This is a genomic window from Pseudoalteromonas sp. SWYJZ12, from assembly GCF_015864395.1.
GTDB lineage: Bacteria > Pseudomonadota > Gammaproteobacteria > Enterobacterales > Alteromonadaceae > Pseudoalteromonas > Pseudoalteromonas arctica.
Map to the genome: position 1 here is coordinate 1 of NZ_JADYXH010000012.1, position 107,677 is coordinate 107,677.

Below are 107,677 nucleotides of genomic sequence, written 5' to 3' on the forward strand. Positions count from 1 at the left end.
CATATTTGCTGTAATTTTAGAGGTAACTTTTGTCCTACAAGCTTATTTTTATTCCAAGGCTCTTTAGGCTGATATATAGTTAACTGGTGCATTAGTTGTACTCCGGTGTTTATGGAGTTTTAAGCTTAGCTCGCTACAAAAGAATTCGGGTATGAGCGAGGAGCGGACACTGAAAAGTTAAATTTATTATTACTTCTTTGAGTAAGAGCCTAATTCTGTTCGATAACATTATTAAACGCCGCTTTGGGGGAAAATAACATGCTTAATATCTCGCTATTTTAATTACTTGTTTACAAAGGAAATTATTGGTGAAATTATCGGGGTATGTAATATACGCCGTTTTGGTGTGTTATAAACCACCAAAACGGTGTTCAATAAGCTGTTAGCCATTAATTCATACGTACGGAGTTTATATGCTTACCCATTCCTTCGAAGACCTGACTCAAACGTTTAGAGTTCTGCTTGAATCGAATCAAAGATTAAAACAATTAATTGATATTGATAGAGCAGAAGCCGTGGGTACTGTGGAAACTGCAATTAACGCAAAATTAAATGCATTCCATAATTTATATGATTTGATGTGTAGTGGTCAATAAAATTTGGCCACTGTTTTAGAATCTTGGTATCTAACCTCAGATTCATTTGGCGCTAAACCGGCATTATAATGATGCGGCCTAACGTTGTTGTAATATCCGTTGATATAATCACTAACGCTATATTTAGCATCTATAAAATTTCCATATCCAACCTTTGGCATCCATTCCGTTTTAAAGCTTCTAAAAAATCGCTCCATTTGTGCATTATCCCAACAGTTTCCACGCCTACTCATACTTTGTTTGATTTTATAGCGCCATAAACGTTGGCGATATTTTAAACTGGTATAGTGACTACCCTGGTCTGAATGAAACATCAGTCTTGTCGGTTTTCCTCTGCTTTCATACGCGAGTTCAAGCGCTTTTAGCGTTAAATTAGTATCTGGCGACAACGACATGGCCCAGCCAACGACTTTACGTGCAAATAAATCAATAACAACGGCTAAATAAGCCCAGCGATTACCTACCCAAAGTAGAGTAAGAGGCAGAACGTAGTCGAACTATTTTTCTGCCTCTCCTCTCCGAACCGTACGTGCACCTTTCAGCGCATACAGCTCTCCGCTTAATTGTGGCTTACAGCCATTACAACATCGCTGTAGCGAGATGTGACAGTATTTCTCATTTCATCTCTAAGATAAGGGTTTGATTCAGGTAATCGCCAACGGAAGGGCAACTTAGGACTGCTCACCAGTCGATATAGTGAAGCGCTACATAAATTACCTCGATTGCTTTTACCAAATAATACCCAAGTCTTGGCCTGATTTGGCGTCGGTCGTTTTATCCACTTCATCATTAATGACTTAACGGAGCAACGATATTTCCGCGCTAGCCATTTTGCTAATTTCCAGAAAACTATACGATCAATTTTACTGTAAACTTTAGCGGTATAATCAGTATGACGATAAAATTGCGCCCAGCCTTTAAGCTTGCGGCTGAGTTGTTCAACTTTGTCTATCTTGCTACAACTGTGATCACTGGATAAAGCTTGGCTCAAGGAATGAGAAAATGCTTTAGCCTTACCATGTGGAATACCAGACACCACACGCATATTCCCTTTAGGACCACGTTTCCTTATGATCCTATGACCAAGGAAGATAAGTCCATCATTCACATGCGTAATATGGGTTTTCTCCATGTTAAGTGTGAGTTTAAGTTTACCTTCAAGAAAATTTCGACACTGATCACGAATGGCTTCTGCTTGTTGTTTGTTACCTTTGACAATCACAAGAAAGTCATCGGCATAACGACAATAAGCAACCCCAGGTTTCCATTGTCTATTTTCCTCTAGTGCAATGGTACGCTTATCTTGGATTGTACGATTCCAGTACCAGCGATCTTTACGTGCTTTCTTGCTCAAGTAGCATTTATCCAAATACTGATCAAATTCGTTGAGCATGATATTTGACAATAATGGAGAAATGACACCACCTTGTGGTACGCCTTCGCTTGTTGCACAGAATAGATTACGTTCAATATGTCCTGCTTTGATGAACCGCCAGAGCAATTCATTAAATCGTCGACAATTGATACGCTTACGCACACATGTCATCAGTAATTGATGGTGGACTGTATCAAAATAACTTGATAAATCCCCTTCAATTACCCAGCGCCCACGTGGTTCACTTGAGCCTGTCATTTGTAACTTAACAGTTCTAATGGCGTGATGGACACTGCGTTCAGGTCTAAAACCATAGGATAGTGAATGAAAATCATTTTCCCATATCGGCTCCATTGCCATGAGCATGGCACGTTGCACTATTCTGTCTCTTAAGGTGGGTATGCCTAAAGGGCGTTGCTTTCCATTCGCTTTAGGAATATAAATTCGTCTGGCAGGCATTGGTTGATAATTACCCGAGAGTAAATCATTTCTGATCCCATCTAAGTAATCAGTCAGCTTATCCTGTAAGTGAATTTTAGTTATTCCATCAACGCCAGGTGTTTTGGCACCTTTTGAAGAAAGCGTTACTTCAGCCGCTTGGCAAAGCCATTGTGGGTGACTGATAAGGCGCAGTAATCGATTAACGCGACGCGCTTTATCGGTTGCTGTCCATGTTGCTAATTTACGTTGCAGTTCGCTGATTATCACAGGTCTTCACCTCATTAAGGTCAGGTAATTTGCTTGCGCAAATCAATTAAACTGCGCCCCTTCGCCATGTAATGGGCTTTCCCCATCTCAGACTACTACGAACGCTCCGCCAGCTTGTTTGTCATCGGGGTCGTGCTCCCTTAGCATTCAAACAAACCTTCCCCGGTTTACCTATCTGAACTCGAACATATTGGGGTGGATGCCGATCGCAGTCTTTAACCTTATCGTGCTGTAAGGTGATAATACTTAAACGCTGAATTGTGATTTAGCGTTTATCCATTGATAAATACCTACGTGTGATTTATCAAGTCGGCAATAATACTCATACATTTAGTATTATTGCAGCATCATATTGCCTGTTAATTCGTGTAGGCAATGGCGACGTTTCAGCCCATAGATGCGGGTTAATCGGTTCATGTACTTCATCCGTCCAATACTTAGTCTAGAAGAGCATCTTGGCGTAACGAATTCGCCTCACTCCCCGTTGTCAGCGAGTTCCATCACCTTATCAGCATACGATAAGTCACTGCCGCTCAGACTCAACTATCTGCACAACCAGATAGTGCCATAAACAATTTGGCTCCTACCGTATTGCTCATGTATTTCAGATAGACTCGTGGTTCATTAAAGCATTCCTTGCTAGTGCTGAACTCCGGGCACACTATACGTCACATCACCGCACCACACGGTATCTGGCTCAACAACATCAAATTGTCTATCAAGCAGGTTTGGAATTTCAAGGTGTTCATTACCGCCGCGTTTATATGAATGTTGAGGTACTTGGCAGCTTTCAAGCTTTAACTTAACCATTAGCTTAGCAGCACGATAACGACTCAATTCAAAATCATTGTTCGTTGCTATTGCCGCGATTGTCCGCGCCCCAGCTGAGCCGCCGCTCATTGCATGTATTGCTCTAACTTCAGCCTCTAGCCTTACTTGTTCTGGTGTCGGCGTTGTATCCCTTATAGCCCAATATTTATAGCTGCTACGATGCACATTGAATACGTTACACAGCACGCTAATTGGGTAACGCTCTCGTTGATTTAGTTTCTCAATTAACGAGAATTGTTCAGGGAGTCGGACATCAAGAGAGCGGTAGCCTTTTTTAATATATCCTTTTCTAATTCGATGCGTTGGATTTGCTTTTTAAGTTCGCGGATTTCAATTTGTTCGGGCGTCATTGGCGAAGCAGATGGTGTCTGGCCACTCCGCTCTTGCTTTAATTGAGTAACCCACTTACTGACGGTTGATTTACCCACCCCCATCGCTTTGGCTGCTTCTTCTTGAGTATAACTTTGGTCAACTACAAGCTGAGCTGTTTCTAATTTTATTGCTGCAGAATACGATGCGCGTTTTAATTTCGTCATTTTTTCACCCAAATTTGTATGCTTACCAGCATAACATTTCTTTCTTAATGGGTGGCCAAAATCACTGTACCACTACAATGGCGCAAGAATTAGGAAAGCCAGTAGATTGGTATTCAGTCCCTGAACTTTGCATAATTCTGGCAATTCGCAATGCTCGCCACCATAACAAAGCAAACAGAATTAGAAGTTTATGGAACTACCATAATCAAGTTTGTGAAAAGCCTACAAACAAAAAGAAGTATCTATACGTAAATTCTGTTGTACCTGAAGAGGAAGAAGGTGGAGGGTACTTTGATATACCTCTATCTTGGTCTGATTTAGACGATTTGTTAACTTTGCCACGAAATGAATCAAGATTGAGAGCTAATGCTAGAGATCTAATTCGTAACTATTTAAATGCAGATAAATTTGAAGAAGAGGCAAAATCTTTAGGTTTCAGTAAATCTCAAATATTTTTCAACTTTGTGCCTTTGTCTCTGAATGCAGGAATTGCATTGCACCCATTTGTGAAAGAGCATGTGACACCTGATTCAGTAGAGTCTGAATTTTTTTTACAGCACTTTGAAAATACAGCCTCAGCACTGACTAAAGAACACGACTATCAAGAGTTCACATTTTCACTACCAGAGTAAATGGCTAACAAGAGTCTAAGGTTACGACAGTCCGCAAATGGCACAAATGCGACTATCAGAGAAAATTGAGTCATTAATAAGCTCAAATCAACGTTTTAATCTCTAAAGTGATAGCTTCTTGTTAAGTTAAGAAAAGGATAGAACTTGGTTTCATGTTGGCAGTCTGTTGATCGTGCGCTTTACGTCCTAAGACACTTTACTCTTAGGCGTTATAGCCATATTTGAGCCTGTTTACGGTATTTTTAATTAATTCACGGCCAGCTATAGTATCTATAAATGTTAAAGGTTTTTTAGAGTCGAATTGGAGTGAAGGGATATTTAACCAAATATTAAAACGTTCTATATTTTCAAAGTAATCAAGACAAAAAGAACAGACTTTTGCAATTTCAAATGCATTTTCACTTAAAGTGGTATTTAAAGGCTTTAATTCTTTTTTATAGCGTATATATGAGCTATTGCTGGTTCTAATAGCTGAAGAAAATGCTCGTATATCCCAGCCTAACTCTATCCTTAAATGCTCAGCATTTTTGATATCTACACCTTGATTTATAAAGTTAACTTTCTCTAGATGGCTTGAACCTTCACAGATCTTTCTATTGGTTAGAATCTCTATAAAGTCTATTTTTTTATGAATTTTTGAGAAGCTATACATTGCAACTCCTTAAATTAAGTTATATTTCCTCGTGCAACTGAAATCGATGTTACCTGTAAAGTTCTATTTGAGGCCTTAAATTCTAGCGTAATTCACTTAACCCTAAAGCAATAGCCTCTTGCTGAAAGCGGCCTGATATATTAATAATTCGCTCATAAGCACCGGTTAAAAAATGTTCCTCTGTCGCTTCAGGCCTATTGCTCATACCTGGCTGCTCAAAAAAGTCAGCAAAGTTATCAAAATCGAACTGGGTTTTGGAAGGTTTTTTACTTTGTTTATTAAAAGTAATATCGCTTGAATTTTCATCTACGGTATTATTTCCAGCAACAGTTTCAATCTTTTCAAATTTAACTACATCAGCTTCAAATGGAACATCTTGATTAACCCTATACGCATACTCTAAAAGCTTAGGTTCGGCGGGCATGTACATAATAGCTTCTTGGTTTTTAGAGTTTGTTATCCTCAATATACGGCCCAATATTTGTCTAAAATGCATTTCTGTTTTTATGTTTGTAAGGTGACAGCAAACCTGTAAACGAGGGATGTTTGTACCTTCGCTAATCATACCAACAGAAACAATCCACTTAGTTTGTGCATACCTAAACTGCTGAATAATACTTGTAGGTTCATTTTCTCGGTAGGTTACAACAACGCTATCCTCGTCAAAGTAAGTTCGCATTAACATAGAGATTTGACGGGCATGCTCAACAGACGATGCAACAATCAACCCCGCTGCATCGGGGTTTTTCAATCTGATTGAAGCCAGCTTTTTTTGAGCGGAAGAAATCATGTATTTTATTACCGCTTCATTTTCAATAATTTCTTGATAAGAAACGCCAGAGTCGCTTAATAACGCTTTAAAGCTGTTAAATGTCTTGGTTTCAGCGTCATCCACAACTGTAATACGGCTATTATCAACAGCTACTATTTGTGGAACCCGACAAACATTATCTCCAATAGCCTCAGAAAGCCCGTAAACGTAGTCGCACGCTATTTTATTGTTAGGCTGTTGATATGATGAAAGAACAATAGGAGCAGCGTCAGAACGCCAAGGAGTGCCTGTTAAGGCTAATGTGTACTGTGCTTTATTTTGAATGTTAAGTATTATCTGCTCACCCCATGCATTTGCATTGTCAATATTAGAACCTGCACAATGATGAACTTCATCAAATATTACAAAAACACGGTATCGTTCAAATAACTGCCAAAAGTGCATATCTAAATACTGTAAGCTTTGATATGTTAAAGTTCTGCCTTTAGAGCCTATAAGTCCATCAAAACGTTCATTCGTTTTTAGTTGTAAGCTTTCCTTAAAATCTTGAGATACAATTGAAGACGGTGAAAAGCAAATAATCAAATCGACTATGTGCTTTTTTAATAACTGGTGAGCTAATTCCGAAGCCATCAAGGTCTTACCTGCGCCAGGAGTCGCTAAAGCTAAAAAGTGGCTATTACCATTCTGGTATTGTGTAAGTGCTAAATTAATGCACTCTGCTTGCCATAGTCTTAGTTTCATATTTTCTCTAATGCATTGTTTTGCTGCAGTAAGCCTTCAATTGCTCTAATTTTGCCAAGTATTCTAGTGTTGTTGTCCCTAGCTTTGTTGTATTGTGGCTGTAGCTCATCTACTAATTCGGGCGATTCTAAGTAAAGTTCTTTATATGCCTCAGACTCCCCCATATTCAATAATAACTCTGCTTTGTAATGATTTAACTTACTAAGCAGAAGTGCGCGTTTATCATCTACTTTTTTTGCAATAGAAATAGGTATAGAGCTAGCTAATTTACTAATAACTTCAATGTTAAAGTTTTCTGTTTTATTGAATCGTGTAAATCCTTTTTTATTCGATACCAACTTTTTCAGCCAGCCTTTTTTAACAAGCTTGAGGAGTTCTGCATATATACTTCGCCTAACTATTGTAGGTACCAAAGAAGTATCGTTTTTTAATGCTAAGTACGCCGAGCGTACATCACTAGTTGTAAAGTTATCAAAATTTGATGCAACAATAATTTGAGCTACGAGAGGGTCAAATTTCAAAGTAAATCCTAATAGACTTCTTATAATAATGGGTATTATAGGGCGTGGTAGTAAAGCGCTCAACATGAAAATCTAATCATTTTTCCTTGAGGAAGATCAGGTGAGTGATTTAGTTAAAAATTTTGGTGAAAAGCTACGAAAAAAACGCAAAGAAGCAGGTTATTCGCAAGAAGGTTTTGCCACTTATGTCGGTATAGAGCGCGGTAACTACGGAAAAATGGAAAGAGGTAATGTTAATATTAAGCTCGAAACCCTATACAAGTTAGTAAATGCGCTAGACTGTGAATTTGAAGAGGTGCTACCGACAAGACAAAAGTATAAAGCCGAACTTTAATAAAATGCTTTATTTTGGTAGAAGCTGTTTTATATTACTTGATAAATCAACTTCACGCATTTCGCGTATTTTATTGCCTTCTTTACGAGCGATCCATAAAGCCTTCCGACCAAGAATAATTGCAAGCATAGGAACATCTGCTACCAGATTTTCTTTCCATGATTGTTTATCCAAAAATGACGGAGAGGGGTGGTCCTCTGGGTGTGTATGCCACTCTCCAATATATTGTTGAAAGCCATTTGATGAATAAAAGCACTCAATAACTTTGCTCTGGTGATGCTTCCCTTTTCTATCAACTCGATACCTACTTCTGATATCTCCAGTATTGGGCACTGATAAGTCGCATATTATTAGATGTGAACCTCTTCTTTCACCAACTAATACACCTGCAGCCTCTAATGAGGTAGGAGTTAATTGGCGATAATCTAGCATGGTATTAAATACATGCTCTAAGATAACGACAGTATTACCAACTTCATCCTCAAAAACTAATTCACATACTGTCTTCATAACAAATAGGACATTCTGGTTGCCTTTTTAATATTCTTCGTTTGCCGGTACGAAACTGCTCATCTAAAATAAACTCACTATAGCTCCAAGGTAAACTACTCTCTAAAGTATTCAAAACTGCCTCTTGAGCAATTGCTGCAGTTATATGGCTCACTGAAGCATCATAAATTGTATATGTATTACCACAACTTACTTTACGTGCAGACTTATCAATAATGTTAGAGGCAAAACGTGTATCACCATTTCGTTGGTGGATAGTCTTGTCTATAGTCATACACTTGTAGCAACTATGACCTATATCTACAAGCACTTTAGAAGCGCGCCCATTTCCGTCATTAAATGCATGTATTACATTCGGTCTTTTTAGCTGTGGTAATAACCTAACTACATGCGAAAGCCTTTTTGAAAAAGGAGGCCGACCAGTTGCATCAATAATAATATCGTATTTAGATAAAACATTTTCATTTAATGGAAACGAACTAGCAAAACCATGAACTGATTTTACAGTGTGTATTGACTGAGTTAAATTGTTGGCTAGTTCCACAGCTTTGTTTTTTCCAAAGCTAGAGGATGTTAATACGTGCCGTGAGAAGTTGTGTGGCATCAAAATATCATCGTCATAAAGATCAAATTGCTTGTTACTACAACCTGCACCATTTCTAATTAACAAACTAGCTAAGTAACCACCAATAGTGCCGCATCCAATAAGGGCTACACGCTGAGAGTTAAGTTGAAGCTCTCTTTTTTTATCTCGACTTTGTAGCGTTGTTGTATCAGCTTTAATAACAGAAAAACGTTTGAAGTGATTACAAAATTTATTGCTGCGTACAACAGCTAAAAGAGAGTTAAAAGAGATCTTATTTTTTTTCTTTTTGTTAGCCCTTCTGTTGAAGTCAAATGCTTGTACATTTAGTTCGATATGAACCGCAATCGGATCTTGCTTATCAATATCAAGTAACAAAATATGTTTCTTTTCTTTCTTACTCGTTAAGCTATATATTAGATGATCGCGAGCACTACAATTAACCTCCTCTAGCCAGTTTATGAGGTGTCCCAAGTTATTTGGGGGCCAATTTATACCAGCTAGTTTATCGGGAGATACCGAAACATAATGAGTTTTTATTCCAAAATTATTTTTATTATCTATCTTTAATTTTCTTTGTGATAACCATTGATTTAACTCATGGTCCTCAAAATATTCATCGGGCTTTTTATTTCCAATGTTTATAGTAATGAACTCATAATCGCCCACACTTTTTTCATCGACGGATGTACACTGAATAGTAATGAAATTAAAAGATTTATCTCTATGACTTAATAAATATAAAAAATTATCAGATGGCCAATATGACACAAACTCATTTTCAAACTCAGAATCACTCTCTGATTGATTTTGAAAAGATTTAATTAATGTTGATTGGATTTGAGAATCTATATTTTTGTATAGGGTATCCAGATCATTAGGGTCCCAGTCAGCCTCTTTTTGTTCGACATAACATAAATACCCTTCGTGAGAGATGTGTGGAATTAGCTTGTCTTTGTATATATCAGGCATACTAATAACGTATGCTGATGGAAGTTTAATATGTGGATCATTAGGTATAATCAGAGCAATGATAAAAAGCTCACCATTTACTATAAACTCCTTAATATAAGCACCATTATTAAGATTAAAGGGCTTTCTAATTAATTCTCGAGAAAGCTTCCTTGAGTTTACAAATTGAAACTCTAGATTTAGTAAAATATGATGAACTAGTTCCATTTATAATTTATCCACTAACCATTGTTGTGCTTATTTTCGCAGGTGAGTTTGCTTGAGCCGGTTCAGATTCAAATGCTAAAGCGGCAGCTTTTACTTTTATTAAGCTTATATTTTTAACGCGCTCTCCAAAAACTTCTGAGAGTATATTCAATGCAGATAGTTTTGTTTCAGCATTTTCAGCTTTAGAAAGCAAGGTAGATAAATCTTCCAGTTTGCAAATGATATTTTTTTCTCTGTCGTTGTGCTCTGATTCAGGCGGAAAAAGAGGTCTTTCGTCTGTATCATCAGGGCTCTCAACTCCCTTTCTGAATTCGTAGGGAAGGTTTTCTGCAACAATTTTAACCACTGAAGCAATATCGCTAGTGTCATGAGCTTTTTTATTAAGCACTTCTACCGTCGCTGCCATTAAACAAATAGAACTAGGTCCGCCTAAGTTCCATTGAGCATCACGCCAAGCCTTCATGAACCTACAAATATCTCGAAGATGGAACCCTATACGTCGACACTCTCCAATAAACCAGTCCTCAACAACCTTAGGATCACTATTCATCCACTTTGGGCTTCCAGGCTTGTCATCTCTTAGTGCTAGATTTACACAATCAGAGTCTAGCCTACGGTATGATTCTTCATCTTTTAAATTAGCTTTAGATTCAATTATTTTACGATTAGAATCCATTGAAAGCATAGACGCGGCCTCTTTCTGAAGAAATTGCTCCCGTGGTATTGCATACATAGGGACATCAATATGGGTACGTTTGTCAGTAATCTTTATACGTCCACATGTTCTTTTAGCTTCAAATTTCCAACCTCGGTTTTCATTTGCTAAAGATTTGAGTGCACTATCAACTAATAAAGTTAAAAGCTGATGTCCAATCTTTGGCTTTGATTCAAATATAGGCATTGGTAGATAAGTACCATCATCAATATCCATTTCTTGACCAGGGTGAAATGGCTTATTCAGAGTTTTATATTGGAAGCTTCCTTGCGTCATGAATCTTGGTTTTAATTGTATAAATTCTTTGAGTGTTTCAAGATCCATTTCGTTGATTAGTTCAGCAACAGTATTTTGCTCTTCGGGTGATAAGTGTCGAATAAAAGTACTTTGCAATTTGAAGCTAACATTATTAATAGTTAGATTGTTTTTAATAATTTCTTTCGCAATTGCGATTGCCTCATTAAATACTAAGGTAATACGTTTTCGGACAATGTGACGTAATTCTTTAAGTTTCGTTTCTTCTTCATCAGACAGTACAAGTTGACCAATCAAACCTGTTTCTCGGTTGGTGTAAAATGAATGTAGGTTCCACATAGCTATTTTTTCCTTCTTATATATGGTTTTTTAAGTTTTGAATGGGAGTGCCTGCTTTAAGAAGAAGTTTCTTAAAGCAGAGTTTTTAGCATATTCTTCAGTAACCAGTTGTTGGCCTCGTGTAGCAAGATTGTCTAGCGCGGACCTTGATGAATTATCTAATGTAATTTCACTAGCTGCTTCATTTGGAATCTTGCAGTCAAGTTGAACTAGGTTTTCAGCACAACCTTTTGCAGTAAGTTCTCGATTGAGCATGTATTGATGAAGTAATTGATTCGATGTCATTGTTGTATGAACTAATTTCTCACCAGTTCCCCATAATCCCCAGTATCCTTTTTTTCTTTTGGAGAATAAGGTGTCTGGGCTTATTGCATATTCTTCCCCCATTGTTCCTACATTTAAAATATTAATATTAGAATGAGTTGCGTCAGGAAAATCTGATTTCATATCTCCAAAAACTTCATGTAAACCAATAAAACTAGGATTATTAGCGACTAAACCTCCATCTGCAAAGTAGGCACCTAAATCTGGCCAAAAATGTGGTGCAAAATAAGTTGGGGCAGCTGACGTAGCCATTGCGGCATCAATTAACTTTAGACGACCATCTCTTGTAAAGTTTGGATTGTGCGGAGTCTTAAAAAATTGAGGGCGACCTGTTGATAAGTTAACGGTAGGGATCATAACTCTTCGAGTTAAATCACTAAACTTAAGGTTTTCACCGATCATTTTAACTATTGTTTCTCGGAGAGGATCACTTTTGTATAAAGGTGCTATTAATCTTTTTATAAATTTAATTTTTGTGTCAAAGATTTTGTACTTTGGAAATATATAGCTGCCACTATCAAAAAATATTTCTTTCAATTCTCGTGCGGATTTCCCTTGGGCAAGTGCCAGAGCAAGAATTCCACCGATAGATGCACCCGTAATTAAATCAAAATAGTTTCCAATTCTGACATCTGTGCTTTGAGATTTATCTTCAATAATTTGTTCTAACTCAGCTAAAACACTAATTGTAAAAAGCCCACGTATACCTCCCCCATTTAGACTCAAAATTTTAATTTTATTTTCGTTTTTATTTACTTCCACGTTTTCCGCCTGTCTATTAGGAAAGCATATCCGATGTACTAGTTCTTAGTTGAAATAGTAATTTTGAACTCGATATGGACATACTTAAAATTTATTTCTATTAAAAGCATTATAGGTAGCCTCTTAGTAGTGAGGTACTATATATAGTGCTTTTTGGTTTTGTAAATACAACATAGTGTGTTTTTTGTAATGATTCAAGAATCTTAGCATTTTTTTTTGGTTAATTTTTTACACGTTTTAGTTTGTAAGTACTTACCCTCATCTTGTGTTCTGCTTTTTAGATTCTGCATAGCATTACAGTATTAATTGTAAGAATTTAACTAATTAAATGAATAATGTTTTAGGACGTTACAGATGAGAGCATTTTAGCTTTTTTTGTTAATTTAGGGTGTGAGGAATCAGGAATTTGGATTGCCGTTAAATAAATTCAGTTGCGAGAGATTACAAACTTTTAATATTGTATTGTTCTAACATTCTAAATTAAGTCTGATATACCATGTATGGTTTATGCGTAAGTTTAAAAGGGATTTTGTTACCTTGCTCTTAGGCCATTAAAGTACGGTGTGAAGAATAATTAATAGCACTCATAAACAAAAATAAAATCTAGACTTTTATATATCATCAGTAACAAGTAGACTTTATTTACTGATAAATCAAGCACATAATTTGAGGCAAATTAGAATGGAAAACTTCGAAAAACTATATTTGCGAGCTGTAGATAGAAAAGGTGGCGAACAAGCATTATTAAGTTTAATAAGTAAGCCTTTAAATGCAGATGAGCTGCGTCACATTTCTAATGATCGAGTTTTATCTGAAATGACTAAGAAGGTTTTTCAATCAGGATTTGTCTGGTCCGTTGTTGAGAAAAAGTGGGAGTCATTTGAAGATGTATTTTGGGGATTCGATATTGAAAAATTAATTATGATGCCTGATGACATGCTTGAACGTAAAGCCAAAGATCCTGCAATTATACGCAATTACAATAAGGTAAGAACGATTCGGGAAAATGCATTCATGCTAAAAGAAATTAGCGATGAATATGGCTCAGTTGGAAAATGGCTTGCTGAGTGGCCTGATAAAAACATCATTGGATTATGGGCATACTTAAAAGCTAATGGTAGCAGGTTGGGAGGCAATACTGGGCCTTATGCTTTACGTAAACTAGGTAAGGATACTTTTATACTTAGCAAAGATGTAGAAGCATACTTTAGAAGCTATGGACTAATAGATGGGGGCCTTACTACTAAACGAAGTTTAAATACTATCCAAGAAACATTCTTGAAATGGCAGTCCGAATCGAAGCTTAGTTTGCAAGAGATAAGTCAAATTGTTGCGTATTCCATAGGTGATAACCATGTTGGGTTATCCTAAATAACTCGGATTAAAAATAGTAACATTGCTTCTGAAAAATAATGTGAAATTAAATAATGCCTTCATTTTTACAACAGTTTTTGTTACTAAGGCTAAAACCGCATTAAACATGATTAGTAACATTTTAAAGAAATTCATAGATGTGATTAGAGACTTAGAGAATTACTTACGTGCTCATAAAATTATAGACGGCGGCTTACAAACTAAAAAATCACTGAGTGCAGCCCAAGCTTTTTTTAATGAAATGCAAAAGCAAAGCGGCTTAAGTATGCAAGAGTTAAGTTTAATTGTTGCTTATGGCGTTGGTGACAACCGTGTTGGTATAAGTCAGCAATAATAGGAATTACCATGAAATTAGTGCCAAGATACACAGACATTACGGAAAACTTTGCGATAGAAGATTTTCCTGCAAGTGTTGCCTCTCCTCAGTTATTGCTGTGGAATGAGAGCTTAGCAAAAGAGTTTAATATTAACGTTGCAGCTGATTTGCGTGCCAGCACTTTTAGCGGTAACGAGAAACAGGCGATTCCTGCGGTAGCACTTGGTTACTCTGGGCACCAATTTGGGCATTTTTCACCACGTTTAGGCGATGGGCGAGCGCATTTGCTGGGCGCTATTAATGATGATAAAAACCAGTTGTGGGATATTCAATTAAAAGGCTCTGGTGCTACTCCTTACTCAAGAGGGGGAGATGGGCGTTGTGCTCTTGGTCCTGCTATTCGTGAATACGTAATGAGCGAGGCAATGCATGCACTAGGCATTAAAACCACACGCTGCTTAGCTGTTGTTGGTAGTGGTGAAACGGTTTATCGCAATCCGCCACAAGCAGGCGCAATAGTGACTCGTTTAGCAACGAGCCATATTCGTGTTGGCTCGTTTCAATATTTAGCAACGCAAGGCGATGTTGAAGGGCTTAAAAAATTAGCCGATTTAGCCATTGATCGACACTACCCAGAAATAACCGATACAGGATCGCAGCGTTATTTAGCATTTTTAGGCGCTGTGATTAAAAACCAAGTTAAGCTAGTTGTGAGCTGGATGCGTGTTGGCTTTATTCACGGAGTAATGAATACCGATAATACGCTAGTAAACGGAGAAACCATTGATTACGGCCCGTGTGCCATGATGAATAGCTTTGACTTTGATACCGTATTTAGCTCTATCGACAAACAAGGTCGGTATGCATTTGGTAATCAACCTAATATAGCTAACTGGAACTGTGCTCGCTTAGCTGAGAGTTTAATACCACTTATTAGCGATGATGACGAGCAAGCGGTTTCATTAATGACGCCATTTATTAATAGTTTTGCTGAGCAGTTTAATACTGAGTTTACGGCTATGTGGGCACAAAAACTGGGTTTAAATGAATCTTGTAATAGTAGCGGCGAGTTAATCGCAGAGTTGTTAACACTATTAAAAGATAACCAGCTCGACTACACCAATACTTTCGATGCGCTTACTGAATCCTTAAAAGAAGAAGTAGTAATACCAGAGTCGCTAATTGAATGGAGAGCTAAGTGGGTAAGCTTAACCGACGATAATAGTTATGAAGTAATGAGAGCGGCAAATCCTCGTGTAATTCCTCGTAATCATGTGATCGAAAAAATAATTGCAGAGTATAATGCTGCAGGGGCTAGTGAGTTACTACAGCGCTTTATGAAAATAGCCAGTAACCCGTATTCTGACAGTGAAAAATTATCAGAATTTCAAGCTACGCCGATAAATGATAATGATTACCAGACTTTTTGTGGTACTTAATTGTTAGAATTTAATGTAACTACATGATTCAAAAGAGTCATTTTTCAACCAAATGTGAGCATATATGTTTGGGAATGAAAACTCTGGTGGTATTATGCGCCGAATTAAAGTGAGGCAATATTTTTGTGCATATACTAAGTGCATTTTATTTAATTGCCCTTACATTCCTTGCTCAATACTAATCTACAAAAACTACTATACTTATTTTTCAATAAAGTTTTAATTTCGCCTATAGTAAGTGGATGTGTGTTGTGACTGGGCATAGAAAAAAGTTATAAACTTTATTTTTCGTTAAGTATTGATTAACAAAGGCTCAGTTAGTCTATATAAAACTGATTGAGCTAGTATTGATTAGCTACAATTTTAAATTGTTCAAATGGGAAGAAAACAATGAAATTAAAATCACTTACAATCGCAATCGCGTTAGCTGCAACTAGCGCATCTTCATTCGCTGCTGATAAAGAGCCTGGTTTCTACATTGGCGCTTTTGGCGACTACTATGACGCATCTTGGAGAAACATCCGTGGGCAAAATGGCCTTGACGTAAACGAGTCAACTGGCTGGGGTGTAGAAGCTGGTTACCGTTTCAGTGATTACTGGAGCGCACGTCTTGAGTATGCAGATATGGACTTTAATGCTTTTGATAAAGTAAATGGCAACCGCGACAATGTTGATGGCGAACGTTACGGTATTGATGCTCTTTACCACATTGATGGCGGTCCTTTCTACGGTCTTTTCGGTATTAAAGAAATGGACATAGTAAATGACAATACATTCCTAAATGCAGGTGTTGGTTACCAACATTTCATTACAGATGGTTTATTTGTTAATGCTGAAACAGCTGTATACCAAGGTCTTGATAAAGGTTATACAGATGTAGGCGCTAAAATTGGTATTAACTACTTATTTGGCCAAAATTCAGCTCCTGTAGAGCCAGTTAAACCTGCTCCTGAAGTTGTTGAAGTAGCTGTAGCTCCTACAGATAGCGACAACGACAACATTGCTGATGCAGATGATAAGTGTGCTAACACACCCATGACTGATGCAGTTGATGGCACTGGTTGTACTTTATATGAAGACAAAGAAGTAACTGTAAGCTTATTAGTGACTTTCCCTAACAATGCTTCAGCAGTATCTACTCAGTACTTAAACGATATTGAAAAAGTATCTGCATTCTTAAAAGAGTACCCAGATACAACAGTACTTTTAGAAGGTCACACTTCTTCTGTAGGTAAAGCAACTTACAACAAATGGTTATCTAAAAAACGTGCTGATGCAGTAGCTAAGCAATTAGTTTCTGATGGCATTGCTAAAGACCGTATTACTACAGTTGGTTTAGGTGAAGAGCGTCTTAAAAATGATGCAAACACTAAAGCTGCAAACGCAGAAAACCGTCGTGTAGAAGCGCATATCAAAACTATCAAAAACGTTAAAGTTTTACGTTAATTAAATAGTTTGTAATAAAAACCCAGCCAAGTGCTGGGTTTTTTTATGCCTGTAATAAATTAATATTGGTTAATGGTAATGATTCTTACTTAACAAGTATTCATGAAAATAGTTTTTACTACAACCACTATTCATAGTATTTATAATCGGTATAATCAGTTGCGTAACTGGATGGATTTTCATCTATCCATAAAAGCTTTATAATTACGCGTTAGAATACTATAAGTATTGGGTAACTTATTTGCGCTTGAAGCGCTACCGGATACTTTCACGTCACCAAGAGGGCAATATTGTGCTACAAGAATATCGTAAACACGTAGAAGAACGTGCCGCGTTAGGTATCGTACCAGCGCCATTAGATGCTCAGCAAACTGCTGATCTTATTGAATTAATCAAAACTCCACCAGCAGGTGAAGAAGAATTCATTTTAGATTTGTTCATTCAGCGTATACCAGCAGGTGTTGATGATGCTGCTTATATTAAAGCGGGCTTCTTAGCAGCTGTAGCTAAAGGTGAAACTAATTCTCCACTTGTTTCTAAAGAAAAAGCGGCAGAATTATTAGGTACAATGTTGGGTGGTTACAATATCGCACCAATGATTGACCTACTTGATGACGAAACACTTGCACCAATCGTAGTTAAAGGCCTTTCAAATACATTACTTATGTTTGATGCGTTTTACGATGTAGAAGAAAAAGCAAAAGCCGGTAATACATTTGCTAAGCAAATTATTGAGTCTTGGGCAAATGCAGAATGGTTTACTAATAAGCCAGCTGTTGCTGAAAAGATCTCAGTTACTGTATTTAAAGTAACTGGCGAAACAAATACTGATGACTTGTCTCCTGCACCAGATGCATGGTCTCGTCCAGATATCCCACTTCATGCTTTAGCAATGCTAAAAATTGAACGCGACGGTATTACACCTGATAAAGCGGGCGAAGTTGGTCCAATTACTCAGCTTGAAGAATTAAAAACTAAAGGTTTACCACTTGCTTACGTAGGTGATGTTGTTGGTACGGGTTCTTCTCGTAAGTCTGCAACTAACTCTGTACTTTGGTTTATGGGCGATGATATCCCGTTTGTACCAAACAAGCGTGTTGGCGGTGTATGTTTAGGTAATAAAATTGCTCCAATCTTCTTCAATACAATGGAAGATTCAGGCGCATTACCAATCGAATTAAATGTTGATGAACTTAACATGGGAGAGCAAATCGACATTTATCCGTACGAAGGTGTTGTTAAGCAGCATGGTACTGATAAAGTGATTTCTACTTTTGAGCTTAAATCTGATGTGATTTTAGATGAAGTTCGTGCTGGTGGTCGTATTCCACTAATTATCGGTCGTGGTTTAACTGATAAAGCGCGTACATCTCTTGGCTTAGGTGCAACTGATACATTTAAAGTACCAACAGCAACAGAAGTTTCTGATAAAGGCTTCACACTAGCGCAAAAAATGGTTGGTAAAGCATGTAACGTTGCAGGTATTCGCCCAGGTCAGTACTGTGAGCCTAAAATGACAACTGTTGGTTCGCAAGATACAACAGGTCCTATGACACGTGATGAACTTAAAGATCTAGCATGTTTAGGTTTCTCTGCAGATTTAACAATGCAGTCTTTCTGTCATACATCAGCTTATCCTAAGCCTATCGATGTAAGCACTCACCATACGCTTCCTGATTTCATCATGAACCGTGGCGGTGTTTCACTTCGTCCAGGTGATGGTATTATTCACTCGTGGTTAAACCGTATGTTATTACCAGATACCGTAGGTACTGGTGGTGATTCACATACACGTTTCCCATTAGGTATTTCATTCCCAGCAGGTTCGGGTGCAGTAGCATTCGCAGCAGCAACCGGTGTTATGCCACTTGATATGCCTGAATCTATTTTGGTTCGTTTTAAAGGCGAAATGCAACCAGGTATCACCTTACGTGACCTTGTTCATGCAATCCCTTACTACGGTATCAAACAAGGTTTATTAACAGTTGAGAAAAAAGGTAAAATTAACGAATTCTCTGGTCGCGTACTAGAAATTGAAGGCGTTGAGCACCTAACTGTTGAGCAAGCGTTTGAATTATCAGATGCATCTGCAGAGCGTTCGGCAGCAGGTTGTACTGTTAAGTTATCTAAAGAGTCTATCTCTGAATACCTTGAATCAAACATTGTTATGCTTAAGTGGATGATTTCTGAAGGTTACGGCGATGTACGTACGATTGAACGTCGTATTACTGCAATGCAAGATTGGTTAGCTAACCCAGAACTAATGGAAGCTGACGCTGATGCAGAGTACAAGCATATCGTTGAAATTGATTTAGCTGAGATTAAAGAACCTGTTCTTTGTGCTCCAAATGACCCAGATGATGCGCGTCTTCTTTCTGATGTTGCTGGCGAGAAAATTGATGAAGTATTCATCGGTTCTTGTATGACTAACATTGGTCACTTCCGTGCTGCTGGTAAGTTGCTTGATGGCTTTAAAGGTCAACTTCCGACTCAGCTTTGGGTTGCTCCACCTACTAAGATGGACAAAGACCAACTTACAGAAGAAGGTTACTATGGTATTTTTGGTCGTGTTGGCGCACGTATCGAAACTCCAGGTTGTTCACTATGTATGGGTAACCAAGCACGTGTTGCAGATAAAGCAACGGTTGTGTCTACCTCTACACGTAACTTCCCTAACCGTTTAGGTAATGGCGCAAACGTATTCTTAGCATCATCTGAGCTTGCTGCAATTGCTGCAATCATTGGTAAATTACCAACAGTTGCTGAGTACCAAGAGTATGCTGCGAAGATCAATGCAACGGCGTCAGATACATACCGTTACTTGAACTTCCACCGTATGCCTGCTTACACTAAAAAAGCAGACAACGTGATTATTCAACAAGCTGTATAATTTTTAGAGTTTGTTTAAAAACCCGCTTAGGCGGGTTTTTTATTGGCTAAAATAAATATTAGATAGTTCATGCTTCTTTTTTTATATTATTGTATTAAATCTAGTCTTAAGTTGCTTTTAAAGTAAGTAATTGCGCAAAAATTCCTATCAAAATGCATTAAAATCCTCATCAATATTCTCATTATTTTAGGCGAGATTTTATGACAGCATTAAACAACCAGAATTTACTGCAACTACGTTTTGTTAACCAAGCAAATATTGATTTGGTTAAGCCTTCTTTTGATAACCTGCCTGCAAATCCTTATGCAGATGGTGCCTTTCGTAAACGTCGTTACTCAGTAGTTAAAATGCAAAATGGTGAAATAAAGTTACAACAAACCAAAGCATTTGTTCAAGACGATTCAATTAATACTTTTCAAGGTAATGTAGAGCGTACTTACGAAAACCTAGAGCAAAGTTTACTTGAGTCAGAAGGCATGAAAAGCATTGTAAATGAGTTTCGCCAACTTACCGGTATTGATGAACAGCGTGATATTGAAATTCATCAGTTCCGTATGCTTGCAATTAACAGTGATACACCTGCAGCGCCAGAAGGCGTGCATCAAGATGGTTTTGACCATGTATGTATATGCGGCGTTTCTCATGAAAACTTAGAAGGCGGCGAGCTACTTGTATACGAAAACAAGCAAGCTGAGCCTTGTTTTAAAATGGAAATAAAAGACGGCATGTTTGCATTAATAAACGACCGTCAAGTGTGGCATAACGCAACACCTATGAACAAAATTGATGCTAGCAAACCAGGTTACCTGGATTGTTTTGTATTAACGTCTTAAGGAATAAGCATGAACATAACGCAATTACGTGAGCAGTTTCCTGCATTAATGCAAAACGTTGATGGTAAATCGCCAATATTTTTAGACGGACCAGGTGGCTCGCAGGTACCAACATCGGTGCTTAATGCGATGACAGCTTATTTAGGTCATTATAATTCAAACTTAGGTGGCGCGTTTTTTTCAAGTGATAAAACGGTTGAGTTGATGGCGAATGCGCGTCAAGCCGCCGCTGATTTACTTAATGCACCTAGCTCACAACAAATTGTGTTTGGCCCAAACATGACCAGCCTAACATTTAGCTTTAGCCGTGCAATTTCACGTGGCTGGCAGGCTGGTGATGAAATAATTGTAACCAATGCTGATCACTTCTCAAATGTATCGTCGTGGCAACAAGCTGCAGAAGATAAAGGCGTAAAGGTAAATACAGCGCTTATTAACGAAGCAGATTGCAGCTTAGATATGGCGCAGTTTGAAAGCTTATTAAACAGCAACACTAAGCTTGTAGCGGTAACGTATGCTTCAAATACCACAGGTTCAATTAATAATATTAAACGTATTGTAGAGCTTGCTCACGCTGTAGGCGCACTTGTTTATGTTGATGCCGTACATTACGCACCGCATGAACTTGTTGACGTGCAAGCGCTTGATTGCGACTTTTTAGCCTGCTCTGCATATAAGTTTTTTGGCCCGCATTTAGGCATGGTTTACGGTAAAAAAGAACATTTAGATGGGTTTACGCCTTATAAAGTAGAACCCGCTAAAGACGTAGCACCAGGTCGTTGGGAAACCGGCACACAAAGCTTTGAAGCTATGGCGGGCTTTATTGCTGCTGTTGATTACATTGCAGCAATTAGCGAACTTGACGATAGCCATTCACGCCGCGAAAAGTTAAGCATAGCTTTTGCTAAAACTAAACAACACGAAATGGCGCTTAGTGAGCACTTTTTAACGCGCTTGGTAAACTACCCACGCATTAAGTTGTTTGGTATTGATGACTTTGATCGCTTAAATGAGCGTACACCTACTTTTGCTTTAATTTTTGAAGGGCTTGAGCCACGCGCCGTTTCAGAATTTTTAGGTAAGCAGCATATTTGTGTGTGGGATGGTAATTTTTACGCGCAAGGTTTGTGCAAGCAATTAGATGTGCTTGATAAAGGCGGTGTAGTGCGCATTGGTTGTATGCACTACAACACCATTGAAGAGCTAGATCAGTTGTTTAATTTATTTGATGAACTGCTCGGTTAAATAATACTGATTTTGGTGCGCTAACTCTTTGGCGCACCATATATTTGTTCTGCACGGTTAAACAATACCCACGATGTTAAAATATACTTATCGTTTGATACTGGCTTATTACCTCTGTGGGTATGTGTAAAGTAGCCAGGAGCTATTACCATAGTGCCTTTTTTAGGTGCTATTTTACGATTTTGATAGTAAAACTCCGTTTCACCGCCTTCATCAACATCGTTTAAATAAAACATAAATAACAACACGCGATGCAAAGCTTCATTGTGCTGTAGCTGCGGGTAAACTTCACTATGCCAGTAAGGGTAGCCACCTTTGTTTACTTCATATTTTTGCGCTTGAATATTACCAAGTCTAAAAATTTGCTGAACTAGCAAAGGTAATTGCGGTTTACCCACTTCTTCAAAATTTTCTTGGGTTAAATCGACTACTTCCCCTGTTTTTGGGTGATAGACCTTTAAGCCAAATGCCCCAATCATCATAAAAATATGCTCTTCAACATACTTAAAAACATGCTGTGCAGTCGTTTGTTGTATATGTTTTAATTGTTGTGCATATTCGGGGTGATTATTTAAGTGTAGGTCGTGACTGTCTTTTTTCTTTAAGTCGACACCGCCCGATGTTACCCCTTGTTTTACATGCGGGCTTTGCGCGAATGTGGAAATAAATTCATCGCAAAACTCATCGCTTAATGCGTTATCAACAACGCGTATAAAGTCCGTCATGGTTTACCTTTATATAATTATTATTGGATTTTTATGTTTATTGAAAAAGTGATGCCGCGCTTTAGCGAAACAGATGCACTCGGACACATTAACAATACCGTACTACCTGTATGGTTTGAAGTCGCACGTGGACCTATTTTTAAGTTTTTTACACCGGACTTAAATCCACATGATTGGAAATTGATTATCGCCAAAGTTGAAGTGTCGTTTGTAGGCGAATTATTTTATGGCCACGAAGTGACCGTAAAAACCTCTGTAGAGCATATAGGCACTAGCTCTTTTACGCTGAGACAGGAAGCATGGCAACACGATAAATGCTGCGCAATAGGTAAGGCCGTTATGGTGAGGTACGACTTTGTTGCTAAATCAAAGCAAGCGCTTAGCATTGACGAAAAAGCAGCGCTTAACGAGCACATTTACCAAAGCAGTTAACCTTACGAGGCTTATGTTTTACATAAGCCCATACTGAGCTGAATTATTGTAAATATATGATGGCAGCTGTAAATATTTGTCGTGATTTTTTAACGCATTTAGATTGAGTTACAAGCGCTAGTTATATACTATTTATATTATATATTGTTGCGCCGTTATAACAGGAAATGTTAATTCGGTAATTTGATTGGAGAATGCGTGTGACATCTATTGCCAATAACCAACCTTTACAAGTTATTCAGCTCAGTGATGGTCAAAATTTAACAGCTGAAATTTTGCCATTTGGCGCAATAATAAAAAGCATTAAATTTAAAAAACAAGAAATGACGCTTAGCGTCGATGATCCTCAATACTATCTTGAAAACCCATTTTATCTTGGCGCTACAGTAGGTCGATACGCTAATCGCATTGCAAGGGGGCGTTTTAACTTATCTGGTACGCAGTATCAACTAGAAGCAAATAACGGCCCTAATAGCCTGCACGGCGGCGTTAAAGGCTTTAATAAAGTACTTTGGCAAGTAACCAAACAAACTGAAAGTGAAGTTGAACTTTATTATTGCTCGCCCGACGGCGAACAAGGTTTCCCCGGTGAGTTGCAGGTTTGGCAAACGATTAGCGCTAAAAACGGCGAGCTTACTCTGCACTTTAAAGCGCTAACCAATAAAGAAACGCTCGTTAACTTTACCAACCATTGCTATTTTAATCTTGATGGCAGCGAATCAATTAATGAACACCTTGTTCAAGTTAATGCCAATTACTATCTTCCTATTGATACAACTAGTATTCCACTTAATGAATCTGCATCAGTCACCGGTACCTGCTTTGACTTTACTAAGCCAGCTCAAGTTGGTGAGGCCTTAAGCGCCGTTCATCCTCAACTAGAAGCTGGAAATGGCTTTGATCACTGCTATATTTTTAATGATGACAGCAGTTTAAAGACGATGGCTACATTAACTTCGCCACACACGAACGTTAGTTTAACCCTTAAAAGTACGCAGCCAGGCATGCAGTTATACACCGCTAACTTTGTAGGTGCGCCTTTTAAAGCACGACAAGCTTTGTGTTTTGAAGCGCAAAATTGGCCAGATGCGCCAAATCGTGAAAATTTTCCAAAAGCTAATTTATTACCGGGAGAGGATTACGAACAGGTTATTATTTACTCTTTTTCTGAGTGAATACAGCATTCTAATGTTAATTTAAAGAAAATTAAAAGCAAAAATACAGTGATTAAATGCTATCCATAATTCAGGAAAAGGTTGCACTTTTTGCTGGTTTAAAGTATTTATAATATAAATAGTATTTGAAACTATATGCACTACCACAACGACACAACGACTACACACAATCAGGAGTTTTTAAAAAATGATAATTAACAATAAGTTATCGTTCAACAAGAAAACCGCGATCAGTATTGCTATCACAGGCATATTGGCAAGCGGAAACGTTGCAGCTCAAGGCGCTGAAGGCAATACGCCTACAGTAGTAAATGAAGATGTTGAAGTTATCGCAGTAACGGGTATCCGCAGCAGCTTACGTTCATCAATGTTAGATAAAAAAGCATCTAATGTTGTTACAGACGGGATTAAAGCAGAAGATCTTGGTAAATTTCCTGATTTAAACGTAGCAGAATCTCTGCAACGTATTACAGGTGTAGCAATTGACCGTAGTGGTGGTGAAGGCCAAGCGGTAACTATTCGTGGTTTTGGTCCACAATTTAATACTGTACTTGTTAATGGTCGTCAAATTGCGACAGACAGTGCAGGTCGTGAATTTAATTTTGATGTATTGGCGGCGGATCAAATCACCGGTGCTGATATTTATAAAAGTAATACAGCAACTCTTCAAGAAGGCGGCATTGGTGGTACGGTTAACGTAACTACAGCACGTCCTTTTGATTTTGGTGGTTTACATATTTTAGGTTCAGTTAAAGGTATGTACGAAAGCCTTTCTGAAGAAGTATCTCCATCAACATCATTCTTAATAAGTAATACGTTTAACGATGACAAGCTAGGTGTGCTTTTTGCCATCACTAATCAACAACGTAAACTTCAAAATAACCAAATTTTAACGGCTGGTTGGCGCGGTGGCCAAACAATCTCTAATCCAACGGATGGTGTATTGTTTGAAAATGCCTACATTCCACGTAACTGGGATCAAGTTGTTGATGAGCAAGACCGCGAACGAACAAACGCAAGTTTAGTACTACAATATGCACCGTCTGACGATGTTACGATTACTGTTGATGGCATGATTTCAAAATTTGAAGTTGATTCAACAGTACGCGATTTAGCATCTTGGTTTGAACCAGACCGCGTAGGTAGTGCAACGATTGATCCAGAAACAGGTACTCTTTTAACTTTCTCTCAAGAAGTTGGCTTAGGCGCGCCAAGTGGCGACCCTGCAAGTGATTTTGTATCACATACACGTAACTCACGTGATGTAACTAATAAAGCATTTGGTATTAACGTTGACTGGCAAGTAAACGAGTCATTAAAAGCAAAATTTGATGTATCTCGCTCAACAGCCGAAAATGACCGAGCAGGTACTGACCGTTTTAACGTTGTAGGTATTATTAATAGCTATACTTTTGACGGTACTGGCAGTATTCCTACTGTACAGCATGATGGTTTTGAAAATGGTTCATTGCCTGATCCAAGCCTAGCGCGTCTTCACTACAATGAAATTGGTCTTCAATTTACAGATGAAGATGAAATTACTGAAGTAAAAGCTGATTTTGAATATGTGCCAGATAAAGGCCCAGTAGAGCGTATTAACTTTGGTGCTTATCGCCAAGAGCGTGAAAAATCAAGCTTCCAAGTATTTGGTAGCCAATGTCAATTTTGTGGTTACGGGACAGAAGCGCCACTTGATGCAATTGATTTTGAAGCTTATACAGCGAGTAACTACTTCCCTGGTTTAATCGATACATTTTATAGCTACGATGGCGATAAAATGCTTGATTACTTAGCCGATCAAGGTTTCCCAGTAGAACCAACACTACAAAATAACCGTTACACAATTAACGAAGACATCACTAGCTTATACATGGACTTTACGCTTGGTTTTGACCTTTCAGATATGCCTGTAACAGTTAACTTTGGCGCGCGTTACTCAGAAACTGATATTGAAGTTGCTGCAATACAAAGCTTTATTAGCGATGTAATACCAACGTCAGATGCGACATTGTTTCAGAATGTTTTTGGGCCTGCAACGAACATCGAGCAAGGCACTAGCTACTCAAACTTATTACCGTCTTTCAATGTTAAGTTAGAGCTGCAAGACAACATGATTTTACGCTTTGCAGCGTACGACAGTATCACTCGCCCAACTATGTCTCAGCTATCTCCTGCGACAAACTTTAACGAGCCACGTCGTCAAAATTTAACGGCAAGTGGTGGTAACCCAGCACTTAAACCATTCCAGTCTGAAAACTGGGATATTTCTTACGAGTGGTACTACAACGATGCTAACTTATTTAGCTTTGCAGTATTTAGTAAAGAAGTAGATGACTTTATTGTTACCCTAACAGGTGCAGAAACATACGATATGACTGACCGCTCAGGTCCTGATTTTGCGTGTACTACATGTACAGACCAAGCAGATGACGAACTTATTGGTAGCTCAGAAGTTTACACAGTGACTCGTCCTCAAAATGGCGAATCAGCTAAAGTAACGGGTTACGAAGTTGGTGTAACTCATATGTTTGAAAATGGCTTTGGTTTTATTGCCAATGCAACAGTAGTAAACAGCGACATTAGCGTGGGCGCAGACACTACACAAACATTTGCACTTGAAGGTTTAGGCGATTCACAAAACTTAATATTTTTCTATGAGCAAGATAACTGGCAAGCACGTGTTGCATTTAACAACCGTGAAGGCTTTTTACGCTTAGTTGATAACGGCTTTAACGGTGAACCAGTGAACGTAGAAACTTACGGTCAGTGGGATATTAGTGCAAGCTACGATATTAACGAAAACTTCACTATTTTTGCGGAAGGCATCAATATTACTGAAGAAGAGCTAGTACAAACAGGTCGTTTTGCTAACCAAATCTATTCAGTAGAAGATAATGGCTCACGTTACGCGTTTGGTATTCGCGGATCGTTTTAATTAATGATGGAGGCGTATTTTTCGCCTCTTAGTTTTCATTACAGCACCAAGGTGCTAATACCAATTAGGTTAATTTAGCAGTAATGTATATTAGTTAACCTAATTGGCTAAAATGAATACACATTAAATCAAAATGCCCTAACGGGCATTTGTTGTATAAAACGTTATCAAAAATACTCAAAGAGTAGTCCATTATGAATAAAGCAATAAAAACAGTAGCGGTAGTTGGCGGTGGTACAGCAGGATGGCTGAGCGCTGCAATTATAGCTTCGTATCACCAAGGTCAAAATGGTGACGGCTTAAAAGTGATGTTGGTTGAATCGTCAGACATTCCAACTATTGGCGTAGGTGAAGGTACCTGGCCCACGATGAAAAACACACTTCAGCAAATAGGCTTGCGTGAAGTCGATGTGTTTAAAGCCTGTAATGCTACCTTCAAACAAGGCGGGAAGTTTGTAAATTGGACTCATGGCAATAATGACTTTTACTACCATCCATTTACTGTACCGCTAGGCTACGGCCGTATAGATTTAGCCCCATATTTAGATAATGTTGAAGACTTTGCACAGCAAACTAATTTTCAACATGATATTTGCGAAGCAAGCTTAGCCCCAAGAGGTATAGCGCAAGGTGAATATCAAGGTAATTGTAATTACGCTTATCACTTAGATGCCGGCGCTTTTGCAGAAATGCTTAAACAGCATTGTAAAAGTAAGCTTGGCGTAGAGCATATTATTGGTACTGTTGATCAGGTAAAGCTTGATGACGGTGGTGCAATAAATGAGCTTACTCTAAAAGATCAAACCCGCACTATAAACGCCGATTTATTTATAGACTGTACTGGTTTTTCATCATTGTTATTAGGCCAAGCGCTCAACGTACCGTTTAAAAAAATGGACCACGTGCTATTTAACGACAGCGCACTGGCGATGCAAGTCCCTTACGATGAAAACGAGCAGCTTCTTGCCAGCCATACCATAGCAACAGCGCAAAATGCTGGATGGATTTGGGATATAGGTTTAACGCACCGCCGAGGTGTAGGGCATGTCTATTCAAGCAAATTTTTATCAGACGATGAAGCAGAGCAAAACCTAAGAGACTATTTAGGCGATGCAGCAAACGGTTTAACTGCCCGTAAAATTAGTTTTGAATCAGGATACCGTGAGAAGTTTTGGCATAAAAACTGTGTTGCCATTGGTATGTCGGCAGGGTTTGTAGAGCCGCTTGAAGCAACCGCTATTATGCTTGTTGAAATTTCAGCACGCTTTGTAGCAGAGCACATGCCAGCAGATACACAAGTAATGCCTATAGTAGCTAAACGCTTTAACGAGCAAATGGATTACCGCTGGCAGCGTATTATCGACTTTTTAAAGCTGCATTACATGCTAACCAAGCGCCCAGAACCTTACTGGCAAGCACATGTACAGCCCGATACTATCCCACAAACCCTGCAAGAAGATTTACTTCTTTGGGGAAGCCGTGGCCCGCTTATTCAAGATTTTCATGGCGCATTAGAGTTATTCCCTGCCGCCAGTTATCAGTATGTTTTGTACGGTATGGGCTTTAAGCCTGACTTTACTAAACAAGCATATTTGTATTCACAAGACGCGCAAGCCAAACAAATAATTGAACGTAACAGCCAGCTTACACAGCAGATGTTGCAAACTTTGCCGCCTCACCGTGCTTTTATAGAGCAGTGGTTAGCAGCTAACCCAGTTTAAGGATGTATAACTATGGCTATTAGTGAACTAGTAAACACCAAACACCAAACATTAAAAATTAACCCCAATGCAGCCGTTGAATACGCAAAAACGCAGCATTTAGTTAATTTAAGAGCAAATGAAATAGCAAAAGCAGCCTGCGACTTACCTATTTTTTTAGCACGTAATACACAAAATGGTAGTTATACAGTATCAGCGTTAACCAGCTTTAGTGCAGGTCAAAGTTTATTGGTTAATAACAACCAATGGCAGGCACTTTACACGCCGGTATGTATGCAAACCCAGCCTCTTTATTTAATGACCCGAGAAGCAAATAGTAGCGATTATTTTATCGCGATTGATGATCAAAGCTCAGCCGTAAACACGCAGCAAGGTGAGGCACTATTTGATGCTAAAGGTAATCCGAGTTTATTTTTAAGTGCACAGCAAAAACTGTTAGAAAGCGACTTAAAAAATGACTATCAAACGTATCAATTTACCCAAGAAGTTGCGCGGTTAGGGCTCATTAAAAACATAGATATTGTATTGCAGTTTGAACAAGGCGAAACCCAAACTATTCAAGGTTTGAGCACCGTTGATGAAGACAAACTGCAAACATTAGATAGTAATACCATTGCAGAACTACAAAAGCAGGGTTACTTGAGTGTGCTTAACAGCATGCTTATTTCACTGTTTCAGTTAAATGCATTGGTAAAGCTGCATAACCAACGTCCCGAACTTATGCCTTTAAAGCAGATTAAGTTAGAACTAAGTCGAGATGCGCACGCGCTGTAGCGTGCATTTTTTATTACACAGACATTGCGCATAACGCGCAGGAGACACACACATGTCAGATAACATTTTACAGCTGGTGGTTTTTGTTTTTGTCACCGCTTTAATTGGTGGCCTTACTTATTGGAAATGCCGAGGCCAAAATCGCAATAACGGACAAAGCCAAACCAAAGAGTATTTTTTAGCAGGCGGTGGTCTTACTTGGATGTTTGTTGCAGGTTCAATCACATTAACTAATTTAAGTACTGATCAGCTTGTAGGTATGAATGGTAACCAAATGGCTTTACTGGTTTGGTGGGAGCTTGCAGCAATTATAGGTTTGATTATTTTAGCAAAAGTGTTCATTCCTGTTTATTACAAATACAACTGTACAACGACCACAGAGCTTTTAGAAAAGCGCTATAACAACAAACATATTCGCGCTGTTATTGGTGGTTTATTCTTTTTAGGTAATGCACTTATTTATATGCCAGCGGTTATTTATTCTGGCGCGCTATTTATGCAAACCATGTTTAAGGTTGATATTCCGCTAATGTATATCGCCACCGCATTTGCCATTATTGGTGCTGTTTATGCGTTTTTTGGCGGCCTGCGAGCAGTTGCTGTATCGGATACCTACAATGGCATACTTGTACTAGGCATGGCTGTTTTAGTCGTATTTTTAGCACTTAATGCGATTGATTATGACTTTACGGGTATTCCTGAGGAGCGCTTAACACTTATAGGCGATGCTGACTCACCTATTCCGTGGCCAACACTTTTAACCGGTATGATCTTTATTCAAATGTATTACTGGGGTACTAACCAAACAATCACACAGCGAGCAATGGCAGCACCTAATGTTAAAGAAGCGCAAAAAGGTATATTTGCAGCTGCGGGTATTCGTTTTTTAATCGTCCCTGCAATTGTGGTATTACCGGGTATTATTTCGTTTAAACTTTATGGCGATATTGGCGACGCGGCTTATGGTCGAATTGTAGGTGATGTAATGCCAGCATGGTTAACCGGTGTGTTTGCAGCGGCAATGGCAGCAGCTGTACTCTCTACTTACAACAGCTTATTAAATTCAGCTACAGCACTATATGTGTGTGACATTCACGAAGCGTACTTTAATAAAGAGCCAAGTGTTGTAAAGCTAAGTGGTTACGTAACATTGCTACTAACAAGCTTAACACTGGTACTTGTACCAATTTACCAGCAAGCAGACAGTATTATTAACTTACTACAGCAATTAAATGGCTTATTAAGTATGCCTATATTCTCTATTTTTGTAGTGGGCTTATTATTTAAAAATGTTGATGCACGTGCGGGTATTGCAGCGGTAATTTTAGGTGTGGTTATGTATGGCATGCTTACATTTGCAAACTCACCACTACATACTGACATTCATTACATTCACTTAATGCCAATTACACTGATTGTATGTGTCGCTTTTGCATTGATAGTAAATAAAGTGGTATTTGGTTTAAATGCACAGTGGGCAGGTAAAACACCGGCACTTGATGACGCAGGCCAAGCACAAGTACAAAAATAACGTATAAATAGTTTAAGCTGACAAAATCGGTCATGGGGGAACTCTGGCCGATTTTTTATATGTATTAAAAGCAACATGAGAACTTCAAAGCGAAGGTTAGTTTAATACTTTTTATTACAGTGGTACTTCCAGTGAGTTTATCTGACTATTTGCGATGTAAAGACTATCAAAACCTAATTTATATGATATATACTATTATTATTGAATGTCACTGTCTGATAGATTGTGGCTCAAGTAAAGAGATACATTTAGTACATAGTGTAGCTTACTAATTTTCGTTATATTTATAACTCACACAATGAACAAGAGGATAGGAAAATCATGGCCGACACTAAATCATTTTATCGATTAGACAGTGTAAACAGCACCGTTATTTTCGACTGCCAGAGCAAAACACCGGCGTTACTGTACTTTGGTAAACGCCTATCTGAGCAAACAACAGAAACAATGCTAACTCAGCTTGCTACGCGTCAAGAAGTAAAATGTGCCGTGGTTGAAGAAGCGCCTATTTCTCTATCTCCGTTATTAGGCGAAGGCTTTACTGGTGCGCCAGGGCTTGAGCTAGTAAATGATTCAATCGCATGGTCAGTAGGGCCACAACTTCAAGAAGTTCGTCAGCCTTCAGCCGCAACACTTGAATTTGTAAGCGTAGATAAGCTTCGTGGTATTGAAGTCGTGCACAGCATTACACTTGATAAAAGCACTGACGTACTTAGTGCACATACTGTATTAACTAATTTAGGCGGCTCACCACTGGGCGTTAATTTTTGCGCCGCGCCAACATTTCAATTGCCAGATAGCGTAAGCAAAATAGTGAGCTTTGAAGGTCGTTGGTCAAACGAATTCCAGCGCCAATCGGTTGATTTAGTCTTAGGCAGTTTTGTTCGTGAAAACCGTAAAGGCAAAACATCACACGATGTATTTCCTGGTTTATTAGTGCATAACGAAAATGCAGGCGAGCAGCACGGCGAATGTTACGGCTTTCATTTAGGTTGGAGCGGCAACAATAAACTACGCGCAGAGCTTCTAGCTGAAGGTCGTCGTTACGTGCAAATGGGTGAGCTATTGCTTCCTGGTGAGCTTACGCTTGCTAAAGGTCAAACGTATCAAAGCCCGAGCATTTATGGCTCGTTTTCGAGTGAAGGCTTTAGTGCGCTTTCTCGTAATTTTCATCGTTTTGTTAAAGCTAATTTACTTAGCCAAGCACAGCGTGAAAAAATGCGTCCTGTGCATTACAACACATGGGAAGGCATTTACTTTGATCACGACGTAGACACGCTTAAGCAGCTAGCCGACAAAGTAGCGCCGTTAGGTATTGAACGTTTTGTACTTGATGATGGTTGGTTTAAAGGCCGCCGTGGCGATAACGCTGGTTTAGGTGATTGGACAGTAGATTACAAAATTTACCCCGATGGTTTATCACCAGTTATTGATCATGTGAATAGCTTAGGTATGGAGTTTGGTATTTGGTTTGAACCAGAAATGGTCAACCCAGATAGTGATTTATACCGCGCGCATCCTGATTGGGTTTTAGGATCTGAAAACAACGAACAGTTAAGCTTTAGAAATCAGCTAGTACTTGATTTAACCCGCTCTGAGGTTGTTGAGTACCTATACAAAGCGATTGACGATATTTTAGTTGAATACCCAACTATTAAGTACATTAAATGGGATATGAACCGCGATATTAACCATGCGGGTAATTTTGATGGCAAGCCTGCTGTGCATCAGCAAACATTGGCACTTTATCGTTTAATTGACCGTATTAAAGCGGCGCACCCTGGTCTTGAAATAGAAAGCTGTTCGTCAGGTGGTGCACGTGTAGATTACGGCGTACTTGCACACACAGACCGTGTATGGACGTCAGATTCAAACGATGCGCTTGATCGCCTTGAAATACAGCGTGGATGTTCGTTCTTTTTCCCATCGTCGGTTATGGGGGCACACGTAGGCCCACGTGATTGTCATATCACAGGGCGTAATGTAAGTATTGAAATGCGTGCTGCGGTATCAATGTTTGGCCACATGGGAATCGAAATGGACCCACGTGAACTGAACGATCACGAATACAATGCACTTAAAGCGGCAATAGCACTACACAAAGAGCATCGTGAGTTTATTCATAGCGCCGATTTATACCGCCTAGATAGCGACGATTTATCAATTAACTTTGGTTTAATCGATGAGCAAAAAACAAAAGCGTTATTTGCCTATAACAGCGTTCGCGAAACACCGCGTACAGCGCCTAATAAGCTTCGTTTTGTTGGCCTAGATGCCGATGCGCAGTACACACTTAATTTAGTGTGGCCGGTAAAATTTGACGAGTATCGCCCATCTTCTATTGCTGCGGTAAATGGTCAAACATTTACAGGTGAAGCGTTAATGCAGTTTGGCTTACAAATGCCAATATCATTTCCGCAAACATCGCTTATTTTTGAGCTTAATAAAGCTTAAATTTAACTAAGAGCAGTAAAAGGCGCTAATCGCTTTTATGCTGCTTAGCTTAGATATCAGTAGTCAGCTCTATATTGTTTAGAGCTGACTTTTTTATATCCTTTGTAAATGCTAACGAATAAATTTAGCACTTCTAACTCGGTCAATTCAAAACTATCGAAAATAGAGTGGTTACGCTTGCGCGTAATTTTGCTTGTTACCCAACCAGCGTTGAATTAGTGGGTCAACAACCTCTGGGTGTTGCTTAAGCATTTGCTGTGCAATCGGTCTTACTTGATTAAGTATGTGCTTATCACGGGTAAGATCGGCAATTTTAAACTCGGCTAACCCTGTTTGTTTTGTACCGAGCACTTCACCAGGGCCACGAATTTCTAAATCGCGCTCTGCTATTACAAAACCATCGTTACTATCGCGTAGTACGCCTAATCGCTTTTGAGCGGTATGAGACAGCGGCGCATGGTATAAAAGCACGCAATGCGATGCAGTAGCGCCACGGCCAACTCGCCCACGTAACTGATGCAGCTGTGCTAAGCCTAAGCGCTCAGGGTTTTCTATAATGATTAAGCTCGCATTAGGGACATCTACACCAACTTCAATAACCGTAGTGGCAACTAAAACATGTATATTACCTGCTTTAAACTCGCTCATAATGGCTTGTTTTTCAGCTGATTTCATTCGCCCATGTACTAAACCTACGTTTAGCTCTGGTAATGCTTCTTTTAACTGTAGTGCACTGTCCTCCGCTGCTTGGCATTGCAGTACTTCAGATTCATCTATAAGTGTACATACCCAATAAACCTGTCGACCTTGCTCGTTACACGCTAATTTAACGCGGGCAATAATATCGTCTCTGCGAGTATCTGGAAGTGCTACTGTTGTGATTGGCGTACGCCCAGGTGGTAACTCGTCAATCACAGAGGTTTCTAAGTCGGCATAGGCGGTCATGGCGAGCGTACGTGGGATAGGTGTTGCGGTCATAACTAGTTGATGAGGGTAACAATCACCAAACTTACCCTTTTCGCGCAGTGATAAACGCTGGTGGACACCAAAGCGGTGTTGTTCGTCAATAACGATAAGCACTAAGTTATTAAACTTAACTTCATCTTGAAATAAAGCGTGAGTACCTACAATCATTTGCGCCTCACCAGAGGCTATTTTTTCAAGTGTTGCTACGCGCTCTTTGCCTTTTGTTTTACCGCCAAGCCAAGCAACTGTTATACCTAGTTGATTAAACCACGTTGTAAAATTAACGCCATGTTGCTCTGATAAAATTTCAGTAGGAGCCATTAAAGCTACTTGAAAGCCCTGCGCAATGGCTGTTAGTGCACTAAGTGCTGCTACTAGGGTTTTACCTGAGCCTACATCGCCTTGTACTAAACGCATCATTGGATACGCGTGTTGCATGTCACCTTTAATTTCAGCAACTACGCGGCTTTGCGCATTTGTGGGTGCAAAAGGAAGTTGCTCTAAAAATTGGCTTTCTAATGTGTTTACCGGATTTAATGCCACGGCTTTAACTTGTTGCCCTTGCTCTCGTACTTTTAATAAGCTGAGGTTTTGAGCAAGTAACTCCTCAAATACAAGGCGCTGTTGGGCAGGGTGAGTACCTTGCTCTAATGCAGTTACATCAACATCATTTGGTGGGCGGTGCAGTAATAATAAGGCGTCACTTAGCGGCATATTTGATGGCTGCCACTGTGAAGGCAGTAGTTCTTCTACTGAGTATTTATTTAGTAAATCAATAGCCTGTTCGCTTAAAGCTCTAATCGATAGTTGCTTTAAACCTTCGGTTGTTGAATAAACGGGCGTTAATGTGGTCGCTACTGGTTGCTCGTTAGAGGTATCGCTGATGCTGTATTCAGGATGGCTCATTTCAAAGCCAACACGGCCACGGCGCACTTCACCAAAACAACGTATTATTTTACCAGCACTAAATGCGTTTTTTTGTGCGGCGGTAAAATTAAAAAATCGTAGTGTTAGCCTGCCAGTACCATCATTGATTTGGCAAACAAGCATGCGTCTTTTGCCAAACGTAATTTGGCTTGTTTCAATTGTTGCTTCAACACTCACATGGCTATGCAATGCCAGTTCATTAATCGCGTATAAGCGAGTGCGATCTTCATAGCGAAGTGGCAAATGAAAAAGCATATCTTGCACAGTTAAAATACCTAGCTTTAACAAACGCTCAGCCATTTTTGGGCCGACCCCTTTGAGCTCTGTAATTGGGTATTGATTTAAGCTAGGTTTAGACAAAGTGTATCAATCTCATTATTTGTGAGTAGGCTAAGTGTACTTACAGAGCTTTGGTCCATCAAGTATGTTTTAAAGCTTGCCAAAATTGCTCGTCAGCGACTATTTCGCCGTTTTCATCAAGTGCGGGGTAGGGTAATTTTTTTTGTTTACACTGCCTTGCAATAATAGGATGGCAGCCTTCAAAGTAAAGTGGGTGCTTAACTTCGGCGCTCAGCATATCTCTATTATATAAACCAGCCAGCTCGCGTTGGCGCTGTGCTTCAAACAATATTAGCGCAGCAGCAACCGAAACATTTAGCGATTGCACCATGCCTTGCATTGGAATAATAATATTTTGATCGGCATATTCTAGGGCTTTTTCTGATATCCCCGTTTTTTCTTGTCCAACAATAATAGCCGTTGGCTTGGTGTAATCTACTTCTCTAAAATCAACGGCATCTTCTGATAGATGAGTCGCGAGTATTTGTATTTCTGGATTGCGTTCACGCATTGCAGTAACGGCATCATCAATATTTCTATGTAAGTGCGTCTCTAGCCAGTTTTTACTGCCGCCTGAGGTATTGTTTGTTAGCCATTTTTGCTTTTCAGGCCATACAGCATGTACGTGATGGCAACCAACCGCATCAGCACTTCGTACTATTGCAGATAAGTTATGGTGTTTGTGCACGTCTTCTAAACACACGGTTAGGTCTGTTTGACGGCGCGAAAGTACGTCTTCGATTCTTTGATAGCGAGTTTGCTGCATGGTTATCCTCTTTTTTCGGCAATTATACGAGATTTTTGCAGTTAAGGCATTACCGTACGGCTAATTGGATTTTGTAGAGAAATGAGTGTCTCTGTTGATTGAATGGCTTCTATTGCCTGTATTTTATTAATCAGCACATCTTGTAAGTGATCAATGGACTTTGTCATTACCTTTATAAATATACTGTAGTTACCTGTTGTGTAATAAGCCTCTACCACTTCCTCCAATGCTTCTAGCTTTATAAGCGTTTGCGGGTAATCACGTGCGTTATTTAAATTAATGCCTATAAAGCAGCACACATCGTAGCCCAGTTGTTTAGTATTAATCGTTAATTGGGTGCCTGTAATGATCCCTGCTTGCTTCATTTTTTCAATTCTTACGTGAATTGTCCCTGCGCTTACATTAAATCTTTTTGCTAATTCGGCGTACGCAGTACGGGCATTTGCCATTAACGCATGAAGTATCTGTTTATCGAGATTATCGATTAAATAATTTTCCATTATATATTTGTCATAAAATTATCGAATATATGGTTTTTATACCATTTAATTAATGGTTTTTATATATTAAAGCTATTTTTGTTGTGGGATATTGAATTAATCCTTTAAATCGTTACATTAACTTCATTAAGGGCGTTAATTAGATCGCTTTTTATCAATTAAGCAAGTAACAATAACTGGGAATGAGGCCAATTATTATGAGTTCACACTATGTGCAGCAACAGCAGCAAATAAGTAAAGTTAAGCAATTTTTTTCACAACAACTAGAAACCCAACTTGGACTGGTTGAGGTTCAAGCCCCAATTTTGGCTAAGGTTGGCGACGGTACGCAAGATAACTTAAGCGGCCATGAAAACGCAGTTGCTGTAAATGTGAAAGCGATTACAGATAGCCGCTACGAAGTGGTGCATTCACTGGCTAAGTGGAAACGTAAAACACTGGCCACTTATGGCTTTAGTGTTGGTGAGGGTATTTACACTCAAATGAAGGCTTTGCGCCCAGATGAAGATTCATTAAGTCCTATTCATTCTGTATATGTTGATCAATGGGATTGGGAAAAAGTAATTAACGAAACGACAGAACGTTCGCTGGCAACACTAAAGCAAACTGTTCAATCTATTTATAAAGGAATAAAAGAGACGGAAGCTTTTGTAAGCGAGTCTTATGGTTTAACGCCATTTTTACCGGACGATATTAAGTTTGTGCACAGTGAAGAGCTACGTAAAATGTATCCTGATTTTAGTGCTAAGCAACGCGAAAAAGCCATTGCACAAGAATATAGTGCTGTATTTTTAATTGGTATTGGTGGCGCGCTTGGAGATGGCAAAATTCATGATGTAAGAGCCCCAGATTACGATGATTGGTCTACGCCAACATGCGATCAATATATGGGTTTAAATGGTGATATTTTAGTATGGAACCCAGTACTTGAAGATGCATTTGAAATATCATCAATGGGTATACGTGTAAGCCCTGAGGTTTTAAAAGCGCAGTTAAGTAAAACTGGAGATGAAGACCGCTTAGAGTTTGATTGGCATAAAGCGCTACTACAAAGTAAATTTCCGCAGACGATTGGCGGTGGAATAGGGCAGTCTCGCTTGGCTATGCTATTGCTACAAAAGCAGCATATTGGCCAAGTACAAGTGGGTGTATGGCCAAGTCAAACTTATGATACGGTAAGTGGCTTACTTTAAATTGTAAAAAAGTGAGTTAATTTGAGTGCTCATAGAGCACTCAATTTTTTAGTGTGTTTTAAACTCTATTTCAATTTTATTATTTAAAAGTTTAACGTTGCACGGAGGGTAATTGCGGATTGTTTTAAGTACTTTATCAAAAATATGAATCTCTACACCTGAATGCAAAACAGAATTCACCGTTAAATTAGCGTCGCTAAGTAAATCGTGTAAGTCGTGATCTAAGTTTGAAAGACGTTTTTCTAATAGCTCTGCTTGCTCACAGTAATGTTTTTGAGTAGCACCAATTTTAGTTATGAGTAGATTCCTCTTTTCTACATCAGCTACTAAACTTGTTTTCTCTAGCGCGGTTTGAAGTGTATCTAATTGCTCGTCTGTTTTAGCTAAATCTTTAAAGCAGTTATCAGTATCAGCGGTTATTTCAGCGCCAGAAGCCGCTAGGTTTATAATCATTTTAGCGCCTGACTCATTCCCTATTTCGCCAGCAATGAGAGTTGTTGCGTCAAGTATTTCGCCACCAAATATTTTACCCTTAGGTAAGTCTGATTGACCAACTTGCAGTAAGCGTTTAGCTTTCATTACACAGTGGCTCGTTTGACGCTCAATAAAAATATTATTTGCTTCTAGGTAGCAATACTGTGAGTGAGATACATGAATATCACCCAGCGCAATTAGTTTGCAAGAAAGTGATTTACTATCCATTTTTTGATGGCCAATAATACCTTGTTTAACCGTGATGTTTCCGCCTGCAGTAAGCTCACCTGATTCAACCGTGCCAAATATAGTAATATCGCCTTTGGCAGTTACTTTCATCCCTGGGTCTATATTGCGAGTAACAATAACACTGCCCTGAAAGTCAATATGACCGCTTTTTACATCTACATCTGAAATGGTAAAAATATCGTCGACACGCATACCATTATTAATTTCAACCGGAACACCAGCAATAGTAGAGACTAACTCAAGCGGATTCATTTTTGATATTTCAGTACCTTCGCCGGCGACTAATTGTTTATTTTCTCCGGGTTTTGCGGGCAGTATGTCACCTATTACGGTAAAGCCTTCTTTACCGGGAGTTGCTGGTTGCTGGCGAATAAGCACAGAGCCAGGTTCTACGCTTGCAAGCTTGCCAAAGTCGCGCATATCCACACTACCATCTTCTTTGAGCTTGGGTGCTTTTAAACGGTCTTTTAAAGTCTCTACGGTTGTTATTAGTTTGGTTGCTAAGCCATCACTTGGGAGTCTGCCTTTAGCTAATATACCTTTAACTAAAGAACCCGCTGGGTTTTCAAATTGCTTTTGCAGTAACTGCTCTAAAAAGGCTTGTTTATAGCCACGAACAATTCCTGCTTTAACGAGTTGTTTTTTTGCATCTTCTAAGCTTAATAATTTACCACCTTGGGCAAGCGTTAATTCGCCAATGGCTAGCATTTTATCGTCGCTAATAGTTACGTTTAATGCAGCATTGTGCTTACTTGCAACAACGAGTGCCTGACTAGAATTTTCATTTTTGAAAAAGTCATTAATAGCGTCATGATCGATTTTACAGTCGCAAAAAGCTGACTTTTCGAGAGCCTCTAAAATAAATGCAGCGCTGGGAGGAATATGTTCTTTTACATCAAGTAAAACATTTCCATTATTTGCAAGCTTAAACACGAGTTAATCCTTTTTCACTACTTAAGTTAAGTTTGTTTTGTAAAACACAACTACAGATTGCTAGAAATTTACTTTTGAGTCAAGAAGTCAGATAAAACGAAGTGCGGAGCGAAAAATAAAGGCTATAGAGAAGCTCTATAGCCTGTAATACTTAATTGGTAGAAGGTAATTCCATTATTCCGTCTATTTCAACTTGTGCACCTTTTGGTAGTGCACGAACACCTAATGCAGCTCTAGCTGGGTAAGGTTGTTTAAAGTATTGGCTCATCACCTCATTTACAGTGGCGAAGTTAGATAGATCAGTTAGGTAAATATTGATTTTAACTAAATCGTGAATTTTTCCGCCTGCTTCTTCACATACCGCAGCAATATTTTTAAATACTTGATGCGTTTGCTCGCTAAAATCTTCTGAAATCATTTCCATCGTTTCTGGAACTAATGGAATTTGACCAGATAAATAAACAGCGGTACCTACTTTAACTGCTTGGCTGTAAGTGCCAATAGCTGCAGGTGCTTTGTCGGTAGAGATAAATGCTTTATTCATGTGTTTCCTATTTTATTTTTTACGATAGACTTTTTGTACATCAGGCATAACGCGAATGCGGCGCATAATGTTAGCAACGTGGATACGGTTTTTAACGGTAACCCCTAAATCTATCACGTATAAATTACTTTCTTTTTCATCGGTGGCAATTTCGACAATATTGGCTTGGGTTGTAGCGACAACATTGGTTAGCTTAGCTAACGCGCCTTGATGGTTAATAATTTCAACTCTCAGAGCTGCAATATATTCTTTTTCTGGGTTATCGTCCCATTTTACAACTAAGTATTTAGAACGCTCATTTTCCCAACCACGAATATTTTTACATTCTTGGCGGTGAACGGTCAGGCCCTTACCTTGGCTTATATGAGCCGTAATGGCATCGCCTGGTACAGGTCGGCAACACTTAGAGTAATTCACTAACATGCCTTCAGTACCAATAATGGTCGCTTTAGCTTGGCTTGTTATATCAGTTAAATCGTCATTGTCATTTTGCAATAAGCGCTTGGCAATTAACATACTCATTAAGTTACCAGAGCCAATTTCTACAAGTAATTCAAGAAGCGTAGTTAGTTCGTGCTCTTCAAGTACTCTCGCTATATTTTCATCAGCAATGCTATCTAGTTTGTTTTCGCCTAATGCCGAATCAAGTAAACGACGCCCTAAAAGCATAGCCTCTTCATGATGCTGGCTTCTAAGGTAATTACGAACACCTAAGCGTGCTTTACCAGTAACAATAAAGTTTAGCCATGTTGCATTAGGGTGGGCACCTGAGCTTGTTATTATCTCTATGGTTTGCCCTGTATCTAATGGCCTACTTAAAGGATGTGGCTTGCGATTAACGCGAGCGCCTACACAAGTGTTGCCTACATCAGTATGAACAGCATACGCAAAATCGACTGCGGTAGCGCCCATTGGTAGCTCAACAATACGACCATCAGGTGTAAATACGTAAATTTCTTCTGGGAATAGCTCAGTTTTTACGTTTTCAATAAATTCAAACGATGAACCCGCACTTTGCTGAAGCTCTAATAAGCTTTGCATCCATTGGCGAGCACGTTGCTGCGAAGTATTACCGGCACCATCACCTGATTTTTTATACATCCAGTGCGCCGCTACACCTTTGTCGGCCATCTGATCCATATCGTGAGTACGAATTTGAATCTCAACAGGTATTCCGTGTGGGCCAACTAATGAAGTATGAAGCGATTGGTAACCATTAGTTTTAGGCACTGCAATATAGTCTTTAAAGCGTGTTTCTATAGGCTTATAAAGACTATGAGCCACACCTAATACGCGATAACACGTATCCATAGAATCAACTGCAATTCTAAACGCGTAAATATCCATAACTTCGTTAAATAGCAGTTCTTTATTAAGCATTTTTTTATAAATACTATATAAATGTTTCTCACGGCCTGACACAGTCGCTTTAATGCCTGACTCTTCAAGACGTGCTTCTATTTCATGTTGGATATTAGTGATAACTTCTTTGCGATTACCACGTGCTTTAGCTACTTCAGATTTAAGTGCGCGATGACGCATAGGATATAAAGCTTGAAAACCTAAGTCTTCAAGCTCATTTTTAATATCGTGAATACCTAAGCGGTTTGCTATTGGCGCGTAAATCTCAAGCGTTTCACGTGCTATTCTGCGGCGCTTATCTGGGCGCAGTGCCCCTAAAGTACGCATATTGTGCGTTCTATCAGCAAGCTTGATTAAAATAACTCGAATATCCTGAGTCATTGCCATAATCATTTTGCGGTAGTTTTCAGCTTGGAATTCTTTTTTATCTTTAAAGCTGAGCTTATCGAGCTTACTTACACCTTCAACGAGTTCTGCCACAGTTTCGCCAAAAATTTCGGCTAAATCTTGTTGGCTAAAATCAGTATCTTCAATTACATCATGCATTAGCGCGGCCATGAGCGTTTCATGGTCAAGATGCATGCCTGCAAGAATTTGGGTTACTTCTACTGGATGAGTTATGTAAGGTTCGCCACTTGAGCGAGTTTGTCCTTCATGGGCCTCTCGGGCTACCACGTAAGATTTTTGAACCAGCTCTACATCAGCAGCGGGCAAGTATTCTGAAATTTTCTTTTTAAGACCTTCAAAAAGATACATTCACACTCCAATGTTCTAGTGAAGCAAATTAGGTAAGCTACGAATATACGATGAAATGAAAGGATTGCCAACGGCTATAGTAGAAATACTGCGCCGTTGGCTAAATCAGACCGGGAGGTCGATTATTGGTTGCCACCAACAATGGCAGCAACAGCAGCTAATTCTGCTGCTTCTTGGTGTTGTTGTTCTTCACGGTCAATTAAGTCCATTGAAGCGCTATCAACTAAACCTAATTCAATTTCACGTAAAGCAACTACCGTTGGCTTATCGTTTTCAGGGTCTACTAGTGGAGTTTTACCACCAACAGCAATTTGGCGGGCACGACGAGCCGCAACTAAAATTAAGTCAAAACGATTACCAACTGCATCTACTGCATCTTCAACTGTTACGCGGGCCATCACAGCACTCCAAAAATAATTTAAAAGCAAAGACGTAGTTTACTCCAAGGAGCCACTTTCGCCAATAGCCAGTGTTCAATTTTTATCAGTTTTACTTGCCTAAGCCTAATTTAAGTAGGCTTAAATTATTTAAGCAGACTATTTAGTAAAACTTGATGACGATCTTCTTGCGCTTTTAGTGTTAAGCGTTGAGCCATTACAATCATTTCTATGTCGCCAAGTGCGCTCTCAAAGTCATCATTAACAATTACAAAGTCGTATTCGTTATAATGTGATGTTTCAGATTGTGCTTTTGCCATACGAGAGGCAATAACTTCAGCCGAATCTTGGCCACGGTTATTTAAGCGTTGTTCTAATTCTTCTTTTGAAGGCGGTAGAATAAAAATAGTTTGTACGCTTGGCATAATTTTGCGCACTTGCTGAGCGCCTTGCCAATCAATATCTAAAAACACATCAATACCCGCATCAAGTTGCGACTCAATAGCCTGCTTTGATGTGCCGTAGTAATTATCGAATACTTGAGCCCATTCAAAAAAGTCATCTTTGGCAATAAGCGCTTTAAATTCGTCTGTAGATACAAAGTGATAATGCACGCCATTTTCTTCACCTGGGCGAGGGGCGCGAGTTGTATGTGATACAGATACTTTCATGTCAGCGTGTTTTTTTAATAACGCATTGATTAAGCTTGATTTACCAGCACCAGAAGGGGCTGACAAAATAAATAAGTTACCGCGAGTTTGTGCCATGTTTTTCTCTACCTAAAAATAAACAGGCTTGGGTTACAAGTAAGCCAAGCCTTTAATTAATTATATTGTACTTTAATTAGCTCACCTTGCTCAAGTTAGTCGTACTCATGTTGGTCATGTCCAAATTGGCTTGGGAGTATTTTGCTAAGTTAGATTTTAAATAAAATTGCAGTTTAAAATTGTCAACGGAACTAGCCGCTAGATATAAGTATTTGATAAGGTGAAGTATCACCTATTAAAGGAGCCTTTATGCTTAATAAAACCTTATTTACCGCACAACAAGTAAGAGATAGTGAAGCTTTAGCGGCTAAAAATAGTCATTGCGATTTATTTACCCTAATGCAGCGAGCAGGAGAGGCTGTATATAAGCAATGGCAGCTATTTGATGCACAGCATACATTAGTCATTGTTGGCCATGGTAACAATGCTGGAGACGGTTACATTGTAGCTAGGCTGATCAAGCAATCAGGTAAAAATGTAACAGTATGTGCTGCTGAACCCGAAAAAACATTAAAAGGTGATGCTGCAAAAGCGCAGCAGCTATGGGTAGAAGCGGGTGGGGTGGTTTTTCATTTTACAAAAGATGCTCTTAATGAGTGCGATATAGTTATTGATGCGCTCCTTGGTACTGGCCTTAAAAACGCAGTGCGCGATAATTTTGCGAATATAATAAAAGCTGTAATTAACAGTGATAAGCCCGTAATAAGCATTGATATTCCATCAGGCATTGAAGCAAATACAGGACAGCCTTTAGGGTGCGCAGTACAAGCGACTTCAACCGTTACTTTTATAGGTATAAAGCAAGGGCTCACAACGACGGCAGGTAAACAATATAGCGGTAAGTTAGTATTTGATGATTTAGCAATTGGTGATGCGTTTACTTCTATCGCTCAATCTTCAGGAACCCTTGTTAATATCAATAGCTTTAAAGGAATAGCCACGCGGGCAATCAATAGTCACAAAGGAAGCCACGGTAAACTTTTATGTGTTGGTGGCAATCAAGGTACTGCAGGTGCAATTAGGTTAAGTAGTGAAGCAGCTCTTAGAACGGGTGCTGGCATGGTAAGAGTGTATACACACGAAAGCTCAATAACGCCTATTAGTATTGGCAGACCAGAACTTATGGTAAGCAGTAATAACTTACATCAAGCGCTAGCGTGGGCAAGCTGCGTTGTTATTGGCCCAGGGCTTGGGCAAGACGAGTGGGCACAACAAACATTCGATGAAGTAATGCAATATTGCCAAAACAATAAAATGCCATTAGTTATAGATGCAGATGCCCTTAATTTACTGGCTAAGAAAGCTTCATCATACACGTTAGAGCAATGCGTACTTACGCCACATCCCGGCGAAGCCTCTCGGCTGCTAAGTGTTAGCACCAGCGACATAGAATCAGACCGCTTTAATTATGCCCGCCTTTGCGCTAAACGCTATAACGCGACTTGTGTATTAAAAGGCGCAGGAACATTAATAGATAATGCCCAGCACACGTGGGTATGTGAAGATGGCAACCCGGCATTGGCCGTTGGCGGCAGTGGCGATGTACTTACTGGTATTATTGGTGCCTTACTTGCTCAAGGTTTAACTATTGATGAAGCAGCACGCTATGGTGTAACACTGCATGCTAAAGCCGGTGATATCGCAAGTGAGCGAGACGGGCAAAGGGGAATGCTACCCAGTGATTTATTCGCAATTGTAAGAGAGTTAGTTAATAAAGTGACGTGAGTTTAAGCGTCACTCAACTATCAGTGTTCGGCTTTAAATTGTGGAACGTTATTGCACCCACTAAAAAGCATACACCTACATAAAGCCAAACACTGCTCGCTATAATATTCCACGTATCGGCTCGTATTAATGCAGGGATAATTATTAAGCTTCGTATGATACACAAGGTTGCAATAGCAATTAAAGCGGTTCTAGTAAGTACTATGTTACGCACTAAGCCAATTGCTGATAAGGCAAATGCAGTACAGGCAAACATGAGTCCAGCTATTGCAATACTACCTAAAGGCGCAAGGAATGTACCTTGCTGTGATGATTCTATTATTTGTATTGGGGCGCGAGCAAATATAAACCAACTAGTGCCACCCCATATACAAAGTAAATGCCATACAGCCGCTGCAGATGCAATAACTCCTGCGCTTAATAAAAATTTTGCTTTTATATTTAACAGCATTTTATCTCACTGATTATTAAGCTGTAATAAATCCCATTTTGTACCATACAAGTCTTCAAAAACCGCTACGGTGCCATAGGGTTTTATTCGAGGCTCTTCGTTAAATGTAACGCCTTTAAAAAGCATTAAATTATAATCTCGCCAAAAGTCATTGGTATGCAAAAATAAAAACACGCGACCACCCGTTTGATTACCAATAGCACTCATCTGTTCGGGTGTTGTGGCTTTAGCAAGCAGTAGATTAGTCCTGCTCGAATTAGTCCCATTTGAACTAGCCCCGTTTGAATTTGGAGGTGAAATTAACACCCAGCGTTTACCCTCTCCTAAATCAGTATCCTCTACTAACTCAAAATTGAGCTTTTGAGTATAAAACTCAATGGCATCGTCGTAGTCCTTAACAACTAATGCAATGCTGCCGATATGCTGTTGAACGTTAGTCATGTTTAGCTCACTCCGTACTATTAAATAAATGTGCTTTTTATCATATTTAGTAAACGATTACGCAGGGTATATGCCCGCAGTATGCAACTTAGTTATAGGTATAAATTAAACAGTATCAATCTGCTTTATGATAAAAAGCAAAACCCAGCCGAGGCTGGGTTTACTTTAAATCGATTTTTTAGTACTAAGTGCATAAAGTGTTTATCTGTGTAATTCACCAGCACGTTCTGGTTGATAGGTTACTTCTTTTATTTTTACCTTTATTAAGCCGCCACTCGGTTTAGGCCACTCAATTTCGTCGCCTTGGTTTAGCCCAAGTAATGCGCTACCTACAGGTGATAATATCGATATTTTATCGCCGCTAGAGTCACTGTTCTTTGGGTACACCAAGGTTAACGTAAATTCTTCTTTAGAAGACTCAACAATAAAGTTTACAGTTGAGTTCATCGTTACAACTGACGATGGCATATCTTTAGGTTCGACTATTGTTGCTCGTGCCAGTTCAGCTTCCAATTCTTCTTTATTAGCAAAGCTACCTGCAGGCAATGATTCCATTAAGTCATACAATCTATCTGCATCGAGTGATGAGATGATCAGTTCAGGTTTTTTATTCATCTTAATATCCTTAATAATTTTTAATAAATAAAATTAACTCTGAGTATGGCTTGGCATGCATTTAAGAAGCAAAGGGATACGCGAAGTCATTTTATTAATTAGCCACACCTGTGGCTTTTACTTTATTTGTGCCCAATAGCTAAAAACCCAGCCGAAGCTGGGTTTTTATTTGAGCTAGGTGTTTAGAGGATGATTACATCATTCCGCCCATACCACCCATTCCGCCCATGCCACCCATATCAGCGCCACCAGCTTCATCTTTTGGGATTTCAGCTACCATTGCTTCAGTAGTGATCATTAGACCCGCAATAGACCCTGCAAACTGTAATGCAGAGCGTGTTACTTTAGTTGGATCTAGGATACCCATTTCAATCATGTCGTTGTATTCACCAGTTGCTGCGTTGTAACCAAAGTTACCGTCGCCGCCTTTAACTGCGTTAATTACAACTGATGCTTCTTCGCCAGCGTTAGTTACGATTTGACGAAGTGGTGCTTCCATTGCACGAAGTGCAACTTTAATACCGTGGTTTTGATCTTCGTTGTCGCCAACTAAATCAACTAGCTTGCTAGCTGCACGTACAAGTGCAACACCGCCACCAGGTACTACGCCTTCTTCAACCGCTGCACGAGTTGCATTTAATGCATCTTCAACGCGGTCTTTTTTCTCTTTCATTTCCATTTCAGTAGCAGCACCTACTTTGATTACTGCAACACCGCCAGCTAGTTTAGCCATGCGCTCTTGTAGTTTCTCTTTATCGTAGTCTGATGTTGCTTCTTCGATTTGTGCTTTAATTTGTGAAACACGACCGCTAATACCCGCTTCTTCACCAGCACCATCAATGATTGTTGTATCATCTTTAGTGATAATTACGCGCTTAGCTGTACCTAGGTCTTCAACTGTTGCTTTTTCAAGCTCTAAGCCGATTTCTTCAGAAATTACAGTACCGCCAGTTAATACAGCGATATCTTGTAGCATTGCTTTACGACGGTCGCCAAAACCAGGTGCTTTAACAGCTGATACTTTAACAATACCGCGCATGTTATTAACTACTAATGTAGCTAGTGCTTCGCCTTCAAGGTCTTCTGCGATGATTAGTAGTGGTTTGCTTGCTTTAGCAACCGCTTCTAATGTTGGCAATAATTCGCGGATGTTAGATATTTTTTTATCTACAAGTAGAATAAATGGGTTATCTAGTTCAACAGTACCTTTTTCTGGGCTGTTGATAAAGTAAGGAGATAAGTAACCACGGTCAAACTGCATGCCTTCAACAACATCTAGTTCGTTTTCAAGTGATTGACCTTCTTCTACAGTAATAACACCACTGTTACGGCCTACTTTTTCCATTGCTTGTGCAATGATGTCGCCAATCTCTTTATCAGAGTTAGCTGAAATAGTACCTACTTGTGCAATTGCTTTAGTATCAGAACAAGGAACAGATAACGCTTTAAGCTCTGCAACAGCAGCAATAACTGCTTTGTCGATGCCGCGCTTAAGATCCATTGGGTTCATGCCCGCTGCAACAGCTTTAAGGCCTTCATTAACAATAGACTGTGCAAGTACTGTAGCGGTAGTTGTACCATCGCCGGCTGCATCATTTGCTTTAGATGCAACTTCTTTAACCATTTGTGCGCCCATGTTCTCAAACTTGTCTTCAAGTTCGATTTCTTTTGCTACAGATACACCATCTTTAGTGATAACTGGTGAGCCAAATGATTTATCTAGTACAACGTTACGGCCTTTAGGACCTAATGTAACTTTTACTGCGTTTGCTAGGATGTTTACGCCAGTTAGCATTTTAGCGCGTGCGTCACCTGCAAAAAGTACTTCTTTTGCTGCCATGTTTTAAATTCCTCTAAATTCTTAAATGTTTATAAACGAAAAGTAGGTTTAGCCTACAATGCCTAAAATATTATCTTCACGCATGATCAGGTACTCTTGACCTTCGATCTTTTCAACTTTTTCAACATATGAGCCAAATAACACAGTGTCACCGGCTTTAACTTCTAACGCTCTCACGTCACCGTTTTCTAAAACGCGACCATTACCTACGGCTACAACTTCTCCGCGAGTTGATTTTTCAGCTGCAGAGCCAGTTAATACAATACCGCCAGCAGATTTTGTTTCTTCTTCTAGACGTTTAACGATTACGCGATCTTGTAAAGGACGAATGTTCATGTTTTTTAGTTCTCCTAACAGTTTCTGAACAGTACAGAAAAAAGCTTTTCTAATTTGCATTCATTAATGGGGGTAGAGTGAAAAATTCCAAGAGAAAAAACGATAAATTTTTAATCTTTTCGCTCATATTCACCATCAATAGTGGTTGGTCGTTCCATTTGCCCTTGCTCTCGTTCAGCATGTTGCTGCCCAGCAAACGGCGATGGCCCTTGTTGCATGCCTGCGCTCATTCTAACAGTTGCTTGGCTAGCAAGGCCTGCAGCCAATTTGTTACGAATTGCAGGGGTTAATAATAGTAGCCCAAATACGTCAGTCATAATGCCAGGAGTAAGGAGTAATACACCTGCAATTACAACGCATATACCGGTAAATAATTCTTTGGCTGGCATTTGCCCTTGCGCCATTTGCGCTTGTACGTTTTGCAGCGCCCCCATACCTTGTGTTTTAACCATTTTGGCACCTAAAATCGCCGTAATAACAACAAGTGCAATTGTTGCAAATCCGCCAATCACGTCGCTTACTTGAATCAGCAAAGCGATTTCGATGATAGGGATGATAATAAACAACACAAATAAAAATCTAAACATAGCGCTCTCTAAATAATGACACTCAAAAGAGTTGATGAAATATAAATGAGGGTGACGAGGTCTCTTTTCAAGGTTAGGGCATAGGTATCGTCATTTTACTGATATTTTAGCGTCTACACATTGTATCGGCTATCAGATACTATGATGCTAGACACTGTCCAATAAGTATAGGTTCATAATGACTACGCATTTTAAAATGATTTTTACGACCTGCAAAGACGAAGCAGAAGCACGAACACTTGCAAGGGCGTTGGTAGAAAAAAAACTAGCTGCTTGTGTAAATATTTTACCTAACATGGGCTCTATTTATATGTGGGAAGGCGAAGTTGCAGAAGCAACTGAGGCTAAGCTACTTATAAAAACGAAATCAGATAAAATGAACGATGTGTTTCTAACAATAAAAGAGTTACATAGCTACGAAGTGCCAGAGATTCAGGTTTTAGAAGTTTCTACGGGAAATTTGGCGTATTTTAATTGGATGGACGAGGTACTGAATTAATGCGTTTTTTCTTTTTATTGTTGGTTACATTATTAACCGTACCTGTAAAGGCTGCGACTAATAATGTGCTTGGTGATCTACTTGGGCCTCCTCAACACACTTTTTTACCTGTAGACCAAGCGTTTGTATTTGACTTTGATCAGCAAGGCAGCACCTTGTTTGTAGGTTGGGATATAGCGCCAGACTATTATTTATATAAAAAGAAAATAGAAATCATTGCCAAGGGCGCAAACATTCAAGTAGGTGACTCGGGTAGTGGCGAAATTATTGAAGATGAATTTTTTGGTAAAACAGAAGTCTTTTTTAATACCGCGAGCGTTGTTAGTAAGTTAAGTAATATCACTGAGGGAGCGGTTGTTAAAGTTCGCTATCAGGGCTGTGCAAAAGCAGGGCTTTGTTATCCACCGGAAGTGATTAGCATTCCACTTAGTGTAATTAGTGGCGCACAGATTAAAAATGTAGATCAAAATAGCGCTACCGATGAAGCGGCAACAGCGCAAAGTACATTTGCAGCACTTAACGATCCAGCAGCTGAACCTACAACAAATTCGGATGACACCGAAAAAGAACTGACTTTTACTGAGCAATTAGCCAGTCAGAGCTTAATAACTAATTTACTCATATTTTTTGCTGTTGGTGTAGGCCTTGCTTTTACGCCATGCGTATTCCCAATGTTTCCAATTTTGTCGAGCTTAATTGCGGGTCAGCAAAACCTTTCAACTAAAAAAGCGTTTGCGTTGTCGTTTGTATATATACAAGGTATGGCAGTTACCTATGCAGCGCTTGGCTTAGTTGTTGCTGCGCTTGGTGGGCAAGTGCAGGGGTATTTACAGCATCCATTTGTGTTAATCAGTTTTAGTTTATTATTTGTATTATTGGCTATGTCGATGTTTGGTTGGTACGAAATTAAACTGCCAAGCAGTATGATGAGCAAGCTAACCCAAGTAAGTAACAACCAAAAAGGCGGCAACTACGTTGGCGTATTTTTAATGGGTGTACTTTCGGGCTTAATAGCATCACCTTGTACTACTGCGCCACTGTCGGCGGCACTGTTATTTGTAGCGCAAAGTGGTGATTACTTAGTAGGTGGTTTAACACTGTACGTGCTCAGTTTAGGTATGGGATTGCCATTGTTATTACTTGGTACATCTGGCGGTAAATTGCTTCCTAAAGCGGGTGGTTGGATGGAGCAAGTTAAAACCTTGTTTGGTTTTGTGATGCTCGTTGTGCCGCTTATATTACTTGAGCGACTAGTAAGCGCCGAGATTATATTATTAATGGCAGGTGTGCTTGCATTAGCAACAGCACTGTACTTACATCATTGGCAAAGTAGCCAAACACAAAGCAAGTTAAAAACTGCATTATGGTTTGCTGCAACTCTATTAGTTATTACTGGCTTTACGTTGACTAAAAACTACTTTTGGCCAGTACAAGTACAAACAGTACAGGTAAGCTCACAAAATAATGAGTTTAAACAGGTTGCTGATTTAGCAGAATTAAAAGAAGCAGTTGCACAAGCAAACGACGAAGGTCGAATGGTTATGGTCGATTTATATGCCGACTGGTGTGTGGCGTGTAAAGAGTTTGAACATTACACCTTTCCTGATACCAAAGTGCAAAGTGAGTTTAGCCACTATCAGCTTATTCAAATTGATTTAACTGAGAGTGATAATAAAACAATTGAGCTAATGGAAGAGTACACGGTGTTTGGTTTACCTAGTATTTTGTTTTTTAATACTCAAGGACAAGAGCTTAGTACGCAGCGCGTAACGGGCTTTTTAAATGCTGAGGACTTTGCTAAACACCTAGCAGTTGTGCGCGCCAGCGCACAATAATAGTGCAATAGTGCCACTTGAATTGACTAAGTGGCACCTTCTTAATTCTTCTTATATTTGTACCCACGACACTGATAAGACCAGTATTTTGCTGCTATTTACGTCGAAATCACTATAATAGTTGGTTAACGTGAGAAATTGTTGCTACATTGCTTTTTCTGCTTACTTAAAAGTGAAAAACTAGTTAGTAACCGCTTAACTCATTACTTATAGGATACATCGCGTATTATGGCTGCAAAATTTAACCTTTTAGTTATAAATGGTCCAAATTTAAACATGCTTGGTAAACGTGAACCGGATAAATACGGTTTTCAGACGCTGAGTGAGATTATGGAGGAGCTAACCAGTGCTGCTAATAGTCTAGATGTTGAGTTAACGCATTTTCAAAGTAATAGTGAGCAAGCACTCATCGAACGAATTCACGATGCTTGGCAAGCGGTTGATTACATAATTATCAACCCAGCTGCATTTACGCATACTAGCGTCGCATTACGTGATGCACTGTTGAGTGTTGATATTCCGTTTTTTGAGGTGCACTTAAGTAATGTGCACGCACGTGAAGCCTTTCGTCATCATTCGTATTTTTCTGATGTGGCACAAGGCGTGATATGTGGATTAGGCGCAATGGGTTATCACGCAGCATTAAATGCCGCTGTGAGCCGGTTGCAAAGCGCAATTTAATTTAAATTAACACACAAACTAACAGGCGGGTCGTGTAATGGATATTCGCAAGATAAAGAAGCTTATCGAATTAGTAGAAGAATCAGGTATTGCTGAGCTAGAAATCACTGAAGGTGAAGAATCAGTACGTATTAACCGTAACAACATGAGCGCAGGCCCTGGTTACCCGCAATTTGCTCCACAGCAATATGCACCAGCGCCAGCAGCACCAGTTGCAGCGGCTCCTGTAGCTGTTGAAGCAGCAGCACCAGCTGAGCCTACGGGTCATCAAGTTAAATCACCAATGGTTGGTTCTTTTTACTCAGCTGCGTCTCCTGAAGCTCCAGCATATGTAGAAGTTGGTCAGCAAGTTAAAGTTGGCGATACACTTTGTATTATCGAAGCTATGAAAATGATGAACCAAATTGAATCAGATAAAGCCGGTACAGTAAGAGCTATCTTAGCTGAAAATGGCGAGCCAATAGAATTTGATCAACCTCTATTCATCATTGAATAATAGCGTAACCTAAAAGGCCAACTCTAATGTTAGATAAAGTAGTCATTGCAAACCGAGGTGAAATTGCACTTCGTATATTGCGCGCCTGCAAAGAGCTTGGGATCAAAACGGTTGCTGTGCATTCAACGGCAGATCGCGATCTTAAGCATGTATTGCTTGCAGATGAAACCATCTGTATTGGTAGACCATCAGCAACTGAAAGTTATTTAGATATTCCGCGCATTATTGCTGCGGCTGAAATAACTGACGCTGTAGCGATTCATCCTGGTTACGGTTTCCTTGCAGAAAATGCTGATTTTGCCGACCAAGTTGAGCAAAGTGGTTTTGTATTTATCGGTCCTCGTGGCGACACTATTCGCCTTATGGGTGATAAAGTGTCTGCTATTGCAGCAATGCGTAAAGCAGGCGTTCCATGTGTTCCTGGCTCTGACGGTCCAGTATCAGATGATAAAGAACGCAACATGCAAATCGCTAAGCGTATCGGTTACCCGGTAATCATCAAAGCCGCTGGTGGCGGTGGTGGTCGTGGTATGCGTGTTGTTCGCAGCGAATCTGAACTTATTGATTCAATTGCATTAACACAGCAAGAAGCTAAGCAATTCTTTGGTAATAGCATGGTTTACATGGAAAAATTCCTTGAAAACCCACGCCACATCGAAGTTCAAGTATTAGCAGACGGCCAAGGTAATGCAGTACATTTAGGTGAACGTGATTGTTCTATGCAACGTCGTCACCAAAAAGTAGTTGAAGAAGCTCCAGCACCAGGAATTACTGCTGAAACGCGTAAATTCATTGGCGAGCGCTGTACACGTGCATGTATCGAAATTGGATACCGCGGTGCAGGTACGTTTGAGTTTTTATACGAAAACGGCGAGTTTTACTTCATCGAAATGAATACACGTATTCAGGTTGAACACCCTGTAACTGAAATGGTTACTGGTATCGATTTAGTGAAAGAGCAGTTAAAAATTGCAGCGGGTCAACCGTTATCATTCACTCAAGACGACGTTGTTATTCGTGGTCATGCTATTGAATGTCGTATTAATGCTGAAGATCCTGAAACGTTTATCCCGTCACCGGGTAAAATTACACGTTTCCATCCAGCAGGTGGTTTAGGTATTCGTTGGGACAGCCATATTTACGCTGACTACACGGTTCCACCACATTACGATTCAATGATTGGTAAGTTAATTACTTACGGTGAAAACCGTGATGTAGCTATTGCCCGTGCGCGCAATGCACTTAACGAGCTAGTAATTGACGGAATTAAAACTAATACTCCTTTGCATAAGAGAATTCTTGCAGATGAAAACTTCCAAAATGGTGGTACTAACATCCACTATCTTGAGAAGAAATTAGGATTGTAATTCTAGCCTGTAAAAGGCGTTTTATCTCAATTAATAACCAGAGTTATTAAGTTGATTTAAATAACTAAAAATCCGATATCAGGAGACTGATATCGGATTTTTTAATGCCTGTAATTTAAGTTTTATAGGCAATAAAAAAGTCCATCGAATGTACTGCAAAGAGTAAATTCGATGGACTCAATATTTATACAATATGTTGAACTAACATTAAACTAATTTAGATTCAATTAACTGCAGTGCTTCTTCTAAAATTGTTTCTACTGCTTTTTTAGCGCGTTCAGGATCGCGTGACTTTATGGTTTCTAAAATATCAGCGTGCTTAGCAACGTCTGCGCCCGGTACACCTTTAATGTGGTTTGTATAACGAATACTTACTCTAAGGGCAGTACTAATAAACTCAGTTAACTGCACAAAAAAGCGATTGTTACTGGCCACTAATATGCTGGTATGAAAAGCAATGTCGGCTTCTAGTGGGTCGTCCAAGCCTTCGTCTGCTTCAGCCATACGGGCTAAGGCGTTATCAATTTCAGCGAGTTGTTCAGCAGTTGCATTTAGTGCTGCAAGAGCGGCCGCTTGTGGCTCAAGCGCGACACGTACTTGAGTAAACTCTTTTAATAATGACAGTGATGGCTTGCTGCTTAAAATCCAACGTAGTACGTCGGTATCAAACATGTTCCAGCTACTTTCAGGTAATACACGAATACCTTGCTTAGGACGGGATGAAATTAATCCTTTAGCAGAGAGCATTTTTACCGCTTCGCGGGTAGCGCTGCGACTTACATCATACTTTATACATAAATCGGCTTCAGAAGGCAGGCCTTCGCTTACAGGGTAAACACCACGCACAATAGCAAAACCCAAATCGTGGGTTAATTGTTGTGTTAAATTTTGACGGGGTTGGCTTTTCATTGCGCAGGATTCCGAGTTGATATATTGCTTTATTATATATCATATATCATATTAATGTACTCAAGGATATGATATAAACTTTTAATTAGCTAAATATTTTAACACAGCAATAACAACTTAGTTTGGCTCTTTATACTGTAAATGTAAGTTTATAAAGAGTTTAAATGAAATTGAAAATGCGCTGTATGGAGAGTTGAATTTGAATACCCTAGCTCAATATCATAGTCTTTCTGGTAAAGTTATTTTTATTACAGGCGGTGCATCAGGCATTGGTAGAGCAATGGTTAAATCCTTTGTAAACCAAAATGCAAAAGTAGCATTTATAGATATTGATGATAAGGCAGCGCAATCGCTTATTCGTGATTTACCCAATGCAAAACTATGGTATAGGCAAGTTGATGTAACTGACTCTCATGCACTTCAGCAATCACTTGTGGATGCATGCGCCGCTTTTGGTGCCATTAATGTATTAGTTAATAATGTAGCGAACGACCGCCGCCAAGCGAGCGAAGACGTTACAGTGCAAGACTGGGATCAGTGCTTACAAATAAACTTAAACCCTGCATTTTTTGCCTCTCAAGTTGCTATGTCTTTTATGAAAGGCGATGGAGCCGGCAGTATCATTAATTTTAGCTCTATTAACGCGATTATGGGCCAGCCACAAATGGCAGGCTATGTAACCGCAAAAGCAGGGCTAATTGGTATGACTAAGGCATTGGCTCGCGATTACGGCGAGTTTGGTATTCGCGTTAACGCTATTTTGCCAGGGTGGGTGGCCACCGACCGTCAACTAGCAAGTTGGTTTACCGAAGAAGAGCAAGTTAAGTGGATGGAAGCCATGGCGCTTAAAAAATTAGTTACCCCTGAAGATGTTGCTAATTTGGCACTCTTTTTAGCCGCCGATGAAAGCAGTATGATCACCGGGCAGAGTATTAAAATCGACGGTGGGAGGCTTTAAAGCTTGGCTAATTCATCTCTTTTTATTGCTGTTGACTGGGGCACGAGCCATTTACGTGCTTATTTGTGCGAAGTACAAGCGCAATCAACACTTAAATTATTAGCACAACGTGATGGCCCTGGCGTTGTTAAGGCGAATCAAAATTTTGAGCAAACCCTAATCGACACGATTTCGGTGTGGAAGCAAGAATATGGCAGTTTACCTATATATATTGCAGGGCAAATTACCTCAAGCATCGGCTGGCACGAAACGCCATATTTAGAATGCCCAATTAATCCCGAAGGGCTACTTAATGCTGCGGTTAGCTTTGATTGCGATGGGCATACAATTAAAGCGCTACCAGGCACAAAGTGTACGCTGCAAAATAGCTTATTTGATGTAATGCGCGGCGAAGAGCTGCAAATTTTAGGGTTTTTAAAACAAAATCCAGAGTATCAACAAGGTAAAATATTATTATGTTTACCTGGTACACATACTAAATGGGTGCTTATAAACAACGGCGAAATCATTTGCTTTAAAACAGCTATGACCGGTGAGTTATATGATTTGTTGTGTCATCAAAGTGTTTTAATTCCTAACGACTGCGCAGAAGGTGATTTTGATTTTAAAGCATTTGAGCAAGGCTGTGAGCTAACTTTAGGTAGTGATAGCGGTAACTTGGCACATGGTATTTTTAGTGTGCGTACACGCCAGCTTTCAAAGGAGTTAACGCCAGTACAAGCTAAAGCCTATTTGTCGGGTGTATTAATTGGCAGTGATGTACGAGCAGCTCGCCATGCTAGCGAATGGCAATTATTGAGTGATACACAAGTTGTGGTGATTGGCACAAAGCAGCTTAATAAGTGTTTTACCACAGCGCTTAAACAAATTGGTGTTAAGTGTGTTGAGTTTGATATTAAAACAGCCACGCTAAGCGGCTTTAATTACTTATTTAATTTAGAGTCAAAAAAATAAACCCCTCTATAATAATTAAATTATAAAGGGGTTGCACGGGAAGTTTTTAGGACTATATCAGCCAATTACTTTAGCGGTTATTAAGCAATTTTAGCCGCTTTGCTTTGCTCAATATAATCATTAAGCGCAGCAACTTGTGCCTCATTAAAACGTAGTCCTAATTTGCTGCGGCGCCATAAAATATTGTATGCGTTTTCTGCCCACTCTTCATTTAGCAAGTAATCTACTTCTGCTGCAAATAAACCATGGCCAAAATCTTGGCCTAAATCACTCAACCCAGTTGCACTACCTAATATATGTTTAGCACGAGTACCATAAGTGCGTACAAAACGTTTAAGTGTTATTTCAGGTAGCCATTCGTATTTTGCTTTTAGCTCTGATTTAAGTGCTTCTACAGAGCTAAAATCACCACCAGGGAGCGAGCTATGCTTGGTCCACGCTTTGCTCATTTGTGGGTAAAAGTCTTCAAGCTTATTAACCGCAGCTTCGGCAAGTTTGCGATAAGTTGTAATTTTTCCACCAAACACACTCAGTAGAGGTGTTTGCTTAGCATCACTCGAAAGCTCTAATTTATAATCGCGAGTAACGGCTTGTGCATTAACTGATTCGTCATCAAGTAATGGGCGTACACCTGAAAAGGTATGTACTATGTCTTCGCGTTTAATCGGTTGTTTAAAGTAGGTATTAGTAATATCAATTAAGTAATCAATTTCTTCATCACTAATTTTAACGTCTTGTGCTTCACCTTTGTGTTCTACATCGGTTGTGCCAATAAGTGAGAAGTCATCTTCAAACGGAATAACAAACACAATGCGCTGATCTTTATTTTGTAAAATATAAGCTTGTTTCTCATCGTGAATGCGAGGCACTACAATGTGACTACCTTTTACAAGGCGAATATTTTGTGGTGATTTTTCTGTTAGGGCTTCATCAAATAATTTAGCTACCCAAGGACCCGCAGCATTAACAATGCCTTTGGCAGAAATGGTGTATTTAGCTTTACTCTTTTGCTGCTCAAGCGTTACCTGCCATTTACCTTGCTCACGTTTAGCATTTACACACTTAGTTTGTGTGGTAATAACGGCGCCTTTTTCCTGCGCTGCAAGGGCGTTTAAAACGACTAAGCGAGAATCGTCAACCCAGCCATCAGAGTATTCAAACCCTTTGGTAATAGAGGGTTCTAAAACGCTATTTTCACCAAATTTAATGCTTCGAGAACCCGCAAGTGTTTCGCGTTTCGCTAGGTTGTCATACATAAACAAACCAATGCGAATCATCCACGCAGGGCGTAAATGCTTTTGATGCGGCAATCTAAAGGTTAGTGGCCACATAATGTGAGGTGCGTTCTTAAGTAGCACTTCTCGCTCTGCTAGGGCTTCTTTTACTAATCTAAATTCGTAATGCTCAAGGTAGCGCAGACCACCGTGGATCAGCTTAGAACTGTTTGAAGATGTTGCACAGGCAAGGTCTGATTGTTCGCACAAGAGTACTTTTAATCCTCTGCCTGCTGCATCAGCTGCTATTCCAGTGCCGTTTACACCGCCACCGATGACTAGTAAGTCATATTCGTTATCTGCTAATTCCACCGAGCTAACCTTTTTATTTGTAATATAAATAAGACATAAGCATCATAAAGCTGCTGTTTTCATTTGACAATAGAAAACCCAGATTTTTATTCGTTAATTTTGACGCCAATCCATTTTCAATTTAAAGCAGTAAAGCATGCTTTTTAAATCTAGCATTTAGCTAAGTTAAAAAAGCAAAGTGGTTAAAGTATTAGCCTTAACCACTTAGTATTTACTATGGGCAGTTTTTATTCGTTAAGCATACTTGAGCTACGCAGTGCTGCCATTTTGCGTATAGATCGTTACGCTCGTCGGCACTCATGGTTGGCTCAAAACGACGGTCGCATGTCCACATTTTAGATAACTGCTCAGTCGACTCGTACACACCTGTTTGTAAGCCAGCTAAATATGCTACGCCTAAAGAAGTGGTTTCGGTCACAGTTGGGCGCTCAACTGTTGCGCCTAAAATGTTTGATAAAAAGGTCATAACCCAATTATTTTTTACCATACCGCCATCTACACGAAGCACACTTGGGCGAAGACCATCACGCTCCATCGCTTTTTGTAAATCTTTGGTCTGGTAACCAACTGATTGCAGCGCTGCGGCAACTATGGTGCTAATACCCGAATCGCGTGTTAGCCCTAAAATAGCGCCACGCGCATTAGGGTCCCAGTAAGGAGCGCCTAAACCCGTAAACGAAGGCACTAAAAATACACCATGATCGAGCGGTACATCTTTAACCATCGACTCACTTTCGCCAGCATGGCTAAGTAGCTTTAAGCCTTCAACAATCCACTGCATAGTTGCGCCAGCCATAAATATACTGCCTTCAATGGCGTAAGTTGGCTTGCCGTTTAATCTGTAGGCAACAGTGGTCAGTAAGCGGTTTTCTGAGGTCAGTGCTTTTTCGCCAGTGTTAAGCATTAAAAAACAGCCAGTACCGTAAGTACTTTTAGCCATGCCTTGTTCAAAACATGCATGTCCTACAAGCGCAGCTTGTTGATCGCCTGCAATACCACATACGCGAATTGGCGCGCCAAAAATATCAGCACTGGTTGAACCAAACTCGTCAGCTGAATCCATTACTTCTGGCAGCATCGATTCTGGAATGTCGAATAACTCTAAAAGCTCTTGATCCCACTGCTGGGTATGAATATTAAATAACATGGTGCGCGATGCATTGGTTGCATCGGTGCGGTGCTCTTTGCCGCCTGTTAGCTGCCAAAGTAGGTAAGTGTCAACCGTACCGAAGGCAAGTTCGCCTGCAAGGGCTTGTTCGCGTGCGCCTTCAACGTTATCTAAAATCCAACGAACTTTAGTAGCCGAAAAGTAAGGGTCGAGCAGTAAGCCTGTTTTTTCGCTTATCGTTTGGCAAAGCTCTTCAGTTGTTAGGCTTTCGCAATAGTCACTGGTGCGACGGTCTTGCCATACAATAGCGTTATAAATTGTTTTGCCTGTTTTTTTGTTCCATACCAAAGTGGTTTCGCGCTGATTGGTGATACCAATGGCAATAATTTCTTCAGGCTTTACATCGTTTTTAGTTAACACTTCGCGACTAGTGCTAAGCACTGTTTGCCAAATATCGTTAGGGTCGTGTTCTACCCAACCATTTTGTGGAAAATGCTGCGAAAATTCTTGTTGTGCTGTACCAAAAACGTCTGCATCTTTTGTAAACAAGATGGCCCGAGAGCTTGTGGTTCCTTGATCAATTGAGAGTATGTATTTGGACATGATATTTGTGTTATTTATCTTATCTTATATATGACTAGATTGCCTTTAACCGAAGTTAATGGCAATGGTTTTTTCTTAAAATAGCAGATTAAAAAATAAACACGCCAATATTTTCAGGTAACTCTTTTATATAAAAGGCGTTTTATTTTTGCATTATTTTAAGGGCGTACGCGGCTATTGATTAAAACAACCGCTTAAAGCTTATTATTACTTGGTGTGAGGTTTAGCTTGTTGCCAATCCATACCGGTAGAAAAGCGATTATCAAACCCGCGCCACTGTGGCAGCGGCTTACCATCAACAACAGCTTGGTCGCCGTTTTGTGGTAAATCTAAGTATTTACACTCGCTGGCTATGCCTTTTACGTGGCAATCCATCATGGCAAGTACAAAGTGTTTGTTGATTTCGTTTAGTGTACGCATAGACCACGAAGGCTCGTAGTAATGGCCTATATCTAGCTCACTGCTGCTTTGTGCAATAGCAGGGGCTGGGTGTGGTGCAATATTGTGGCGTGCATTTTTGTAAGTAAGCATGTACTTATCTTTGCTGCCTGTTTGTTCATAAAGACTTTTAATGCCTTCATAGCCTGAAATGTCATCTAAGTTACCGGCTATATAAAGCGAAGGTACTTTAATATTTTCCATTGCTTTGGCATCAAATATAGCGTGCTGTCCGCCCCATGGTGCAAAGGCTACCATCGCTTTTATACGTGGGTCTACTTTTGGGTTTTGGTATTGCCCACCAGCGCAGCTGTTTAGTAATTGCTGTACTTGTTTAATTTGAGCAGGGTCTTTCATACCCGTAAACATAGCCGTTGTTTGCTCATTAAAAGCGTAACAACCACCTATCGTATTTACAGCGCCATAGCCACCCATTGAGTAACCAATTACACCTGCGCTTTTGTTATCTACTTGCTTACTTGCAAAGTTGTTTTGTTCGTTAAAGTAATTAATAACAAACTGCTGATCGCGTGAGCGATTTATAAGCGTGCTAAAAAAGCCAGAGAACGGCGCATTATTAAAATCAACATCGGCATTGGTTGAGTCAGTATGATCAATAGCTACCACAATGTAACCGTGTGACGCTAAATGCTCGCCAAGGTAGTACATAATTGTACGGTAACCGGTATAACCGTGCGAAAGCACTATCACAGGGTAGTGCTCTTTATTATTAATGGTGACATCACGCATTGCATCGGCTTGCAGAGTAAACTCTTTACCTGAGCGAGTTTGATCGGTGTAGCTGGTAAGTGGCGCTTTTGCTGTATTTGCAGCCGGATACCACACCTCTACTTTTAAAGGACGATCTTTTTGGCCTTGTGTAGCGGGGTCAAATTGCGCAGGGTTAACTAAATCAAGTGTTTGCACACCTACATTGTAGCTACCTTTAGCTGCAAGCTCTGGCAGTACTTCGCTAGTGATTGGCGGATATAGCTGCTCTGGTTTATTAGATTCAGCAACAGCTACACTGGCAGATAAACTGCACGTTGCAAGTAATATGGCTTTTGAAAGCGCCTTGAGTGTGTGTGTCATTGTGTGTCCTTGTTGTGTATTTTTATTTTTTAATTTGTCAGTTCAGCCGACTCGACGACATTGCTATATTGCAGCTGCCATTGTGCTCGCAAGGTATCCATGATGTTCATAACTCGTAAGCTAGTACCGAGGGGCAACACGCTGCTTTGGGTATGTTTTTGTAATATACACTGCGTGACATGTGTAATTTCAAACTTAAAGTTTTCATCGTCACTAAAGTTGTATTCAAAGTACTGAGGGTCTTGGTCTTTTATGTGTAGCTCTAGCGTTTGTGCACCTACAAACTGAGGTATTCGAATATAGCCAAGCTCACCATTAATACATGCTTCTGTTGGGCCATTTTGCTGCAGTGCGCTGGCAAGAGATGCAAATTGCCCGTTACCGTAATCAACTATAGCAGTGCTTCGCTCATCAACGCCGGTTGTGCTTTTATGTACAAAGGATTTGATGTGTTCAGGGGTTTTATTAAATACCACATCAGCAATCGAAATAGGATAAATACCTAAATCGAGCAGGGCGCCACCGGCTGTTACAGGATTCATTAATCGGTGAGTGTCGGCAAAGCTGCCAGGTAAACTAAAGTTGGCATTAACACTGTGCACATTACCAATAACACCTTCATTTAGGAGTTGTTGTAATTTTACTATGGCTGGTAAAAACCGCATCCAAACGCCTTCCATTAAAAAGCAGTTTTGTTGCTTTGCAAGCTCAGTGAGGTTTTGCAATTGCTTAGCATTAACGGTAATCGGTTTTTCGCTTAGCACGTGCTTATTGTGTTTTAAGCATTGGGCGATAGTTTTAAAGTGTTGATCGTGGGTATTGGCAATATATACGGCATCTATATTTGGGCATTGCATAAGAGCTTGATAGCTCTCATAGCCTTGAATATTGTACGGTGTGGCAAATTCTTTAGCGCGCTGCATACTCGTTGATGCAGCGCCAATAAGCTGTGCATCACTGCAATGCGCAATGCTTTTAGCAAAGGTGTGAGCTATATTGCCACACCCAATAATTCCCCAATTAACCTTTGCCATGCTTATTCCTTAAGTTTATTTAAAAAGACGTAATTTGTAATCCTGAACCCGCTGAACATACGTAAATATCAGCATTTAGGCTAAAACGCTCAAAGTAATGCTTTTCTACCGCAGCTTTAATTAGTGGTACTTCCGCATCGCGACACAAACATACAATAGCACCACCAAAGCCGCCACCCGTCATACGAACTGCGCCACGCTCGCCCATCGCTTCTTTACAAATCTCTACTAGGCCATCGGTTGCAGGTACGGTTACTTCAAAATCGTGTTTAAGCGATTGGTGCGATGCAGCCATTAGCGTACGAAGTGCATCCATATTGTTATTTTGTAGTGCAGTAGTTGCTGCAATTACACGGTCGTTTTCGCTAATTACGTGGTGTGCACGTTTATATTCGTTTTCGCTTAATGTCGCTTTTACTGCTTGCAGGCCAGCCATGGTGGCTTGGCGAAGTGTTTCTACACCCATTTTTACAGCAGCTTGTTCGCAGTCAATACGGCGCTGGTTGTATTCGCTATCAACCAACTTACGCGGGTAGTTTGAATTAACAATAACAATATTTAAATCATCAGGAACTTTAACTGATTTAGTTGCGAGGTTTTCACAGTCGATTAATAGCGCATGACCGTTCTCGCCTTTAGCTGAAATAAGCTGATCCATAATGCCGCATTGGCAATGCATAAAGTCGTTTTCGGCTTCTTGACCAAATAGCGCAATTTGCTCTGGCGGTAAACCAAGCTGTGCAATATGGTTAAACATACCGCCTACAGCAACTTCTAGTGCGGCCGATGACGACAAGCCACTACCTTGCGGTAAGTTGCTGTCAATAAGTAGGTCGGCGCCACGCAGTGTGTAGCCCGCTCTTTTAAGAACATAAGTAACAGCACGAATGTAGTTACCCCATTGCGACTGGCCTTCAGTGATTTCTTCATCAACGCTAAAGCTGTCTTTTTCGCCTGGGTAATTTAAAGAATGCACAGTGATAATATTGTCGTCGCGCTCTTTAAACATTACTTGGGTACGAAACTCTAACGAACACGGTAAAACAAAACCGTCGTTGTAGTCGGTAAATTCGCCAATGAGGTTTACACGCCCCGGTGCTGCTGCAATACCTTGAGCAGGCGCGCCATACAGTGACAAAAATTGTTGTTGGAATTCGTTAAGCTTCATCTGTGTGTCCTGCTGTATCTTTATAGTGTGTTGTACTGGCTGCTTTTAAAATAGAAGCAGAGGTTTCTGCGCTTAAATCGCGTTGGCTTTCGCCTAGCATTTCGTAGCCTACCATGTGTTTTTTAACAGTAGCAGAGCGAAGTAGCGGCGGATAAAAGTGTGCATGCAAACGCCAATGTTGCTCATCAGAGCCTCTATTAGCCGGTGCATTGTGCCATCCCATTGAGTATGGGAAGCTGCAATTAAATACGTTGTCGTACTTAGTGGTTAATACTTTAAGTGCCTGAGCCAAGGAGTCGGTTTGCGCATCGTTTAGCTGGCTAAAGTTTTGAATGTTATCTTTAGTTACTAGCATTGTTTCAAACGGCCACGCTGCCCAAAATGGCACAACAACAAGCCAATGTTCGTTTTCAAATACAACACGAGTTTTATCTGCTTGCTCTTTTTGCGCGTAATCGGCAAGCATGGCTGTGCCATGCTTTTTATAATAGGCAAGCTGCTGGTTATCTTCGGCTTCTATTTCGGTTGATAAATGCGAGTGAGCCCATACTTGGCCGTGAGGATGAGGTTGCGAACAACCCATGATCTCGCCTTTATTTTCAAAAACTTGTACGCATTCGTACTGCTGTGCAAGCTCTGTGTAATTTTGTTTCCAGGTTTTTACTACTTCGTGCAATGCGTTTTGGCTAAGCTCTGGTAGTGTTTTATTATGCTCTGGAGAAAAACAAATTACGCGGCATTCGCCACTGGCTTCGTCGGCAATAAATAAATCGCTGTCTGACTCTAAGCTTTGTAATTGCTCGCTGGCATTAGGCGTTAATGCGCCAAAGTCATTTCTAAATACGTGTGTGTATTTGTAATCAGGGTTACTGTCGCCATTTGCACGGGTATTACTTGGGCAAAGTGGGCAGCTGTCATCGTGTTTTGGTAATACGTTTTCGTTAACGGCTTCTGTTGCGCCTAACCATGGGCGGTTATTACGATGTGGTGACACTAATACCCAACGACCCGTTAGCGGATTTTTACGTCTGTGAGTACTTTCTAATAAAGCCATATTAACTCTCCAACCCACTTGGGTAATTAGTTTGCCAGCGCCATGTGTCGTTTGTCATGTCGCTAAGTGTTAGTTCTGCGTGCCAGTTAAGTGTGTTTTGCGCTTTTGTGGCATCGGCGTAGTTACAGGCAATATCACCTGCTCGGCGCGGTGCAATCTTATACGGAATATCTTTATTGGCTGATGCGCTAAATGCGTTGATCATATCAAGCACAGAATAACCTTGCCCTGTGCCTAGGTTGTAAGCATGGAAGGCGGTATCTGTTTTATGCTGCATAAATGCCGCAACATGACCTTTCGCTAAATCTAAAACATGAATATAGTCGCGCACGCCTGTGCCATCTTCGGTGTCGTAGTCGTCACCAAAAATATTAACCACGTCGCGTTTACCTACTGCAGTTTGAGCAATAAAAGGCATTAAGTTATTAGGAATACCATTAGGGCTTTCACCTAATAAACCACTTGGGTGTGCACCTACTGGGTTAAAGTAACGAAGCGCAATACCCATAAATTGACTGTTGGCATTACATACATCTTGCATGGCTTGTTCAACCATGACTTTAGTCCAACCATAAGGATTAGTTGCGCGTATAGGATGCTTTTCGTCAATAGGGAGGTAGTCTGGCTCGCCGTACACAGTAGCCGATGAGCTAAATATAATATGGTTAACGCCTGCCTCTTGCATGTTTTGTAGCATGCTTAATGTGCCCGACACGTTATTTTGATAATAACGCAGCGGTTGCTCGGTAGATTCGCCAACGGCTTTTAAAGCTGCAAAGTGAAAGACAGCTTCGGCTTTAGTGTGTTTTAGAGCGAGCTTAAACTGTTGCTCGTCTTGTATGTCGCCCAAAATAAACTCAAACCGAGTACCCGTAATCTTTTCGAGTTGGTCAAGTACCCGCGCACTTGCATTAGACAAGTTATCATAAATAACAGGTGTAATACCTGCTTCATGCAATGCAATACATGTGTGGCTACCTATGTAACCCATGCCGCCAGTAACTAAAACTTTCATGTTATTTCTCGAAAAGCGTATTTATATGATAAATACTACTATTAAGGGGGTTTAAAAACAATAGTTATGATTACTGGGTAATTCAAATAAAAGCATAAAAAACATTCAGCTTAAACACTCACCTGTCTTTTAAAGGAATGCTTTTATATTAACTAACATAGGCTTAGCTTTATCAATTAATTCTATAAACTGATTCAACTATTGGCCTAATTATCAGCAGTAAGTCGGGGTGCTAATATAGCGAAAATAAAGTAAGGAGAGATCAACATGAACAAAACAATTTTACTTACCGGTGCTACCGATGGCATTGGGCTAGAAACTGCAAAGATGTTATTAGCACAAGGTCACACCGTATTATTACATGGCCGCAGCCAAGCAAAGCTCAGCGCGCTACAAGTAGCTTTAACCGAGCAATACCCAAATGCGAGTACACATACTTATATTGCTGATTTAAGCGATATGAGCCAAGTTCAAACTTTTGCAAAAAATGTATTAGCCGATTTGGCCGAAAATAATAACCAGCTCGACGTACTTATTAATAATGCAGGCGTTTATCAATTAGTTGATGCTACAACAATTGACGGCCTTGATGCTCGCTTTGTTGTAAACACGATTGCGCCATATCTTCTTACAAAACTATTGTTACCTGTCCTTGGTCGTAATTCGCGAGTGGTTAATGTCTCATCAGCTGCGCAATCAAGCGTTAACTTAAATGCACTTACAGGTAACACTGAGCTTTCTGATAGTGCGGCTTATGCACAAAGTAAATTGGCTATTACTATGTGGTCGCGTCATTTAGGGCTGGAGCTTAAAGATACTGGGCCATTAGTTGTATCGGTAAACCCTAAATCGTTACTAGGAAGTAAAATGGTAAAAGACGCTTACGGTATAGATGGCGGCGATTTAAAAATTGGCGCAAATATTTTTTGTCGCGCAGCGCTTAGTGATGAATTTAAAGATGCCGCAGGCCTGTATTTTGATAACGATACAGGACGCTTTGCGCCTCCTCATGTTGATGCACTTGATAATGCTAAAAATCAACAACTAGTAGATACGTTAGACAGTATTTTAGCACAGCTTAAATTAGGCAAAGCATAATGAAAAATCATGTTACCTGGACAGTACAAGGCCAAATTAAAGAAGGTAAATACGATGAGTTTTTACTGGTAATGGCGCGATTAGTTACTTTGGCTAAAAGTGAAGCGGGCACTTTAATGTATGAGTGGACAGTAAGTGAAGACAAACGCAGTGTACATATTTACGAGCGTTACCAAGATGAAGATGCTGCTAAAGCGCATCTTGCTGGTTGGGGCGAAAGTGGCCCACTATTTTTAAGCGTAGTTGATATGGATAAAGTAACGGTATTTAGTCAATTATCAGAAGAGTTTGCACAAGCCTTTGCAGGCCCAAGCAGTGTATTTATGAAACCTGTGGGTGGCTTTGTAAAGTTTTAGAGAAAATATCCATTGTTGATCTAAAGAGCTCACCTCATCAGTGAGCTCTTTTTTTAGTGGCATTACTGCTCTTGCTGCAAGCGTTCGTATAGCCAATCTTTTAGTTCTGTACGTTCGTGTTTTAGTTGATGCATTTGCTCATCGCTTATGGGCGCATCTTTGAGCTCTAATACCCTAATCTCTTTATCTAGCTTGTCGTACTTATCTGCTTTTTTTGCAAATTCAGTATCGCTTTCATTTAACTCGGCAATGGTCTTTAAGTACTCTGGAAAGTCATTTGTTAATGAGTGGTCTTCGCCTAACATATTCGCTCCTTAGTAGGATATAAATGAGCTCACAAGTAAGTGAGTTGTATAAGTGAATTACTGCCTTTCATATAATACACTGGGGCTTACATAGATATAATTCAACCATCGAGCCGCTAATTTGATGTAGCACAAACAACCGTTTTTACTTTTTAGCCGTTACTGCTTTTCCCAATAAGGGACTTCACCAAAGTAGGCAATAAAATGATCGATAAACGCACGCACCTTAGGGGCTAATAATCTATTGCTTGGATATACAGCCCAAATATCGGCATTAGCTACCAGCGGAAAGTCTTTTAACACTTCTACTAGGCTGCCATCTTCTAAATATTTATAGCTACACCAATTTGAACTAATAGTAATACCTAACCCTTGTACGCACGCATCACGAACGGCTTCACCGTTATCAAAACGAAGTGCGCCTTTGGTTTTAATATTAAGAGTGTCTTTACCTGATTTAAAACCCCAGCTCTCTATACTGGCTAAGTTAATAATTTGATGATTAACTAAATCTTGCGGTGTTTTAGGCAAGCCGTTTTTAGCTATATACTCAGGCGATGCGCATACAATACGGTTATCAGATGCCAGTTTGCGAGCAATTAGGTTTGAATCTTTAAGTGCCGCATCGCGAATTGCAATATCAAAACCGCCTTCTACTAAATCAACAATAGTATCGCTAAAGCGGCAATCTATAGTCAGCCCTGGGTATTTTTGCATAAAGCTTTTTAAGGCAGGGACTATATGCATTCGTCCAAAAGAAGCAGGCGCAGTGATACGTAATGTACCTTGCGGCACTAAGCTTCCTGCACCTACCGAGGCGCGTGCGGTTTCTAATGTTGCTAGCACCTCTTGTGCATGAGGTAAAAATGCCTCGCCTTCTTCGGTCAGCGACACCTTGCGCGTAGTACGATTAATAAGTCGTACTCCTAAGTTCTCCTCAAGCTTACTAATATATGCACTCGCTACTGCTGGTGATAAATCAAGCTCTCTTCCTGCTAGGCTTATATTATATGTATTAGCAATGCGTACAAACAAAGCAAGATGGTCATTATTCATACTTGATTCTCAATATTATGTTGAAACAGATTGTGTATTTAGCCTTATTATCATTTATTAAAGGCAAAGCTACAATGAAACCTCATTACACATTAACTATAAACAGCTAATAGAGGCAACACTCATGAAAGCAATGACAATTAATAATTTTGGTGGCACTGAAGAGTTTGTAGCAGCAGAGGTTGCAAAACCACAAGTAACCGCAGGTAACGTATTGGTTCGCATTGCTGCAACTAGCGTAAATACAATTGATATGATGATTCGTCAAATGGGTGCCGATTTACCATTTGCTCCAAAGTTACCAGGCATTTTAGGTATGGACTTTGCGGGCACTATTGAAGCTGTGGGAGACGGTGTAACAGAGTTTACTGTAGGTGATGAAATTTACGGTTGTGCTGGTGGCCTAGGCGATTTACCAGGTGCACTTGCTGAGTTTATGCTTGCTGATAAGCGCTTAATTGCTCACAAACCTAAAAATTTAACCATGAAAGAAGCAGCCGCTATTCCACTTGTAGGTATTACTGCACTTGAAGGCTTAACGCGTGCAAATGTAAAAGCAGGTCAAAAAGTGTTAGTGCACGGTGGCGCAGGTGGTGTAGGCCATTTAGCAGTACAACTAGCTAAGCACTTTGGCGCTGATGTTTACTCAACTGGCGGTAACGCAGAGCAACTAGCACTAATAGAAAGCTTTGGCGCTACAGGCATTAACTTTAAAGACGAAACTGTAGAGCAATACGTTGAAAAACATACCAGCAATGTGGGCTTTGATATGGTGTTTGACACGGTAGGAGGCGGTAACCTTACTAACTCGTTTGCAGCAGCAAAGCTAAATGCCCAGGTATCTACAACGCTCTCTTTATTAGAAGTAGACTTAAGCCCAGTACACTTTAAAGGGTTATCGTTAAACGTAATCTTTATGCTTATTCCAATGATCCATGACTTTAACCGTCAAGACCACGGCGACAAACTTACTAAACTTGCGCAAATTGTTGAAGCAGGCGGTATGCGCCCAGTACTTGATGAGCAAGACTTTAGTTTAGAAGACGCAGCTAAAGCGCATGACCGCTTAGCAAGTGGCCAAGCACTGGGTAAAGTGGTTATAAACGTACAATAATGCATTAAGGCCGGCTTTTTAGCCGGCTTCTTTATAATTCTAATATTCCTTCTAAAGATAGCTCTAACGTAAGATAAACAAACCTCATTTATGTTGACGAATTAATAGTGGTAGAATGCAGCGCTTAGTACCACTTGTGTAAAGTAGTGGTCAATAATTTATAAGGTCTGTTGTGTAATGCTGTTGATGATCGACAACTACGATTCGTTTACTTACAACTTAGTGCAATATTTTCAGCGTTTAGATCAAGACGTTTTAGTAAAACGTAATGATGAGCTAAGCATTGCGCAAATAAAACAGTTAAACCCGCAGCACATCGTGTTATCGCCAGGGCCATGCACCCCTAACGAAGCGGGTATTTCGTTAAATGTTGTTGAGCAACTAAAAGGGCAATATCCTATTTTAGGAATTTGCTTGGGACATCAAACTATCGCACAAGCTTTAGGGGGAGATGTAATTCGTGCTAAAAAAGTAATGCACGGTAAAACATCACCCATAGTTCACACTAACAAAGGTGTGTTTAAAGGTTTAGCTAACCCGTTAACAGTGTGTCGTTATCATTCTTTGGTGGTTAAAGCACAAACGCTGCCTAAAGAACTTGAAGTAACCGCATGGACTCAGACTGAGCAAGGCGAGTTTGACGAAATTATGGGGTTACTTCATAAAGAACTAGCAATCGAAGGTGTGCAGTTTCACCCCGAAGCTATTTTAACTGATCAAGGCTTAGAACTGCTTGATAACTTTTTAACTCGCTTCTAATGTTATAATACACAGAGCATTTAATACTTTATTAATGGATGTCATGACTGAACTTGTAGCCCAGCAGCGTAATGCCAAAATACTAAGCCAACGGGCTCATGACTTATTGCTTGGGCACAGCTTTGCGCATCAGCAAATTGGTTTCATCCATACATTAGATATAGATTACGGCGAACCCATGAAGCAACGCACTTTGCTTCAGGTTGAAGTGGCCGCACAGAATAAACGCCAGCAAAGCAGTACTGCACATCATAAGTACCGCGCTCAAGCGAGTGAGCAACTGCACAAAACAATTGAAACAGCTATATATAAGCAGCTCGAAGATATAGATGGCGTAATTCATAGCACCATAGGTATTGAAGATGGCATTGCCAATATACTCGATATATTAGCGGTAAAGTCAGCGTCGGTAGGGCGTTTAGAGCCATTGGTTAATGATATAAGCTGGTTGGGTAGGGAGTTAGTAACGCTCGTTAATTTACCTTACTATCGTAATCAACGTAGTAAAAACACGTCTGTAAAAGTAGATAAGCCATCGCTCGCCCTTCGTTATATTGGCCTTGATAACTTACAGCTAGTTATTCCTACATTTGCTGCCCGCCATTGGATGCCACATAGCACCGAACCATTTTCGTTATTAAAACGTCGTTTACGTGACAGTGCCATGGCAAACGCCATTGCTGCGCAAAAAATTGCACAAATTAATAATGTAAATGACGTTCATGCATTTACCCTTGGTATGCTTTTAGATGTAGGACGAATTGCATTAGTGCGCTTGTACTTAAAAACGTTTGAGAAAGTATGGCAACGCAAAGTGCAGTTAGCCCGAAATGAAAACCAAAAAGATTTACACACCGCATTATTAGAGCTACAGCCCGACCCGCTATTTTTAACCACTCTACTTAGCAATAAGTCGATAGAAGTAAGCGCCAAAGTAATAGACAAAATGGCTTTTAAATATTTACCGTTTAAAGGTGTCATGCAGCAGCTAGTAAATGGGGTAGATAAGGGCGATACATTACTGCCATTAACAGAAGTAATGCTAAAGGCACGTTGCTACTCTCAATATCTTAATTTAAAAGAGCATCAACTTATTGAGCCTGATGAAACTCTAAGCTGGTTTTCGTACTTTAAGTTCACTAAAACGGAACTAAAAACCCTCCAATCGAGTAATTTTACCAATTTAGCTATTCAAATTGACTAAAAATCTGAATTTTTTGTTAATTTTTTTGCGACTAACCATTCATTCTCACTCTATTGTTATATTGCATATTTGCCGATTAAAGCATGCGCGCCTTGGTGCTCATGCGGTTAGTTGTTTAAAAATAAGCATAAATAGCTATGCAAATAGTTATTCACTATCTATGAAATAATATCTTTAGCCCTTTATTTTCAAGGGATACATGAAAGTTTTTAACGAGACAGATATAAGTAATTCTGAAATAATGTGCGTCTGAAAATTGAACCACAAAGCAATTTTGCGCAATTATCAGGTTACTGATCTTGCCTATAAAGTTGGTTACAAATATTAACCAAACACCTATTTTGATGTTTTGTGTTGCTCACAATTAAGAGGAAATAAAATGACAGTCAATCGCGAATTATTTGATCACGTAATGGTTCCTAACTACGCACCTTCAAGCGTAATTCCTGTTCGAGGCGAAGGTTCTCGCGTATGGGATCAACAAGGTCGAGAGTTTATCGACTTTGCTGGTGGTATTGCAGTTAACTGTCTTGGCCATTGCCACCCTGCATTAGTAGGCGCATTAAAAGAGCAAGGCGAAAAAATCTGGCATCTATCAAATGTAATGACCAATGAGCCGGCACTTCGCCTAGCTAAAAAAATGGTTGATGCTACATTTGCTGAAAAAGTTTACTTTGCCAACTCAGGCGCAGAAGCAAACGAAGCAGCGCTTAAATTAGCGCGTCGTTTTGCACTTGATAAGTTTGGCGCAGAAAAATCACAGATCATCGCGTTTAACAAAGGTTTCCACGGTCGTACATTCTTTACAGTAACTGTGGGTGGCCAAGCTGCATATTCAGATGGTTTTGGTCCTAAGCCTGGCGACATTGTACATTGTGATTACAACGACCTAGCTGCTTTTGAAGCGCTTATCAGCGACAAAACATGTGCCGTAATGATGGAACCTCTTCAAGGTGAAGGCGGTATTGTTTCACCAACTGACGAGTTTGCTCAAGGCGTTCGCGATTTATGTACTAAACATAACGCACTGCTTATTTTTGATGAAGTTCAAACAGGTGTTGGCCGTACTGGCGATTTATACGCATACCAAGGCTTAAACATAGTACCTGATATTTTAACTTCAGCTAAAGCACTTGGCGGCGGTTTCCCTATTGGCGCTATGATCACAACAACTGAAATTGCACAGCATCTTAAAGTAGGTACTCATGGTTCTACTTATGGCGGCAACCCGCTTGCGTGTGCTGTTGCAGAAGCTGCATTTGATACAGTAAATACGCCAGAAGTACTTGCTGGCGTAAAAGCTAAAGCAGCATTATTTAATGAACTACTTACTGCGGTTAACGAAAAATACAACGTATTTAGCGAAATCCGTGGCCAAGGTTTATTAATTGGCGCGGTAGTGAACGAGCAATATAAAGGTCGTGCAAAAGAGTTTTTAGTGGCAGGGACTGAGCAAGGCCTTATGTCATTAGTTGCTGGTGCAGACGTAATACGTTTCACTCCATCTTTAGTAATTCCTGAAGCGGACATTCGCGAAGGTATGGCACGCTTTGAAAAAGCAGTAGCAAGCGTAGTAAACGCATAAGCGACTTAAGCCAACCAATTAAGGGCAAGCACTGCTTGCCCTGCAATTCCTATTTACCGTTATTTATAAGGGAGCAAGCGGACTCATGATGATCCTTCGCCCAATCCAGCAAAATGATTATTCAGCATTACTGAAAATTGCCCACGAATCAGGGCATGGTTTTACGTCTTTGCCATTAAACGAAGAACTATTGCAAAAAAAGATCGACCATTCAGTAAGCTCTTTTGCTAAACAAACGTCACAACCTGGTGACGAAGGCTACCTGTTTGTTCTTGAAGATAGCGAAACCGGTGACGTTGTAGGAACATCTGCAATTGAAGCTGCGGTAGGGCTTGATGATGCATTTTATCATTATCACTTAAGTAAAGTGATTCACTCTTCGCGCACATTAGACGTATATAAAGCGGTTGATATTCTAACGCTATGTAACGACTACACAGGTGCTACAGAGCTTTGCACATTGTTTTTAAAAGATGGCTATCGTAAAAATTGTAATGGTAAGCTACTTTCAAAAGCGCGTTTTATGTTTATAAAGCAGCATCAAGAGCGTTTTGCGCAAACAGTGATTGCAGAAATGCGCGGTGTGTCTGACGAAAACGGCAGTAGCCCTTTTTGGCAGTGGCTTGAAGAGCACTTTTTCTCAATGGATTTTCCAACAGCCGATTACCTAACAGGTATTGGCCAAAAGGTTTTCATTGCTGAATTAATGCCTAAATACCCAATTTACGTAAACTTGCTAAGTAAAGATGCGCAAGCCGTAATAGGTAAAGTACACGACAACACTCGCCCAGCAATCGAGTTATTAAAAAGCGAAGGCTTTACGTTTAATGGCTACGTAGATATTTTTGACGGCGGCCCAACGGTTGAAGCAAAAGTAGATAACATTGCGACTATTCGTAATGCACGTAACTTTAACGTTGAAATTGGCGAAATGACTGGCGACACCATGGTGTTACTAGCTAACGAAAAGCTTAATGACTTTAGAGCAACCGTTGCACCAATGACATTTGACGAGCGCGCAAAAAGCCTTATTTTATCGCAAGAAATAGCAGATGCACTGCATTTGCAAACTGGCGATATTGTTAGTGCAACCACGATTTAATTTAGGAGAAAGTATATGACTCATCCTGCACAATTTATAAATGGTCAATGGTCACAAGGCCAAGGCACAGAATTTAATTCAGTAAACCCTGCAAATAACGACGTTATTTGGCAGGCTTCATCGGCAACTGCGGCGCAAGTAGACACCGCAGTAAATGCAGCGCGCGAAGCGTTTTATGCATGGGCTGATAAAAGCTTTACTGAGCGTTTAGAAATAATTAAAGCATTTGCAGCGCAATTAAAAGAAAACAGCGAAGAGCTCGCTATTACTATTGCACAAGAAACAGGTAAGCCACTGTGGGAAACTCGCACAGAAGCGGGTGCTATGGTTGGTAAAATTGCCATTTCTGAAAAAGCATTTTTAGAGCGTACTGGCGACGTAGAAAACGCAATGCCACTTGGCCGTGCGATGATTCGTCATAAGCCACATGGTGTTGTAGCCGTATTTGGTCCGTATAACTTTCCGGGTCACTTACCTAATGGCCACATTGTGCCAGCGCTTTTAGCAGGTAACACGGTTGTGTTTAAACCGTCTGAACTGACTCCTAAAGTAGCTGAGCTTACGCTTAAACTGTGGGAAAAAGCAGGTTTACCAGCAGGTGTCATTAACCTTGTACAAGGTGAAGTAGAAACGGGTAAAGCCCTTGCTGCTCACAAAGGTATTGATGGCTTGTTCTTTACGGGTTCTTCGCGTACTGGTCATATTTTACATGAACAGTTTGCGGGTCAACCGGGTAAAATTTTAGCGCTAGAAATGGGTGGTAATAACCCACTTATTATTACTGACGTTGAAGATACTAAAGCGGTTGTTCACGATATTATTCAATCAGCGTTTATCTCAAGTGGCCAGCGTTGTACGTGTGCACGTAAACTATTTTTACCAACTGGTAGCAAAGGCGATGTGATACTGGAGCGTTTAATCACAGCAACTAAAGCGATTAAAGTAGGTAATTATGACGATGCAGACCAGCCATTTATGGGCTCTATGATCTCATCAGCTGCAGCTGCGGGTATGGTTAAAGCGCAAAACGAGCTTGTTGAACTTGGTGGTGAAGTATTAGTAGAACTTGAGCACACAGCTAATACTGGCTTTGTAACACCAGGTATTATTGAGTGTACAAATATTAGTGACTTCCCAGATGAAGAGCATTTTGGACCACTTTTAAAAGTATTCCGCTTTGACGACTTTGACCAAGCAATTGATAAAGCAAACGATACAACCTTTGGTTTATCGGCTGGTTTATTAAGTGACAGTGCAGCAGATTACGACCATTTCTTACGTCGTATTCGTGCAGGTATTGTTAACTGGAATCGCCCAATTACTGGCGCATCAAGCGCAGCACCGTTTGGTGGTATTGGCGCATCGGGCAACCACAGAGCAAGTGCGTATTACGCAGCTGATTACTGTGCATACCCAGTTGCTTCGGTAGAGCTTGAAAAAGTAGCTATGCCAGCAACACTAAGCCCAGGCTTAAAAATAGATTAAGTAGTAATACTACTTAATTATTATAAAAGCAGCTTCGGCTGCTTTTTTTGTATTGCTAACGCGCAAAGCTAGCAATCAACAGCGCTTTCTGCTTAAATCAAAAATAATTAATTATACAAAGGTGGTACAAAAATGGTTTTAGATAGGCAAGGGTACGATGATTTGATCATGTATCTAACTCAAAATTTAGCATTGTTTGAGAAGCCAGGCGAAATAAAACCAGGTGCCCCAACAGTAATGGAGTTAATTGAAGACGTTATTGCACAAAATGTGATGCTCATTTGCGAGCAGCACACAAACCTCAACACAGAGCAGCGTAGTCAAATTGTACGCGAAGTTGATGGCATTGTTTACGATTTAGAAGAAGTCCTCAGCAGCATCACCTCACAGCCTGTCACGGTTGAACAGCATGCCTTTATAGATGAATTTGCAGGTTTAGTAAAAAACCTCTTTGATAGCGCTTTAACACAACAATCTTAGCCATTTTATAGCCCTGCGTTGCATTTTCATTTGCAACTACGGCTAACTTGCTTACAATCAAGAAAATATTTTTTTGAGATATAACAATGCAAGCAAATGTAAAATGGGTTGAAGGCGATACGTTTATTGGTCGTTCTAATTCTAACCACAATGTTGTGTTTGATGGCGGCAGCGATAGTGCAGCACCAAGCCCAATGGAAATGGTTTTAATGTCAGTTGGCTGTTGCTCATCAGTTGATGTGGTTAGTATTTTAAAAAAAGCCAAACAAGATTTTTCAGATGTACAAGTACAACTAAGTGCAGAGCGCGCCGAAACAGCCCCACGTGTGTTTACCAAAATCAACTTACACTTTGTTGTTAAAGGCAATAATGTGTCTGAAAAGCACCTTGCACGCGCGGTTTCACTCTCTGCTGAAAAGTATTGCTCAGTTGCATTAATGCTTGATAAAACAGTAGAAATTACGCATAGCCACGAAGTTGTGCAAGATCAAGCAAAATAACGCTTTTTCCACGAGGGAAATTCGTATAAAATCCGCGAACTTTTCATTCTGCAGGTGCAGAACCCACTAATTTATAGGTTGGTTTATTATGAACAAACCCTTCGATAAACTTAAACTTCATGGCTTTAACAATTTAACCAAAAGTTTAAGCTTTAGTATTTATGATATTTGTTACGCAAAGACCGAGCAACAACGTAAAGAATATATTGAATATATCGATGAGCAGTACAGTGCAGATAGACTAACCGACATTTTAGGTGAAGTTGTTGATATTATTGGTGCTAACATTTTAAATGTAGCGCGCCAAGATTATGAACCGCAAGGCGCAAGTGTAACTATTTTGGTTTCAGAAGAACCAGTAGAAGAGCAGCAAAATTACGATGCTGACGAAGCACCAGGCCCATTACCTGATTCAGTTGTTGCGCACCTAGATAAAAGCCACATTTGTGTACACACATACCCAGAAGCTCACCCTGATGATGGTATTTGTACATTCCGTGCTGATATTGAAGTGTCTACTTGTGGCATTATTTCGCCACTTAAAGCGTTAAACTTCTTAATTCATAGCCTTGAATCAGACGTAGTAACAATTGACTACCGCGTTCGTGGTTTTACCCGCGACATAAACGGTGTTAAGCACTACATTGATCATGCTATTAGCTCGATTCAAAACTTCATGACAGAAGATACAAAAGAAGCGTACCAAATGATGGACGTGAACGTGTATCAAGAAAACCTGTTCCATACCAAAATGATGTTAAAAGAAACCGATCTAAACACGTATTTATTCGGCCTTTCTACGGCAGATTTATCAGAGGGCGAAGAAGATGAAATTCGCTCAAAGCTGACCCGTGAAATGCAAGAAATATTCTATGGCCGTAACCTGCCAGATACAGAGTAATAGCAACGAATTAAATTAAAAATGGCGCTCAGTGAGCGCCATTTTTTTATACTTTATTTTACAAGCAATAGCTGTGTTTGTCGGCCATTTAAATACCAGACACCGCTTTTATCAAAAATAGCATCTTCCTCTAGCATTATTCTTATTTCTTTATTCCACTGTTTTACAAACACAGCATTGTTAAGCTCAATTGAGTAAGCCGTATTTAAATGAAGCGGATAGTCACCATCTCCCGGTACACCTTGCTGAGAATCCCACATACCTAATGTAGTGCCAGCAGCGTGGCCATGATAGCCAAGAGGATGGGTATAAATAGTGGGCTTTAATCCCTGCTCAATAGCGGCTTTTCGTGCTGCAGCTAAAACCTCATTACCGGTTTTACCTACCGCAAATTGACTGGTAAATATGTCTTGTAGTTTATTACCGCTTTTTAGTGCTTCAACTAAGTAACTAGGCGCACTCGTTTCGTTTTCTTTGAGCACATACGCATGCTGCTGCGTGTCGGTATTTAAGCGTAAATAAGTAATACCAAAATCTACATGAAGCAAGTCACCGGCTTGTATAACGTTATCATCGTAGCCATTGGTAAAGCTTTCTTCATGATTAAACGACTTCGCATCGGCGCGCTGAATAGCAACACTTGGGTGAAACCATGTTTGTAGTTTGAGCTCTTTTACGCGCTCTCTAAACCACCATACCAAGTCATCGCTAGTTGTTTCACCAACCGTAATTGTTTTACCCGAAAACCCCTCTGCAATAATATGATGGGCAATAGCGACAATATGTTTATACATTTTAACTTCTTCAGGAATGCGTTGCTCTAACCACGCAACAGCAAGCGGCTCTGCAGAAATTATTTTATTGTGATAAGTGGCGGGCAAGTTAGCCATTAAGGTTTTGTAATCGCCTAGCACAAGGCCATCGGCATGTGCCCAGTCGGTAGAAGTATTAAGCGCAATGTTGCGAGGTTTGTATTGCTCAATAAGTGTATTGAGTGCTTCCCACTGGCTTGGTTGTGTTTGTTTATCCCACCCTTTTTTAAATACGTTACCTATTTTATAAGGCGCAATAGCGTAAGCATCAACACCACCTTGTTTATTAAGTGCAAATAGTAAAATCGTGGTGCGTCTGGCTGAAAGCCATGTTGCAGGCAGCATTGTTTTTAATATTGGATCTTCGTTATATTCACGACTTATAAGTAGCCACATATCAGTGTTGTGCTGCTTCATTAACGAGGGCATTAAGGTATTAACTCTAAGCTCTGTTATTTTATCTATAAACGCAGCGCGCTCTTTCATCGATAAAATAGCGGGAGCGTCATCAGCTTTAACAAAGAGGCTTAAAACAAGCGTAGTTAGCAAGCTTACATAAAGTAGGAGTTGTTTAGTAAAGTGCATAATTGTTTTATTTTTAGGCTAGTTAATTTATAACATGCCTGAAGAGCGACTATAAAAAAACAATTTGAGATAAACAGCACACAAAAAAGCCCAGCTAAAAAGTAGCCGGGCTTTTGTATAAACCGTTTTATTACTTAAGCATACTGTATAAAAGTGCAAATACAGCAAGCGAGCCAACCGCTAATATAAATAGCGTGCTAAAGCGATTTCGGTATTTATTAAGTGCAGGTACTTTATAAACTGCAATCATTGGCATAATGAATAAAATCATCGCGATGATAGGGCCCGATAACTGATCCATCATGTCTAAAATACTTGGGTTTTTAACAGCACAAAACCAAATAGCTAAAAACATGATTAACACACCAATTTTATCGGTAACGCCAGCGCTTAAGCCTGTTTGTTTAGTTACTAATCCTGTAAAGCTTTCGCGTGCACCTAAAAAATGACCCAAAAACGACGATGTAATAGCAATAAAGGCAACAAGTGGCCCAAGTGTGGCAATAAACGAGTTATCAGTAATATTAGCAAGGTAGGATAAAACCGATACGTTAGCCGCTTTAGCCGCTGCCATTTGCTCGCCTGTAAGCGACAGCACGCAAGAGAACACAAATAACAGTACAAAGGTAATAAGTAGCAAGCTAGTGCGCTTTAAAATCGCCTCAGACTTACGTGTAGCTTGTTCGCCGTAATGACCGCGTTGCACATTTACAAAGCTTGAGATAGCCGCTGCGTGGCTAAACGAAAACACAATAATAGGAATCGATAACCACAACGTTTTACCAAAGCTGCCTATTTCAGGCACCGTCATATCTGGCATTTGCCAGCTAGGGATTAAATAAAGTGATAAAAAGAACAATATGCCCACAAGCGGATACACTAAAATAGCAAAGGCACGTAGCATTAAGCGCTCGCCGCCCATCATTAAGCTAATCATACCTGCAACTAATACGCCCGAAAGTAGCACGCGAGAAGGTGATTCCATCCCCATTTGATTAACCATAAAGCTATCAACGGTATTGGTTAAGCCCACACCGTAAATAAGCAAAATTGGGAATATAGATAAAAAGTACAACAAGGAAATTAACCGGCCCGCAGTCACACCAAAGTGCTCTTCAACTACGTCGGTAAAATCGGCATCTTTATTTTTTGATGAAAGTACAAAGCGCGCTAATCCACGGTGCGCAAAAAAGGTCATTGGGAACGCTAAACACGCCATAATAATTAACGGCCAAAAACCGCCAATACCAATGTTAATAGGTAAAAATAAAATACCCGCACCAACGGCGGTACCAAATAAACTTAATGTCCACTGCGTATCGTGCAGGTTCCATTTAGTTTTTGTATTTGAATTTTTGCTTGAATTTGTGTGTGTGTTTGGTGATGCATTTGAAAGCGTTGCATCTTGAGATGTTGTCATGTGTGTGTGCTCATCCATTATTTAAATAATAACTGCGCCGAAGGGTATAGTTTTTAGAGACATTTTTCATGTTTTGAAGAGATTTTTAGACTAATTAATTAGGCTCAATTGGAGGGTAAGTGTCATGAATACGAAACAGTGGTGTAAAAGTGAGCAAAAGCCTTAAATGGCAAGCCACATTATAGAGTTACTGTGCGGGGTAGGTTGGTTATTTGGAGCGAAACCCAACACGCTATAGCGTCATGCTGGCAGGAAAGCCGAGGAAGACGGTTTTCATAACGTAAAAATAGGGGAAGGTCATTTTATTTGTTTTCATTTAAAATCAAAATCTGCTCCCAAAAGCTGTTAAGTAGAAGCCATTCATCTCAACTTCATAAGAGATTTTTATTAAACTCCGTTATACTTCCTACAATTGAATATGCCAAACGAAGTAAATAGGCCGCTAACTGCAATGAGCAAAGAAATTCTTTTCCATACTACTTTTGCGCACGAAACCAGTAAAACATGGGTTGTATTTGTCCATGGAGCAGGTGGTAGTTCGGCAATTTGGTTTCGTCAGCTTAAAGCTTATAAAAAAGAATATAATGTATTGTTACTAGATCTTCGTGGTCACGGTAAATCGAATAACTTAGTACAAAACTTTGTTGATAATAATTATTCATTTAATAATGTCTCTAAAGACATTATCGATGTGTTAGATCATAACAATATCACCAGCGCACACTTTGTTGGCATTTCATTGGGCACAATTATTATTCGAAATATTGCTGAAATTGCGCCGCAATATGTTTCTAGCATGGTGCTAGGTGGAGCGGTTACTCGTTTTAATACTCGCAGTAATACATTGGTTTATTTAGGTAATACTTTTAAACACTTCCTGCCTTATATGTGGCTGTATCGCTTATTTGCTTTTATTATGATGCCGAAAAAGCGTCATAAAGAATCTCGACTTTTGTTTGTTCGTGAAGCAAAACGCTTGTGCCAAAAAGAGTTTATAAAGTGGTTTAAATTAGCCATGGACGTAAACCCTTTAATGCAATACTTCAAAGAAAAAGACATTGATATTCCCATTCTGTATATTATGGGTAAGGAAGATCATATGTTCCTTGGCCCTGTTAAAGAAATGGTTAAGCGTCATAAAAACAGCGTACTGCAAACTATTCACCATTGCGGCCATGTCTGTAATGTGGAGCGCCCAGACTTATTCAATCAGCACTCGCTTGCTTTTATCGCCCAGCAAAATCGTTAAGGGTTGTAGCTTTTAAAAAGTGTGCAATGAGGGGTAAGTACTTAGTAAATTGGATTAGATCATTCTTTTTGGCTTTCGTCCTAAACTAAAAACAAGACCTAAAGTAATAAAACCCAACACGCCATAGCTCCCGTCAATTCTTACTTTATTTTATAGTTTTTTAGATTTTAGCTGAGTAGGTGTGGCAACGGATATCTAGAAGCTTGAGTGTCCTTACTTATTAGGTTTATTTAATTAATAATTATTACTTAACTAATTAAGGGGGAATAGTATGAGTAATAATTCAATAAAGTGGTACGAGAAACCAAGTGGTATATTAGCTTTAAATACTTTAGGTAGCATAATTGCTGCATTCATTTTTACAGTAATATTTTAAAGGTTGGCTATGAAGGGTAAATATCTAGATATTAATGAGCAAACCATTAATGAATTAGAGGACGCGTGGAAGTATCTCAATAAACATTTTTATAGTGAGTTAAATTTAGAAAATAATCGCCCTATGGAGTCGGAAAATCCACTTGGTAAACTTGCATATTTTATGGAATTTGGGATTTACCCACCACCTGAATTATTACTAAAAATATCAGAGATTTATGAAGTGTATATGTTACAAGCTGGTAAAGTTGATCTTGAAGAATCATTTTATGGGAAGCCCATTAAAGGTATTGGAAACTTTTCTGGGCGAGAAGCAAAAAAGCAAGACGTTAAATTTTTAGAGATAACATTATCTATGGAAGCTATTGGTAACAAAAAGAAAAAACGTTCGCAATATGAAATAGCCGAAGAATATTTGAGAGCTAAAGGCTCTGACGAAGATCCTGAACACTTATTAAGAAAGTTGCGAAGATACAGAAATAAGCCTGCAAACTAAAGGCATATAATAAGCGCTTTAAACAGGGCAATAGTCTTCTCAATATGCAGTTGTCACCTCTTCATAATATGAAGAGCAAAAGCTATCAATTGTCTTTTTAACAACCGATAGCTAACCACTCAAAACTGCGCTTACTCTTCTATCGCACTTACAATAAAATACGGGTTTAAGTACTCATCTTTGGTGTTATAAATAAGCGGGCTGCCATCAAGCTTAGTGACTTTAGCACCGGCTATTTCGGCGATTGCATGGCCTGCGCCTGTATCCCATTCACATGTTGGACCTAAGCGCGGGTAAATATCGGCGCTGCCCTCGGCCACTAAACACAGCTTTAGTGAGCTGCCTTTAGACACCATTTCAACCTCATCAAAGCGTTTTACAAACTCAGCTAAATCGGGTGATGGGTGCGAGCGGCTACCTACAACACGAATTAACCCTTTGTTAGGTTTAGTTGTTACTTTAAGCTCAATTCGCTCATCGCCTTTATCTTTAAATGCGCCAATGGCTTCGGCGGCTAAGTACGATACGCCAAGGGCAGGTGCATCTACTACGGCTAAAATAGGAGTGCCGTTTTTAATTAGGGCGATGTTTACGGTAAATTCACCGTTCTTTTTAATAAATTCTTTAGTGCCGTCGATTGGGTCAACTAACCAGTAGCTTTTCCACGTTTGGCGTACATCCCAGCTTATGTCGGCGTTTTCTTCACTGAGTATTGGAATGTCGGGTGTGAGCTGTTGAAGCCCTGCCACAATCAGTTTATGAGCTGCTAAATCGGCGTCGGTTACGGGGCTTTCATCGGCTTTGTACTCAACGTTAAAGTCCTTTTCGTAAATTCCCATTATCGCTTGGCCTGCTTTGCGGGCAAGGATGAGGGTTTCTTCTAGCAGTTCGGTTTGATTCATGGGGTTAACCTATATTATGTGCTTTTGTTTTAGATACGTTATCAGTTGTGTAACCGATTGGTCTAGGGTGTTTTTACTTGTATCTAAAATTATTTCTGGATTATTTGGCACTTCGTAGCTTGAATCGATACCAGTGAAGTGTTTTATCTCTCCAGCGCGGGCTTTTTTGTATAAGCCTTTTGGATCGCGGCTTTCGCATACATCCAGTGGGGTATCGATAAATACTTCAATAAATTCGCCGTCATCTACTAGGCTGCGCACCATATCGCGCTCCGCTCTAAAAGGCGATATAAACGCAGTAAGTACTAACAAGCCAGCGTCGGTCATTAGTTTAGCGGTTTCGCCTACGCGGCGTATGTTTTCAATGCGGTCTTCGTCGCTAAAGCCTAGGTCTTTACACAAACCGTGGCGTACGTTGTCGCCATCGAGCAGGTAAGTGTGCGTACCTTGCTGATTAAGCGCTGCTTCTAGTGCGTTTGCTACGGTGCTTTTGCCAGAGCCCGAAAAACCGGTAAACCATAAAATAGCGGGCTTATGTTTTTTTTGCTCACTACGCTGTGCTTTTGTAGTTGCGTAGTTATGCCAAACTATATTTTCATCCATAGTGAGAGTCTCTTATGCTGTGAGCGCAGGTATTAAAACGGAAATACCAGCGGGATCAAGGTTAATACCGTGATTGAATAAATAATAGAAAGGGGTAAGCCCATCACTATGTAATCTTTTAAGCGATAGTTACCCGCGCTATAAACCATTAGATTAGTTTGATACCCAAATGGCGATATAAAGCTGGCTGATGCGCCAAAGGCAACCGCCATAATAAATGGTAGCGGGTCTACATTAAAACCAACCGCGAGCGAGTAAGCAACAGGGAACGACAAGGCAGCTGCTGCGTTATTAGTAATAAGCTCGGTAAATAATACGGTCATTAAAAATATGGCAATAAATGCGCCGTACGGGCCAAAGTCGCCAAGTACCATAAACATGGCGTCGGATATTTGCCCGGCAAGTCCGGTGCCTATCATTAACTTGGCAAGGCCAATGGCGCTACCTACAACTACGAGTAACTCGATAGGAAAACGGCGTTTTACTTCGTTAAGTTTTATGGTGCCACTGAGCATTAAGCCAATCAGTAATACTAATAAGCCTTTAACCAGCGGCACTATGCCAATAATACTTAAACCCAGTACTGCGGCAAAGCTTAGTAGCACAATGTTTGATTGCTTAGGTGCAAGGTGGGCTTGTAAGTCAAACCCTGAAATATACACAAATTCGCGCTTTAAGTTAGGCAAGGTATAAAAGTTTTTGCCTGGGGCAAGTATTAGTGAGTCGCCAGCTTGTAATTGCACTTGCCCAAGGCCGCCTTGTAAGCGGTCGTGACCACGGCGAATGGCAATAACGGCTGCATGAAACTGTTCTCTAAAGCGGGCTTCTTTTACGGTTTTACCTATAAATTTTGAAGACTGACTTACAACTACTTCTACTAAGTGTTCTATGTCTTTTTGATGATTCTCGTGCACTACTTTTAGGCCGTCGAAACGGGTAAGTAATGGCACCGATTTTATGTCACCTACAAACAGCAGCACGTCATCTTTTTGAATAATTTGCTGCGGGGTGACTGCGCAAATACGGCTGCCATCGCGAATAATTTCAGCGAGGAATAAGTCTTTTAAATCACGCAGGCCGTTTTCTTCAACGGTCTGGCCTATTAACTTTGAGTTTGCTTGTACTTTACCTTCTAGGTAAAAAGGCACGACTTCTTGGTCGCTTTTACCGTTGTCGGGTAAGTATTTAAGCATCACTAAAATGGTAATTAGGCCTACGCTTAACGCGCCTAAACCCACTAAGGTAAAGTCAAAAAAGCCCAACGGTTCCATGCCCGCATCGACTGCAAAGCCATTGACGATTAAGTTGGTTGATGTACCAATAAGCGTAATGGTGCCGCCCAAAATAGCAGTGTACGACAGCGGTAATAATAGCTTTGAAGGGGAGTGATTAGGGTTGTCTTTTATCGCGGTAATAAGCGATGCAACAACGGCGGTATTGTTAGTAAACGACGATAAAAAGGCGGTCGATAATCCCAGCTTTGTTACCGATTTTACTAAACTACCTTTAGATAGCGATTGCGCTAACTTTTGAATTAGGGTGGTTTTTTCTATTGCGGTCGACACTAACACCAATAGCACTAAGGTGATAAGCGACGGGTTAGCATAATTAATTAACATGCTTTCAAGATCGATTAGCCCTGCTAAGTAGCTGGTGCCAATGGCGCTTACAAATAACCATGCTGGATTAATACGGGTGCCAAAAAGGCACCCGACTAAGGTAAGCATAATGCCTGTTAAAACGAGCTGTTCTACCATGCTTTTAAATTCCTAACAGGCTAAAGTTAACTTATAACTTAGAAATATCAAGCGCTTGCCAATGCGGAAAGTGCTTGCGTACTAAGCTGTTAAATTCAACTTCAAATTCGCTAAAGTTACTTTGCTGTGCTTGGCTTTGCAGTACTTGTTCAATCATGCCCGCAGCAACCGTTAAGTTTGATAAGCGATCGATTAGGATAAACGAGCCTGTTTCATGATTGCTGTGGTACTCGTCTGCCAAAATAGTTTCGGTTAGTTCAAGCGTTACAATCGCAATTTCGTTTAACTGCAGTGAGTCGCTAGTGCCGTGCTCAAGCGTGTTCACATCAATTGTGTAATCAATTTTTGTAACAATAGCTGAGGTGTTTTTGCTGCCTAGCTTTAGGTTATAGCTTTTACCTAATACTAATGGCGACTCATGCATCCACACAATTTTAGCTTGCAACTGGTTAGTAACAACGGCCGTAGAATTTGCAGGTACTATTACGTCGCCTCGGCTAATATCAATTTCGTTATTTAGGGTAACGGTAATTGCTTGGCCTGCTTCTGCGCTGTCTAGGTTGCCATCAAAGGTAACAATTTCTTTAATGCTTGATGTTTTACCCGATGGTAATACTTTTATTGCATCGCCTACGTGTATCTTGCCCGACGTAAGTGTGCCTTGAAAACCACGGAAGTTTAAATTAGGACGCACTACATATTGCACCGGTAGGCGCGCTTCAAAGCCTGTATCTGTTTCGGCTGCTGGCGAATCTTCTAGTAATTCAAGTAGCGGCTTGTCGGTGTAATACGGTGTATGAGCAGAGCGAGTTACTACGTTGTCGCCTTTAAGCGCCGACATAGGCACAAACTTAATGTTTGATACGTTAAGTTGCTCAGCAAATTTAAGGTAATCGGCCTTAATTTTTTCATACACGGTTTCGTCAAAATCAACGATATCCATTTTATTAACGGCAACAACAAACTGCTTAATGCCCAGCGAGTCACAAATAAAGCTGTGGCGCTTGGTTTGTACTTGCACGCCGTAACGCGCATCAACCAAAATAATGGCGACATCACTTGTTGATGCACCCGTTACCATGTTGCGTGTGTATTGCTCGTGACCAGGCGTGTCGGCAATAATAAATTTACGCTTAGCCGTTGAAAAGTAACGGTACGCTACGTCAATGGTAATACCTTGCTCGCGCTCAGCTTGTAGGCCATCAACTAATAATGCAAGGTCAAGATCTTCACCTGCGTTACCTACTTTTTCGTTATCTTTATGAAGAGCAGCTAGCTGATCTTCATAAATTTGGTGGCTGTCGTGCAGCAGGCGGCCAATCAATGTTGATTTACCGTCATCTACGCTGCCACACGTAAGCATACGCAATAAGCTTTTATCTTGTTGGCGTGCTAGGTAGGCGTCTATGCCTATTTCTTTTACTTCGTTAAATGTATCGTTATTTTGGCTAGACATTAAAAATACCCCTCACGTTTTTTCTTCTCCATTGAGCCTGCTGAATCATGGTCAATAACACGACCTTCACGTTCAGATGACGTAGATAGCAGCATTTCTTCGATGATTTCGGTTAAAGTACTTGCTGTTGACTCAACTGCACCGGTAAGTGGGTAGCAGCCTAATGTACGAAAACGTACAGACTTCATTTGCGGTACTTCACCCTCGTTAAGTGGCATACGCTCATCGTCAACCATAATTAGGGTGCCATCACGGTCAACAACAGGGCGCTCTTTTGCTAGGTAAAGCGGCACCATGTCGATGTTTTCTTGGTAAATGTATTGCCAAATATCAAGCTCAGTCCAGTTAGATAACGGGAAAACACGAATGCTTTCGCCCGGATTAACTTGGCTGTTATAAGTGTTCCAAAGCTCAGGACGTTGGTTTTTAGGGTCCCAACGGTGGTGTTTGTCGCGGAACGAGTAAACACGTTCTTTTGCGCGTGACTTTTCTTCGTCGCGGCGTGCGCCACCAAATGCAGCATCAAAACCATATTTGTTAAGTGCTTGCTTTAAGCCTTGGGTTTTCATTATGTCGGTATGTTTACCCGAGCCATGCGTAAACGGGCCTACACCCATTTCAATGCCTTCTGGATTTTTGTGTACCAGTAGGTCAAAACCGTATTCTTTAGCTATACGGTCGCGAAACTCAATCATTTCACGAAACTTCCAATTGGTGTCTACGTGTAATAACGGAAACGGAATTTTTGCAGGGTAAAATGCTTTACGCGCTAAGTGCAAAAGTACCGACGAATCTTTACCAATAGAGTAAAGCATTACTGGGTTCTCAAACTCAGCGGCGACTTCGCGCATGATTTTGATACTTTCAGCTTCAAGTTGCTGAAGGTGAGTTAAAGCCATTGTTAGTCGTCCTACTAAAATGATTAAAAGTTACAAATTTAAAATTCGGTTATGTATTTGATACATCTGTTAGCGGCTGTGCAAAGCTGCTTGTTTGCTCGTTTTTCCCAAACCACGCTAGTTGCGAGTGCAGGGCGGCTACTTCACCAATAATGAGTAGCGCAGGCGATATAATGCTGTTGCGCTGGATTAAGTCGGCAAGTTCGCCTAGTTGGCCTGTTACTACACGCTGATTTTTGCGTGTACCGTTTTCGATAATGGCAACAGGGGTGTCTGCTTTGCGGCCATGTTTTAAAAGCTCACTTTGTATGTGCGGCGATTTAATTACGCCCATGTAAATAGCAAGCGTTTGATTAGCTTTTGCCAGCGATTGCCAATCAAGTTCTTGGCCGTCTTTTTTACAATGGCCAGTTACAAATTGAATGGCTTGTGCATGGTCACGATGCGTAAGCGGAATACCCGCATAAGCACTACAACCTGCAGCGGCTGTAATACCTGGTACAATTTGATAATTTACGTTGTTAGCAGCTAGTACTTGTACTTCTTCGCCACCACGACCATAAATAAACGGGTCGCCACCTTTAATGCGGCACACTTTTTTGCCTTGTTTAGCAAGGTCGACCAGCATTTGGTTGGTGTCGTCTTGAACAACACTATGATCGCCTAAACGTTTGCCTACACAAATAAGGTCAGCATCACGACGCACTAATTCCATAATTTCGTCAGACACTAAAAAGTCGTATACAACCACATCGGCTTGTTGCATAAGTTGCAGTGCTTTGAGTGTTAAAAGCTCTGGATCGCCTGGGCCTGCACCTACTACATATACTTCGCCTTCAGGTTCTGCTTTAGCATCTAGCATTTGCTCTAATTGCTGCTGTGCGGCTTGAGTATCACCGGTTTGCACTTTACTGACGACAGATGAGTCGAATACGCCTTCCCAAAATTGGCGGCGGTCTGAAAAATGTTTAAAGCGTTTTTTTACCTTGTCTCTAAAGCCACCGACAAGTGTTGCAAGTGGGCCAATATGATGCGGAATAAGGGTTTCGAGCTTTTCGCGTAAGCGACGCGCAAGTACCGGCGCTGTGCCTGCACTTGATATAGCAATCGTAATTGGGTCGCGGTCAACAATGGATGGGAATATAAACGTACATTTAGGTTGGTCATCAACCACGTTTACAAATACATTGCGGGCATTGGCAAGTTCAAATACGTTGTTGTTTACTTCATCGCGGTCGGTTGCTGCGATAACAAGCATTTTGCCATCGAGATGCGATTCATCAAAATAAGCATCAATAAGCGTTACTTCATTATTATGTGCATGCTCTTTTAGTTCGTCGCAAAACCAAGGCGCTACTAAAGTAACGCTCGCTCTCGCTTTTAAAAACGCGCGACATTTGCGTAATGCGACCTCTCCACCGCCAACAACCAATACTGGTTTGTTGTCGAGTTTGGTAAAGATAGGTAAATACTGCACGTTAATAAGACCCCTAAACAAATTCAAATATAAGAAAACACTTTATTCTGATAAGCAGAATATAGCGGCTATCAATAAGTAAAAAATAATTAAAACCAAGTTGATATAACCAAAAGTTATAATAGGTAGGCTTTTTAGGCCTAAGAGCTAGTTAACAAGGGATTGCGCCGAGTTACAAGTAAAATAACCAGCTTATAGTGTTTGGTTATGAGCTATAGCGAGTTTGGTTTAATTTGTTAATATGGAGGCATATCAAATTTTGTACTTATACCAATTGCATTAAATTAGTGATCTATTATAGCGACGAGAAAATAGCTCAATAACAAGGCTAAAATTATGATACATAGTTGTTCTATATAAATAATTTTTGACGTAGTTAGTGAGTTATTTAATACGCTAAAATGATTATGTTTTTAATAAAATTGGTATTACATAAGCAACGGAGCTCTAATGACACAACACCAAAAAGATGCCGCATTAGCAGTCGCACTGATGGATTTAACAAGCTTAAACACCAGCGATACAACCAAAAACATTCAAGCGCTTGTTGATAGTATAAACCCGACGCTGGGCACGCCTGCCGCTGTATGTGTTTATAGCGACTTTGTTGATGATGCAAAAATAGCACTCGCAGCGCGTGAGCTTAACCACGTAAAAGTTGCAACGGTTACTAACTTTCCAACAGGTGATGCGCCACTGAGTGATGTAATTAACGAAACACTTATTGCAATAGAGCGCGGCGCTGACGAAATTGATTTGGTTATTCCTTACAAAAAACTCATAGCGGGCGATGTTCAAACAGTACTTAGCTATGTAAGCGAAAGTAAAAAAGCATGTGGGTCGCGCGCCCAGCTAAAAGTAATAATAGAAAGCGGTGAGCTAAAAACCGAAGCGCTAATAACGCAGGCTACTCAATTGGCAATTGAAGGTGGTGCCGATTTTGTAAAAACCAGTACGGGTAAAGTGGCCATTAATGCAACCCTTGAATCAACAAAAATTATGCTAACAGCCATTAAAAAATCAAATAAACGTGTGGGCTTTAAAGCTGCCGGTGGTGTTAAAACTGTTGCCGATGCCAGTGATTATTTAGCGCTAGCACGCGCAATAATGGGTGATGATTATTTGCAAGCAAATACATTTAGGTTTGGTGCTTCAAGCTTACTGAATGATGTTTATAAAACCTTAGAAAAATAACCAATATTTTAGGATTGCACATTTATATAACCGATTAAATTATTAGCAGTTTAAACAATAATGTAATTAATTAATTAGATTTTCCAATGTGGGTATCTTTTAGGCTTGTGTTAATGAACTGCGTAAGTATAATAGGCATCCACTTTGCAGGGGCGTAGTTCCAATTGGTAGAACAGCGGTCTCCAAAACCGATGGTTGGGAGTTCGAATCTCTCCGCCCCTGCCAGTCTTACTTGTTATTTGAGTAGTCTGAGATTAAAAACCGGTTTAAATTAAGTCTGTTTTTAAGTTTAGATTTTAATGGATTAACCCTGCCGTAGTGTAGGGTTGTTGTGTCTGTAGTTAAGGTAATAATATTATGAGCACGAATGTAGAAACACCATCAAGTGCGATGGAGTCAGTAAAGTGGTTAGTAGCAATCGCGCTACTTGCAGGCGCAGTTGTTGGTAATCACATGTATGCAGATCAATCTGTACTACTACGTGCTATCGGCGTTGTTGTTGCAATAGCGGCCGGATTAGCAATTGCCTCGCAAACATTTAAGGGACGTAACTTTCTTGCTTTCGCTAAAGAAGCTCGAATTGAAGTACGCAAAGTTATTTGGCCAACGCGCCAAGAAACTACCCACACGACATTAATTGTAATGGTTGCAACAGTGATTATGGCACTTATCCTTTGGGGATTAGATGGCATTTTATTCCGCGCTGTAGGCTTTTTAACTGGATTGGAGATCTGATCCCATGTCGGATGAGAACGAGAACAAAGAAATTAAGTTACGTTGGTATGTAGTACAAGCCTTTTCTGGTTACGAAAAGCGTGTAGCTCAAACGTTAACTGAACATATTAAAATCGAAGGTCTTGAATCGAGCTTTGGTGAGATACTAGTACCAACTGAAGAAGTTGTTGAGATGCGCGCTGGCCAAAAGCGTAAATCTGAGCGTAAATTCTTTCCAGGTTATGTATTAGTACAAATGGATATGAATGACGCAAGCTGGCACTTAGTGAACAGCACTGAACGTGTAATGGGCTTTATTGGTGGAACGTCTGATCGTCCTGCTCCAATAACTCCTAAAGAAGCAGAACGCATTCTTAATCGCCTTCAAGAAAATGCTGAAGCACCTAAACCTGCTACATTATTTGAACCAGGTGAAGTTGTTCGCGTTACAGACGGACCATTTGCAGATTTCAGTGGTGTAGTTGAAGAAGTTGACTACGAAAAGAGCCGCGTAAAAGTATCTGTACTTATTTTTGGTCGTTCTACGCCAGTTGAGCTTGAATTCGGTCAAGTTGAGCAAGATAAGTAATTGATTAAAAAAGCTTCGCTAATTTTTATTTAAATTTTGGCATGAAGCTTGAAAAAGGCCGCTGATTAACTTATAATCAGCGGCCTTTTTGTATTAAGGTAAAATTTATTTTTACTGTGCAAAAAGTACGAAACCAATTTTTAAACTGGGAAGCCGTTAGAGTACGCGTCCTCGCGCGCACAAGGCTGAGACCCACCAAATGAGGTATTTATAATGGCTAAAAAAGTTGAAGCTCTAATCAAGCTACAAGTTGCCGCTGGTATGGCTAATCCTAGTCCTCCAGTAGGTCCTGCACTAGGTCAACACGGTGTAAACATCATGGAATTCTGTAAAGCGTTTAACGCACGTACAGAGTCTATCGAAAAAGGCGCTCCAGTTCCTGTAGTGATCTCTGTTTACGGTGACCGTTCATTTACGTTCGACATGAAAACGCCACCTGCTGCTTACTTACTTAAGAAAGCTGCTGGTATCAAGTCAGGCTCAGGCCGTCCTAACACTGATAAAGTAGGCACAGTAACTCGTGCTCAACTTGAAGAAATTGTTGAGACAAAACGAACTGACCTTACAGCTGCCGATATGGACGCAGCGGTTCGCACTATCGCAGGTTCTGCGCGTGCGATGGGCTTGAACGTAGAGGACTAAGAAATGGCTAAATTAACTAAACGTATGCGTACTATCCGCGAAAAAGTGGAAGTAACAAAAGATTACGAAATCAATGAAGCAGTTGCTCTTTTAAAAGAGTTAGCGACAGCTAAATTCGTAGAAAGTGTTGACGTTGCCGTTAACCTTGGTATCGATGCTCGTAAATCTGATCAAAACGTTCGTGGTGCTACTGTACTACCTAACGGTACTGGTCGTGACGTTCGTGTTGCTGTATTCACACAAGGCGCTAATGCAGAAGCTGCAAAAGAAGCCGGTGCTGAATTAGTAGGCATGGAAGATCTTGCTGAACTAGTTAAAAAAGGCGAGATGAACTTTGACGTTGTTGTTGCATCACCAGACGCTATGCGTGTTGTTGGTCAACTAGGTCAAATCTTAGGCCCACGTGGTCTAATGCCAAACCCTAAAACTGGTACTGTAACGCCTAACGTTGCAGAAGCAGTTAAAAATGCTAAAGCAGGTCAAGTACGTTACCGTAATGACAAAAATGGCATCATCCATACTACTATTGGTAAGGTTGATTTCACTGCAGAGCAATTACAACAAAACCTTGAGTCTCTAATTGTTGCGCTTAAGAAGGCTAAACCTTCTCAAGCTAAAGGTGTTTACTTGAAGAAAGTAACTATCTCTACAACAATGGGCGCAGGCGTTTCTGTTGACCAAAACACTTTAAGCACAACTGTAGCTTAATCAGTGTTTACATGGCGTGAAATTTGTACTATAATTTCGCGCCATTTTGTTGATTAATTTATTAATTGGCAAAGTAAAGAATTCGGGTTGAAGTCCATAATTTCGTTAAGCCTTCGGGGTTAACGATAAATTGGGCTTCCGTCCAAGACCGTAGGTGGCTTCGGCCTTAATATTCACCTACGTAGACGGTGTAGACCCCAGATAGATTTTTCCTAATCCTTCTGGCTCTCGCCGTAAAAAGCATCTCTACCTTGTTTGGTAGGGAAGAGTAGAACAGGGGAATCCGATAATCGGTATCCCCATTAAACCAGGAGTAACACCCATGGCTTTAAATCTTCAAGGCAAAAAAGCAATAGTTGCTGAAGTCAACGAAGCAGCCAATGGTGCTCTATCTGCAGTTGTTGCAGATTCTCGTGGTGTAACAGTTGGCGCAATCACTGCCCTTCGTAAAGAAGCTCGTGCAAATGGTGTTTGGATGAAAGTTGTCCGTAACACTTTAGCAAAACGTGCTCTTGAAGGAACAGATTTTGAGTGTCTTTCTGATTCATTTGTTGGTCCAAGCTTAATCGCTTTCTCATCAGAGCACCCAGGTGCTGCTGCGCGTATCTTTTCAGATTTCGCGAAAAAGAATGAGAAATTCGAGCTTAAAACGGCCGCTTTTGAAGGAAATGTTGTTGATGCAGCAATGCTTGCTACATTACCTACATACGACGAAGCTGTTGCACGCTTAATGAGTGCTATGAAAGAAGCGTCTGCTGGCAAATTGTGTAAAACAATTGAAGCAGTACGTGTACAGAAAGAAGAGCAAGCTGCTTAATTTTAAGCTGTTTAATCTCACTTTCGGTGTAAAATTTATTTGGACGTAATGTCCGTTAATTATTAGGAAATTTGTAATGTCTGTATCTAAAGACCAAATCCTTGACGCAATTGCTGAAATGTCAGTAATGGACGTTGTTGCTCTTATCGAAGCAATGGAAGAAAAATTCGGCGTAACTGCTGCAGCTGCAATGGTAGCTGGTCCAGCTGCTGAAGCTGCTGAAGAGAAAACAGAATTTGACGTAATCCTTACTGGCGCTGGCGCTAACAAGGTTTCTGCAATCAAAGCTGTTCGTAGCGCAACTGGCCTTGGCCTTAAAGAAGCGAAAGCTCTTGTTGAAGCTGCTCCTACACCTGTTAAAGAAGGTGTATCTAAAGAAGAAGCTGAAGCACTTGCAAAAGATCTTACTGAAGCTGGTGCTGAAGTTGAGGTTAAGTAATTTAGCTTTTGCTAAGTTCGCTGCCTGAGAAATCAGGCAAGGGCTGGTGATTATTTAATCACCGGCCTTTTTGCGCTATAGAGTGATGCACTCTTTTAGCTCAAATAAAATCTGATTTTTTCTTTACTTTCAACGCTTTATAGTTTGCTAGTGTTAAAGTGGGATCTAATTAGAACAACAGTTAAATGTTGTAAAATCTTGGCATAGCTGCCAGTTAAGTCTGTTCTTACAAGAACAGGTCGGGTCAAAGATCAGCAAGCTGAGGAACCCCATGGCTTACTCTTATTCTGAAAAGAAACGTATCCGTAAGGATTTTGGTAAACGTCCACAAGTTTTGGATATACCTTTTTTACTGTCTACACAGTTAGAATCGTTTAAAAAATTCTTAGTGCCGGACGCTGATGGCGATCATGGTTTGGAAGCTGCCTTCCGTTCTGTGTTCCCTATTAAAAGCTACTCGGGAAATTCTGAGCTTCAATACGTAAGTTACCGTATTGGTGAGCCAGTTTTCGATGTAAAAGAATGTCAAATTCGCGGTGTGACTTATTCTGCTCCACTTCGCGTGAAACTGCGTCTTGTTGTTATGGACAAAGAAGCACCAGGCACAGTTAAAGACATTAAAGAGCAAGAAGTTTACATGGGCGAAATTCCGCTCATGACAGATACCGGTACTTTTGTAATCAATGGTACAGAGCGTGTTATCGTTTCTCAGCTACACCGTAGCCCTGGTGTATTCTTTGATAACGACCGCGGTAAAACCCATTCATCGGGTAAAGTATTATATAACGCACGCGTTATACCTTACCGTGGTTCATGGTTAGACTTCGAATTTGATGCAAAAGATAACTTATATGTACGTATTGACCGTCGTCGTAAATTACCGGCGTCTATCATCCTACGTGCACTAGAGTATTCTAGCGAACAAATCCTAGATATGTTCTTCGATAACACTACGTTTGAAGTAACGAATGGTAAAGTTCTTATGGAACTTGTACCTTCGCGTTTACGTGGTGAAACTGCCGCTTTTGATATCAAGAGCGAAGACGGTGAAGTATTTGTTGAAAGCGGTCGTCGTGTTACGGCTCGCCACATCAAGAGCATCGAAAAGAAAGGCATTAAGCAATTAGAAGTACCACATGAGTACATCATTGGCCGTATTGTAGCTAAAAACTATGTTGATGAGTCAACTGGTGAAGTTATTGCAAATGCAAATGACGAGCTAACTCTAGAGCTAATGGCTGAATTGGTTAAAGCCGGTTACACTAAAATTGATACGTTATATATCAATGAAGTGGACAGCGGTGCTTACATGTCAAATACATTAAACATTGACTCTGCAAGCAGCCGTTTAGAAGCACTAGTAGAAATTTACCGCATGATGCGCCCAGGCGAGCCACCGACGAAAGACGCGGCTGAAGCCTTATTCCAGAACTTGTTCTTCTCTGAAGAACGTTATGACTTATCTACTGTAGGTCGTATGAAGTTCAATAGCCGTGTTGGTTACGATACAGACACAGGCCCTGGCACATTAAGCAAAGAAGACATCGTGTCTGTTATGAAAGTATTAATTGCTATTCGTAACGGTCAAGGCGATGTTGATGATATCGATCACTTAGGCAACCGTCGTATACGTAGTGTTGGCGAAATGGCTGAGAACCAATTCCGTGTTGGTCTAGTACGTGTTGAACGTGCTGTACGTGAGCGTTTAAGCTTAGGTGACCTTGACGCGATAATGCCACAAGATCTTATTAACGCTAAGCCTATTTCGGCAGCTGTTAAAGAGTTCTTCGGCTCGTCTCAGTTATCACAGTTTATGGACCAAAATAACCCACTATCAGAAGTTACGCATAAACGTCGTATCTCTGCATTAGGTCCGGGCGGTCTAACTCGTGAACGCGCAGGCTTTGAAGTACGTGACGTTCACGTAACTCACTATGGTCGCGTATGTCCAATCGAGACTCCTGAGGGTCCAAATATCGGTCTAATTAACTCGTTGTCTACGTACGCACGTACAAATGACTACGGTTTCTTAGAAACACCTTACCGCAAAGTGGTAGACGGTGTTGTAACTGATGAAGTTGATTATTTATCAGCCATTGAAGAAGGTCAGTTTGTTATCGCACAGGCGAACTCAAACTTAACTGAAACCAATGAGTTTGTTGATGAACTTATCCCATGTCGTCACAAAGGTGAATCTACCTTTATGGGTCGCATGGACCAGCAGTATATGGATGTATCACCACAACAGGTGATCTCTGTAGCGGCAGCACTTATCCCGTTCTTAGAACACGATGATGCTAACCGTGCATTGATGGGTTCAAACATGCAACGTCAAGCAGTACCAACATTGAAAGCGGATAAGCCGTTAGTAGGTACTGGTATTGAGTTAACACTAGCGAAAGATTCTGGTGTAACTATCGTTGCTAAACGTGGTGGTGAAGTAATGTATGCTGACGCAAGTCGCATCGTTGTAAATGTACATGAAGAAGAACGCATTCCTGGTGAAGCGGGCATCGACATCTACAACTTAACCAAATACACACGTTCAAACCAAAATACATGTATTAACCAAAAACCAACTTGTATGGTTGGCGAACCGGTTACTCGTGGTGACGTGTTAGCAGATGGTCCTTCGACTGACTTAGGTGACTTAGCCCTTGGTCAAAACCTTCGCGTGGCATTCATGCCATGGAACGGTTATAACTTCGAAGATTCAATCTTGTTATCAGAGCGCGTAGTTGAAGAAGATCGTCTAACGACTATCCATATTCAAGAACTACAGTGTGTTGCCCGTGATACTAAATTAGGTCCAGAAGAGATCACTGCAGATATCCCGAATGTGGGTGAGTCTGCGCTAGGCAAGCTTGATGAATCAGGCGTTGTATATATTGGTGCTGAAGTTAAAGGCGGCGATATCCTAGTAGGTAAAGTGACTCCTAAAGGCGAGACACAGCTTACACCTGAAGAGAAGCTACTGCGTGCTATCTTCGGCGAAAAAGCGTCTGACGTTAAAGACAGCTCTTTACGTGTACCAAATTCTGTAACTGGTACTGTAATTGACGTGCAAGTTTTCACCCGTGATGGTGTTGAAAAAGATAAACGCGCGTTAGAAGTTGAAGACATGCAGCTTCGCGAAGCGAAGAAAGACTTCAACGAAGAGTTCCGTATTTTAGAAGCAGGCGTTTTAGACCGTGCACGTAAGCTACTTATAGCTGCTGGTTTTGATGAAGATAAACTTGCATCTCTAAATGCTGAAAAAGTGCTTACGCAAAGCCTTGCTGAAGAAGACAAGCAAGCTGAGCTTGAGCAGCTTGCTGCACAATACGATGAACTTAAAGCTGAATACGATAAGAAGTTTGAAAACAAACGTCGTAAAATTACCCAAGGTGATGACTTAGCACCAGGCGTACTTAAGATTGTTAAAGTATACCTAGCTGTTAAACGTCGTATCCAACCGGGTGATAAAATGGCGGGTCGTCATGGTAACAAAGGTGTTATCTCGACTATCGTACCAGTAGAAGATATGCCTTACGATGACAAAGGTCGTACGGTAGATATCGTATTGAATCCACTAGGTGTACCATCACGTATGAACATCGGTCAGATCCTTGAAACACATATGGGTCTTGCTGCACGTGGTATCGGTGAACGTATTGAAGAGATGATGAAAGAGCAACGTGAGCTTCATGAGCTACGTGACTTCATCAAGCAAGCATACGAAATTGGCGAATCTCGCCAAGTTGTAGATATTGCTAGCTTCACTGATGACGAAATTCGTCGTCTAGCTGAAAACTTAAAAGGTGGTTTACCAATAGCTACTCCTGCATTTGATGGCGCGAAAGAAAGCGAAATCAAAGACATGCTTGAGCTTGCGGGCTATCCTCGTAGTGGTCAGGTTACACTTTATGATGGCCGTACTGGCGATCAGTTTGAACGTCAAGTAACTGTTGGTTACATGTACATGCTTAAACTTAACCACTTGGTTGACGATAAGATGCACGCACGTTCTACTGGTTCTTACAGCCTTGTTACTCAGCAGCCGCTGGGTGGTAAAGCACAGTTCGGTGGCCAGCGTTTTGGTGAGATGGAAGTATGGGCACTTGAAGCTTATGGTGCTGCTTACACTCTACAAGAAATGCTAACAGTGAAATCGGATGACGTGAACGGTCGTACTAAGATGTATAAAAACATCGTTGATGGTAACCATAAAATGGAACCAGGTATGCCAGAATCGTTCAACGTATTGTTGAAAGAAATCCGCTCACTGGGTATCAACATCGAGTTGGAAGAAAATTAAGCCAATTAGATGCTGCAGTTAACGCTGCAGCATCTGTTACGGCTGAATAGAATGTAGGGACGAGATTATCCGTCCTCAAGATTAACTCCGACAGGAGAGCTAAGGTGAAAGACTTACTTAAGTTTCTGAAGCAACAAAATAAGACCGAAGAATTCGATGCAATTCGCATTGGTCTTGCTTCACCAGACATGGTTCGTTCATGGTCATACGGTGAAGTAAAGAAACCTGAGACTATTAACTACCGTACTTTCAAGCCTGAGCGCGATGGCTTATTCTGTGCCCGTATTTTCGGCCCAGTGAAAGATTATGAGTGTTTATGTGGTAAATATAAACGCCTTAAACACCGTGGTGTGATCTGTGAAAAGTGTGGCGTTGAAGTAACACTCACTAAAGTGCGACGCGATCGTATGGGTCATATCGACCTTGCGAGCCCAGTTGCACATATATGGTTTTTAAAATCATTACCGTCACGTATTGGCTTAATGCTAGATATGACGCTTCGTGATATTGAACGTGTTCTTTACTTCGAATCATTCGTAGTAACTGAACCTGGTATGACAACGCTTGAGCGTGGTCAGCTATTAGGTGAAGAAGAATACTTAGATTCACTAGAAGAGCACGGTGATGAGTTTGAAGCTAAGATGGGTGCTGAAGCAGTTTTAGACTTGCTTCGTGAACTTGATCTTGCTCAATTAATTGCTGAGATGCGTGAAGAGTTACCAACAATTAACTCTGAAACTAAGCGTAAAAAAATCACTAAACGTCTTAAGTTAATGGAATCGTTCCACCAATCAGGTAATAACCCTGAGTGGATGATCATGACAGTACTTCCAGTATTGCCACCTGATCTACGCCCATTAGTACCATTAGACGGTGGTCGTTTTGCGACATCTGATCTAAATGACCTTTACCGTCGTGTTATTAACCGTAATAACCGTCTTAAGCGTCTACTAGATTTAGCAGCACCAGACATTATTGTACGTAACGAAAAACGTATGTTACAAGAAGCGGTAGATGCGCTACTTGATAACGGTCGTCGTGGTCGTGCAATTACAGGTTCTAACAAACGTCCTCTTAAATCTCTTGCTGATATGATCAAGGGTAAGCAAGGTCGTTTCCGTCAGAACTTACTTGGTAAGCGTGTAGATTATTCAGGCCGTTCTGTAATCACAGTTGGTCCTACACTTAAGCTTCACCAATGTGGTCTTCCTAAGAAGATGGCACTAGAGCTATTCAAACCATTCATCTATGGCAAATTAGAACGTCGCGGCATGGCTACGACAATCAAAGCTGCTAAGAAGATGGTTGAACGTGAAGTTCCGGAAGTATGGGATGTACTTGACGAAGTAATTCGTGAACATCCAGTATTACTTAACCGTGCACCAACACTTCACCGTTTGGGTATCCAAGCGTTTGAGCCTGTGCTTATCGAAGGTAAAGCGATTCATTTGCATCCATTAGTATGTGCGGCGTACAACGCCGATTTCGATGGTGACCAAATGGCGGTACACGTACCGTTAACAATCGAAGCGCAGCTTGAAGCTCGTGCATTGATGATGTCAACAAACAACATTCTATCTCCTGCGAATGGTGAGCCAATCATCGTTCCTTCACAGGATGTTGTATTGGGTCTTTATTACATGACTCGTGACCGCATTAACGCTAAAGGCGAAGGCGCGATATTTAAAGATCCAAAAGAAGCAGAAAAAGCATACCGCAGTGGCAATGCAGACCTTCACGCAATTGTGAAAGTACGTATTAGCCAATCAGTTAAAAACGAAGACGGCGTAGTAGAAGATACTATTACTGTTATCGATACAACTGTTGGTCGTGCGATTCTGTCTCTAATTTTACCTAAAGGCATGCCGTTTGCGTCAATCAACCAGCCGCTAGGTAAAAAGCAGATTTCTGGCTTATTGAATGAGTGTTACCGTCGTCTAGGTCTTAAAGATACAGTTATCTTTGCTGACCAAGTTATGTACACCGGTTTCCATTATGCAATGAAGTCAGGTGTTTCTATCGGTATTGATGACTTAGTTATCCCACCGGTTAAAGCACAGATAATTGAATCAGCTGAAGCTGAAGTTACTGAAATCAACCAACAATTCCAATCAGGTCTTGTAACGGCTGGTGAAAAGTACAACAAAGTTATCGATATCTGGTCACGTGTAAACGAAAACTTATCACGTGAGATGATGTCTAACTTGTCGAAAGACACAGTTATCAATGCACAAGGTGAAGAAGTAGAGCAACCGTCATTTAACTCAGTGTTTATGATGGCCGACTCAGGTGCTCGTGGTAGTGCTGCACAGATTCGTCAGTTGGCGGGTATGCGTGGTCTAATGGCACGTCCAGATGGTTCAATCATCGAGACTCCAATCACAGCTAACTTCCGTGAAGGTCTAAACGTACTTCAGTACTTCATCTCAACGCATGGTGCGCGTAAAGGTCTTGCCGATACAGCACTTAAAACAGCAAACTCGGGTTACCTAACGCGTCGTCTAGTAGACGTTGCACAAGATTTGGTAATCAATGAAGATGACTGTGGCACAGAAGATGGCTTAACAATGAAACCGCTTATTGAAGGTGGTGATGTTGTAGAAGCACTTCGTGAACGTGTTCTAGGTCGTGTTGTTGCTGAAGATATTGTGATTCCAGGTACTAATACAGTGCTTGTTGAACGTAATATCATGCTAGACGAAAAACTGTGTGATCTTTTAGAAGAGCATTCAGTAGATGAAGTTCGTGTACGTTCTGTTATCACTTGTGATAATGACTTTGGTGTTTGTGCTAACTGTTATGGTCGTGACCTAGCACGTGGTCATATCATCAACGCTGGTGAATCAGTGGGTGTTATCGCGGCACAGTCAATTGGTGAGCCGGGTACACAGTTAACAATGCGTACCTTCCACATCGGTGGTGCGGCATCTAGAGCGTCTGCAGAAAATAATGTACAAGTTAAAACTAACGGTACATTAAAACTTCATAACTCTAAGTACGTATTAAACACAGACGGTAAGATTGTTATTACCTCTCGTTCTACGGAAATTACTATCATTGATAGTCATGGTCGTGAGAAAGAGCGTTATAAAGTACCTTACGGTGCGGTATTAACAGTGCAAGACAATGCTGAAGTTCTAGGTAACGATATCGTTGCTACTTGGGACCCGCATAGTCACCCAATCGTTCTTGAGCATAAATCAAAAGTATCGTTCAGCGATATCGATGATTCAAATACTGAAGCACAGACTGATGAGCTAACTGGTTTAACCCGTGTAGTTGTAAAAGATCTTGCTAAAGTAAATACGAAAGAACCAAAGCTTATCATCGAAAGTGAAGAGCGTGGTCTGCAAGAAACACGTCTTCCTTCATTCACGACGATTGAAGTTATTGACGGCGTTACAGCAAACCCAGGTGACGTGTTAGCACGTATTCCGCAAGAAGGTTCGAAAACTCGTGATATCACGGGTGGTCTACCACGCGTAGCCGACTTATTTGAAGCTCGTAAGCCAAAAGAACCAGCTATATTAGCTGAAGTAACTGGTACAATTAGCTTCGGTAAAGAGACTAAAGGTAAGAAGCGTTTAGTTATTACTCCAGCTGAAGGTGATCATTACGAAGAGATGATTCCTAAATGGCGTCAACTTAACGTGTTTGAAGGTGAGCAAGTGTCTAAAGGTGAAGTTATCGCCGATGGTCCTGAATCACCGCATGACATCTTACGCCTACGTGGTGTGACTCATGTTGCTAACTATATCGTTAACGAAGTGCAAGAGGTTTACCGTTTGCAAGGCGTTAAGATCAATGACAAGCACATTGAAACAATTATCCGTCAAATGTTACGTAAATGTACCATTATGCACGGCGGTGATACTGACTTCTTAGCCGGTGAACAAATCGAAGTGGCGCGCGTTAATATCGCAAACCGTGACCTTGAAAAACAAGGTAAGATACCAGCTAAGTTTGAAATCCAGTTAATGGGTATCACAAAAGCATCACTAGCAACAGAATCTTTCATCTCTGCAGCGTCTTTCCAAGAGACAACACGTGTTCTTACAGATGCGGCAGTGAATGGTAAGAGCGATGAGCTTCGCGGTCTTAAAGAAAACGTAATTGTGGGTCGTTTGATCCCAGCCGGTACCGGTTTTGCGTATCATCAAGAACGTATGGCTCGCCGTAAACAAAGCAAAGTAGTAGTAGAAGAGCAAACAGTAAGTGCAGAAGAGGCAACTCAAGCACTTACAGACGCTCTAAATGCTGATTTGTCTGGAAATCAATAAACTGTTCTTAATCAATAGATTAAGTGATCGCAAGTCAGTTATATGCTGTCTTGCGGTTAGTTTAGGTTGACAGGTTAAACTTTGCTCATTAAAATTCCGCCACCCATTTACTTGTGTGCTTAATGCAGGCTCGTAAATAAAGGGCGGATTTTTTATTTTTTTCAGTAGTAATTTTAATTTCAGGAGCTATTTAAATGGCAACTATTAACCAGCTAGTGCGTAAGCCACGCCGTAGCAAGGTTACGAAAAGTAACTCAGCTGCACTAAAAGCGTGTCCGCAAAAGCGCGGTGTATGTACTCGCGTATATACAACTACACCTAAGAAACCAAACTCGGCGTTACGTAAAGTAGCACGTGTACGTTTAACTAACGGTTTCGAAGTAACTTCATACATTGGCGGTGAAGGTCATAACCTTCAAGAGCATAGTGTAATCCTAATCCGTGGTGGTCGTGTTAAAGATTTACCAGGTGTGCGTTTTCACACTGTTCGTGGTGCACTTGACTGTGCAGGCGTTAGCGATCGTCGTCAAGCTCGTTCTAAATACGGTGCAAAACGCCCTAAAGGCTAATTGTTTTCCGTTAGTAAGGCCAAGCACTAAATATTTATAATTATTGTTTTGGGTGATTGACTCGAAAGAGCAAACCTGAATAAACCGGAGATACAAAATGCCTAGAAGACGCGTAATCGGTCAACGTAAAATTCTTCCAGATCCTAAGTTCGGATCGGAACTTCTTGCTAAATTCGTTAACATCGTGATGTTAGACGGCAAGAAATCTACTGCTGAAAAAATTGTTTATGGTGCGCTAGACGTGGCTGCTGAGAAATCAGGCAAGTCGCACCTAGAAATCTTTGAAACTGCACTTGATAACATCCGCCCACAGGTAGAAGTTAAATCTCGCCGTGTTGGTGGTTCAACTTATCAAGTACCAGTTGAAGTACGTCCAGTTCGTCGTAACGCATTAGGTATGCGTTGGTTAGTAGACGCTGCACGTAAGCGTGGCGAAAAATCTATGGGCTTACGTTTAGCTCAAGAAATCGTTGACGCTTCTGATAATAAAGGCACTGCGGTTAAGAAACGTGAAGACGTTCACCGTATGGCTGAAGCGAATAAAGCATTCGCTCATTACCGTTGGTAATCTGTCTTTAACCTTTAAGAGGATCATATGGCACGTACAACTCCACTTGAGCGCTATCGTAATATAGGTATTGTCGCTCACGTAGATGCAGGCAAAACCACCACAACAGAACGTGTTCTGTTCTACACGGGTCTTTCTCATAAGATCGGTGAAGTACATGATGGCGCTGCAACTATGGATTGGATGGAGCAGGAACAAGAGCGTGGTATCACAATCACTTCTGCTGCAACAACGTGTTTTTGGAAAGGGATGGACGCTCAATTTGACGCCCATCGTATCAATATTATTGATACTCCAGGACACGTAGATTTCACTATCGAAGTAGAGCGTTCTTTACGCGTATTAGATGGTGCGGTAGTTGTTCTTTGTGCTTCATCTGGTGTACAGCCGCAAACTGAGACAGTTTGGCGTCAAGCGAACAAATACGAAGTTCCGAGAATGATCTTCGTAAATAAAATGGATCGCACGGGCGCTGACTTCTTAGCTGTGGTTAGCCAGGTGAAATCTCGTCTTGGAGCAACGCCTGTTCCAATTCAGTTGCCTGTAGGCGCTGAGGACGACTTTAAAGGTGTTATTGACCTTATAAAAATGAAAGTGATTAACTGGAACGAAGCGGACCAGGGTATGACTTTCTCTTATGAGGCAATACCGGCAGAACTTCTGGAATTAGCTGAAGAATGGCGCTCTCACTTAGTTGAAAGCGCTGCTGAAGCAACAGAAGAACTAATGGATAAATACTTAGAAGGTGAAGAGTTAAGTGAAGCAGAAATTAAAAATGCTTTACGCCAACGAACATTAGCTAATGAGATTGTTCCAGTTACTTGTGGTAGCGCATTTAAAAACAAAGGTGTTCAAGCTGTGCTTGATTGCGTTGTTGAATATATGCCCTCACCAGAGCAAGTGAAACAAATCCAAGGTATCTTAGAAAATGGTACTGAGGAAGAACGTCCAGCTAATGATAAGGCGCCGTTTGCTGCACTCGCTTTTAAGATTGCAACAGACCCGTTTGTTGGAACCTTGACCTTTTTCCGTGTTTACTCTGGTACTGTTAAACAGGGTGACACGGTATATAATCCAGTAAAAAGTAAGCGTGAGCGACTTGGCCGTATCGTACAGATGCATTCAAACTCTCGTGAAGAGATCAAAGAAGTTTTCGCAGGCGACATCGCGGCAGCTATTGGTCTTAAAGACGTAACAACAGGTGAAACATTGTGTGATCCGAATTCTATTATTACGCTTGAGCGTATGGAATTCCCTGAACCAGTAATCTCTATTGCGGTTGAGCCTCGCACTATAGCTGACCAAGATAAGATGGGTATCGCGCTGGGTAAACTAGCTGCTGAAGACCCTTCTTTTCGAGTACAAACTGACGAAGAATCAGGCCAGGTTATAATCTCTGGCATGGGTGAACTTCACCTAGATATCATCGTCGACCGTATGAAACGTGAATTCAGTGTTGAATGTAACGTTGGTAAGCCGCAGGTCTCATACCGAGAAGCTATTCGTTCAACTGTTAAGGTTGAAGGGAAGTTTATACGTCAGTCAGGTGGTCGTGGTCAATATGGTCACGTTTGGATTAAACTTGAACCGATGGATATTACGGATGATGAGTCACCAATTTACGAGTTCGTTAACGAAACAGTAGGTGGTTCTGTTCCTAAAGAGTTCGTCCCTGCGGTAGACAAAGGTATCCAAGAGCAAATGTCTCAAGGTGTACTGGCAGGCTACCCATTACTTGGCGTTAAAGCGACTTTATATGATGGTTCATTCCATGATGTAGATTCGAATGAAATGGCATTTAAAATAGCAGGTTCACTGGCAATGAGAGATGGGGCGCTTAAAGCTAACCCTGTACTACTAGAGCCAGTAATGAAGGTTGAAGTACTCACTCCTGATTCAAATATGGGTGATGTAGTTGGCGACTTAAACCGTCGCCGCGGCATAATCGAAGGCATGGAAGATGCATTAGGTGGACTTAAGCAAATTAATGCGCAGGTTCCTCTTTCTGAAATGTTTGGTTATGCGACTGCTTTACGATCTGCAACACAGGGCCGTGCCTCATACTCTATGGAGTTTGTGAAGTACGCTGAAGCCTCTAAAAACGTTGCAGATACAATAATTTCAGCTCGCGCTGTTATATAATTTTAGCTTGTCTGGCTCAATAGTGAGTCAGGCTTTAATTTCTTTATTAGGAATTTTTTAAGATGGCAAAAGAAAAGTTTGAACGCGTAAAACCGCACGTAAACGTTGGTACAATCGGCCACGTTGACCACGGTAAAAC

At 40.4% G+C, this 107,677-nt stretch carries 92 protein-coding genes, 1 tRNA gene and 3 pseudogenes; 53 read left to right on the forward strand and 43 right to left on the reverse strand.

The features are described 5' to 3' along the window. Window positions 1-413 precede the first annotated feature (413 nt). Window positions 414-596 (forward strand): hypothetical protein, encoded by a 183-nt coding sequence (locus I6F42_RS13315; protein ID WP_197152443.1) that lies wholly within the window; start codon window positions 414-416, stop codon window positions 594-596. Here I6F42_RS13315 and I6F42_RS13320 read toward each other — a convergent pair. The 3 genes and pseudogenes from I6F42_RS13320 to I6F42_RS13330 form a co-directional block, all read right to left on the reverse strand. Further along, window positions 590-1,075: pseudogene (locus I6F42_RS13320) on the reverse strand (IS3 family transposase); the annotation flags it as partial. The gene I6F42_RS13315 and the pseudogene I6F42_RS13320 sit on opposite strands and share 7 nt — an antisense overlap. Window positions 1,076-1,155: 80 nt before the next feature. After that, the gene (gene ltrA / locus I6F42_RS13325; protein ID WP_197152445.1) at window positions 1,156-2,679 is read right to left on the reverse strand and encodes a group II intron reverse transcriptase/maturase; all 1,524 of its coding nucleotides are present in this window, start codon (window positions 2,677-2,679) and stop codon (window positions 1,156-1,158) included. A gap of 663 nt (window positions 2,680-3,342) precedes the next feature. Next, a pseudogene (locus tag I6F42_RS13330) lies at window positions 3,343-4,046 on the reverse strand (transposase); the annotation flags it as partial. 77 nt (window positions 4,047-4,123) lie between these two features. On the opposite strand from I6F42_RS13330, the gene I6F42_RS13335 reads away from it, so the two are divergent. Next, the gene (locus I6F42_RS13335; protein ID WP_197152447.1) at window positions 4,124-4,678 is read left to right on the forward strand and encodes a hypothetical protein; all 555 of its coding nucleotides are present in this window, start codon (window positions 4,124-4,126) and stop codon (window positions 4,676-4,678) included. Between the two features lie 202 nt (window positions 4,679-4,880). On the opposite strand, the gene I6F42_RS13340 is transcribed toward I6F42_RS13335, so the two are convergent. The 3 genes from I6F42_RS13340 to I6F42_RS13350 all read right to left on the reverse strand — a co-directional run bounded on the left by I6F42_RS13340 (window position 4,881) and on the right by I6F42_RS13350 (window position 7,367). Beyond that, the gene (locus tag I6F42_RS13340) at window positions 4,881-5,330 is read right to left on the reverse strand and encodes an antitoxin Xre/MbcA/ParS toxin-binding domain-containing protein (protein WP_182674063.1); all 450 of its coding nucleotides are present in this window, start codon (window positions 5,328-5,330) and stop codon (window positions 4,881-4,883) included. 82 nt (window positions 5,331-5,412) lie between these two features. Next, window positions 5,413-6,846: a DEAD/DEAH box helicase gene (locus I6F42_RS13345; RefSeq protein ID WP_182674064.1), complete on the reverse strand. Its 1,434-nt coding sequence runs from the start codon at window positions 6,844-6,846 to the stop codon at window positions 5,413-5,415. Next, window positions 6,843-7,367, reverse strand: coding sequence for a hypothetical protein (locus tag I6F42_RS13350; RefSeq protein WP_182674065.1), 525 nt, complete (start codon window positions 7,365-7,367; stop codon window positions 6,843-6,845). Before I6F42_RS13350 ends, I6F42_RS13345 begins: the two co-directional genes overlap by 4 nt. A gap of 100 nt (window positions 7,368-7,467) precedes the next feature. Here I6F42_RS13350 and I6F42_RS13355 point away from each other — a divergent pair, with 100 nt between their 5' ends. Further along, a complete protein-coding gene (locus tag I6F42_RS13355) occupies window positions 7,468-7,701 on the forward strand; it encodes a helix-turn-helix domain-containing protein (protein ID WP_182674066.1) in 234 nt (77 codons plus the stop codon). 9 nt (window positions 7,702-7,710) lie between these two features. Here the strand turns inward: I6F42_RS13355 and I6F42_RS13360 are convergent, their stop codons facing one another. Genes I6F42_RS13360 through I6F42_RS13375 form a run of 4 tightly spaced genes read right to left on the reverse strand, consistent with a single transcriptional unit; the run spans window position 7,711 to window position 12,368 of the window. Continuing rightward, window positions 7,711-8,211, reverse strand: coding sequence for a Mov34/MPN/PAD-1 family protein (locus I6F42_RS13360; RefSeq protein ID WP_182674067.1), 501 nt, complete (start codon window positions 8,209-8,211; stop codon window positions 7,711-7,713). Beyond that, window positions 8,195-9,973, reverse strand: a complete 1,779-nt coding sequence (locus I6F42_RS13365) for an E2/UBC family protein (RefSeq protein ID WP_182674068.1) — start codon at window positions 9,971-9,973, stop codon at window positions 8,195-8,197. Before I6F42_RS13365 ends, I6F42_RS13360 begins: the two co-directional genes overlap by 17 nt. 7 nt (window positions 9,974-9,980) lie before the next feature. Beyond that, window positions 9,981-11,282 carry a cyclic GMP-AMP synthase DncV-like nucleotidyltransferase gene (locus I6F42_RS13370; RefSeq protein ID WP_182674069.1) on the reverse strand — a complete coding sequence of 434 codons (1,302 nt, stop codon included), beginning with the start codon at window positions 11,280-11,282 and terminating at the stop codon, window positions 9,981-9,983. A gap of 30 nt (window positions 11,283-11,312) precedes the next feature. Then, window positions 11,313-12,368: a CBASS cGAMP-activated phospholipase gene (locus I6F42_RS13375; protein ID WP_182674070.1), complete on the reverse strand. Its 1,056-nt coding sequence runs from the start codon at window positions 12,366-12,368 to the stop codon at window positions 11,313-11,315. A gap of 681 nt (window positions 12,369-13,049) precedes the next feature. Between I6F42_RS13375 and I6F42_RS13380 the strand changes: the two genes are divergently transcribed. From I6F42_RS13380 to I6F42_RS13410, 7 genes are all read left to right on the forward strand, one after another. Further along, window positions 13,050-13,739: a DNA-3-methyladenine glycosylase I gene (locus I6F42_RS13380; RefSeq protein ID WP_182674071.1), complete on the forward strand. Its 690-nt coding sequence runs from the start codon at window positions 13,050-13,052 to the stop codon at window positions 13,737-13,739. Window positions 13,740-13,782: 43 nt separating this feature from the next. Further along, window positions 13,783-14,076, forward strand: a complete 294-nt coding sequence (locus I6F42_RS20420) for a hypothetical protein (protein WP_374939249.1) — start codon at window positions 13,783-13,785, stop codon at window positions 14,074-14,076. A gap of 11 nt (window positions 14,077-14,087) precedes the next feature. After that, window positions 14,088-15,497, forward strand: a complete 1,410-nt coding sequence (locus tag I6F42_RS13390) for a YdiU family protein (RefSeq protein WP_010554806.1) — start codon at window positions 14,088-14,090, stop codon at window positions 15,495-15,497. A 390-nt stretch (window positions 15,498-15,887) separates the two neighbouring features. Then, window positions 15,888-16,943: an OmpA family protein gene (locus I6F42_RS13395; RefSeq protein WP_197152449.1), complete on the forward strand. Its 1,056-nt coding sequence runs from the start codon at window positions 15,888-15,890 to the stop codon at window positions 16,941-16,943. Between the two features lie 292 nt (window positions 16,944-17,235). Next, window positions 17,236-19,833: a bifunctional aconitate hydratase 2/2-methylisocitrate dehydratase gene (acnB, locus tag I6F42_RS13400; protein WP_101163270.1), complete on the forward strand. Its 2,598-nt coding sequence runs from the start codon at window positions 17,236-17,238 to the stop codon at window positions 19,831-19,833. A 200-nt stretch (window positions 19,834-20,033) separates the two neighbouring features. Then, window positions 20,034-20,666 (forward strand): 2OG-Fe dioxygenase family protein, encoded by a 633-nt coding sequence (locus I6F42_RS13405; RefSeq protein ID WP_007579988.1) that lies wholly within the window; start codon window positions 20,034-20,036, stop codon window positions 20,664-20,666. A 9-nt stretch (window positions 20,667-20,675) separates the two neighbouring features. Further along, window positions 20,676-21,911: a cysteine desulfurase-like protein gene (locus I6F42_RS13410; RefSeq protein ID WP_197152451.1), complete on the forward strand. Its 1,236-nt coding sequence runs from the start codon at window positions 20,676-20,678 to the stop codon at window positions 21,909-21,911. Between the two features lie 20 nt (window positions 21,912-21,931). Here the strand turns inward: I6F42_RS13410 and I6F42_RS13415 are convergent, their stop codons facing one another. Beyond that, window positions 21,932-22,636 carry a 2OG-Fe(II) oxygenase gene (locus I6F42_RS13415; protein WP_197152453.1) on the reverse strand — a complete coding sequence of 235 codons (705 nt, stop codon included), beginning with the start codon at window positions 22,634-22,636 and terminating at the stop codon, window positions 21,932-21,934. A gap of 33 nt (window positions 22,637-22,669) precedes the next feature. Here I6F42_RS13415 and I6F42_RS13420 point away from each other — a divergent pair, with 33 nt between their 5' ends. From I6F42_RS13420 to I6F42_RS13450, 7 genes are all read left to right on the forward strand, one after another. Continuing rightward, entirely contained in the window at window positions 22,670-23,068 is a 399-nt protein-coding gene (locus I6F42_RS13420) for a thioesterase family protein (RefSeq protein ID WP_007579993.1), read from the forward strand. A gap of 200 nt (window positions 23,069-23,268) precedes the next feature. Then, entirely contained in the window at window positions 23,269-24,243 is a 975-nt protein-coding gene (locus tag I6F42_RS13425) for an aldose epimerase family protein (RefSeq protein ID WP_197152455.1), read from the forward strand. A gap of 187 nt (window positions 24,244-24,430) precedes the next feature. Beyond that, entirely contained in the window at window positions 24,431-27,178 is a 2,748-nt protein-coding gene (locus I6F42_RS13430) for a TonB-dependent receptor (RefSeq protein ID WP_197152457.1), read from the forward strand. 194 nt (window positions 27,179-27,372) lie between these two features. After that, window positions 27,373-28,899: a tryptophan halogenase family protein gene (locus I6F42_RS13435; RefSeq protein WP_197152459.1), complete on the forward strand. Its 1,527-nt coding sequence runs from the start codon at window positions 27,373-27,375 to the stop codon at window positions 28,897-28,899. Window positions 28,900-28,911: 12 nt separating this feature from the next. After that, window positions 28,912-29,673 carry a SapC family protein gene (locus I6F42_RS13440; RefSeq protein ID WP_165725944.1) on the forward strand — a complete coding sequence of 254 codons (762 nt, stop codon included), beginning with the start codon at window positions 28,912-28,914 and terminating at the stop codon, window positions 29,671-29,673. Window positions 29,674-29,725: 52 nt separating this feature from the next. After that, window positions 29,726-31,204 carry an SLC5 family protein gene (locus I6F42_RS13445; RefSeq protein ID WP_007580003.1) on the forward strand — a complete coding sequence of 493 codons (1,479 nt, stop codon included), beginning with the start codon at window positions 29,726-29,728 and terminating at the stop codon, window positions 31,202-31,204. Window positions 31,205-31,525: 321 nt separating this feature from the next. Further along, entirely contained in the window at window positions 31,526-33,658 is a 2,133-nt protein-coding gene (locus I6F42_RS13450) for an alpha-galactosidase (RefSeq protein ID WP_197152460.1), read from the forward strand. A gap of 171 nt (window positions 33,659-33,829) precedes the next feature. Here I6F42_RS13450 and recG read toward each other — a convergent pair whose 3' ends face one another. Genes recG through asnC form a run of 3 tightly spaced genes read right to left on the reverse strand, consistent with a single transcriptional unit; the run spans window position 33,830 to window position 37,156 of the window. Further along, window positions 33,830-35,911, reverse strand: a complete 2,082-nt coding sequence (gene recG / locus I6F42_RS13455) for an ATP-dependent DNA helicase RecG (RefSeq protein ID WP_165739433.1) — start codon at window positions 35,909-35,911, stop codon at window positions 33,830-33,832. Window positions 35,912-35,969: 58 nt separating this feature from the next. After that, window positions 35,970-36,656, reverse strand: a complete 687-nt coding sequence (trmH, locus tag I6F42_RS13460) for a tRNA (guanosine(18)-2'-O)-methyltransferase TrmH (RefSeq protein ID WP_007580009.1) — start codon at window positions 36,654-36,656, stop codon at window positions 35,970-35,972. Window positions 36,657-36,697: 41 nt separating this feature from the next. Next, window positions 36,698-37,156 (reverse strand): transcriptional regulator AsnC, encoded by a 459-nt coding sequence (gene asnC, locus I6F42_RS13465; RefSeq protein ID WP_002958822.1) that lies wholly within the window; start codon window positions 37,154-37,156, stop codon window positions 36,698-36,700. Window positions 37,157-37,353: 197 nt separating this feature from the next. Here asnC and asnA point away from each other — a divergent pair, with 197 nt between their 5' ends. Then, a complete protein-coding gene (gene asnA / locus I6F42_RS13470) occupies window positions 37,354-38,349 on the forward strand; it encodes an aspartate--ammonia ligase (protein ID WP_197152461.1) in 996 nt (331 codons plus the stop codon). Window positions 38,350-38,397: 48 nt separating this feature from the next. On the opposite strand, the gene I6F42_RS13475 is transcribed toward asnA, so the two are convergent. The 5 genes from I6F42_RS13475 to gmk form a co-directional block, all read right to left on the reverse strand. Then, entirely contained in the window at window positions 38,398-40,005 is a 1,608-nt protein-coding gene (locus tag I6F42_RS13475) for a DUF342 domain-containing protein (protein WP_197152462.1), read from the reverse strand. A 151-nt stretch (window positions 40,006-40,156) separates the two neighbouring features. Continuing rightward, window positions 40,157-40,549 (reverse strand): RidA family protein, encoded by a 393-nt coding sequence (locus I6F42_RS13480; protein WP_007580015.1) that lies wholly within the window; start codon window positions 40,547-40,549, stop codon window positions 40,157-40,159. Window positions 40,550-40,561: 12 nt separating this feature from the next. Then, window positions 40,562-42,667: a bifunctional GTP diphosphokinase/guanosine-3',5'-bis pyrophosphate 3'-pyrophosphohydrolase gene (gene spoT / locus I6F42_RS13485; RefSeq protein ID WP_007580016.1), complete on the reverse strand. Its 2,106-nt coding sequence runs from the start codon at window positions 42,665-42,667 to the stop codon at window positions 40,562-40,564. Between the two features lie 122 nt (window positions 42,668-42,789). Continuing rightward, on the reverse strand, window positions 42,790-43,065 hold the full coding sequence (rpoZ, locus tag I6F42_RS13490) for a DNA-directed RNA polymerase subunit omega (protein ID WP_007378835.1): 276 nt from the start codon (window positions 43,063-43,065) through the stop codon (window positions 42,790-42,792). A 125-nt stretch (window positions 43,066-43,190) separates the two neighbouring features. After that, window positions 43,191-43,811 carry a guanylate kinase gene (gene gmk, locus I6F42_RS13495; protein WP_010554822.1) on the reverse strand — a complete coding sequence of 207 codons (621 nt, stop codon included), beginning with the start codon at window positions 43,809-43,811 and terminating at the stop codon, window positions 43,191-43,193. A gap of 249 nt (window positions 43,812-44,060) precedes the next feature. Here gmk and I6F42_RS13500 point away from each other — a divergent pair, with 249 nt between their 5' ends. Next, window positions 44,061-45,536: an NAD(P)H-hydrate dehydratase gene (locus I6F42_RS13500; protein ID WP_197152463.1), complete on the forward strand. Its 1,476-nt coding sequence runs from the start codon at window positions 44,061-44,063 to the stop codon at window positions 45,534-45,536. Window positions 45,537-45,549: 13 nt separating this feature from the next. On the opposite strand, the gene I6F42_RS13505 is transcribed toward I6F42_RS13500, so the two are convergent. The 6 genes from I6F42_RS13505 to I6F42_RS13530 form a co-directional block, all read right to left on the reverse strand. Beyond that, window positions 45,550-45,987: a hypothetical protein gene (locus I6F42_RS13505; RefSeq protein ID WP_007580023.1), complete on the reverse strand. Its 438-nt coding sequence runs from the start codon at window positions 45,985-45,987 to the stop codon at window positions 45,550-45,552. Between the two features lie 6 nt (window positions 45,988-45,993). Continuing rightward, window positions 45,994-46,428: a VOC family protein gene (locus I6F42_RS13510; RefSeq protein WP_197152464.1), complete on the reverse strand. Its 435-nt coding sequence runs from the start codon at window positions 46,426-46,428 to the stop codon at window positions 45,994-45,996. 201 nt (window positions 46,429-46,629) lie between these two features. Further along, window positions 46,630-47,043 (reverse strand): nucleoside diphosphate kinase regulator, encoded by a 414-nt coding sequence (gene rnk / locus I6F42_RS13515; RefSeq protein WP_010555031.1) that lies wholly within the window; start codon window positions 47,041-47,043, stop codon window positions 46,630-46,632. A 193-nt stretch (window positions 47,044-47,236) separates the two neighbouring features. Continuing rightward, window positions 47,237-48,883, reverse strand: coding sequence for a chaperonin GroEL (gene groL, locus I6F42_RS13520; RefSeq protein ID WP_007580030.1), 1,647 nt, complete (start codon window positions 48,881-48,883; stop codon window positions 47,237-47,239). A 48-nt stretch (window positions 48,884-48,931) separates the two neighbouring features. After that, a complete protein-coding gene (locus tag I6F42_RS13525; RefSeq protein WP_007580032.1) occupies window positions 48,932-49,219 on the reverse strand; it encodes a co-chaperone GroES in 288 nt (95 codons plus the stop codon). Between the two features lie 110 nt (window positions 49,220-49,329). Continuing rightward, window positions 49,330-49,806 (reverse strand): FxsA family protein, encoded by a 477-nt coding sequence (locus I6F42_RS13530; RefSeq protein ID WP_007580034.1) that lies wholly within the window; start codon window positions 49,804-49,806, stop codon window positions 49,330-49,332. A gap of 178 nt (window positions 49,807-49,984) precedes the next feature. Between I6F42_RS13530 and cutA the strand changes: the two genes are divergently transcribed. The 5 genes from cutA to accC all read left to right on the forward strand — a co-directional run bounded on the left by cutA (window position 49,985) and on the right by accC (window position 54,684). Beyond that, window positions 49,985-50,305, forward strand: a complete 321-nt coding sequence (gene cutA, locus I6F42_RS13535) for a divalent-cation tolerance protein CutA (protein ID WP_007580036.1) — start codon at window positions 49,985-49,987, stop codon at window positions 50,303-50,305. Next, window positions 50,305-52,140: a protein-disulfide reductase DsbD gene (locus tag I6F42_RS13540; RefSeq protein ID WP_197152466.1), complete on the forward strand. Its 1,836-nt coding sequence runs from the start codon at window positions 50,305-50,307 to the stop codon at window positions 52,138-52,140. The genes cutA and I6F42_RS13540 overlap by 1 nt, the downstream gene beginning before the upstream one ends. Window positions 52,141-52,368: 228 nt before the next feature. Then, window positions 52,369-52,821, forward strand: coding sequence for a type II 3-dehydroquinate dehydratase (aroQ, locus tag I6F42_RS13545; RefSeq protein ID WP_007580040.1), 453 nt, complete (start codon window positions 52,369-52,371; stop codon window positions 52,819-52,821). A gap of 37 nt (window positions 52,822-52,858) precedes the next feature. Beyond that, a complete protein-coding gene (gene accB / locus I6F42_RS13550; RefSeq protein WP_007580042.1) occupies window positions 52,859-53,317 on the forward strand; it encodes an acetyl-CoA carboxylase biotin carboxyl carrier protein in 459 nt (152 codons plus the stop codon). 26 nt (window positions 53,318-53,343) lie between these two features. Further along, a complete protein-coding gene (accC, locus tag I6F42_RS13555) occupies window positions 53,344-54,684 on the forward strand; it encodes an acetyl-CoA carboxylase biotin carboxylase subunit (protein WP_007580045.1) in 1,341 nt (446 codons plus the stop codon). Between the two features lie 207 nt (window positions 54,685-54,891). On the opposite strand, the gene I6F42_RS13560 is transcribed toward accC, so the two are convergent. Then, a complete protein-coding gene (locus I6F42_RS13560) occupies window positions 54,892-55,593 on the reverse strand; it encodes a FadR/GntR family transcriptional regulator (protein WP_007580047.1) in 702 nt (233 codons plus the stop codon). Window positions 55,594-55,792: 199 nt separating this feature from the next. Between I6F42_RS13560 and I6F42_RS13565 the strand changes: the two genes are divergently transcribed. Both I6F42_RS13565 and I6F42_RS13570 read left to right on the forward strand, forming a co-directional pair. Continuing rightward, entirely contained in the window at window positions 55,793-56,551 is a 759-nt protein-coding gene (locus tag I6F42_RS13565) for an SDR family NAD(P)-dependent oxidoreductase (RefSeq protein ID WP_002958845.1), read from the forward strand. 3 nt (window positions 56,552-56,554) lie between these two features. Continuing rightward, window positions 56,555-57,505, forward strand: coding sequence for a 2-dehydro-3-deoxygalactonokinase (locus I6F42_RS13570; protein WP_197152467.1), 951 nt, complete (start codon window positions 56,555-56,557; stop codon window positions 57,503-57,505). Window positions 57,506-57,585: 80 nt separating this feature from the next. Here the strand turns inward: I6F42_RS13570 and glpD are convergent, their stop codons facing one another. The 7 genes from glpD to galE form a co-directional block, all read right to left on the reverse strand. Further along, complete coding sequence (gene glpD / locus I6F42_RS13575; protein WP_165735743.1) at window positions 57,586-59,091, reverse strand: glycerol-3-phosphate dehydrogenase; 1,506 nt, start codon at window positions 59,089-59,091, stop codon at window positions 57,586-57,588. 214 nt (window positions 59,092-59,305) lie between these two features. Continuing rightward, complete coding sequence (gene glpK, locus I6F42_RS13580) at window positions 59,306-60,802, reverse strand: glycerol kinase GlpK (protein WP_197152469.1); 1,497 nt, start codon at window positions 60,800-60,802, stop codon at window positions 59,306-59,308. Between the two features lie 207 nt (window positions 60,803-61,009). Continuing rightward, on the reverse strand, window positions 61,010-62,332 hold the full coding sequence (locus I6F42_RS13585) for a dienelactone hydrolase family protein (protein ID WP_197152471.1): 1,323 nt from the start codon (window positions 62,330-62,332) through the stop codon (window positions 61,010-61,012). 29 nt (window positions 62,333-62,361) lie between these two features. After that, complete coding sequence (locus I6F42_RS13590) at window positions 62,362-63,366, reverse strand: Gfo/Idh/MocA family protein (RefSeq protein ID WP_197152473.1); 1,005 nt, start codon at window positions 63,364-63,366, stop codon at window positions 62,362-62,364. 19 nt (window positions 63,367-63,385) lie between these two features. Then, a complete protein-coding gene (gene galK / locus I6F42_RS13595) occupies window positions 63,386-64,534 on the reverse strand; it encodes a galactokinase (RefSeq protein ID WP_007580059.1) in 1,149 nt (382 codons plus the stop codon). Then, the gene (locus I6F42_RS13600) at window positions 64,524-65,588 is read right to left on the reverse strand and encodes a UDP-glucose--hexose-1-phosphate uridylyltransferase (protein WP_197152475.1); all 1,065 of its coding nucleotides are present in this window, start codon (window positions 65,586-65,588) and stop codon (window positions 64,524-64,526) included. The genes galK and I6F42_RS13600 overlap by 11 nt, the downstream gene beginning before the upstream one ends. Before the next feature lies 1 nt (window position 65,589). After that, the gene (gene galE / locus I6F42_RS13605; RefSeq protein ID WP_197152477.1) at window positions 65,590-66,603 is read right to left on the reverse strand and encodes a UDP-glucose 4-epimerase GalE; all 1,014 of its coding nucleotides are present in this window, start codon (window positions 66,601-66,603) and stop codon (window positions 65,590-65,592) included. A 267-nt stretch (window positions 66,604-66,870) separates the two neighbouring features. Between galE and I6F42_RS13610 the strand changes: the two genes are divergently transcribed. Together I6F42_RS13610 and I6F42_RS13615 are read left to right on the forward strand one after the other, a co-directional pair. After that, window positions 66,871-67,701, forward strand: coding sequence for an SDR family NAD(P)-dependent oxidoreductase (locus tag I6F42_RS13610; RefSeq protein ID WP_197152479.1), 831 nt, complete (start codon window positions 66,871-66,873; stop codon window positions 67,699-67,701). After that, a complete protein-coding gene (locus I6F42_RS13615) occupies window positions 67,701-68,057 on the forward strand; it encodes a putative quinol monooxygenase (protein ID WP_007580068.1) in 357 nt (118 codons plus the stop codon). Before I6F42_RS13610 ends, I6F42_RS13615 begins: the two co-directional genes overlap by 1 nt. Window positions 68,058-68,119: 62 nt before the next feature. Here I6F42_RS13615 and I6F42_RS13620 read toward each other — a convergent pair whose 3' ends face one another. Then, window positions 68,120-68,362: a YdcH family protein gene (locus I6F42_RS13620; RefSeq protein ID WP_007580070.1), complete on the reverse strand. Its 243-nt coding sequence runs from the start codon at window positions 68,360-68,362 to the stop codon at window positions 68,120-68,122. A gap of 159 nt (window positions 68,363-68,521) precedes the next feature. Beyond that, on the reverse strand, window positions 68,522-69,418 hold the full coding sequence (locus tag I6F42_RS13625) for a LysR family transcriptional regulator (RefSeq protein ID WP_197152481.1): 897 nt from the start codon (window positions 69,416-69,418) through the stop codon (window positions 68,522-68,524). Between the two features lie 124 nt (window positions 69,419-69,542). Between I6F42_RS13625 and I6F42_RS13630 the strand changes: the two genes are divergently transcribed. The 9 genes from I6F42_RS13630 to speD all read left to right on the forward strand — a co-directional run bounded on the left by I6F42_RS13630 (window position 69,543) and on the right by speD (window position 78,548). After that, the gene (locus I6F42_RS13630; protein WP_010555017.1) at window positions 69,543-70,532 is read left to right on the forward strand and encodes a zinc-dependent alcohol dehydrogenase family protein; all 990 of its coding nucleotides are present in this window, start codon (window positions 69,543-69,545) and stop codon (window positions 70,530-70,532) included. Window positions 70,533-70,709: 177 nt separating this feature from the next. Continuing rightward, complete coding sequence (locus I6F42_RS13635) at window positions 70,710-71,291, forward strand: aminodeoxychorismate/anthranilate synthase component II (protein WP_010555016.1); 582 nt, start codon at window positions 70,710-70,712, stop codon at window positions 71,289-71,291. 43 nt (window positions 71,292-71,334) lie between these two features. Further along, window positions 71,335-72,495: an HDOD domain-containing protein gene (locus I6F42_RS13640; RefSeq protein ID WP_010555015.1), complete on the forward strand. Its 1,161-nt coding sequence runs from the start codon at window positions 71,335-71,337 to the stop codon at window positions 72,493-72,495. 379 nt (window positions 72,496-72,874) lie between these two features. After that, on the forward strand, window positions 72,875-74,080 hold the full coding sequence (locus tag I6F42_RS13645) for an aspartate aminotransferase family protein (RefSeq protein WP_169044608.1): 1,206 nt from the start codon (window positions 72,875-72,877) through the stop codon (window positions 74,078-74,080). Between the two features lie 85 nt (window positions 74,081-74,165). Then, window positions 74,166-75,182 carry an arginine N-succinyltransferase gene (gene astA / locus I6F42_RS13650; RefSeq protein ID WP_010555013.1) on the forward strand — a complete coding sequence of 339 codons (1,017 nt, stop codon included), beginning with the start codon at window positions 74,166-74,168 and terminating at the stop codon, window positions 75,180-75,182. A 15-nt stretch (window positions 75,183-75,197) separates the two neighbouring features. Next, on the forward strand, window positions 75,198-76,667 hold the full coding sequence (gene astD, locus I6F42_RS13655) for a succinylglutamate-semialdehyde dehydrogenase (RefSeq protein ID WP_007580085.1): 1,470 nt from the start codon (window positions 75,198-75,200) through the stop codon (window positions 76,665-76,667). Window positions 76,668-76,799: 132 nt separating this feature from the next. Next, the gene (locus I6F42_RS13660; RefSeq protein ID WP_007580087.1) at window positions 76,800-77,147 is read left to right on the forward strand and encodes a DUF3802 family protein; all 348 of its coding nucleotides are present in this window, start codon (window positions 76,800-76,802) and stop codon (window positions 77,145-77,147) included. Window positions 77,148-77,233: 86 nt separating this feature from the next. Beyond that, a complete protein-coding gene (locus I6F42_RS13665; protein ID WP_002958863.1) occupies window positions 77,234-77,647 on the forward strand; it encodes an OsmC family protein in 414 nt (137 codons plus the stop codon). An 88-nt stretch (window positions 77,648-77,735) separates the two neighbouring features. Beyond that, on the forward strand, window positions 77,736-78,548 hold the full coding sequence (gene speD / locus I6F42_RS13670; RefSeq protein ID WP_007376266.1) for an adenosylmethionine decarboxylase: 813 nt from the start codon (window positions 77,736-77,738) through the stop codon (window positions 78,546-78,548). A gap of 53 nt (window positions 78,549-78,601) precedes the next feature. On the opposite strand, the gene I6F42_RS13675 is transcribed toward speD, so the two are convergent. After that, entirely contained in the window at window positions 78,602-79,945 is a 1,344-nt protein-coding gene (locus I6F42_RS13675) for a M24 family metallopeptidase (protein WP_010555011.1), read from the reverse strand. A 130-nt stretch (window positions 79,946-80,075) separates the two neighbouring features. Beyond that, entirely contained in the window at window positions 80,076-81,365 is a 1,290-nt protein-coding gene (locus tag I6F42_RS13680; RefSeq protein WP_007580094.1) for an aromatic amino acid transport family protein, read from the reverse strand. A 451-nt stretch (window positions 81,366-81,816) separates the two neighbouring features. On the opposite strand from I6F42_RS13680, the gene I6F42_RS13685 reads away from it, so the two are divergent. Both I6F42_RS13685 and I6F42_RS13690 read left to right on the forward strand, forming a co-directional pair. Then, window positions 81,817-82,614 carry an alpha/beta fold hydrolase gene (locus I6F42_RS13685; RefSeq protein ID WP_007580097.1) on the forward strand — a complete coding sequence of 266 codons (798 nt, stop codon included), beginning with the start codon at window positions 81,817-81,819 and terminating at the stop codon, window positions 82,612-82,614. A 385-nt stretch (window positions 82,615-82,999) separates the two neighbouring features. Next, entirely contained in the window at window positions 83,000-83,485 is a 486-nt protein-coding gene (locus I6F42_RS13690; RefSeq protein ID WP_010555009.1) for a hypothetical protein, read from the forward strand. Window positions 83,486-83,616: 131 nt separating this feature from the next. Here the strand turns inward: I6F42_RS13690 and cysQ are convergent, their stop codons facing one another. The 6 genes from cysQ to cysG are packed head-to-tail and all read right to left on the reverse strand — an operon-like array spanning window position 83,617 to window position 90,579. Beyond that, window positions 83,617-84,387: a 3'(2'),5'-bisphosphate nucleotidase CysQ gene (cysQ, locus tag I6F42_RS13695; RefSeq protein ID WP_007378438.1), complete on the reverse strand. Its 771-nt coding sequence runs from the start codon at window positions 84,385-84,387 to the stop codon at window positions 83,617-83,619. Between the two features lie 9 nt (window positions 84,388-84,396). Further along, window positions 84,397-84,990 carry an adenylyl-sulfate kinase gene (gene cysC / locus I6F42_RS13700; RefSeq protein ID WP_010555008.1) on the reverse strand — a complete coding sequence of 198 codons (594 nt, stop codon included), beginning with the start codon at window positions 84,988-84,990 and terminating at the stop codon, window positions 84,397-84,399. A 32-nt stretch (window positions 84,991-85,022) separates the two neighbouring features. Next, the gene (locus I6F42_RS13705; RefSeq protein ID WP_010555007.1) at window positions 85,023-86,747 is read right to left on the reverse strand and encodes an SLC13 family permease; all 1,725 of its coding nucleotides are present in this window, start codon (window positions 86,745-86,747) and stop codon (window positions 85,023-85,025) included. A 31-nt stretch (window positions 86,748-86,778) separates the two neighbouring features. After that, window positions 86,779-88,203 (reverse strand): sulfate adenylyltransferase subunit CysN, encoded by a 1,425-nt coding sequence (gene cysN, locus I6F42_RS13710; RefSeq protein WP_007580108.1) that lies wholly within the window; start codon window positions 88,201-88,203, stop codon window positions 86,779-86,781. Further along, the gene (gene cysD, locus I6F42_RS13715) at window positions 88,203-89,102 is read right to left on the reverse strand and encodes a sulfate adenylyltransferase subunit CysD (protein ID WP_008133447.1); all 900 of its coding nucleotides are present in this window, start codon (window positions 89,100-89,102) and stop codon (window positions 88,203-88,205) included. The genes cysN and cysD overlap by 1 nt, the downstream gene beginning before the upstream one ends. 49 nt (window positions 89,103-89,151) lie before the next feature. Beyond that, window positions 89,152-90,579 carry a siroheme synthase CysG gene (cysG, locus tag I6F42_RS13720; protein ID WP_101164434.1) on the reverse strand — a complete coding sequence of 476 codons (1,428 nt, stop codon included), beginning with the start codon at window positions 90,577-90,579 and terminating at the stop codon, window positions 89,152-89,154. A 450-nt stretch (window positions 90,580-91,029) separates the two neighbouring features. On the opposite strand from cysG, the gene deoC reads away from it, so the two are divergent. The 14 genes and pseudogenes from deoC to I6F42_RS13790 all read left to right on the forward strand — a co-directional run. Then, window positions 91,030-91,773, forward strand: coding sequence for a deoxyribose-phosphate aldolase (gene deoC / locus I6F42_RS13725; RefSeq protein WP_197152482.1), 744 nt, complete (start codon window positions 91,030-91,032; stop codon window positions 91,771-91,773). Window positions 91,774-91,921: 148 nt separating this feature from the next. Further along, window positions 91,922-91,998: transfer RNA gene (locus I6F42_RS13730), tRNA-Trp, on the forward strand. Window positions 91,999-92,130: 132 nt separating this feature from the next. After that, on the forward strand, window positions 92,131-92,508 hold the full coding sequence (secE, locus tag I6F42_RS13735) for a preprotein translocase subunit SecE (protein ID WP_002958877.1): 378 nt from the start codon (window positions 92,131-92,133) through the stop codon (window positions 92,506-92,508). 4 nt (window positions 92,509-92,512) lie between these two features. Beyond that, entirely contained in the window at window positions 92,513-93,076 is a 564-nt protein-coding gene (nusG, locus tag I6F42_RS13740; protein WP_007580122.1) for a transcription termination/antitermination protein NusG, read from the forward strand. 213 nt (window positions 93,077-93,289) lie between these two features. After that, window positions 93,290-93,718 (forward strand): 50S ribosomal protein L11, encoded by a 429-nt coding sequence (rplK, locus tag I6F42_RS13745; RefSeq protein WP_002958879.1) that lies wholly within the window; start codon window positions 93,290-93,292, stop codon window positions 93,716-93,718. Window positions 93,719-93,721: 3 nt separating this feature from the next. After that, window positions 93,722-94,426 carry a 50S ribosomal protein L1 gene (gene rplA / locus I6F42_RS13750; RefSeq protein WP_007580124.1) on the forward strand — a complete coding sequence of 235 codons (705 nt, stop codon included), beginning with the start codon at window positions 93,722-93,724 and terminating at the stop codon, window positions 94,424-94,426. 322 nt (window positions 94,427-94,748) lie between these two features. Continuing rightward, entirely contained in the window at window positions 94,749-95,243 is a 495-nt protein-coding gene (gene rplJ / locus I6F42_RS13755; RefSeq protein ID WP_002958881.1) for a 50S ribosomal protein L10, read from the forward strand. 76 nt (window positions 95,244-95,319) lie between these two features. After that, window positions 95,320-95,682, forward strand: a complete 363-nt coding sequence (rplL, locus tag I6F42_RS13760) for a 50S ribosomal protein L7/L12 (RefSeq protein WP_002958882.1) — start codon at window positions 95,320-95,322, stop codon at window positions 95,680-95,682. 271 nt (window positions 95,683-95,953) lie between these two features. Next, window positions 95,954-99,979, forward strand: a complete 4,026-nt coding sequence (gene rpoB / locus I6F42_RS13765; RefSeq protein ID WP_007580127.1) for a DNA-directed RNA polymerase subunit beta — start codon at window positions 95,954-95,956, stop codon at window positions 99,977-99,979. A gap of 104 nt (window positions 99,980-100,083) precedes the next feature. Continuing rightward, window positions 100,084-104,259, forward strand: coding sequence for a DNA-directed RNA polymerase subunit beta' (gene rpoC, locus I6F42_RS13770; RefSeq protein ID WP_007580130.1), 4,176 nt, complete (start codon window positions 100,084-100,086; stop codon window positions 104,257-104,259). Between the two features lie 194 nt (window positions 104,260-104,453). Then, the gene (gene rpsL, locus I6F42_RS13775) at window positions 104,454-104,828 is read left to right on the forward strand and encodes a 30S ribosomal protein S12 (RefSeq protein ID WP_002958885.1); all 375 of its coding nucleotides are present in this window, start codon (window positions 104,454-104,456) and stop codon (window positions 104,826-104,828) included. 97 nt (window positions 104,829-104,925) lie between these two features. Next, complete coding sequence (gene rpsG / locus I6F42_RS13780) at window positions 104,926-105,396, forward strand: 30S ribosomal protein S7 (protein ID WP_010555004.1); 471 nt, start codon at window positions 104,926-104,928, stop codon at window positions 105,394-105,396. 27 nt (window positions 105,397-105,423) lie between these two features. Continuing rightward, window positions 105,424-107,538: an elongation factor G gene (gene fusA, locus I6F42_RS13785; RefSeq protein WP_007580132.1), complete on the forward strand. Its 2,115-nt coding sequence runs from the start codon at window positions 105,424-105,426 to the stop codon at window positions 107,536-107,538. Between the two features lie 62 nt (window positions 107,539-107,600). Beyond that, window positions 107,601-107,677, forward strand: a pseudogene (locus I6F42_RS13790) (elongation factor Tu); the annotation flags it as partial.

What these genes read in the sequence shown, in the direction of transcription:
- I6F42_RS13315 (WP_197152443.1), top strand. Translation starts at nt 414, where the DNA reads ATGCTTACCCATTCCTTCGAAGACCTGACTCAAACGTTTAGAGTTCTG.
- I6F42_RS13335 (WP_197152447.1), top strand. Translation starts at nt 4,124, where the DNA reads ATGGCGCAAGAATTAGGAAAGCCAGTAGATTGGTATTCAGTCCCTGAA.
- I6F42_RS13340 (WP_182674063.1), bottom strand. Translation starts at nt 5,330, where the DNA reads ATGTATAGCTTCTCAAAAATTCATAAAAAAATAGACTTTATAGAGATT.
- I6F42_RS13345 (WP_182674064.1), bottom strand. Translation starts at nt 6,846, where the DNA reads ATGAAACTAAGACTATGGCAAGCAGAGTGCATTAATTTAGCACTTACA.
- I6F42_RS13360 (WP_182674067.1), bottom strand. Translation starts at nt 8,211, where the DNA reads ATGAAGACAGTATGTGAATTAGTTTTTGAGGATGAAGTTGGTAATACT.
- I6F42_RS13365 (WP_182674068.1), bottom strand. Translation starts at nt 9,973, where the DNA reads ATGGAACTAGTTCATCATATTTTACTAAATCTAGAGTTTCAATTTGTA.
- I6F42_RS13370 (WP_182674069.1), bottom strand. Translation starts at nt 11,282, where the DNA reads ATGTGGAACCTACATTCATTTTACACCAACCGAGAAACAGGTTTGATT.
- I6F42_RS13380 (WP_182674071.1), top strand. Translation starts at nt 13,050, where the DNA reads ATGGAAAACTTCGAAAAACTATATTTGCGAGCTGTAGATAGAAAAGGT.
- I6F42_RS13390 (WP_010554806.1), top strand. Translation starts at nt 14,088, where the DNA reads ATGAAATTAGTGCCAAGATACACAGACATTACGGAAAACTTTGCGATA.
- I6F42_RS13395 (WP_197152449.1), top strand. Translation starts at nt 15,888, where the DNA reads ATGAAATTAAAATCACTTACAATCGCAATCGCGTTAGCTGCAACTAGC.
- I6F42_RS13405 (WP_007579988.1), top strand. Translation starts at nt 20,034, where the DNA reads ATGACAGCATTAAACAACCAGAATTTACTGCAACTACGTTTTGTTAAC.
- I6F42_RS13410 (WP_197152451.1), top strand. Translation starts at nt 20,676, where the DNA reads ATGAACATAACGCAATTACGTGAGCAGTTTCCTGCATTAATGCAAAAC.
- I6F42_RS13415 (WP_197152453.1), bottom strand. Translation starts at nt 22,636, where the DNA reads ATGACGGACTTTATACGCGTTGTTGATAACGCATTAAGCGATGAGTTT.
- I6F42_RS13420 (WP_007579993.1), top strand. Translation starts at nt 22,670, where the DNA reads ATGTTTATTGAAAAAGTGATGCCGCGCTTTAGCGAAACAGATGCACTC.
- I6F42_RS13430 (WP_197152457.1), top strand. Translation starts at nt 24,431, where the DNA reads ATGATAATTAACAATAAGTTATCGTTCAACAAGAAAACCGCGATCAGT.
- I6F42_RS13435 (WP_197152459.1), top strand. Translation starts at nt 27,373, where the DNA reads ATGAATAAAGCAATAAAAACAGTAGCGGTAGTTGGCGGTGGTACAGCA.
- I6F42_RS13440 (WP_165725944.1), top strand. Translation starts at nt 28,912, where the DNA reads ATGGCTATTAGTGAACTAGTAAACACCAAACACCAAACATTAAAAATT.
- I6F42_RS13445 (WP_007580003.1), top strand. Translation starts at nt 29,726, where the DNA reads ATGTCAGATAACATTTTACAGCTGGTGGTTTTTGTTTTTGTCACCGCT.
- I6F42_RS13450 (WP_197152460.1), top strand. Translation starts at nt 31,526, where the DNA reads ATGGCCGACACTAAATCATTTTATCGATTAGACAGTGTAAACAGCACC.
- trmH (WP_007580009.1), bottom strand. Translation starts at nt 36,656, where the DNA reads ATGCAGCAAACTCGCTATCAAAGAATCGAAGACGTACTTTCGCGCCGT.
- asnC (WP_002958822.1), bottom strand. Translation starts at nt 37,156, where the DNA reads ATGGAAAATTATTTAATCGATAATCTCGATAAACAGATACTTCATGCG.
- asnA (WP_197152461.1), top strand. Translation starts at nt 37,354, where the DNA reads ATGAGTTCACACTATGTGCAGCAACAGCAGCAAATAAGTAAAGTTAAG.
- I6F42_RS13480 (WP_007580015.1), bottom strand. Translation starts at nt 40,549, where the DNA reads ATGAATAAAGCATTTATCTCTACCGACAAAGCACCTGCAGCTATTGGC.
- spoT (WP_007580016.1), bottom strand. Translation starts at nt 42,667, where the DNA reads ATGTATCTTTTTGAAGGTCTTAAAAAGAAAATTTCAGAATACTTGCCC.
- rpoZ (WP_007378835.1), bottom strand. Translation starts at nt 43,065, where the DNA reads ATGGCCCGCGTAACAGTTGAAGATGCAGTAGATGCAGTTGGTAATCGT.
- gmk (WP_010554822.1), bottom strand. Translation starts at nt 43,811, where the DNA reads ATGGCACAAACTCGCGGTAACTTATTTATTTTGTCAGCCCCTTCTGGT.
- I6F42_RS13500 (WP_197152463.1), top strand. Translation starts at nt 44,061, where the DNA reads ATGCTTAATAAAACCTTATTTACCGCACAACAAGTAAGAGATAGTGAA.
- I6F42_RS13505 (WP_007580023.1), bottom strand. Translation starts at nt 45,987, where the DNA reads ATGCTGTTAAATATAAAAGCAAAATTTTTATTAAGCGCAGGAGTTATT.
- I6F42_RS13510 (WP_197152464.1), bottom strand. Translation starts at nt 46,428, where the DNA reads ATGACTAACGTTCAACAGCATATCGGCAGCATTGCATTAGTTGTTAAG.
- rnk (WP_010555031.1), bottom strand. Translation starts at nt 47,043, where the DNA reads ATGAATAAAAAACCTGAACTGATCATCTCATCACTCGATGCAGATAGA.
- groL (WP_007580030.1), bottom strand. Translation starts at nt 48,883, where the DNA reads ATGGCAGCAAAAGAAGTACTTTTTGCAGGTGACGCACGCGCTAAAATG.
- I6F42_RS13525 (WP_007580032.1), bottom strand. Translation starts at nt 49,219, where the DNA reads ATGAACATTCGTCCTTTACAAGATCGCGTAATCGTTAAACGTCTAGAA.
- I6F42_RS13530 (WP_007580034.1), bottom strand. Translation starts at nt 49,806, where the DNA reads ATGTTTAGATTTTTATTTGTGTTGTTTATTATCATCCCTATCATCGAA.
- cutA (WP_007580036.1), top strand. Translation starts at nt 49,985, where the DNA reads ATGACTACGCATTTTAAAATGATTTTTACGACCTGCAAAGACGAAGCA.
- I6F42_RS13540 (WP_197152466.1), top strand. Translation starts at nt 50,305, where the DNA reads ATGCGTTTTTTCTTTTTATTGTTGGTTACATTATTAACCGTACCTGTA.
- aroQ (WP_007580040.1), top strand. Translation starts at nt 52,369, where the DNA reads ATGGCTGCAAAATTTAACCTTTTAGTTATAAATGGTCCAAATTTAAAC.
- accB (WP_007580042.1), top strand. Translation starts at nt 52,859, where the DNA reads ATGGATATTCGCAAGATAAAGAAGCTTATCGAATTAGTAGAAGAATCA.
- accC (WP_007580045.1), top strand. Translation starts at nt 53,344, where the DNA reads ATGTTAGATAAAGTAGTCATTGCAAACCGAGGTGAAATTGCACTTCGT.
- I6F42_RS13560 (WP_007580047.1), bottom strand. Translation starts at nt 55,593, where the DNA reads ATGAAAAGCCAACCCCGTCAAAATTTAACACAACAATTAACCCACGAT.
- glpK (WP_197152469.1), bottom strand. Translation starts at nt 60,802, where the DNA reads ATGTCCAAATACATACTCTCAATTGATCAAGGAACCACAAGCTCTCGG.
- I6F42_RS13585 (WP_197152471.1), bottom strand. Translation starts at nt 62,332, where the DNA reads ATGACACACACACTCAAGGCGCTTTCAAAAGCCATATTACTTGCAACG.
- I6F42_RS13590 (WP_197152473.1), bottom strand. Translation starts at nt 63,366, where the DNA reads ATGGCAAAGGTTAATTGGGGAATTATTGGGTGTGGCAATATAGCTCAC.
- galK (WP_007580059.1), bottom strand. Translation starts at nt 64,534, where the DNA reads ATGAAGCTTAACGAATTCCAACAACAATTTTTGTCACTGTATGGCGCG.
- I6F42_RS13600 (WP_197152475.1), bottom strand. Translation starts at nt 65,588, where the DNA reads ATGGCTTTATTAGAAAGTACTCACAGACGTAAAAATCCGCTAACGGGT.
- galE (WP_197152477.1), bottom strand. Translation starts at nt 66,603, where the DNA reads ATGAAAGTTTTAGTTACTGGCGGCATGGGTTACATAGGTAGCCACACA.
- I6F42_RS13610 (WP_197152479.1), top strand. Translation starts at nt 66,871, where the DNA reads ATGAACAAAACAATTTTACTTACCGGTGCTACCGATGGCATTGGGCTA.
- I6F42_RS13615 (WP_007580068.1), top strand. Translation starts at nt 67,701, where the DNA reads ATGAAAAATCATGTTACCTGGACAGTACAAGGCCAAATTAAAGAAGGT.
- I6F42_RS13620 (WP_007580070.1), bottom strand. Translation starts at nt 68,362, where the DNA reads ATGTTAGGCGAAGACCACTCATTAACAAATGACTTTCCAGAGTACTTA.
- I6F42_RS13625 (WP_197152481.1), bottom strand. Translation starts at nt 69,418, where the DNA reads ATGAATAATGACCATCTTGCTTTGTTTGTACGCATTGCTAATACATAT.
- I6F42_RS13630 (WP_010555017.1), top strand. Translation starts at nt 69,543, where the DNA reads ATGAAAGCAATGACAATTAATAATTTTGGTGGCACTGAAGAGTTTGTA.
- I6F42_RS13635 (WP_010555016.1), top strand. Translation starts at nt 70,710, where the DNA reads ATGCTGTTGATGATCGACAACTACGATTCGTTTACTTACAACTTAGTG.
- I6F42_RS13640 (WP_010555015.1), top strand. Translation starts at nt 71,335, where the DNA reads ATGACTGAACTTGTAGCCCAGCAGCGTAATGCCAAAATACTAAGCCAA.
- I6F42_RS13645 (WP_169044608.1), top strand. Translation starts at nt 72,875, where the DNA reads ATGACAGTCAATCGCGAATTATTTGATCACGTAATGGTTCCTAACTAC.
- astA (WP_010555013.1), top strand. Translation starts at nt 74,166, where the DNA reads ATGATGATCCTTCGCCCAATCCAGCAAAATGATTATTCAGCATTACTG.
- astD (WP_007580085.1), top strand. Translation starts at nt 75,198, where the DNA reads ATGACTCATCCTGCACAATTTATAAATGGTCAATGGTCACAAGGCCAA.
- I6F42_RS13660 (WP_007580087.1), top strand. Translation starts at nt 76,800, where the DNA reads ATGGTTTTAGATAGGCAAGGGTACGATGATTTGATCATGTATCTAACT.
- I6F42_RS13665 (WP_002958863.1), top strand. Translation starts at nt 77,234, where the DNA reads ATGCAAGCAAATGTAAAATGGGTTGAAGGCGATACGTTTATTGGTCGT.
- speD (WP_007376266.1), top strand. Translation starts at nt 77,736, where the DNA reads ATGAACAAACCCTTCGATAAACTTAAACTTCATGGCTTTAACAATTTA.
- I6F42_RS13675 (WP_010555011.1), bottom strand. Translation starts at nt 79,945, where the DNA reads ATGCACTTTACTAAACAACTCCTACTTTATGTAAGCTTGCTAACTACG.
- I6F42_RS13680 (WP_007580094.1), bottom strand. Translation starts at nt 81,365, where the DNA reads ATGACAACATCTCAAGATGCAACGCTTTCAAATGCATCACCAAACACA.
- I6F42_RS13685 (WP_007580097.1), top strand. Translation starts at nt 81,817, where the DNA reads ATGAGCAAAGAAATTCTTTTCCATACTACTTTTGCGCACGAAACCAGT.
- I6F42_RS13690 (WP_010555009.1), top strand. Translation starts at nt 83,000, where the DNA reads ATGAAGGGTAAATATCTAGATATTAATGAGCAAACCATTAATGAATTA.
- cysQ (WP_007378438.1), bottom strand. Translation starts at nt 84,387, where the DNA reads ATGAATCAAACCGAACTGCTAGAAGAAACCCTCATCCTTGCCCGCAAA.
- cysC (WP_010555008.1), bottom strand. Translation starts at nt 84,990, where the DNA reads ATGGATGAAAATATAGTTTGGCATAACTACGCAACTACAAAAGCACAG.
- I6F42_RS13705 (WP_010555007.1), bottom strand. Translation starts at nt 86,747, where the DNA reads ATGGTAGAACAGCTCGTTTTAACAGGCATTATGCTTACCTTAGTCGGG.
- cysN (WP_007580108.1), bottom strand. Translation starts at nt 88,203, where the DNA reads ATGTCTAGCCAAAATAACGATACATTTAACGAAGTAAAAGAAATAGGC.
- cysD (WP_008133447.1), bottom strand. Translation starts at nt 89,102, where the DNA reads ATGGCTTTAACTCACCTTCAGCAACTTGAAGCTGAAAGTATCAAAATC.
- deoC (WP_197152482.1), top strand. Translation starts at nt 91,030, where the DNA reads ATGACACAACACCAAAAAGATGCCGCATTAGCAGTCGCACTGATGGAT.
- secE (WP_002958877.1), top strand. Translation starts at nt 92,131, where the DNA reads ATGAGCACGAATGTAGAAACACCATCAAGTGCGATGGAGTCAGTAAAG.
- nusG (WP_007580122.1), top strand. Translation starts at nt 92,513, where the DNA reads ATGTCGGATGAGAACGAGAACAAAGAAATTAAGTTACGTTGGTATGTA.
- rplK (WP_002958879.1), top strand. Translation starts at nt 93,290, where the DNA reads ATGGCTAAAAAAGTTGAAGCTCTAATCAAGCTACAAGTTGCCGCTGGT.
- rplA (WP_007580124.1), top strand. Translation starts at nt 93,722, where the DNA reads ATGGCTAAATTAACTAAACGTATGCGTACTATCCGCGAAAAAGTGGAA.
- rplJ (WP_002958881.1), top strand. Translation starts at nt 94,749, where the DNA reads ATGGCTTTAAATCTTCAAGGCAAAAAAGCAATAGTTGCTGAAGTCAAC.
- rplL (WP_002958882.1), top strand. Translation starts at nt 95,320, where the DNA reads ATGTCTGTATCTAAAGACCAAATCCTTGACGCAATTGCTGAAATGTCA.
- rpoB (WP_007580127.1), top strand. Translation starts at nt 95,954, where the DNA reads ATGGCTTACTCTTATTCTGAAAAGAAACGTATCCGTAAGGATTTTGGT.
- rpsL (WP_002958885.1), top strand. Translation starts at nt 104,454, where the DNA reads ATGGCAACTATTAACCAGCTAGTGCGTAAGCCACGCCGTAGCAAGGTT.
- rpsG (WP_010555004.1), top strand. Translation starts at nt 104,926, where the DNA reads ATGCCTAGAAGACGCGTAATCGGTCAACGTAAAATTCTTCCAGATCCT.
- fusA (WP_007580132.1), top strand. Translation starts at nt 105,424, where the DNA reads ATGGCACGTACAACTCCACTTGAGCGCTATCGTAATATAGGTATTGTC.